Genomic DNA, 112,640 nt, shown 5'->3' on the forward strand with positions numbered 1-112,640 from the left:
ACGGTCAGGAGGCGGTCAAAGAGGTTCGCGAGAGAGCCTTTGATATTGTCTTAATGGATATCCAGATGCCAGTGATGGACGGCTATACGGCAACCCGTGAAATACGCCAGTTGGGCATTGCGGTGCCGATCATCGCCCTTACCGCCGCAGCCATGTTTGAAGATAAGCAAAAAGCCCTGGCATCGGGCATGAACGACCACCTGAGCAAGCCCTTTAAAGAAGCCGAAATTCTGGCGATGATAAGCAAGTGGTATAACCACTCTGCAAAGGAATGAAAGCGCGGGGTCGCAGGCATGTAAATATCGCGCGTGATAGTGCTATACTCCGCAACAAATTTTGTTGAGTCAGTGCCTTATGTCTAATTCACCCTGGTTATCATTATCCGATGCAATCGCCACTATGCTTAGCCATACGCAGCCGGTATGCGTTAGCGAAAAAGCAGAGGTAAAGGCAGCCATTGGTCGGGTTCTGGCCACGCCAGTGATTGCATCACTTAACGTGCCGCCCTGCAATAACTCGGCAATGGATGGTTATGCCCTGAAAAGCAGTGATGGCCATGCGGGCAATATGCTTGAGGTGGTCGGCTCTGTTTTTGCCGGAGATAGTCAGTCCCCTCCAGTCATGCCGGGCCAGTGTGTTCGTATTATGACCGGCGCTCCTATCCCGGCCGACTGTGATGCGGTGATCATTCAGGAAAATATCAGCCGGGAAGACGAAATTATTACGCTGCAAACCAACACCACGCCACTGGCGAATATTCGCCTGACGGGAAGCGATATTGCCCGGGGCGACCATCTGTTTGATGCCGGGCATCGATTAACTGCCACCGATACCATGCTGTTAAGCTCGCTGGGCCTGGCCTCGGTTGACGTATACCGTAAGCTTACCGTTGGACTGCTAGCCACTGGCGATGAACTGGTCGAAGCTGGTAACCCATTGGAACCGGGCCAAATTTACGAGTCTAACCGCACCGGTGTAGCGGCGCTGTTGCATAACTGGCAGGTACAAATTAATAACCTGGGGATCGTGGCGGACAGGCCGGATACCCTTAAGCAGGTGTTGCAGCAGGCTCAGCAAACCTGTGACGTGATCATTTCCAGTGGTGGTGTGTCGGTAGGCGATGCTGACTTTGTTAAACCCGTGCTCGATGAGCTGGGCGAGATTGGTTTTTGGAAGGTCGCCATTAAACCAGGCAAGCCTTTTGCGTTTGGCCGCTTAGGCAACGCGGTATTCTGTGGCCTGCCGGGCAACCCGGTTTCTGCCTGCGTGACCACCGAACAATTAGTGGTACCGCTCATTCGCCATTTGCAAGGTGAATCCGGCCTGGGTAACGGCCATCGTCTAACCCTTAAGGCGCAAATTACCTGCAATATCAAGCGTCGCCCAGGACGGCTGGATTTCCAACGTGCTGTTTTCAGCCAGAATGAGGCAGGCACGCTTATCGTTACGCCACTGGCAAAACAAAGCTCAGGGGTGATGACCAGCTTCAGTCAGGCAAACTGCTACATGCTGCTCCCGGCCGAAGCTGATGAGCTGACAAGCGGTGACTGGGTAGATATTCAACCTTTTTCCATTACCGGTAAGCTGTATTAATGATGGTGATATCCCCACGTACTGCATTGGAGAGCCGCCGTCTCATTAAGCTGGCCTGGCCGTTACTAATAGCGCAAATTACGCAAATGCTAATGGGCGTCAGCGATACTATCATTGCCGGGCGCTACAGCGCCGTGGATATGGCTGCAGTAGCTCTGGGATTTAGTATTTCTATCCCTATTATGAGTTTTATTCAGGGAGTTGCGCTGGCTATTCCGCCACTCATTGCACGCTTACACGGTGCTAAAAGCGTTGATGATGTGGCTAACGCCACTCAGCAAGCCGGCTACTTACTGTTACTGGTAAGTCTCGTGCCATTCTTTGGCGCGTTTTACGCCGGTAGCATCGTGAACCTGTTTCCCATGGAAGCTAATCTTGCCGGGATCACTACCGAATATGTGTATTACGTGTTTCTGGCGTTTCCGGCCTTTGCACTATACCAATGGTCACGTAATTACTGTGAAGCGTTAGGTCACACCAAACCCAGCATGATCATCACGGTGATCGGCCTGGCGGTAAACATTGCCGGAAACTTTCTGTTTGTGTACGGCGGTTTTGGCATCGAAGCCATGGGTGGTGCGGGTTGCGGTGTCGCCACCGCACTGGTATTTGTGGCGATGGCCATTGCTACCTTAATTTACATTAGTCTGGCCCCCCGGTTGCGCCGTTACGAGTTATTCCTGCTCTGGCACAAACCTCACTGGCGCACCATTTTACAAACGTTTCGGCTTGGTCTGCCTATTGCCATGACGGTGTTATTTGAGGTGACCTTATTTGCGGTGATCGCCCTGTTGCTTGCTCCGTTTGGCGCCAATATTGTAGCTGCCCATCAAATTGCCTTAAACTTTTCGGCGTTAATGTTTATGTTTCCACTCAGTATGGGCATGGCTATTTCTATTCGGGTTAGTTACCGGCTTGGTCAACACCGTATTCGTCAGGCTCGCGTGGCAGTGAAAAGTGCTATTGTCATCGGTCTGAGCGTTGCGTGTTTAACCGCTACCTTTACCCTGTTAGCCAAAGGACTGATTATCAGTCTTTATACCAGTAACGAAGCGGTATTTGCCATCTCATCGCAACTTTTGATTTACGCGGCGCTGTTCCAGTTCTCCGACGCCATTCAGGTGATTTCTGCCAACGTTCTGCGTGGTTACAAAGACACCACTGCCATGTTTTATATTACGTTTTGCGCCTACTGGCTGATTGGGCTGCCAATTGGTGTGATTTTAGGTCGCACAGACTGGCTTAGCAGCGAGCCAATGGCAGCCGATGGCTTCTGGATAGGTATTATTGCCGGGTTGACCAGCGCAGCAATCATGCTCGGCTACCGGCTGTATATTGTGCAAAAAAGGCTTCAAGCCACCACATCTTAAGGTGAAAAGGAGTGTCATTCAGCTCACCTGAATTGCACAACTGATAGTAATAGGTAATCATAAATTCAGATTCACATGGGAGTGGTGTATGGATGATCTTTTCCTGCTACGTTATTTTCTGGCGGGCTTTTTTACCTTTGTAGCGGTATTTTACACAGTATTAATCCTGCATAAAAAACGCACGCACCAGCCCATTGTCACCATGGGACCCACTTACAGTTGCCACTGGTGGAATCATCTGGCATTCAGGGTATTTCGCGCCATCATCTGGCTGGTAACGGTGGTTATCGCCTTCAACCCGGCGGCCTTTCAGTATTTACTGCCTTTGGAATGGCTGCTTTTAGCGCCATTGCAGTGGTCTGGTGCAGGCTTCTTGTTGCTTGGTTTTACGCTTGCCGTGGGGGCTAATTTTTCACTGGGTCAGCAATGGCGCAGTGGCATTGTAAACAATACCGATCACGCCCTGATTGAGCACGGTTTGTATAGCATCAGCCGTAATCCGGGCTACATCGGCGTCGCCATTGCTCAGGTTGGATTTTTTCTGGCTTTACCAAGCCTGTTTAGTTTGGTGTGTATGCTGGTTGGACTGGCAGCACTTCGCAAGCAAACGCAATTAGAGGAAGTATTTTTAAATGCCCGCTACAAAGACCGCTATCTGGCTTACCAAAACCTGGTACCGCGCTGGTTATAACCTGTGATCGATTTTATACCGGTTCTTATTTACTTTTTCGCGGTTATCGACCCCATCGGCACCCTGCCGGTATTTATCGCCGCAACCAAGCAGCATACGCCAGTACAACGCCGCCTTATCGCACTTATCGCTTTTATGGCCTCCAGTGCAATACTGCTGTTTTTTATTGTTGCCGGTGAAATCATCTTAACCGCTATGCATATACCGTTAGCGGCTTTTCAGATAGCCGGTGGCATAGTGCTGTTTATTTTTGCGCTGACGATGATTTTTGGTGAAAGTAAGCCCGAACAGGAAATTAAAATGGCCGCCACTATTCGGGAAACGGCGGTTTTTCCCATTGCCGTGCCTTCTATTGCCAGCCCGGGCGCCATGCTGGCAGCCGTATTGTTAACCAAAAACAATGTTTATACACTGTGGGAGCAGGCGCAAACCGCCGCCATGATGATGGTTGTTCTGATAATGACACTGGTGCTGATGCTGGCGTCTTCCGTGATTATTCGGCTCATAGGCAGTGCAGGCGCCAGTATTATCAGTCGCGTTATGGGCTTCATTCTGGCCTCGCTGGCCACCACTAATATACTGGCGGGGATCAGCGATTATTTTAATCTTGGTGTTGCTGCCATGAATTAATGATAACGATGATGACCATGACGGTCGATATTGTGGTGGCCGTCCAACTGCCCTGCCCGGTGTTTTGGCTCTTCGGGTGAACCATGTTCAGTCACAGGCTCCGCCGGCCCCTCCGGATATCGCGCCCGACGCCATAAATCGCCAATCAGCGGATCGTCCCCACCTGGTTCGTCATCCTGCCAATGGTAGTGTTTTTCAGCCAGTTTTGGATCCTGCCGCCAAAATAGCAGGGCTGCAACCACACCGCCGAGCGCCCCAAAGAAATGGGCTTCATAAGAAATGCCCGGATCGCGCGGAAAAATCGACATGATCATGCCGCCATACATAAAAAACGCAATCATCATTAGCGCTACCGAGCGCTTGTCTTTGCGCAGCAAGCTTACGGTAAACAAAAAGAAGAACAAACCGTGACTTACGCCACTGGCGCCAAGATGCACCGACTCACGGCCAAACAACCACACCCCGATGCCAGAACCCAACCAGGCAAAGATAAGCACTTTTAATCGGGAATTCGGGTAGCCATAGCGCAACATGGCGCCCAGTACAATTAACGGCAGCGTGTTGTTGAACAGATGCTCATAGGAACCATGAACCAACGCTGAAGTGACCACTCCGTACAATCGACTCCAGTCATGTGGGATAACACCCAGCACATTTAACGGTAGCTCAAACAATACCCCAGCCGACTGGATTACCCAGAGCAGCGCAACAGCTATTACCACCGGCAGGATAGCTGAGCTTAAGGCGTAGTTTGATTTGGCTTGATTCATTCTCCAGATATAGGGCTGGGATCTGATAAATCAATCGAGTTTATGCCAATCAGCCGGATAATCGATGTCAGTCAGCGTGTTGACCCACTGGGTCTGGATGCTGTTGGGAGACACTAACGCCAGCTTTCTGAGGTACTTACCTGCACCGCTATCGCCTTGTAGCTGGTTTAGTACAGTTAGTGATTGGGGTGGAAATATGACTGGCGGGCCAATGATCCCCCGGCAGTTGGTTGCCGTTATAACAGGATTATTAGCATAGTCTGTTTTCAGTGAGCGAATTAATGTTGCACTCATGCCGGCCTGATCGCCAAGCCCTATCATTAACCCGTCGTAACCACTAAAATCCAGCGCGGCGGCTGCGCGTACGCTGGCGGCCATGCCCTCTTGCCAGTCGTTAACATACTGATGGTTAACACCGGTAGGCAGCACCTCACAAATAGCATCGTGCCAGTAGCCGGTAAGTACCACAATGTCAGTGATGCCCGCTTTTTTATACTCGCTAATGACATGAATAAGCAACGGTTGCTGACTGTCCGGGTGAACCGCCAGTAACTTGTTACCACCATAACGGCTGGCACTACCAGCAGCCAGCAATGCCAGCCGCACCTTCATAGTTTCTCCGCGCTGGCTTGCTCTGAAGAATGTTGTTCGCTGATTAACTGTGGAATGGGCATAGCACCAGGCGGACGATACAACACCAGGGTTTCAGCAATTTTATCCTGAATGGTCTGGCGGTTGGGATCCCAGAAAATTTGTAAAAATCCCAGTAAGCCGGTGGCAAGCCCGGCGGTATAACCACCATAGCGGCCAAAGCTTTCAAATAAATTTAACGGGCTGCCATCAAGCTTTACGACTTTAATTCGCATAATACGTTTGCCAATGGTATGCCCCCGCCACCACGCGGTAAGTACACTGTAATACAATGCCGCCCAACCAAACCCTAATCCGAGATCTTTAATGATGCCGTCTACCCAACTGATAAGACTGTTAGATTTCGCGGTGTTGTTATCTCTTCCCAGCCCAATTCTGAGTGCTGGTTCGTCTGCTGGCTCAGACACCGTCTGGGGCGTTGGTAACGATTCAGCCTGGTCAGGATCTATCACGCCCAATGAACCAGCGTTCAGCCCTTCCCTGATCGCCGCCTGCACTTCGTCATTGCTGCCATCGCGGTCTGAGTCCGGGCCGGATGCAATGCTTTGAGCAAATTCAGTAACAAACAGCTCTCTTAGCTGGTTTTGCTGTGTCTCAGTGAGGTCTTTATCAGCCAGAAACGCATCAAATCCTTTAATCGCTTCCTGCTCTGTGTCACCGGTACTGGCGTAAGCTTCACCGAATCCAACAGCCACCTCGCCGAAACAGCTAAAGTCACCGTCACAACTCTGCCAGGCATATTTTTGTGCCATATTGAGGACCGAAGACGCAAACGCTGAATCGCGGGAGATTTCTTTTATTTGCGGCGCCTCGTTGTACCCTTCAACAATAACAAAGGTGACAAAAAATAATAAACAAGCCGCGCTCAGGCGCAGCATCTTACGGGCAAAGCCACGTTTTTTCTCGCCTTCAGCCAGGTGTTTACCGGCCCGGAAAAACGTAATTGCAACAAAAAAGGCCAGTACCAACGCGTGAGCAGTGCTTAACAACACCACGAGAGTGGCATCAATACACTGGGCGACCAAACGCCGCATAGGTGATGCCAGTGGCTGCCCGAGTAGCTCATCGGCCACCCCAAAAGCGTAGGGCGTTACAATTTCGCGGGTTTCCTTAGCACTCAACGACTCCGGCGCTTCGCTTTGCTGCTTGCTGTTGTCAGGTGATTGCTGTGATGCTTCGACTGTCATGTCACGATTTCCCTGTTATTGTTATTCTATTTATACGCTTATCGCCTCGTTGGGCAATATTCAAATTGTTACTTTTTTTGTAATGCCGAAATGCCGTCGGATAAGCCCTGTAAGGTTAACGGGAACATCTTGTCTGCCATTAATTCCTTAATCAGAGCAACAGACTGATAATACCCCCAGTATTGCTGCGGCTGCGGATTGAGCCAGATACAATGGCTAAAATGACAGCTAATACGGTTTAGCCAGGTCGCCCCTGGCTCTTCATTCCAGTGTTCAACGCTGCCGCCGGGATACGCTATTTCGTAGGGCCCCATGGTGGCATCCCCCACAAAGATCACTTTACAGTCAGGACCGTATTTATGAATCACATCCCACACGTCCATACGCTCACTGTTGCGTCGGGCATTGTCTTTCCACACCGATTCATACACACAGTTGTGAAAATAATAGTAGTCGAGGTATTTAAACTCAGCATGCACAGCCGAAAACAACTCCTCTACACCTTTGATATAACTGTCCATGGAACCGCCAATATCAAAGAACATTAACACTTTCACGGCATTATGCCGTTCCGGTCGCATATGAATATCGAGCAGACCTCCCTGCTTTGCCGTATTGGAAATGGTAGAGGAAATGTCTAACTCCTCGCTGGCCGCACCGCGAGCGAACTGGCGTAACTTACGCAGGGCCATTTTAAGGTTACGCGTACCCAACTCTGCATTACCATCCAGATTCTTAAATTCCCTTTTATCCCAAACCTTTACGGCAGAAAAACGGCGATTACTCTCCTGACCGATACGCACGCCTTCCGGGTTGTCACCATAAGCACCAAACGGGCTGGTACCGCCGGTACCGACCCATTTGTTGCCGCCGGCATGACGCTCTTTTTGTTCGTCGAGTCGCTCGCGAAGCTTTTTCATGAGTTCATCGAGGCCGCCTTCCTGACGTAATTTTTCACGCTCCTCAACAGACAGACGCTTTTCAAATTCTTTCCGCAGCCAGTCTTCATCGATACTGTCGCCAAACAAGTCGATGGCCTCCACCCCTTCAAAATAACTGGCAAACGCCCGGTCATATTTATCGAACTGGGACTCATCTTTTACCAGCGTAATACGGGCAAGATGATAAAACGCCGCCACGTCAGCAAAGATAACCTGCTGCTCAAGTGCCCGAATTAAATCCAGTAGTTCCCGCAGGCTGGTTTTTACCCCGTAGCGTCTGAGTGTAAAAAAGAAGTCAACCAGCATTAGCGGCGTGCCATAAAGACCAGTTTTTCAAACAGGTGGATATCCTGCTCGTTTTTAAGCAATGCGCCATATAGAGGCGGAATGCTGGTCTTGCCTTCTTTATCCTGCAGCGCCTCGGGTGGAATATCTTCGGCCACCAGCAGTTTCAACCAGTCAATCAGCTCTGAGGTCGACGGCTTTTTCTTCAGCCCGGGAATATCCCGTAGTTTAAAAAACGATGTGAGCGCTTCTTCTAACAACCGTGATTTGATTTTGGGAAAATGAACTTCCACGATTTGTCGCATTTCGTCGGGAGTCGGAAACTTGATGTAGTGGAAGAAACAGCGCCGCAGAAACGCGTCAGGCAATTCTTTTTCGTTATTAGAGGTAATTACTACAATAGGCCGGATATCCGCTTTAATGCGCTGTTGGGTTTCATATACGTAGAATTCCATCTTATCCAGCTCAAGCAATAAATCGTTGGGGAATTCAATGTCCGCTTTGTCGATTTCGTCAATCAGTAATACCGGGCGCTTTTGGGCTACGAAGGCTTGCCACAATTTACCCTTTATAATGTAATTGCTGATATCGTGTACCCGGTCATCGCCCAATTGCGAGTCGCGCAAGCGCGATACTGCGTCATATTCGTACAGCCCCTGCTGCGCCTTGGTGGTAGATTTAATATGCCACTGAATTAAATCCGTCTTCAGACTGGCAGCCAGCTCCTCGGCCAACAAGGTTTTGCCCGTGCCCGGCTCGCCTTTGATTAACAGGGGTCGTTCGAGGGTGATCGCCGCATTCACTGCCAGTTGCAGGTCATCGCTGGCGATATAACTGTCGGTGCCTTGAAATGCCATTAGGATCCTTATTTTTATTAACCATTAAAATAACCATATCATATAGCAAAAATCACTTTGCATTTTATGACTTAATAACAATGATATAAGGGTAACCAAATAAGCTCCACCAATAATCTCTGTGAGATTTGTCAGCCTGAACATTAGCGCGCTGGAGCCAAGACAAACAAAAGGAATAACCATGCAAGTATTTGACGATAATTCATTGGCCATCGGCAATACGCCACTCGTAAAGCTAAAGCGCGTAACTGGTGGTAATGTTTACGCAAAAATTGAATCACGTAACCCGAGCTTTTCGGTTAAGTGTCGTATCGGCGCCAACATGATTTGGGACGCAGAGAAACGCGGCGTGTTAACCGAAGACAAAGAAATTGTTGAACCTACCAGCGGTAACACCGGTATCGCGCTGGCGTTCGTTGCCGCGGCCCGCGGTTATAAAATCACGCTTACCATGCCTTCAAGCATGAGTCTTGAGCGCCGTAAACTGCTCAAAGCATTGGGTGCCAATCTGGTACTGACCGAAGCGCCAAAAGGCATGAAAGGTGCCGTAGCGGCGGCCCAGGAAATTGTTGACGCTAACCCGGACAAGTTCGTGTTACTGCAACAGTTTGAAAATCCAGCCAACCCTGAAATCCACGAAAAAACCACCGGCCCGGAAATCTGGGAAGCGACCGACGGTAAAGTTGACGCATTTGTGGCGGGTGTGGGTACCGGCGGTACCATTACCGGTGTTAGCCGTTACATTAAAAATACCCAGGGTAAAGCGATTACCTCGGTAGCCGTTGAACCAACGGATTCACCGGTGATCACGCAGGCTAAAGCCGGCGAAGAACTGACTCCGGGACCACACAAAATTCAAGGCATCGGTGCCGGCTTTATCCCGGGCAACCTCGACCTGGATTTGGTAGACGAGGTAGAACAAGTCAGCAACGAAGAATGTATGGAAATGGCCCACCGCCTGATGAAAGAAGAAGGTATCCTGGCGGGTATCTCTTCTGGTGCCGCTGTGGTTGCCGCCAAACGCTTCGCTGAGCGTCCTGAAAATAAAGATAAGATCGTGGTTGTGCTGCTTGCCAGTGGTACAGAACGCTACCTATCGAGTCCGTTATTTGCCGGTGCTTTCGGCGATCAGGAAGAAGTGCAGTAATCAGCTTCCTGAACTCAATAATTACACGGGGCCGATGGCCCCGTTTTTAGTTCTGTTTGCCAAATTCTTAGACTAAAGTTACAGTAACGCATCAATTAAGGCTGGTGATTAGTCCTATGCAGTTACGTATTCGATTGTTTTTATTAACCTGTTTTTCTGTCTTGCTGCTAAGTGCCTGCGAGAAAGAAGAACGTATTGGCCGCTACGGCATGCTCGACGAAAACACGCCTGAGTACACCGCAGTCATGTTTATTCGCGGTGTTTATCTGGATGAAAACATTGACCGTGCGGTGGATTTAAGTACCGATCGCATGGCCCGGATCCTCAAGCGCTATCACACGCAAAACAACGTCCAGCGTCATGTGTTTAACCTTAAGTACGATACGGTGGAAGTCACTCCACAAACGAGTCAGTCAGTGGGCAGAACCGAATATGCAGACAACGCCAATGTGACGCTGTTTTTCTCCGGTCAATACAACGGCGATAAAGTGGAAGATTTGCGTACCCTGGAGCTCAAAAAAGTGAGCGGTCAGTGGAAGGTTGATAAAATTCAGGCCGATCCCTTTTTATAAACCAATATCCCGGCCGGAGCCGGGATAATCAACGGTAGTCAGAACATTAGTCAGCTAAGTGTAATATCCAGCCCACCAACTCATTGGCCTGCTCTTTATTAATAACCACTGAATTTGGCGGCATCGCAAAGCCACTCACCTCGCCTTTCCAGTGGCTGGCATAGGGACTGGAACCATTCAGAACCGTTGTCACCAGCGCCGCTTTGGCATTGGGATTGTTACTGTATTTTTTCGCCACGTCCTGCCAGGCGGGTCCAATAGGCTTTAAGCCACCAGGGCCGCTGCCACCACTGGCTATAGAGTGGCAGGTAACGCAACCACTCTGGTGAGCCAGATTAATCATTTTCACATCCTGTGATTCAGTTTCCATTGCGGCCACACTAGTAGCCAGCAAGCCTGCACCAAGTGCCATCAACACAACTGATTTTTTCATGGGTATTTCCTCATTTTAGTCTCGTTTTGTAAACGAAAAAGCGTGTCTGGTAGAAAGCATAAGTACAGCTACTTACTGCAACAATCCTCCCAAAGTACTGGTTTGGACACCGCCTGATTTAGATCAATGAATTCAGCCCGGTAAGCGGTTAATTATCGGGTAAATGTGAAATACATGTTGCAGCTGCGGTTGACATAAATCATCATGTTGGCCGAGTTTTATTAAGGACATCTTAGGGTATTTATCACTATGAAATTAGAATCCATTGCACTGCACCACGGCTACGAGTCTGAAGCCACTACCAAGGCGGCGGCAGTACCGATTTATCAAACCACCTCCTACACCTTCGACGACACTCAGCATGGCGCTGATTTATTTGATCTCAAAGTTGCCGGGAATATTTATACCCGCATTATGAACCCTACCACAGCGGTACTTGAGGAACGTGTGGCAGCAATGGAAGGTGGTATTGGCGCGCTGGCGCTGGCTTCTGGTATGGCAGCCATCACCTATGCCCTGCAGGCGATCTGCGAAGTAGGCAGTAATATTGTCAGTACCAGCCAGCTCTATGGCGGTACGTACAATTTATTTGCTCATACTCTGCCGCGTCAGGGCGTGCAGGTAAAAATGGTGTCTCATGAAGATTACGAAGGCTTTGATAAAGCCATTGACGAAAATACCAAGGCGGTATTTTGTGAGTCCATCGGTAACCCTGCCGGGAACGTGGTGGATATTCAGAAACTGGCCGAAATTGCCCATAAGCACGGGGTACCGTTAATCGTTGACAATACCGTAGCGACGCCTGTTTTATGTCGCCCTTTTGAATTAGGGGCTGATATCGTTGTTCACAGTCTGACCAAGTACATCGGCGGTCACGGTACCAGTGTGGGCGGTATTATTGTCGATAGCGGTAAATTTGACTGGGCAGCCAATAAAACGCGCTTTGCCGTGCTCAACGAGCCCGATCCGTCCTACCATGGAGTAGTGTATACCGAAGCACTTGGTCCTGCTGCATACATCGGCCGTTGCCGGGTAGTCCCATTACGCAACACCGGTGCGGCAATCAGTCCGATGAATGCCTTTCAGATCCTGCAGGGGCTGGAAACCCTGTGCCTGCGCATGGAACGTCACTGCGAAAATGCAGAGAAACTGGCAGCCTACCTGAGTGATCACGAAAAAGTTAGCTGGGTAAACTATGCGGGACTGGCAGACAGCCCCTATCGCGCCACCTGCGAAAAGATCACCGGTGGTAAAGCATCGGGTATTTTAAGTTTTGGTATTGACGGCGGCCGTGAAGCCGGCGCTCAGTTTATTGATGCGCTACAAATGATATTACGCCTGGTCAACATTGGTGATGCTAAATCCCTGGCCTGTCACCCGGCCACTACCACGCACCGTCAGTTAAACGAGGAAGAACTGGCCAGTGCCGGTGTCAGTGCCGATCTGGTGCGAATTTCGGTGGGTATTGAAAATATCGACGATATCATCGCCGATGTTGAACAAGCACTGAACGCCGTTAGTGTAGCGTAAAGAATCCGCCTGCTGAAGACGATGGTTCAAGGCTTGAACCAAAAGGCCGGTAAGTGATTCTTACCGGCCTTTCTTATACCTACCGTAAAAAGCCGTTTTACTTGCCTACGGCTACACCTTCGCGACGCGGGTCTGCCCCGCCCACATAACCTTGCTTCGTCACCTGAATGCCGTGCAGACCACTGTTCAGGTCAACTACTTTAACCTTGTGACCAAGGGCTTCTAGCGGGCCTTGTAACGCTTCGATAGGCGTGCCTTTTTCCAGCGCGGTATAATCGTTACGGTTAGTGATCTTAGGCAGGTTAATCGCTTGCTGGATATCCAGGTTGTAATCAATCACACCAATCAGGGTTTGTGCCACATAACTCACAATGCGGCTGCCGCCCGGTGACCCCACCAGGATCTCCAAATCACCATTTTTATTGAACACCATTGTCGGGCTCATGGCGCTACGCGGACGCTTGTGAGGTTCTACGCGATTAGGTACCGGGTAGCGGTTCATCGAGGGCGAGAATGAGAAATCGGTTAACTGGTTGTTCAACAAAAAGCCGTCAACCATAATGCCCGAACCAAACATAAACTCGATACTGGTGGTCATGGATACCGCGTTGCCCTCTTTATCTACAATAACAAAGTGGCTGGTATTAGGTTGTTCCAGTGAGCTGCCCTGACTGACCTGGGTAGAAAACGGTTCGCCGGGACGGGCAAAGCGCCAGGGTTTATCAACTTCAATACTCTCGGCCCGACGATGCAAATAACCTTCGTTGATCAACGCACCATAAGGAAGATTGGTAAAGTCGCTGTCGGCAATGTATTTTTCACGATCAGCGTAGGCTAATGCGCTCGCCTGAGTATAAAGATTGACAAATTCTACGCTATCCACCGGGTATTTGGATAAATCGAAACCTTCCAGTAGCTTAAGTACCTGAAAAACGTTAATGCCGCCTGAACTGGGCGGTGCCATACCGCAAATCTGCTTGCTACGGTACTCACCGCACACGCCGTTGCGCTCGATGGCTTTATAATTGGCCATGTCTTCTGCTGTTAATACACCAGGGTTTATTTCTACCCCTTGCACCGCTTTAGCTATTTTTGCCGCCAGTTCGCCGGTATACATATAGTCTGCACCCTGCTCAGCAATATTGCGCAGCGTCTTACCTAATGCCTGGTTCTTTTTGGTGGTGCCGGCTTGCAATGGCTTGCCCGCAGGATAAAAATAGGTAGCAGTACTGGGGAAGGTTTTCATGCCCTTGTGATACTGCTCAGCCATGGTCACCAGTTTTTCCAGGCGTTTTGAAACTTTAAACCCCTCTTCTGAGGTGTTAATCGCATCGCGGAACAGCACCTGCCAGTCGAGCTTTCCAAACTGCCCGTGCGCCGTTTCCAAGGCCTTGAGTGCCCCGGGTACACCCACTGACTTTCCGCCAACCACGGCATCAATCCATTTCATTGGTTTACCATGTTCCATAAACCAGTAGGCATTTACCCCTGCGGGGGCCATTTCGCGGCCGTCGAACGTGTGCAGCTTTTTGGCTTTGTTATCCCAGTACAGCATAAAAGCGCCACCGCCAATACCTGACGATTGCGGCTCCACCAGGGTTAACATGGCCTGCACCGCCACGGCGGCATCAATGGCGCTACCGCCCTGCTCGATAATGTTTTTGCCCGCCCACGATGCATAAGGATTGGCGGCTACCACCATGTAATCCTGACTGATGCGGGCTTTTTTCTCGATATAACCGGTAGCAGCCTCAGGCTCACCCGCTTCACGGGGGGCCGGGGTTTGCTGAGCGAGGGCATGAAAACTGGAGGACAGGGTTAAGCACCCTGCCAGAAAAAGAATGCGCGTGCGACTACGACTCAAGGTGAATCTTCCTCTTATTTAAATTTTTCCGGGTTAATTGGTCGCTTATGCAGGAACGCATCAAAAGCTTCCTGCGCAGCTTCTGTGCCCATGGCTTCAATAAAAACATCCAGCTCAACATCCAGATGCTGGTGAATGGCTTCTGCCTCGTTATTAATTAGTGCTTTTGACTGTAGCAAAGCGTAAGCAGGCTTGGCGGCCAACTTACCGGCAACTTTGTTAACAGTGTCCCGCAAGGCTTCGGGCTCGACTATTTTGGTCACCATGCCAAACTGATAGGCTTCCTGAGCACCAAAGGGCTCACCCAGTAATAACCATTCGCTGGCACGACGCCTGCCCGCCATTCGCGGCAGGATATAACTTGATGCATACTCAGGCACCAGGCCCAAATTAATGAAAGGCATTATGAACTGGGCTTCGGTGTGGGTATACACGAAATCACAATGTAACAGCATGGTGGTACCAATGCCAACCGCCTTGCCAGAAACTTCGGCGACTACCGTTTTTTTACAGTTAAGCAGCGCATTCATAAAGCTGACGGTTTCTGCCAGATGAGGTTCGGCACCATGATTGGCAAAACCGGCGATTTCGTTGCCGGCACAGAAAACGTCTCCTTCCGCCCGAATAACGACGACTTTACAGCTATTGGTTACGTTAGCTTTAACCAGAACGCTGGCCATGGTCTGATACATCTCCGGAGTCAGGGCATTTTTCTTTTCCGGGCGATTTAAGGTGATGGTGGTAATAGCACCATGGGTTTCGATGAGAATATTACTCATTATTGTCTCCGACTCTTTATTAGGTTTCGTAGGGCATTTTCGTTATGATAGCGTCCTAGCCTTTTGATCAACAATAAATTCCAATGATAGTTGCGCTACCACTAAAACCACAGTTTAGTCTCGGCCCGTTAATCCTGGCCATTGTCTGCATTGCCCTCTTTTTTGCCGGTCAGTCGATGACCGACTTACTGGCCTACGACCGTTATGCGTTGCAAAGCATGGAAACCTGGCGCCTGATCAGCGGGAACCTCATCCACACCAACGGCTACCACCTGCTCTTAAACCTGATTGGACTGGCCTTACTCTGGGCATTGCATGGCGAGCATTACCGGCCGGTAACCTTTATCAAACTGTTTATCTGGTGTGGTCTGGGCACCAGCCTGGGCATTTATTTTCTGTCGCCACAATTAATCTGGTACGTGGGGCTTTCCGGTGCCTTACACGGCATTTTTGTGTGGGGAGCCTGCATGGATATCATTAATAAAGTCCGCTCAGGCTGGTTATTACTGGCTGGCGTAGCAGCCAAGCTAGTGTTTGAACAATTACAGGGAAGCAGCGAGGATGTGGCCAGCTTAATTGATGCCAACGTCGCCGTGGATGCCCATTTATACGGCGCAGTGTCTGGTGTATTGCTGTTTATTCTGATGTGGGGAAGCAGCCATGCAGCGGGCTTTATCACCGCCCGCCGCAAGGCGTAGCCATTCGGCTAGAGGTTTTCTTCGAATAACTCGAAAATACGGCGGTATTCATCGAGCCACGAACTGGGCTGTACAAACCCGTGCGGCTCTACCGGGTAAATTGCCGTTTCGAAATCCGTTTTTTCCAGTTCGATCAGTCGCTGAACCAGCCGCACTACATCCACAAAAAACACGTTGTTATCCACCATTGGCGCATTTATCAGCAATGGATTTTGCAAGCCTTCAGCAAAATAAATCGGCGAGCTTTTGCGATAGGCGATGGGATCAACATCCGGTGTATTAAGAATATTGGACGTGTAACCATGGTTGTAATGCGCCCAGTCTGACACCGGACGTAACGCCGCGCCGGCCTGGAACAAATCAGGTGCATTAAACATAGCCATAAAGGTAAGGAAACCACCATACGAGCCTCCATAGGTGCCGATTCGGTTACGATCCACATTGGTATTTTCTACCAGCCAGTTAACCCCATCGCGAAGATCTTCAAGTTCCGGCGTGCCCATTTGGCGGTAAATCGCAGTACGCCAGTCGCGACCATAACCGCGTGAAGCCCGGTAATCCATATCCAGTACTACATACCCTTGTTTTACCAGCAGGCTATGGAACATAAACTCGCGAAAATAGCCAGACCAACCAAGGTGGGCATTTTGAAGATAGCCTGCCCCGTGGTTAAACACTACTGCCCGGCGTGGCGCGCCTTCAGTATACCCCTCAGGTAAATAAACCCTGGCATAAATGGGCTGCTCGGTATGGCTGGACTCAATCGCAACCACCTGCGGCGCAACCCAGGGCTTGGCAAGGAAGGCTTCGCTGATAGTATGGGTGAGCCGCTGCGGGGGCTGCTCGTCGTTCACGGCCACTGAATATAATTCTGGCGGACGAGTTACCGTAGAATGCGTAAGCAACAAGGTTTGTTCATCGGGGCTCAGCACGTAATCCGTCAGACCGTTCAGATCGGTGAGCGCCTGATGTTCACCGGTTTCGGTATTCACCCGGTAAATTTCATAAATACCCGGGTGCTTTTTATTGGCTTTGAAATACACATACTGATCGTCTTTAGACACTGTTAAGTTATCTACCACATACTGACCACTGGTGAGCGCCTCAGGCGCCTCACCCGGCTGTTGCAGGTAAAGATGACTGTATCCGGACTTCTCCGACTGATAGAACAACGTATGGGAATGGTTCAGCCAACCGAACTGATTGTGATGGTAGTTGATCCATGCATCATCATGTTGACGCAGCTGCGTGACCAGCTTCTTTGCCGCCAGATCAACGGTAACAATCCAGCTGTCTTTGTTGTCCCAGGCTTCGAGGATCATCGCCACCTGTGAACCATCCTGATGCCAGCGGATAGACGGACCGCTGCGAGACCAGCTGTTGAGCAGTCCAATTGCCCTGGGTAAACGGTTATCAGTGTATTCTTCGCCAAGGGCAGCGGCATTCTCGCGCTTCACATCAGCCAGCACATCATCGTTATAGCCGGGTAAGCCTGCATAAGAAAGTTCATGCTTAGTACCGGTAGTTACATCTACTAACCAGGCCGTCTGCGTGACTGGCTTGGCATCCGCTACCCGCTGACGCACACTGATAGCGGCAATCCGACCGTCTTCCTGAATGTAATGCGGCATGATATCAGAGTCATCTCGGCGACTGCCCTTCTCAGTGGTAACAATGATGGCGAGTTTACCGCTCGGCGACAGCTCTGCTGCCACCAGCCGTTCGTTGTCATCAAAATAAACCGGTGCAGGCGCTACTGCCGGGCTTTGCGCACGCATCACCTGCTCCTGAGCAAACTTGTCACTGCGATTTTTGCGCTGTACCTGGATGTACTGGATCAGTGATTGCTGTTCCGCGGCGACAAAATCTTTCGGTGGTTGGTTGGCAGTGGGAACATCAGCAAACTCCCAACTCAGTAACTTTTCTTGCTGGCCGCTGGTTAAGTCAATGGCGATGAAGGTATTGTATAATCGCGCAAATAACCGGTTATCGGTTAGGAAGCCAATGTTGCTAAGGGGCTGACCATAAGTTACCCGCACGATTTCACCGTCGGGCATTTGTACAAACACGCTGTCTTCGTATTTCCAGGCGGTGTATCGCCCGTCACGACTGGTGGCCTTTTCATCAGTTTTATATTTGTGTAGCTCGTTAGGAGCGATTTTTACCGATTCACTTTTTTGGTTAATCCGGTATACGTCATATAACTGGGTATCTTCCTGCTTACGTGAGTAAATCACACTGCCATCAGGGCTAAAGCCCGGACTCTGGGGCTGTCGACCAAGCCATTTCGGGTCGGCCATTATCTGTTCCAGGGTGATACTGTCGTCTGCCTGCGTTGCCTGGTGAGCCTGAGGTTTAATCACGTTGGCAAACTGGCTTACATTGGCGGTTGGTTCTGTCGTAACGGCTTCAGGCATGGTACTGTTGCAGGCTGCAACCACAACACTCAAGCCCAGTAAAACACCGCTTTTTATTAGAGTATGTCGCATATTATTATTTACTTCGTTATAAATTCATGCCCATTATAGCCAGCTATCTATACAGGAAGTAAACATTTGTCTTTGTTTTTCACTCGCTGGTCTTTTTAACACCAGAGCCGGACAAATTGATCCAACCAGCCTGTACAGAGAGTATTGGTGTTAACCCCTAACAACAGGAATAAAGCAATGAAAAAATTAGTTGGCGCATTGTTATTCAGTACGCTTCCTTTATTCGCGCAGGCAAACAGCTGCCCTGACGTATTAAAGTTCATGAAACGTAAACTCAATTCTCAGGAAACCGTCAATTTGTGCAGCGAATACCAGGGCAAAACCCTGTTAATTGTTAACACCGCAAGTTACTGCGGGTTTACCCCACAGTTTGAAGGCCTTGAAGCCATGTATGACGAACTAAAAGGTGAAGACTTTGTGGTATTGGGCTTTCCATCCCACGATTTTAATCAGGAAGATGATGACGAAGGTAAAACCGCCGAACTATGTGAGTTAACCTATGGTGTGAAATTCCCGATGTTTGAGCCCACCCATGTGAAAGGTGACGATGCTGATCCGCTGTATCGCATCCTGGCCAAAGCCACTGGCGAAGAGCCAAGTTGGAACTTCAACAAATACCTGGTAGATAAAAACGGTAAAATCGTTAAGCACTATAAGAGCTCTGTAAAACCTTCAGATAAAGAACTCCGCGGTGATGTTGAAAAAGCATTAGCCATGTAACCTTCTTTGCGCATAAAAAAAGCCCCGCAAACCGCGGGGCTAATATGCACACTCAACTTGGAACACACTTAAACAACAGGGTTCACACATTAAAACCCGTAATTGCTCGTTGCATTAAGTTAGTCCCGCCTATTCACCTAAAGTTCAAATTTTTTCACAAATTGCTGCAATAATTTTTAGCGTCATTCGGAGCGAATCAGCCCAACTTTGCTCATCAATAATAAAAGCGAATTATTACAAGGAATTAAAACAACATACTCACATACGCAGAGATAAAAAAACCTGCGTTTTGCAGGCTTTATTAATACGTTATTCGTAGTGTTGCGTTTAAAACTTTGCCAACGCCTGGTCAAAGTCGGCAACCAGATCGTCGGTATCTTCGATACCCAACGACATTCTGACCATGGTTTCGGTAATGCCCATGCGCGCGCGCTCCCGCTGACCGTTCTCAAAGAATATGGTGGAAGCGACCGGCAGCGCCAATGTGCGCGTATCACCGAGGTGCGTAGCCGATAATACCAGCTTAAGTTCGTCCAGGAATTCACAAGGCTCTATCCCAGGAACCAGATCAAAGCTCAGAATAGCGCCATAACCACCAAGTTGTTCACGTGCCACATAGTGCTGCGGGTGATTCGCCAGTCCCGGGTAATAGACGCGTTCAATTTTGTCCTGACTTTCCAGGTAGGTGGCCAGTTTCATAGCATTTTCGGTGCTGCGCGCCATCCGCAGTGACAAGGTTTCAATTCCTACCGAGATAAGATGCGCAGATTGTGCAGCCAGTGTAGCGCCCAAATCACGCAGCCCTTTTTTGCGGATTTGGGTGATGCCCCACATGCGCTCATTGGCAACCTGATAAGCCGGTTTAATATTGTTGAATGACGTCCAGTCAAAATTCCCCATATCGGTGACCGCACCGCCCAGCACTTGGCCATGACCAGCATGATATTTGGTAAGTGAATTCAGCACCAGGGAGACTTTCATCGCTTTGGCATCAAAAGCCGGTGGCGGTGTCATGGTGTTATCCACCATAAATATCAGTTTTTGTTCCTCACACCATTTACCAATAGCGCGCAAATCCGCCACCTGGGTAACCGGGTTAGCAATGGTTTCGGTGAACACGGCCCTGGTATTGACTTGCCTTGCTGCAATCACATCCTGAATAGAGGTGACATCTACGAAAGTGAGTTCAACACCAAAGTCTATCAGCGTATCCAGAAAACTGCGCGTATTGCCAAACAAATACTGACTCACAATCAGGTGATCGCCAGCTTTAAACAGCGACAACATAGTGCTGGTAATCGCGGCCATCCCCGTTGCAAAACACGCCGTTGCAATACCGCCTTCCATGTCAGCAATAATAGTTTGCAGCGCGGCCATGGAGCCGGATGATGAACGTCCGTACACGTGGCCCATTTTTTTACCCTGGAAGACATCCACCAGATCTTGCGTTTTTTCAAATTCGAATAAGACAGCGTTGGTAGTACTGGTATGTACGGCACCATCGGCCGGATGATTTAGCTGTCTGTCGGCATGTACTTGACGAGTGGTCACTCCCGGTTTGGTCACGCGTTGGGCTCCGTAATTATTTGCTGCGGGTATTTAGCGGTGATGGTGCGGTAAAAACTGTATACCGACTCCATCGACACCGTTACATCTTTGGATACTGTAAGGACGGGCCCGAAAACCAGCGTTTTCTGTTGATAATCAAGGCCGACACACTGAATGGGAATTCTAGCGGTTTGTGCAATGTAAAGAAAGCCGCTTTTCCACGGATACACTGCTTTTCGCGTCCCTTCCGGTGCCAGCGCCAGCAACAACCGCTCTGAACGACTGATCCGCCCGGCCACTTCTCCCACTACGCCGTGGGCTTTACTTCTGTCCACCGCAATACCACCCAAGCGGCGCATCAGGCCGCCGAGGGGCCCTTCAAACAAGGTATGTTTGCCCAAAAACGCCACCTCAAGACCAAGTGCCAGTTTAAACATAACACCAATAATAAAATCCCAGTTAGAGGTATGGGGGCCAACGGCCAGCACCATTTTGGGATGATTGGCCAGACTACCGCGTACTGTCCAGCCGCGATTATCAAGCCACCACCGGCAACATTTTCCCCACAAGCCAACCGGATATTGTGGGACTGATTCAGGTAGTGGCGCTTTGAATGACTGCATATTCCGCTAATAATCGGTTATTCTGTTGCGGGTAATTGTAACCGTTACGGAGTACGCCACAAACGTTATGTGTATTATTTTTGTCGCCGTTGAGCAGCATAAAGACTACCCGCTCATCATTGCCGCTAATCGTGATGAGTTTTATCAGCGCCCCACCCAGCCAAGCCATTGGTGGGATAAGCCTGCTCAGATGCTGGCCGGTAAAGATTTACAGGCTGGTGGCAGTTGGATGGGTATCCATCGTAATGGCGATATTGCTGCACTGACCAATATTCGCAATCCCGCCCGCGAGCAAACACAGGCTCGCAGCCGCGGAGAACTGGTGGTTAATTATCTCAGTCGCAACGCTCACCAACCACCTTTTGACCAACAGCTTAGCGCCAGTCGTGGCGCCTATAATGGTTACAATTTGCTGTATGGGAATATCTCTCGCTTGCAGGTTTATAATAATCACATCAACCGTTTTACGCCCCTGGCTCAAGGCTTTCACGGGCTTTCTAACAGTGCGCTCAATACCCCCTGGCCAAAAGTAAGGCGCGGTATAACAAATTTACAGGAGTATATCAGTACGGCGACCTCGCTGGATAATCATGCCCTGATTAACTTACTTCAGGATAATACCCCGGCTCCACCAGACCAACTGCCGGATACCGGTGTGCCGCTTGAGTGGGAACAGCGCCTGTCATCTATCTTTATTGCGTCGCCCGACTATGGCACGCGCAGTTCGACCTTGCTGTTGATTAATCAACGCCATGAAGTCACCTGGATAGAGCAGGAATATGACCACGGCAGAAAGCTATTACCACCACGAGAGTTTCAGTGGAAAATTGTGCAGGAATAACCGCTTTTATATTCGAATTTGCCGCAGTTGATGGCATAATGCGCAACCTGACTGGTTAACTCCCGTGCCAGCGGAAGATGATGAAGTGGTCTGACTGACATCAGTGTTGAACAATAACACACGACCACCGTTATTTGAGTTTGTGAAAGCACAGGACTGTTCATAAACTTAGTGAACCGATTCCTGTACATTTAGAGGACATAACGTGTTTGAAGTGCTACCCCAACTTGCCCCGGATCCGATTCTTGGTTTGTCTACTGCGTTTAAGCAAGATACTAATCCTAATAAAATTGACTTAGGTGTTGGTGTTTATAAAGACGAGCAAGGCAACACCCCTATTTTATCTGCGGTAGCCAAAGCGCAAACTATTTTACTTGAGCGAGAAAAGTCAAAAACCTATATCACCCCGCAAGGCGTACAGGGTTTTATCGACGGCATGCTGGGCCTGATTCTGGGTGAAAAGAGTCCGGTATTAATGGCCGATCGCGTAGCAGCCGTGCAAGCGCCTGGTGGTTGCGGTTCATTACGCATTCTTGCCGAGCTGCTGACTCGCGTAAATAAAGACACTAAAGTGTGGATCAGCGATCCTACCTGGGCTAACCATATTCCGTTAATGGGCAATGCCGGTTTAAGCCTGGAAACCTACCCCTACTTCGACAAAGCCACTGCATCAATTCGTTTTGACGCCATGATGGACACGTTACGTAAAGTTGAAAAAGGTGACGTGGTATTGCTGCACGGTTGCTGCCATAACCCAACCGGTGCCGATTTGACTAAAGAGCAATGGCAACAAGTGGTAGAAGTAGCCAAAGAACGTGAATTCTTGCCTTTCGTAGACTTAGCCTATCAGGGCTTTGGAGATGGTCTGGAAGAAGATGCCTACGGTGTTCGCCTGCTGTGTGAAAACCTGCCGGAAGTGATCATCGCTGCTTCGTGCAGCAAAAACTTCGGCTTATACCGTGAACGTGTTGGCTTAGCAGCCATTGTTACCGCAGACAGCGCGACAAAGAAAATCGCCCAGGCACAGATCCAGTCTGTTGCCCGCGGTATGTATTCCATGCCACCAAGCTACGGCGGCGCGCTGGTCGACATTATTTTATCCGACGTTGCCCTTAAGCAAGAGTGGGAAACCGAAGTTAACGAGATGCGTAACCGCATGTCTACTCTGCGTAGCCTGCTGGTTGAGAAACTGGCGGCTAATGGTGCCCAGAAAGACTTCAGCTTCGTCAACAATCAAAAAGGCATGTTCTCGTTCCTGTGTATTACACCGGAACAAGTACAAAAAATGCGTAATGAGCACAGCGTTTATTTCGTGGATTCAAGTCGCGTAAATGTGGCGGGTATCAGCCAGGCCAATATCGACGCTCTGGCCAAGGCCATGGTGGCTGTGATTAACAGCTAATCAGGCTGAGAATCGATAGTAACTAAAAGGCCCTGTCTGTTTCAGTCAGGGCTTTTTTAGTGATTCTATTAAAAGGGGAAGTGGACAGTTCCTAATAAAATTAAAAATGTCGCACTACAGGCTTCAGTCTTATTATTCATTACTCATTCCATTTCAATAATTTAATCTCTACCGCGCAATATGTTCAAAAAGCCAACACCAATTGATACAAAAGCGGTCAGTAGTCCAGAGCCAGTCTTTAAATAAAAGAAAAAAGTACCTTCACCTTATAACAAAGTATTTAAAATCATGTGCACATCGCCATCCTAGATTATGCGTAAATTCAATAACATTATGGCCAAGCCGATGACTATATAGATAGCCCCGGAAGTATATTTATCAGGCGAAGAATTAGTGCTAACATTTGTGCACACGCCGAAACGGAGTTGAAAATGGATACCCGCATACAATTCAGAGTTGACGAAGAAACGAAACGCCTAGCTCAATTAATGGCTGAAAGCCAAGGGCGTACTCTAAGTGATGCCTGTAGAGAGCTCACTGAAGAACTAGCTGAGCAGCAACGCAAAGTTATGAATCATGACCAATGGCTTACCGAACAGGTCAACGCAGCGTTTAGCAAATTAAATAATGGGCAGAGTAAGTTTACTACTCATGAAAAAGCTTCTTTGGACATGGAAGCGAGAAAGATGAAAATTAGGAATAGAGCCAAAAAATGATCGTTTGGGAAAAGGACTCATTGGACGATCGAGAAGTGATTTTCGAATTTCTATACGAATTTAATCCATTGGCTGCAGAAAAAACTGACACCATTATTGAAACTAAAGTTGAAAACCTGATACAGCAACCGTTGATGGGCGTCGAAAGAGCAGGAATTCCTGGACGGCTTTTAATTATTCCGGAGGTATCAATGATTGTTTCGTACTTCGTAAGAGAGGACGTAATTCATATTCTTAGGGTTTTGCATCAGAAGCAAAAATTTCCTGTAGGCAACTAACGCCCTAATTTGGCGGCACAAATGCATGGGCTAGAATGTCGCTTTTGACCAAATGCAGAAATCCAGTGGTAAAGCCTGACTATACCTTGTCTAAAGCTGCCTTAGCACAACAGTTCAAAACTACAAATCCTCACGATAACTGGATCATAGTATCGTGCCTGCATATAAATTAGTACAATTTATAAACCGCCAACAATTTAAGAGTGTGTTTTTCTGCGGAAATATAAAACAACATGTGACACTTGGTTATCCTGACACCAACAGTCTTGCAATCCACATAATTATTGACCTATAATAAATCCACTATAGAGCAGCTTTGTCAGATTTCACATAGATATGTCCGTATCCGCATTAGTCAACAATAGGTTATCTCGTATGCAACGAGGAACACCGTTTGCGATAGAGAAGTTTTACTCTCTAGGCTCTGTTACGGCTGTCCAAAAGGTAATGAGTAGACTTGCAAAAGAGGGACAAGTTGTTCGAGTGGCGAAAGGCATCTACTCTCGACCGAAACCACTGGCGGCCCTCCCTTCTGTTAAAATTGCAGCTAAAGCTGAAGATGTTGCTATAACTTGGGCTAAGGCTAATCATTACAAGATGGTTCCTCAGGGATTGGAGTCCGCCTACCGATTAGGGCTACAAACTCAAGCTCCATTAAAAACAATATTTTGGAGCTCCGGACCTTCACGTGTATTTAAAGTAGGGAACCAAGAGGTTCAGGTCAAACATACGGCTAATTTCAAACTTAAGTGGCAGCATCGGCCTGAAGGTGAATTGTTACGCGGTTTAATGTTCGTATCTCCTGAACATACTTCGAAGCAACAATTGAGTACAGCTCTCAAACGTCTCAATATTTCACATGAAGAAAAATTGGTAGTGATAAACAAACTGCTCAACAACAGCAGCTTAAGGACTTGGAAAAACAAGTTATCTAGCGTTAAGCAAACCTTGACATCATGAATTTGTTTGATCTTTATATCGATAATAAAAACCATAAAGATTTAACTGATATATTCACAGTTGGCGCACAACAGCATCCGGGCGGCTTACCTGCAAACTTTCTAGAAAAAGACATTTGGGTAACGGAGATACTAAGACTACTCTATGATGAGTCGTTGCTAGGTAATGTCTCAGTTGCATTTAAAGGGGGAACCGCATTAAGTAAATGCTGGAATGCAATTTCGCGTTTCTCTGAAGACATCGATCTTTCAATCCACTGGGCTGATTTATCTGGCCTCTCTGAAGAAGATGAATTAAAGGCATGGCAACAAAGTACCAAATCTAATAGCCAAGCTAAAAAATTCAGAGATAACCAACAAAGGCTACTAGAAGACTGGAGCAATGAATTTTTAGTACGTCTAAATCAAGAATTGGATAAGTACCAGATTGAAGGTTTATACGCTGAAATTGAGCAAGATTCCAAAGGTGAAAAGATTGATATTCACTTCCCACGAACCACACGTGGCTCAAGTGATTACCAGCTCGACCATGTGTTGTTAGAATTTGGCGGTCGTAACAGAGGAAAACCCACGGAAGCTTTGAATGTCGAGACGTACTTAACTCAATGTCCAGAATTAAGTAGCTTGGAATTACCCAGAGCAAATGTTAAAGCTTTCCAACAGGATTATATTTTGTGGGAAAAACTAACGGCTCTTCATCAATTTTCTACACAAACAAAAGAGCCAAACCCTGTTAGATTGGCTCGTCATTGGTATGATGTTGATTGTTTGCTACAAAACAAATTTGCAGATCCGCTTGCGACAACTGAGGCTATGCAGGCCGTTATCGAAATGAAAAAGCACAGATGGTCCACTCCAGGAGTCGATTTTGAAGCCATTTTAAGCGGAGGATTGCGACTAATCCCTGATGGTGAAAGATTGCACGCTGTCAATAAAGATCATGTGGAAGCTATCTCTGGAAAAATGTTTTTTACAGTTCCTGATGAGTTTGAGTATATCGTTTCTCGTTTAGCTGATGCCCAAGAGGAATTTAATCAACATATGAAAGACTTAGTACAAAAATCACAATAGCCCGCTTCCTCCTTCAATTAAAGTTTTTATTTTCATAAGCTTATCAAAATTTCGACCTATATACATGTATAATTGAATAGTTAAAATACTTGAAAATGCAATTAAAAACTTATTAATCCATGCCATCAATCCAGTCCATTGGCACTAGGGAGGATGCGAATAAGTCTCTGATGTGAGATCATAGCAGTATAGTAAATCGCATCGACCAATACCTATGAGCCACCAGTTAACTTTTGCCGATAGTGAGTTTTCCAGCAAGCGCCGCCAGACCCATAAAGAGATTTTCCTATCCCGGATGGACAACTTGTTGCCGTGGTCTCAACTGCTGGAAGTAATTGAACCCTTTTATCCTAAAGCCGGCAACGGTCGCCGTCCGTATCTGCTAGAAACCATGTTCCGCATTCACTGTATGCAGCAATGGTATAGCCTTAGTGATGAAGCGATGGAAGATGCGCTGTACGAGATTGCTTCGATGCGACAATTTTCTCAGCTGTCATTGGATAAAGCCATTCCTGACCGTACCACGATTATGAACTTCCGGCACTTGCTGGAAAAACACAAACTCACTCGTAATTTATTTAAAACGGTCAACCAATGGCTGTCGGATTGCGGTGTGATGATGACCCAAGGCACGTTGGTGGATGCTACGATTATTGAAGCGCCAAGTTCCAGGAAGAACAAAAAGAATGAACGTGACCCGGACATGCATCAGACTAAGAAAGGCAATGAATGGCACTTCGGCATGAAAGCCCATATTGGTGTGGATGCCAAGAGCGGTCTCACCCATACACTGGTAACCACCGCCGCCAACGAGCATGACCTGAATCAGTTGAAAAACCTGTTGCACGGCGACGAGGAATTCATCTCTGGCGATGCCGGATATCAAGGCGCAGAGAAGCGAGAAGAACTTGAAGGTACGGATGTAGAATGGCTGATTGCTGAGCGTCCCGGCAAAGTCCGCGCACTGAAGAAGCATCCCCGCAAGAACAAAACAGCCATCAATATCGAATACCTGAAAGCCAGTATCCGAGCAAAAGTTGAACACCCGTTTCGCATCATCAAATGCCAATTTGGTTTTATCAAAGCTCGCTACAAAGGACTGGTGAAAAACGATAGTCAATTGGCTATGTTATTTACTCTGGCGAACGTGTTTAAAGTTGACCAGATGTTGCGACGACAGCCTAAATCTGTCTGAGGTCCGGGAATGGCCCGGATTAGGGGCGAAATCCGGCCTAAAACGGTAGTATATTGGCCAAAATAGGAAATTTGGCGTTCAAAAGTTAAGCTGGCAGTACAAAGTCCCGATCCAGACCTAAATTGCAGGGCTTATTCGCAGTTTCCCTAAAGCGACAAGTAGTACTCGGCATAATAACTCTGCAAAAATGCCAGAGCATCTTCCTCTGGCCATTTTTCCTTGTCGTTGACCAGTTCATTACACTCTTTCTGGAATTGTTCAGTTTCTTTAAATGCTTGAAATTTTCGATGTTGGTAGGCGTTAAATTGAGCTTCGGTAAACGACAGGTGCTCAATCACAATGCCACTTTTTATGCGCAGGATCTGGTAATGGGAATAAACAGAACCATACCCCATATGAACATAACTGTTCATTTGACCATCTGGGACAATTAGCGCACCTGAATACCATTCAGCGACCAATGGAGGCTCGGTTTTGAACAGTGATCCAACAATACTGCTGCGATGGCATCATAGCCATACCCCTTCAGCAAATAACCGGCGTCATTAAGAACCAGTTTATCGGCGATAATTTCCCACTGTGCAACGTAACCGCGCCCGTTTGATGACCAGATTTCAGCTTCTTTGGGGATTTGCCAGTCTTTTTCGGCAATTACGCTGTCGAGAGGGTTAGTATTAAGCGGATGCTTTACACCATCAATAATGATTTCGTCTGGCTGCTGAGCTGTTGCGATGGCAAGCCACGGCACCAGTATTAGTAAGATACAAATGTGTTTCATAACGAATATCCCTATCCCGGTTACGTCCTCGCCACGCGCTTCTTCCAGAGCTATGCAGCATCCCGTTCCAGTTTGACAACAAGAATGGTCATCATAAACTCATAGGCCCACTTAATGCTATTGATGGTCAGTGAGCCAATACAATACTCTGGCCGGCTATCTCAACTCGTTAATCACTATAATGACATCGTGCTGCATCTATTCGCATATTAACATGACTGCCTTCAACCCGGTCTGGCGCACTCATATCGAAGTGAACAGGCTTGCCCGCACGCAGAATCGCTTTTAGTGAAGGTTGTGAACAAATAAATGCCAGCAAGTGCGGTTTATATTCTCTGGCCGGTTCGGGTAACCCCGTGGCGATAATTTTGATGGTCAACAGTTCGTGAGTTTCAGAATAAAAACTCAGTTTGGTACTCACGTCCGGGATACCAAATACCGTATCGTTAAACAGTGCGTTTAAGCTTTCAGCCTGTGCTTCGTCGCGATAGTAATAGTAAATACTGCTAAGTACAAAGATAACAAAGGCGATGCCGAGCCTGGTCAACTGTTGCTGCTTTGAAACTTCCCTGCGCATTTTAACTCACTACCTGTAACCTGTGAGGAAGCAGAAATCACGACTGATCGGTCAAACGCTCAAACAAAAACTGTTTAAACAATACACCTACTGCTTTAAGAGAGTCGTTTAAGCGGTGATCGCCAGGTATAAGGTGCAGGGTAATATTGAGTTGTTTGGCAAAATTAAGGATATTTTCGGCCGGAATAATTTCGTCCTGCCAGCCATGAACACAGGTTACCGGACAAGATACCGGGTACTCCTGAATTTTATAGCCAGGCATGGCCACTGCTGGTGCCAGCAAAAAAACGCCCCGCACCTGGTGTTGTAAAGCAGTAACCAAAGACACATAGCCCCCCATACTGGAGCCAACCAGTAATACTTCGGGATCATCTTTTGGAATGGCTTCTACTAGCCTTTCTACCCTCTTCTCTGGATCGAGGGTATCACTGTAGTCGATGCTCTTGACCTGGCACCCCATTTCTTCAGCAATGTTTGCCAGAAACCGTATTTTTGTTCCCCACGGGCCACTTTCTTTACCGTGTGAAAAGATAACTTTCACGCACAACTCCTTATCTAGAAGCGTGATTATCCGATATTACGAATAAATAACAATGGTATTTATCTTACATTATACGGTTTTAGTAACAAATTTATGAAAGCCAGCCTCAGGCAGCGGTAGCCCAGCCTTTTAAGTAATGACGTTGCACCAGCGACTGTAATTTTTTGCAGGCTTTTACATATTTGCTGTCACGCTGGTAATACACCTGCTCTACAATATGGCCGTTTTCGTCAATTAAAAAGCTGGCTAACCGGGCTTTACGGTGAGGCAGATAAAACTGATGTAACGATAACCGGCGGCTTACCGGCAAATTAGCAATGATCTGATAAAAACAAAACGGCAGCTTCATTGTAATGGCGCGGCTGTCGCCGCCGTAAAGATCCAGTACCTGCTGAAAAGCATCATGCCCTTCACCTACTGAAATACCAAAGCGTTCAATTAAGTTATCAAGTGTTTTTAAACCTGTGTTCATCACAATGCCCTCAAATACTGTACACCCAAACAGTACTGTATAATTTATCAGCATTCAAGTATTTTATGATTTATTTTAAACCGGTTCATTTTAAACAGAGTTATTTTCCGTTCACTGCATAAATGAAAACGCCGGTCAGGTTATCCTGCCGGCGTTTGTTTAACTTACGTTTACGGCACTAAAAATGTGCCCGTTGAGACTATTTAGATATCATCCCTTCTGATGGCTCTGTTGCCAGTGCCGAGCGCTTATTTTTGGTCAGACCGTTTTTAATGTCATCCAAGATAACGTACAACGCGGGCACCAAAATCAGGGTGATCACGGTAGCGAACAAAATACCAAACGCCAGAGATATGGCCATAGGTATCACTACCTGCGCCTGCAGGCTACGCTCAAAGATAATCGGTACCAAGCCCATAAATGTCGTCAGCGAGGTCAGTATAATCGCTCTGAAACGCTGAGTACCGGCACTTATTGCAGCGTCCATCAGGCGATGGCCTTCCTGCCGCGCCCGGTTAACAAAATCAACCATGATAAGGCTATCGTTCACCACTACGCCCGACAGCGCAATAATGCCGCAAATCGACAATACACTCACTGCATGACCCAGCATCAGATGGCCTAGAATAGCGCCGACGATACCAAAGGGGATTACTGACATAATGATTAGCGGTTGCATATAAGAGCGCAATGGAATCGCTAACAACGCGTAAATGGCGAATAAGGCAAATAACAACCCCTGAGCAAGCGATGTCATGGCCTCCATTTGTTCCCGGGAATTACCTTGCAGCTTAAACTCCACCCGCGGGTATTTTGTCATGATTTCAGGGATCACCCGGGTGATCATTTCCATGGTGACTTCGTTGGGTTCGGCAATGTCTTTATCTACCGCTGCCGATACCGTTACAGAGCGCTGGCCATCCACCCGAATAATCGAGTCGTATCCCTTGCCCAGTTCGATATCTGCCACCTGTTCAAACGGCACATCCTGACCGGCAGGTGAACGCACCCGCATGGTTTCCAGATGACCAATCGAGTTACGTTCTTCTTTAGGGTAACGCACCATTACTTTTACTTCTTCGTCGTCACGCTGGACGCGCTGAACTTCGGCACCATAAAACCCGTAACGGACCTGCTGACCCAACTGCTGCAAGGTAATACCGAGTGCCTCGGCTTGTGGTTTCAATTGCAACTGAATTTCATCAGCTCCCCCGGCAAAAGTATCATTAATATCAGACACCCCGTTATATTCTGCCAGAGCGGCTTTCACTTCCTTGCTGATCAGTTCAAGCTGAGTAATGTCACTGGAACTAAATTCAAAACTTAAATCAGAGCCGCCGCCCGGACCGCCCGGTGCATTAAAATTCAGGGTTTTCACACCAGGTATTTCCGGCATAAATTCGCGCCAGCGACGCTGAATTTCGGTATCGGTAACATCCCGTGATTCGCCTTTACTCAACTCTGCGAACACCTGGCCACCCAGCGCCCCCTGATCAAAGGCCACCGCATGGCTGATCACCCCGGAACCAGTTTCCCGCGCAATCTGCTCGTCCATGCGATACATAGCATCGAGCAAGGTATCCAGCGCTTTATCACGTTGCGATAACGATGATCCCGGCTCCAGCTCCACCGATGCCATCACAAAGTCACTCGGAATGGTCGGGAAGAAAACAAACCGCACCCAGTCTCCCTTAAACATGCCGAAGGTTAAGATCAGCATGCTAACAAACGCCGCCAGCGTGACATAACGGGCCTTCACCGCTTTAACCAGGAAAGGCGCATAAATGTTTTTGATAAAGGATTTAATGCCTTCACTGAAAAAATCACGGAAGCGCTGAAAACGATTAGCTTTAGCCGGATCGTATGGTTGCAGGCGCATATGCGCCAGGTGAGCCGGCAGAATGAGCTTTGATTCAATTAAAGAGAAGGTCAGACACACAATCACCACCAGTCCGATGGTTTTCCAGATCACTCCAAACGGTCCGGAAACCATCAGCATAGGCGAAAACGCGGCAATGGTAGTCAGTACGCCAAAGGTAGCTGGCATGGCCACTTTTTTCACACCGGCAATCACATTATCCGTGCTATGGCCTTTGGCATCGATTTCCGAATAGGCCGACTCCCCCATAATAATGGCATCGTCCACCACTATCCCCAGCACCAGAATAAAGGCAAACAGGCTGAGCATGTTTATCGACACGCCCATCATGTCCATGGGCAATACCATCAGCGTACCTAAAAAGCATACCGGCAGCCCCACCATTACCCAAAAAGCGAGTTTAATTTTCAGAAACAGTGACAGTACTAAAAACACCAGTACCCCACCCCAGAACATGTTTTCCAGCATCATATTCAGACGGTCTGCCAGGTAAAAAGACGAATCCCCCCAGGCATCGGCTTTAATGTGAGCCGGGAAGTCCTTTTTATTTTTAGCCAGGTACTGATTCACTTGTTTGGAAATTTCCAGCGCATTCTGATCACCTACGGCTTTTACCCGCACGTTAACCGCCGGCTGGTTATCAAACATGGCATACTGGAGGTCTTCCACAAAACCGTCATCAATGGTGGCAATATCCCCCAGAGTCAGGCGCGAACCGTCAGCACGGGTTAACAGCACAATCTGGGCAAATTCCCAGCCGGTATAAGCCTGGCCTTTCGTGCGCAGCAGAATATTGCCGTTCTCCGACTTAATAGCACCACCGGGTAAATCAACCGACGACTGACGCACCGCATTCACCACTTCAGAAAACGTCAGGTCGTATTTCTGCAGAGTATATTCCGACATTTCAATTGAAATTTCATAGTCGCGATCGCCCACTACCTGTACACTGGAAATGCCCGGCAAATTGGCCACATCATCGCGCAGATTCTTAGCAAATTCCTTTAATTCCCGCTCGCTGGCGTCGCCATACACGGCAATCCACAATACGTCCTGCTGAAATTTAGTGCGATAAACAATCGGTTTTTCGGTGTTGCCGGGAAAGCTGGGAATGGCGTCGACCTGGGATTTTACCTCATCGAGAACCACCTGAACGTCATAATCTTCTTCCACCTCTATGGTCACAGAGCCCATCCCTTCCGTGGCAGTAGAGGTGATCTGTTTAATCCCGTCGAGATCTTTAATGGCATCTTCAACTTTTAATAGAACGCCTTCTTCCACTTCCTGCGGTGCGGCGCCAAGGTAAGGCACGCGAACCGAAATGATATTCACCTCAAAATTGGGAAATACCTGCTTTTGAATACTAAAAGCACCAAATACACCGCCGATTAGCAAAATCCACATCAGCAGATTGGCCGCCACGTTATTGCGGGCAAACCAGGCAATCAGACCTTTATGTGTGTTATATCCTTGCATAGCTTATGCTCCGGTCTCTAACGCAGTGTCTTCATCCGCTACGTCCTGATCTGCAGGGTCCTGCTCGGGTAATCGCACCGGCATACCATTGTAAGGGTTAGGTACGGCACTTCTTACTACCTTGTCGCCATCACTCAGACCAGCGGAAATATACACCGACTCAGGGCTCGAGCGGGCAATATCCACCTGCTTAATTTGCAGTTCGTTGTTTTCATCTACCACCAGTACCGTGCCATCAAGACGCAGTAAACTTCGAGGGATCACTATAAGCGAACGGGCGTCTGTACCGCTTATCACGGCCTGCACAAACTGACCAAAGCGCAGCGGTACATTAAACTCGCTGTTATCTCGCAGGTAAGGGTCTTGCACTTCTACTACCGCGTAAATCAACCGGTTAGTTGTGTCCAACACCCCTTCACTACGCACCAGAGTTCCCTGCCATTGTTGATATTTGCCGCCTACCATAGCGTTCAGAGTTACCGGATTGCGGTGGGAAATACCGCTTTCGAGATCGATAAAGGCCAAATCCGCATCAGTGAGTGGTAATCGCACCTCAGCAACTTCGGTAGAATAGAGTTCGCCTACCAAAGCACCAGTCCCCACAAACTGACCCAAATCAGCATTGCGCTCAATCACGATGCCATCATAAGGCGCCACCACCTGTGTGCGATCAAGGTTACGCTGCGCTCTGGCCAGCTTGGCTTTTGCGGCTTTAACATTGGCCTGTTCTTTGGCCAGTTGTGGTTTACGCAGGCCCAGTTCAGGAGGCACCACGCCATTCACCGAACGCCACTCTTCTGCGGCCACTTTACCGCGGGCAATTTCTTCCTGCAGCGCTGCTTCGGCCTGCGCCAGCTCGGCTTCAGCCAGGCTCAGATCTGTTTGGTAATCGTCTTGTTCCAGGGTAAGCAATACATCGCCTTTATTAAAGAAACCGCCCACCACAAAGTTGTCGGCAATTTCCACCACCCTGCCACTCACCTGGGTAGCAATACTGGTTTTATGTTTAGGTTGTACGTTGCCCTGACTGGTTACCGTAAACTCCACATGTTCGGTATACACCGGCTGCGCATCAACTAAAAACGCCAGTTCTTCCACCTCTTTTTTCTCCGGCGGTTTTTTCGACAGGATCATAATTCCCGCTGCTATAAGCGCCAGACCAAGTAATAAAATCGGTAACGCCGACTTAATTAAAGACGATAACTTCATAAATGTGCCACTCTGATTGTGCTGCTGATCTATGCCAGCCTGCTAACATAAACTTTTCTGACGCTAATCTTACGGAGTAAGCCAGGTAAACGCCTTATTTCTTTTGTTAATAAATGTGTCGATTTACTTAGACGTTTATTGCACAAGTTACTGATGATTGTCTGAAACGTTACCGCCGTCAATTTGTGACCACATTTCGAGCAAAAACGCTTGAAACGGTGACATTTTGAGCGTAACTTGTAATTTAATTACAGATTGTTGAGCAGGAGAGAAAACAATGAGTCTGAAAAAACAATATCTGAAGTCCAAACCGATCTGCAAAGTAACGTTCAAACTAAAAGCCAGTGAAGCCAATAATGCCGACACTGCCAAACTGGTGGGTGATTTTAATGCGTGGGATATCCAGGCTGAACCAATGAAAAAGCTAAAAAATGGCGATTTCACACAAACGGTTAATCTACCTGCTGAAGCGGAATACCAGTTCCGTTATTTACTGGACGACGAAAACTGGGAAAATGACTGGGAAGCCGATGCCTATTCGCCTTCACCAGTGAGTTTTGACGATAACTCAGTTGTTCGCGTGTAATAAAGTGCCCGGCAGACATCCTGCCTGCCGGGCACTTTTGCTCGCGATGGTATTAACCCGCCAGCGTACTTTCAATTTCAGGTAAGGCATCAAACAGGTCTGCTACCAAACCGTAATCAGCTACCTGAAAAATAGGCGCTTCAGGATCTTTATTGATTGCCACAATCACTTTTGAATCTTTCATGCCCGCCAGGTGCTGAATAGCACCGGAAATACCAACGGCAATGTAGAGCTGTGGCGCAACAATTTTACCGGTTTGCCCTACCTGCATATCATTAGGCACAAACCCCGCATCCACCGCCGCACGGCTTGCTCCCACGGCGGCTCCCAATTGATCGGCTATGCGTTCAAGCATGGCAAAGTGCTCTCCATCCTGCATCCCGCGTCCCCCGGAAATTACAATTTCAGCGGCCGTGAGTTCAGGGCGATCAGACTTGGTCATCTCATCACTTTCAAATGTCACCTGGGTATTTTCAATCACCGTATCGAGCGTTTCGACTGCGACACTATTGCCTTCTTCAGCCAGCTCGAACGCTGAGGCCCGCACTGTGATCACTTTTACTGCATCACTGCTTTGTACGGTAGCAATCGCATTCCCAGCATAGATGGGTCGGATAAATGTATCAGCGCTTTCGATACCGATAATATCCGATAGCTGCACCACATCGAGCAATGCCGCCACCCGGGGCATAAAGTTTTTACCGGTTGTGGTAGCTGCCGCCAGAATATGGCTATAACCTTCAGCAATCTCGAGCACCAGGTCAGCGGTATTCTCAGCAAGTTGATGAGCATAAACCGGATTATCTGCCAGCATGACGCGTTTAACGCCCGCAATTGACGCAGCCTGGTCTGCTACGCCTCGACAATCCGACCCGGCAACCAGAATATGAATATCATCACCAAGCTGTGTGGCCGCAGTTACCAGTTTGTGGGTTTCAGATTTCAGGTGGTTGTTATCGTGTTCTGCGTATATCAGTATGCTCATGAAATCACCTTTGCTTCGTCGCGGAGTTTTGCCATCAGTTCTGCTACCGTCTCAACTTTCACGCCGGCGCTTCTGGCCGGAGGAGGGGTTACTTTAAGTGTCGTAACCCGAGGTGTAACATCTACCCCCAGTTCATCAGTCGTCATGACAGCCAGCGGCTTACGCTTGGCTTTCATAATATCCGGCAGTTTGGCGTAGCGCGGTTCGTTTAATCGCAGGTCGGTAGAGACTACCGCCGGCAGACTCAGCTTCAGCGTTTGTAATCCGCCATCGATTTCGCGGGTCACTTTCAGGCTATCACCGTCCACTTCCACTGCCGAGGCAAAAGTCGCCTGAGGCATTTTCGTCAGCGCAGCCAGCATCTGACCGGTCTGATTATTGTCAGTATCAATGGCCTGTTTACCAATAATCACCAGGCCGGGGGATTCCTGCTCTACCAGGCGGGCCAGAATTTTGGCAACCTGCAACGACTCAGGAAACGATTCGCACTCCACATGAACACCACGGTCTGCACCAAGCGCCATGGCATTGCGGATCTGCTCCTGACAAGCTTTTGGACCAATGCTAACGGCAATAATTTCCGTTGCAATCCCTTTATCTTTTAATCTGACCGCCTCTTCCACTGCAATTTCGCAAAAAGGATTCATGGCCATTTTGGCATTGGTTAAATCCACGTCTGATTGATCGGGTTTAACCCGCACTTTTACGTTGTAATCTATTACCCGTTTTACCGGCACCAGTATTTTCATATAAGCCTCTTTCATCCTTTACGGTTTAGTCTGCTTAGATCGTGCTCCAATAAGTATGGCACTTTAATGACAGCAACTGTCAATTTCACGCAACAACACTTTCGCAACATCTTTAGCATAAAATTTACTTGCAGTTGACGTTAACGTCAACCTGGTTTAGTTTGACACAACGCAATAAAAGCCCTGATAGTGGCAAATATGGTTGCCAGTTAACGTCCCTACAGAGAACAATAAATCAAAACCGACTATGAGGAGAAAGGCCGTGGAAAGAGAATCAATGGAGTTTGACGTGGTGATAGTTGGCGCAGGTCCATCGGGCCTCGCCACAGCGATCCGGCTGGCCCAGCAAGCTGAGAAGGCCGACACCGAATTATCAGTCTGTATCGTGGAAAAAGGCTCTGAAGTCGGCGCTCATATCTTATCTGGCGGCGTGATGGAGAGTGCCGCCCTCAGCGAACTTATCCCCGACTGGCAGGAAAAGGGGGCGCCCCTCAATCAGCCAGTCACCGAAGATGCCACTTATCTGTTACGCAGTGACAGCGCCAGTATTAAGCTGCCGAACCTGATCACGCCAAAAACCATGCATAATAAAGGCAACTATATTGTGTCACTGGGTAATGTTTGTCGCTGGCTGGCCGAGCAGGCCGAAGGCATGGGCATTGAAATCTTTCCTGGCTTTGCAGCAGCAGATATCCACTACAACGACGATGGCAGCGTGGGCGGTATTATTACCGGCGATATGGGCGTAGCGGCTGATGGCTCTGAAAAAGACAGCTACATGCCCGGTATGTTACTTAAAGCAAAATATACTGTGTTCGCCGAGGGGTGTCGTGGTCACTTGGGTAAAGCCCTGATTGAAAAGTTTGCGCTGGATAAAAACGCCACAGCGCAACATTATGCCCTTGGATTTAAAGAAATTTGGCAGGTCGACTCGGCCGTACACCAGCCGGGTCTTGTGGTCCACACTGCCGGATGGCCATTAACGGAAGCCTCCGGAGGCAGTTATTTATATCATGCCGAGAATAATCAGGTTTATGTCGGTTTAATTGTCGATTTAAATTACGATAACCCTTATTTAAGCCCCTTTGATGAATTTCAACGTATGAAACATCACCCGTTATTTGCTCAATATTTAAACGGTGGTGAGCGAATAGCTTATGGTGCGCGGGCAATTACCAAAGGTGGATTTAACTCTCTCCCACAAATGGCTTTTCCAGGCGGTTGTCTGGTAGGTTGTAATGCCGGCACATTAAATTTTTCCAAGATTAAAGGTATTCATACGGCAATTAAGTCGGGCAGAATGGCAGCTGAAGTTATTTTTAATCAAATTAACCAGACCACCACTATGGAATTCTGCACAGAATTTAACCAAACCTATCAGCAAAGTGATTTAAGAAAAGAGCTTTTTAAAGCGCGAAACTTTGGCCCTGCCCTGCATAAATTTGGTAATCTACTGGGTGGCGCTTTTAATACGCTGGAACAAAACATTTTTAACGGCAACCTTTTCGTTACGCTAACAGATACTGATGCTGACTATAAAAAGTTAAAATCTGCCGCCCAATGCCAACCAATAAACTATGAAAAACCGGATAATAAACTCAGCTTTGATAAACTGTCGTCGGTTTATTTAGCCAATACCAATCACGATGAAGACCAACCCTGTCATTTGCAGTTAAAAGACCCGGAAATACCGATAAAGGTTAATCTGCCGAGTTACGCGGAACCAGCGCAACGCTACTGCCCCGCCGGAGTGTACGAAGTAGTAGAGGGTGACGATAAGCAACCACAGTTTCAGATTAATGCGGCCAATTGTGTACACTGTAAAACTTGTGACATTAAAGATCCGTCCCAGAATATTCGCTGGGTGGTACCTGAAGGAGCCAGTGGTCCCAATTATCCGAATATGTAATTCGATTATTGCGTAAAATATAATTTTGAAAAAACACGAGTTTAAATTAGAATTGCCGTAGTTTTTAAACAAAGGCAGATAATTAATGAGTGAGTTTTTAGAAATTTTAACTCATGGAAGACGTTTACAAGGTGCCGTAAAGGATTTGTCGGTAGAAGAGTTAACGAGTGTTCAGGAAAAACTGAATAACATTATAAAAAAAAGAAAAGAGAAGGAAGCTGAGTTAATTAAAGCCCAGCAGGAAAAACAGGCCAAGCTTGAAGAAATTAAAAAACAAATGGCAGAAGCCGGCATTGATTTAGCCGATTTACAGGACGTGGCAGAAGCTAAGCCAAAGGGTAAATCGGGTAAAAAACGTCCGGTTAAATATAAAATTACGGTTGATGGTGAAACCGTCGCCTGGACCGGCGTAGGTAGAATGCCTGTAGTATTTAAAGATGCTCTTGAAAAAGGCCAGTCTTTAAAAGATTTCGCAATATAATTTTTATAGCGGGGACCCTCCCCGCTTTTTTATTTACATGTCTATATCACTTAATTATGAGCAGTATCCCGGTAAAGAACAAAATGCGCCCTGGGTCGTTTTGATTCATGGTTTGTTCGGTAATCTGGATAATTTAGCCGCACTCAGACGCCACCTGACCGATGCCTTTAATGTCATCGCTATCGACTTACCTGATCACGGTGAATCCCCCTGGGTAAACACCTTTACGCTGCCCGATTGCGTAAGCGCAGTTATTAAACTGATGGATAACCTGCAAATCGATAAGTGCCATATTGTAGGCCATTCGCTGGGTGGTAAAGTGGCCATGCTAACCGCACTCATCCATCCGGACCGGGTGGATAAACTGGTAGCAATGGACATTGCACCGGTAACCTACCCGCCTCATCACCAAGCGGTGTTTGCCGGGCTGAAAAAGGTTGATCTCAGTGCCATTAGCGGACGTAAAGACGCTGACCGTGCAATGCAATCTGAAATTAAGCTCCCGGGCGTCAGGCAGTTTCTGTTAAAGAGCCTTTATCAGAATGAAGTTGGCCACTGGCACTGGCGATTTAATGTGGCAGGTCTGGAAAAAGACTACGCTAACGTAGGCGGCTTCTGTGCTCCGGACACCGCAACATTTGAAGGTAATGTCACGTTTATTAAGGGTGGTGATTCCGATTACATCAACCGCGATCATCAGGCAGTCATCGGTCGGTATTTTCCTAACGCTAAAGCCAAAATTGTTGAAGGCGTTGGTCACTGGTTACATGCCGAGAAACCGCAGGTAGTCAACGGCCTGGTTGAACGGGCGTTAACGTCCTGACCATTAACTTTGCAAATGATAAACATTTGCATTTAAAAAGGACGGTTGTGATATACTCCTGGCCAGTCAGATTGTAACGTGTTTCAGCTGACGGTAGATGCCACTCTGCTGTGCCGGAAGTCCGGTAAACTTGACACAAAAGTCAGTAAGAATGCCTGCGATAGCCGTATTACTGTGGTATAGTTTGCGCGCGAAAATACAGTAAAGGTTTTTTATGCTTGCGAAGTATTACGAACAAATAGAATCCATCATGCTCGACTTAGGGCTTGTGGTCCTGTTTGTTCTGATGATTTTTGCCGTCCATGACGTATTGAAAAAGAACGATGTTCCCATGATTGGCCGGGTTGTCGCCTATGGTGTTCTGGGTCTGGGAGCCATGGGTTTTATTGCAAAAGGGATTATCCAGCTGTTCTGGCAGAGCAGCGGCGTAACCGGGTAACCATTTTCAGAGTAAGTAGATAGAGGTTAGATATGGCAAGTGTTGGCCTGTTTTTTGGTAGCGACACTGGCAATACAGAGCATGTTGCCAAGTTAATTCAAAAAGAATTAGGTAAGAACCTGATTGACGTTCACGACATTGCAAAGAGCTCTAAAGAGCAAATTGCAGAGTTTGATTTGCTGATCTTCGGTATTCCTACCTGGTATTACGGTGAAGCCCAGTGTGACTGGGACGATTTCTTCCCTGAGCTGGAGCAAATTGATTTCACCGACAAACTGGTAGCGATCTTTGGTTGTGGTGATCAGGAAGACTACGCAGAGTACTTTCTTGATGCTATGGGCATGGTTCGCGATATCGTTGAAGCCCGTGGAGCTATCCTGGTAGGCCAGTGGTCTACCGACGGTTATGATTTTGAAGCCTCTAAAGGTATGGCCGATGACACCCATTTTGTGGGTTTGGGTATTGACGAAGACCGTCAGCCGGAACTCACCGACGAGCGTGTTCGCGCCTGGTGCCATCAGTTAAACGAAGAGCTTTGTCTGGCCGAACTGGCCTAAGCTTGTCAGTTAACGCAAAAACGCAGGTTTAGCCCTGCGTTTTTTTGTGCCTGTAAAGCATTAGTTCATGAAATTTAGCCCCGACTTACCCGCATTCCTACCGAAGCAATCATATCATTGCCGGAACACACCGTTCTTTTAGCAAGTTTCTCCAGTCGGCACTGCCCTGACCCATCTTCAAGACAAAACTCAAAGCGGGTTTGGGTTTTTACCGGCCGCTCAATAATGCCCTGAGGAAGCGCCGACCATTTCCAATTACTGACAACCTGAGTGGCACTTTTTGCAAAATGTGGGCTCGACGCATCGACAACCCGCACATCAGCTATAGTATTATCAGGCAAGATAACATATTCGATCGTTGCACAGCCGGTATTAGCCGCCATGGCTTCTTTTTTAGGATAGCGGGCAGGAAAACGTTCGAGCGCCTGCCACTCGGACATAGCCAGAACATCTGCCGTTAATGGCAGTTGTGCATATTCACTGTTGGCATGAGTAGTCGTTGGCCCAGTAGCGCCACAGGCCACCAGAAAGCCTGCGGCAAACACCGTTAAAAGCGCGTATTTCATTGTTCTTCCTTTAAAAACTTTGCATACCTTAAACTAAAGTCTAAACCTTGACACCGCCCTTTTCAAGTCAGCAATTTCCACGTCTATTTTCGAGGTAGACTCATTAGCCCGCTCAGTACTGTGAGCGCTGAGTTCGGCCAGCTCAACAATACGCTGTAAACTGCCAGCAACATCCGCAAGTAATGTATCCTGTCGCTCTGTATCGGTTACGATTTCACTATTAATTCGACTGAGCTCCTGAATGATCACTGAAATTGACGCCACCTGTTCGGTTACCTGCTCGGTGGTTTTAGCGCCCTGCTGCGCTTGTTCACGGCCAGTGTTGATGGTTTGTACTGCCTGATGAGCGTCCTTTTGCAAACTGCCAATCATGGCTTCAATTTCTTCAGTGGAATTATGGGTACGATTCGCCAACGTTCTGACTTCATCAGCCACCACCGCAAATCCCCGCCCCTGTTCGCCGGCCCGAGCCGCTTCGATAGCCGCATTTAAGGCCAGTAAGTTGGTCTGCTCGGCAATGGTTTTAATCACATCCAGGATGCTACCAATATTACGGCTGTTCTCGTCGAGGCGGTGAACAACCTGCGCTGAGGCTTCGGCCTGACGGGCTTGCTCGAGTACTTGCTGGCGATTATTTTCAGCCAGCTCGGCGATACTCTGGCTCTGTTTTTCAACCTGGCTCAGCTTGTCCATGGCAGTGGTGATCTGAGTAAGGTTATGGTGACTGGTTTCGCGCACGTGCTCAGTATTGGTGGCAGTAACCTGTACTTGCTTACGTTGTTCGCCCACTTGCTGAAGACTTTTCTCTCCCAACGCAATACTTGATTGCGTCACCTCTTCCAGACGGTGTTCCTGCGACAGGATATTGCCTACCAGACTGCGCAGATTGTCGGTCAGTGCATTAATTTTCGATGCCAGTGCGGCAAATTCGTCGCTGCCGTTATCGTCCAGTTTACGGGTAAGATCACCCTGACTCAGTTGGGTCAGGCCGCGATTAATTTTTACCAGTGGGCGCGCTATGCTACGGGTGGTAATCACCGCAAGCACCACTGCAGCAATCAAACCAATAACAAATACTGCACCGGTTTTCACCAGCGCCCCCATTACCGTATCAAGAATTTTCTGTTGGGCACTAAGTGTGCTTTTATTGACTTGCCCGTACAGCGATTCAATAGTCGACTGGGCAGCATTCAGCGCAGCGCTGGCGGCGTTCTGACGTGCACCACTCTCGCTGGTAAACGCCAGCTTTTGTTTCTGCATCCATACTAATCCGTTGGTGCCGGTCAGTTCTGCGATAAACGCCTCATACTGCTCATTGAACATGGCCACAATGCCCTGGGTATCGACGGTTTCAGCCAGTCGGTTGAGGTAATCCTTATGAACCTCCAGATTACTGATTTGATAAGCTAAATCTTCTTCAATCGCCGTTGTCGCGTCGGCGTTGCGGCTGTTCACCAGATCTTCAATTGCCGTATTCATCGTCAGCAACTTGTTGTCGATGTTGTTACCGGTACCGATTACCGTTTCGATGCCCGGGTCATTACTATCGAGATAGCTCAGGTCAAGCATCAGTGCACTGGCCTCATCGGCAATCATCAGCACTTTTTCAGACTGTTCGGTAATGCGCTCCTCGAAAATAAGCTGTTGCTCCAATGCTTCGTACATGCCATGACTTTGCTCAACGTATTCCTGACTGGCTTCAATCGCCTGAGTGGCTTGTTTATCATTACCCAGTAGTTTTGCCAGCTCGTCGAGTCGACCCACAAAGATTTCAGAACGAGTGGCAAATTGCGATTTGCTGTTTTGCAGTGCTGGCAACGAACTGACGTGATATCCATTGGCGGTAATAGTGGCCAGTGTGAGTATTTGTGTATTTACCTCGTTCATCAACGTTTGCACCGGCATCTTTTCTTCGATGACGTCTTCGGCGGATGTCTGAATACCGGATAACCCCCAGTAAGAAAGAATACTGGTAATTAACAGCAAACAACCGAAGGAAGCAAAACCCAGAATAATTTTATTCACTACTGTTAAGGGCATTAGAAATCCTGTTAGCAACACCACTGACTAATTATAGCAGCGTAAAGGTTACAGTGACTTTAGGCGAAACATACCTTGTAATCGGCCTCAACATAAGAAGACTCAAGGTTAATATTTTGCCAGAACGTCATAAAACGATGACCTCAGAATGATCTTACAAACCTGCAGCGGTGGAAGTTAAAACCCACACCATCTCATTCACATTATTTTAAATATAGTCTATACCCTATACGTTTAACCCCAAAATAGACATTATTTATAGAAATCACCCTTTTCTATACCCTGTTAGGCTTTCAAATCTGCTCAAGTTACCTATAATAGCGAGAAATTCGCATCCCAGATGTAGGCACCCAATGGACCAAAATAAAGAACTAAAGAAAGCTGGCCTCAAAGTTACCTTGCCTAGATTAAAAATCCTGCAAATTTTGCAGGAGCCAAAAAATCAACACATCAGTGCAGAAGACGTGTATAAGATTTTGATCGAACAAGGTGAAGAGATTGGTCTGGCTACCGTGTACCGGGTTCTCAATCAGTTTGACGATGCCGGCATTTTAAATCGCCATCATTTTGAAGGCGGCAAATCGGTATTCGAAATCAGTCATAAAGAACATCACGATCATTTGGTGTGTTTGAAGTGTGGTAAAGTTGTCGAGTTTGAAGATGATCTGATAGAACAGCGTCAGGAACAGATCGCCAAAGACAACAAGATGAAATTAACCCATCACAGTTTGTATCTTTACGGCGAGTGTTTCGACGAAAACTGTGAAAACCTCGATTAAAAATAAAAAAGGAGTCGTCAGACTCCTTTTTTATAGCGTTAGCACACCCATCGGTTACAACACAAATTTCTGTTCTGAATACACAGAAAAGACTTTTTCCCAGACTTCACCAACCTTGCCATCGCCGATCTGATTATCACCGACTTTTACAATGGGCAAAATTTCTTTGCCTGAGCTTGTGATCCACACTTCATCGGCGGACAGTAATTCACCGACGGTGATTGCTTCTTCTGAAGCCTCTATACCAGCCAGTTTAAGGCACTCAAGCACCAGCATACGAGTAATGCCCGGTAACAGTTGATTATCCAGTGGCGGTGTCACTGCTTTGCCATCCTTAACAATAAACACATTGCTACTACTCGCCTCGGTGATCTCGCCCTGATGGTTATAAAGCAGGGTTTCGGCATTTCCCTCTTTGACGCTTTGCTGGAAGTGCATAACATTGCCCAGCAGCGCGGTAGATTTAATATGACAACGTTCCCAACGTAAATCTTCAGCCAGTGACACACTGGCTCCCGGATGTGCGCATCGATCGGCTTTTACCGGTGCGGATAAGGCAAAAGCAAAACCAAAGACCGTTGGCGCAACGCCTTGCGGATACGCATGGTAGCGGCGTGTATCTGCGCCACGGCTGATATGCAGATAAACGCCGATGTTATCGCCCAGGATTTCACGGTTATCATCAATCAGACGCTGCACGAGTGCCTGCCACTCAATTTTATCGATCTGATAATCAATCTCAATGGCCGCCAGGCCTTTGGCAAAACGGGCCATATGTTGGCTGAAGCCCACCATTTTACCTGCATAACTGGGGATCACTTCGTAAATACCGTCACCGAAAAGAAAACCGCGATCCAGCGGCGAAATACGTGCTTGTTCCAACGGCACAAACTCGCCGTTTAAATATGCTATGGTCATGAGAATCTCGTTGAGAAAGCGCCCGGTCCACAGACCTAGAGAGATAGCCAGCGTCGAATAGCGGCTTGCATCAGCAGCCATTTCGCTCTGGCATCGTCGGCGTCGAGTTGATAAAAAGTTATCTTATCACCGGGAATGCCCTGTGCGAAATGATTCAGATCACATCGGGCAATGGTCCCGGCTTTAGGATAACCACCAAGAGTTTGCCGGTCGGCCATCATTACTATGGGCTGACCATCGGGCGGAATTTGCATCGCTCCCAATGCAATGGCTTCCGAATATAAAGCCTGTGAAGGCAGAGCAATGGCTGGTCCGGCTAATCGGTAGCCCATCCGGTCGACCTGGGGCGTAATGGTATATTCACTACTGAGTAACCGCTGCCATTGCAGTGAACTCAGCCAGTCATGCTGGTAGCCTGGCACCACCCCCACCCGCACTGAAGGCTGATAATCAGGGAGCAATTGCTCAGGTATTGCGCCAGGGAGTTTATGCGCTGATGCCCGCTTGGCAACAGGCACTTCATCACCCACCGCCAACGGTTTACCATTGTTTTGTAAGCCGCCCAACTTTTCACGCTTTACCATGCTGGCACTATTTACCACAGCGGGAAACTCAAAGCCGCCCTGAATGGCCAAATAATGCTTACTGCCCACACGTGCGGGATTCACATTAAGGTGCTGACCGGCGGCAACCTGAATCGAATGCCAGCCTTGCTGTCGCTGTTTATCCAGGGTTATCTCAGCAGCTGGCCCCGTTATGCTCACCACGGCAGGCGCGGAAAATTCAACGCTCAGACCGCCGATAAATTCGACGGCCGTAGCGCCTTGCTGTCCGCACAATAGATTAGCGAGAGTAAAGGCATAGGGATCCAACGGACCAGACTGGCAAAATCCCTGATGAAGCTGCCCCAGCCGGCCCGCGTCCACCGGATAGGCAGCTAAGTCGATCCGGTTAAAGCGTACAGTCATGATGCCGACTCCGCCGTCTTTTGCAGCCAGGCATGGTACTCGTCTTCACTAATGGCATAAAACTCTACCTTATCACCCGCCTGCATTACGGTTGGCTCACTGGCACCGGGGCTATACAGCGCTACCGGGCACAGACCGAGTAAATGCCAGCCGCCGGGCGAGACGTCCGGGTATACCGCAGTTTGCCGGTCGGCAATTGCTACAGCGCCCTTAGGTACGGCTTTGCGCGGGTTGGCCAGACGAGGCGTAGCCAACTCAGCATCTAACTCCCCCAGATAGGCAAAGCCTGGCGCAAACCCCACCGCATAAACAGTATAAGCAGGCTGCTGATGACGTTTAATAATCTCTGCGGCAGATAATCCTGTGGCATCGCTAACCAGGGCCAGATCATTAGCCTCAGGGGCACCGTACCACACCGGTAATCGGTGCAATGTGCGGGCTTTCTGGTTGCTGACATCTGTTATTGGTAGTTGTTTAACGAACTGATAGACGTTGTGGTAATCCACCTCGCTCATGTCAAACACCAGCATAAGGGTGTTATAAGACGGCACCAGCTCAGTTAACCAGCGGGGACGATGGGCTATTAGGGCCTGATAAAGCGCACTAACCACCTGGTTTTGCGTGGCCAGTTCAGCGCCGCAGGCATAAAAGATAAGACCGTCTTCACCGGCTATTTCGACCGCCCGAATAGGGCCAAAAGGTTGCATATCAGGCGTTCGCTCCCGGTCTGACGTGTGACAGTTTCCGTTTGGTTAAAGCCACCCGCAGCGACTCAGCCATAGCCACCGCACCAGGCGAATCACCATGCACACAAAGCGTATCCACCGGCATGCTCAACACGCTGTAATCACTGGCAATGATAATACCGTCATCCATCAGTCGGGTGGCCTGCTCAAAGGCCTGTTGCTCACTGAGCACTGCACCGGCCTCCTTGCGCGACATCAGGTAGCCATCGGGGGTGTATTTACGATCGGCAAAGGCTTCAAATAATAATACCAGGCCAAACTCTGCGGCCTCTTGGCTTAACTGCTGATGCTCAGGATGGGCCTGGATCATCAGCGGAATATCCGCTACAGAACAGCTGGCAACTGCCTGCATTACCGTGCGCCTTAGCGCAGGCTTTTGCATCAGGTCGTTATACAAGGCGCCGTGGGGTTTAACATACTCCAACTCGCCTCCCTGTGCCCGGGCCATGCCATCCAGCGCGGCAATCTGGTAATGCAAACAGGCAATCAGTTCATCATCGGCCATAGTCAGACTGCGCCGACCAAAACCAGCAAGATCGGGATAACTGGGGTGCGCGCCAATGGCCACGTTATGCGCAATCGCCAGGCCAATGGCTTTTTGCAGAGTAAGTGGATCCCCGGCATGAAAACCACAGGCAATATTCGCCATGTCGATATGAACCATAATTTGTTCATCAACAGGCATCCTCCAGGCGCCATAACTTTCGCCTAAATCGCAATTTAACATCATAAGCGGTTAGTTCTTCGTGACATATCGGTTATCATGTTACTTGTTTTATTTTAAAAGTCAGTCCCCATGCTAAAAATTGGTCAGATTAACCCGCTTAAAGTGGTTGGAGAATTTCCCTTCGGTTATCAGTTATCTCACCCAGAAGATGATCGCAGTATTGTGCTTTCCGAAGAAGTGGAGCAGCCACTGGCGGTTGATAGCGAAGTGCAGGCAATGGTGTATACCGGTGAAAACGGCCAGTTAACCGCGAGCCTGAAGACGCCCAAAATTATTGCCGGTCAGGTTAAGGTTTTAAAAGCGGTGGGCGTAACGGATTTCGCTGCCTTTTTCGACTGGGGTTTGCCGCGCGATTTGCTGGTACCGCGTCAGAATCAGGCTCAACCTGTTAATCAGGGTATGCTGTATCCGGTCTATCTGTATTTTGATGAAGCCACCAGCCGTTTGTTAGGTACGACCAAATTACATCCGTTTTTGAGTGAGAATGGCATCTACTTTCAGCCCGGCCAGGAAGTCGAACTGATTGTATGTGGCCAGACCGAACTGGGTTACAAAGTGGTGATTAACCAGACTCACCTGGGGCTGATATTTGCCAGCGACGCCTTTAAAAAGCTGCGCATAGGCGACGAAACCACCGGCTTTATCAAACAGATCCGTGAAGACGGCAAAATCGACGTGGCGCTGCAGCAGATCAATGCTACCGGAAGAGATGCGCTGCAACAGGCTATTCTTGACGATCTGGAAGCGCACGGCGGGTTCTCCACTTTAACCGATAAAAGCCCGCCGGAAGAAATTTACGCCCACTTCAACGTGAGCAAAGCCGCATATAAACGCGCACTGGGCGCATTGTATAAACAACAGAAAATTAAACTGGATAAACAAAAAGTCACCCTGGTGGAATAATAACAATGAAAGCGACAGTCAGTTGGCAACAAGCCCTCACCTTCTCAGGAAAAACCGAAAGTGGTTTCAGCCAAACCCTCGATGGCAACGGTGAAGCCCTGTCTCCCATGGAAACCGTATTACTGGCAGTCGGCGCCTGCTCCAGTATCGACGTGGTAGATATCCTTAAAAAACGCCGGCTGACCATTCATGATTGTCAGTGTGAACTGGAAGCACAACGCGCCGATGAACCGCCGCGTGTGTTTACTAAGATCCACGCTCATTACATTGTTAGTGGTGACAATTTGAAAGAAAAAGACGTCGACCGCGCAGTATCACTGTCGGCCGAGAAATACTGCTCGGTGATGCTGATGTTAAAAGGTAATGTGGATATCACCACCAGCTTCACTATCGTTGATTAACAACAATCTTGCGGCGGGCTGTCAATTCAGAACAGCCCACCATTTATTATACCGCTAAGGGTTGCGCCCGCAGTCTGGGTACCGGCCGCTCATCAATAAACACATGCACCAGCGCGGTCACCAGCGCAATTGAGCAGGCACTCCACCAAACCACGTCATAAGATCCGGTAACATCGTACAAATAGCCGCCCAGCCAGACACCGCTGAACGAGCCTAACTGGTGACTTAAAAATACGATGCCGTACAGCAGTCCCATATAAGGCAAGCCAAATAATTGCGCCACCAGCCCGGACGTTGGCGGTACCGTAGCTAACCACAGCAAACCGGTAACAACAGAAAACAAGTACACCGACATTTCACTCATTTCAAACAGCATAAAGGCAGCTATCGCAATCGCCCGCAATGCATAGATAATGGTCAGCAGGTTTTTCTTGGAATATTTCCCCGACCAGGAACCGGATAGCAGACAGCCAAAGATATTGAACAAGCCAATAAGGGATAAACTCACCACTGCGGTGTCGGCAGAAAACCCTCTGTCACTTAAAAAAGCCGGCATATGTACGGTAATAAAAGCCAGTTGGAAGCCACACACAAAAAAGCCCGCGACAATCAACCAGTAGTGCCAGTAACCACAAGCCTCTTTCAGAGCCTCCAGCATCGTCTGCCTGGTAGTTTCTTTATTAACGCTTAGCTGAGCCCCACCTGATTGACGAAACGTACCGGCAAGCACGGCCATTAACAGTGAACACCCGGCTAGCAGCAACAGCGCATTGACCCAACCGAAGCTTACTATAAATTCCTGCGCCACCGGCACTACGAGGAGTTGCCCGGCAGAGCCTGCCGCACTTCCCAGTCCCAGGGCAAAAGCGCGTTTTTCCACCGACACCATCCGCGCCATGGCTGGCAGCACAACACCAAAGCCGGTAGCCGCAATCCCCATCCCCATCAGTAATCCGGCGCCAGTATTCAGACCAGCAACAGTATCAGTAGTCGCCGTTACCACCAGTCCCGCGGCATACAGACAAGCACCGGCGACAACAGTTCTGCCGGTGCCATATTTATCGGCTATGGCACCGGCGATGGGTTGCGAAAGCCCCCACCACAAATTTTGTAAGGCTAGCGCAAAAGCAAAGACTTCCCGGCCATAACCAAACTCGGTAGACACCGGCTCCATGAAGAAGCCCATGGATGAGCGGATACCAAAATTAAGGGCCAGAAGAATACAAATCAAGGCCATGGAGAAGCTGACTAATTTAACCGGTGCTGACATGACAAATCCAAAAACGCAGAATCAAAATTGATATGAATACCAGATCTGTAATTGTTACAGCACCGGCTACAATTGTCGCGTATTGATTGTATTTTTCTGTTTTGCCGCGCCTGAATGGCGCGGTTAAATTGTTCCCACCCGCATAAAAATAGCCAAAAACCGCAACAAATAACCAATTACCACAACAGTTAGCTATTACCGCCACACCAAATTGATACAATTGCTTACACAAAGATACAACTGCTCGCTAATTTATTGTTTTGTAGGGATTTATAATTTATTTAACAATCTGGCACAGCGCATGCTGTCAGGCGTATATAACTATATACTTTCAAGGTAAAACGATGGAACACGTAAAAACCCACCGCAACATCAGCTCATTACTTATTGCCAGCCTGCTGGCCAGTAGCGTGACCTTAACCGGCTGTATTAACGCCGAGGCCACCGATTCGAAAGCTGAGCAAAAAGAAGAAGTGGTTGTCAGCATTCCCGTAGAAGCTACGCCTGTCACAATGGGTGATATTTCATCGAGCTATCAGACCACCGCTATCTTAGAAGCCAAAGAAGAAGCGTTTGTGGTCGCCCGGGCATCGGGTATTGTTGAGCATATTTTCGTGGAAGAAGGCGACTATGTGGAAAAAGGCCAGGTGCTTGCCCAGCTCGACAAAAAACGTTACGAGTTAAACCTGAGTAAAGCCCGCGCCGATCTAACCGGCATTGAAAAAGAATTAAGCAAAATTAAGAAAGTCTATTCCAGCAAACTGGTGAGCGATGATACCTTTGATAAGCTCACCGCCCAGTATGAAGCTACCAAAGCCGTGCTGGCACTGGCGGAACTGGACTTAAAAGAAACCACCATTACCGCTCCCATCAGCGGTTATATTGCCGAGCGTAATGCCAAGGTCGGTAACCTCACTGAGTCTTTCCAGCGCGAAAGAATGTTTCACATTGTTCAGCAAAAAGCCTTACAGGGCATAGTTTACCTGCCTGAAAGCGAAATGGTCTCGATTGAAGCAAAACAAAATGCCAGTCTGAAAGTGGCAGCGCTGGGCAATGCCACCGTAAGCGGTTACGTTGAACGGATCAGCCCGGTAGTCGATGCAACCACAGGGACTTTTAAAGTCACCCTCACCGTACCCAATACTAACGGCCGCCTGAAAGCCGGTATGTTTTCTGAAGTCTCGATTGATTACGACACTCACGCCAATGCGACCTTATTGCCACGTAAAGCACTGTTAACCATCGACGATCAAACCAGTGTGTTTGTCGTGGAAGAAGGCGTAGCGAAAAAGCTTGATGTCACCACCGGTTTTGAAAACGGGGAATTTATCGAAATTACTAACGGCCTGACTGGCTCAGAAACCGTGGTTACCGTCGGGCATCACAATCTGAAGGATGCATCACCAGTTGAAGTCGTAAACAGCTGATAGCCGCCTGGAGATTGTTATGCAACTTGTTGATATTGCGGTAAAGCGCCCTGTCGCGATTGCCATGTTCACACTCGCCGTGCTGTTATTTGGCATGGTATCTTTAGGCCGGTTATCGGTAAACCTGTTACCCGAACTCGCTTACCCGACACTCACAATTCGCACCGACTACACCGGTGCGGCGCCCGCTGAAGTAGAGCAACTGGTATCCAAACCCATCGAGGAGACAATTGGCACGGTTAAAGGTGTCCGTACCGTTAAGTCGATTTCCCGCCCGGGTCAGTCTGATGTGGTTCTGGAATTTGCCTGGGGCACCGCGATGGATTTCGCCAGCCTGGAGGTACGCGAAAAACTGGATATCCTGCAACTGCCACTGGATGTAGATAAACCCCGTTTACTGCGGTTTAATCCCAGCCTCGACCCTATTTTGCGCTATGGTCTGAGCTTTAACACCCCGGATCCTTCCGTTGAAGCCATGAAGTCGTTACGGATTTATGCCGATGAGCAAATTAAGCGACAACTGGAATCTATCGAAGGTGTTGCTTCAGTAAAAATCGGTGGCGCGCTGGAAAATGAAATCCAGGTACTGGTCGATCAGCGTCGGGTTAGCCAGTTAAATATCAGCATCAATACGATTATCACCCGCCTAAAAGAGGAAAACCTCAACACCGCTGGCGGACGCATCGATAACGGCAACCAGGCGTTTCTGGTACGTACCCTGAATCAGTTTACCGCTCTGAATGAGATTGGTGAGCTATACATAGCCAACCGGAACGGCAAATCGATCCGCCTGCGCGATGTGGCGACCATCCAAAACACCTACAAGGAGCGGGATGCCATCAGTCGCTTTAACGGTAAGGAAGGCGCTGAGATTGCCATTTACAAAGAAGGTGACGCCAATTCTGTAGACGTGGCACGCCAGGTAGGTATTGCCCTTGAGCGGATCCAGAACCAGCTACCCTCAGATTACGCCCTGGAGAAGGTGTACGATCAGAGTGAGTTCATTAAACAGGCTATCGAGGATGTAAAATCGTCTGCCGTTATCGGTGGTATTCTGGCGATGATTATTCTTTATCTTTTCCTTAAGGACTTCTGGCCAACGCTGATCATTTCAGTGTCGATCCCGCTATCGGTTATCGCGACGTTTAATCTGATGTACGGTAACGATATCAGCCTCAATATTATGAGCCTTGGTGGTATTGCTCTGGCGGTGGGTTTGTTGGTGGATAACAGTATCGTGGTACTGGAAAATATCGATAAACACAAACAGCGCGGCAAGGGTCTGATCAGCGCTGCGACGGCGGCAACCGAAGGCACCAAAGAAGTCTCCAGTGCCATTTTGGCCTCCACGCTCACTACGCTGGCAGTATTTGTACCGCTTATTTTTGTGGAAGGCATCGCCGGTCAGTTATTCAGCGATCAGGCTATGACCGTCTCGTTTGCACTCATTGCATCATTAATTGTGGCACTGACTGTTATTCCTGCACTGGCCGCTAAAGCCCACCGTGAAGACAGCTTTACCGAACAGGATGCACTTGAGCCAGCTCCCGGCGCTCGTCCTGAGGGCTGGCGCAAAATCGTGTTTTACCTTACCTGGCCGCTGCGTATGCTGGTTAAACTGGTATTCGGTATTATTCCCATGCTGGTGACCACCCTGCTTATCACGCTCTGGCGCGCTATCAGTACCACTTTGTCCTTTATCTTTAAGCCACTCACCGGGTTATTTACTCTGGCGTTTAACGGTATTGAAAAGCTTTATAATGTGAGTCTGAAAGCCGCTCTGCGTACCCGCTGGTTGGTGCTTGGTGTGGCTGTTGCTGTCACCGCCTTTGCGTATTTGCTGATCCCTCGCCTGGGAATGGAGTTAATCCCGCGCATGTCACAAGGTGAGTTTTTCATTGAAGTGACCCTGCCGGCGGGTTCCCGTGTTGAACAAACCGACAACTTGCTCACCCGTCTGGCGCTCTACACCGAATCGTTGCCCAATGTTAACCGTACCTACTCACTGGCCGGTACCGGCAGTCTGATCAGTGCCGCGCCCTCCCAGGGCGGCGATCAATGGGGCAAACTAAACGTGGTGCTCAATAAAGATGCCACAGACGCAGATGAGGCTCAGGTAAAGGAATCACTGCGTGACTTCCTGGCTAAACAAGCCGGTGTCCAGAGCAAGTTTGGCTATCCCGAACTGTTTACCTTTGCGGCGCCGATTCAAATTGAACTGCAAGGCTATGACTTAGCACTGTTACAGCGTAGTGCCGACTCGTTGAAACAGGCACTGGAAGGCAGTCACCGTTTTGCCGACGTGACCAGTAGTTTGCGCATTGGCAACCCTGAGCTCAAAATTAACTTCAACCACGCCGCCCTCGCCCGCCTTGAGCTTGATGCCTCGACCGCAGCCAAACTGGTGGCAGCGCAAATTGGTGGTGAAGTGGCGACCCAATACAGTATGCGTGACCGCAAAGTCGACATTCTGGTTCGTACCGCCGATACTCAGCGGGATCAGATTGACGATATCAGTCAAATCATCATTAACCCGGGTGCAGAACAACCGGTGCCCCTGCATGCCGTGGCCGAAGTATTTGTGAGTAACGGCCCCAGTGAGATTACCCGGGTAGGCCAGCAACGCGTAGCATTACTGGAAGCCAATCTGCGCTATGGAGACCTGGCTCAGGGCGTAGCTGAGGCCGAACAAATCATCCGTGAGGTAGCCCTGCCGCCGCAATTACGCGCAACCATTGCTGGTCAGAGCGAAGATATGCAGCAAAGCTTCGACTCGCTGATGCTGGCGCTGGCACTGGCTATCTTTATGGTGTACCTGGTGATGGCATCTCAGTTTGAATCCCTGGGTCACCCGTTGCTGATCCTGTTTGCTATTCCCATGGCCGTAGCCGGGGCTATTTATGGTCTGTTACTCACCAACACCAACGTGAGTGTGGTGGTGTTTATCGGGTTAATTATGCTCTGCGGTATTGTGGTGAATAACGCCATTGTGCTGATCGATCGCATCAATCAGTTACGTGAACAGGGTCAGGATAAGCGCAGCGCCATTATCGACGCCGCTAATAGTCGCTTACGGCCAATCATCATGACCACACTGACCACTATTCTGGGTCTGTTGCCCATGGCCATTGGCTTTGGTGAAGGTGCCGAGGTGCGCACCCCCATGGCCATCACCGTGATCTTTGGTTTACTGTTTTCGACTCTGCTGACCCTTATTCTGTTACCGGTGATTTACTCACTGTTCGACCGCAAACAGTTTGCCGTAACGGTGAGCGACACTGCCGGAGACAATGTTTATGGATAAGTTTGCTCAGGCTGGTGCCACTCTGACCAGCTTTGCCCTGCGCAAACCGGTCACCATTTGCATGTGCTTCCTGTCCATGCTGATTTTCGGCATTGCGGCGGGACGTTTGTTACCGCTGGAGAAATTTCCCGGCATTGATATTCCGCAAATGGTAGTTCAGGTGCCCTATCGTGACGCCACTCCAGCCGAAATTGAACGGATGATCACGCGACCAGTGGAAGAAGCGATTGCCACCATGTCAGGTATCAAACGGCTCCGGGCGACTTCTTTTGAAAACCGCGCCGAAGTGTTTGTGGAGTTTGACTGGGACGCCAATATCAAAGCCAAAAGCATTGAAGCCCGGGAAAAAATTGATGCTATTCGCGACGAACTACCCGATGATGTTGAACGGGTTATGGTGTTTAAGTTTAATACCAACGACATGCCGATTTTTCAGCTAAGGGTATCCAGCGAACGAGACCTGTCGAATGCCTATGACCTCCTCGACCGTAACCTGAAAGGCGAAATTGAGCGGGTGCAGGGCGTTTCCCGGGTTGAACTCTACGGCGTTGAGAAAAAGCAAATCAGCATTCGCCTTATCCCTGAGCGCATTACTTCACTGCATATCGATACCAACGAACTGGGCAGACGATTGCGCGAAGCCAACTTCTCCATGACGGCCGGACACTTTTTTGCCAACGACCAGAAATTTATCGTTAATCCCCAGGGCCAGTTTTCTGATATGCGCGATATCCAGCAGCTCTATGTCGCACCGGGAATTATGCTTAAAGATATTGCCACGGTGGATTATGAAACACCCGAGCGCAATAATGGCCGCCACCTCGATCGCGCTTATGCGGTAGGTCTGAATATCTTCCGTGAATCGGGCAGTAACCTGGTAGAAGTGAGTGAACAGGTCATGGCCGTGGTTGAAAAAACCAAGCAGGATCCGGCCTTTAATGGTATTAACCTGTACGTAATGGATGACGTGGCTGAAAGTGTGACTTCATCCTTAGCCAATCTGGTGGAAGCGGGTTTATTTGGCGCGCTGCTATCAATCGTGGTGCTGTATTTATTCCTGCGCCAGCTTACGACTACTCTGCTGGTGGTTTTATCTGTGCCCTTTTCCATCTGTATTACCCTGGGCGTGATGTATTTACTGGGTTACTCGCTGAATATTCTGTCGCTGATGGGATTAATGCTGGCGGTAGGCATGCTGGTAGACAATGCGGTGGTGATCACCGAAAGCATTTTTCAGCAACGCGCCACCCATTCTGACGCTGAACAGGCCACTAAGCTAGGTGTGGGTAAGGTGAGCCTGGCAGTCATCGCCGGCACCACCACTACGGCCATTGTATTTTTACCCAATATTGTGGGCGTTAAAATTGATGTCACCGTTTTTCTGGAGCACGTAGCCATTGCCATTTGTATCTCACTGTTTGCCTCACTGCTGATTGCGCAAACGCTGATCCCCTTGCTGGCCTCAAAGGTTAAGCCACCCGCTGCTCATCATGCTAAACCGGCAGCTTATATTAACCGCTACCGTAAAATACTAAGCTGGGCCATGCATAATCAGGGCAAAACCTCAGTTATCGCGTTAGCCATTTTGGCCAGTACAGCTATTCCCCTGGGCGTCATTTCCAACGATGATGAAGGTAATGATAACCGCTCTCGTATCTGGCTTAACTATCATATCAGCCAGAATTACACCCTCGAAGAAGTAGAGAAAACCGTCGATAAAATGGAAGGTTATTTGTATGACAATCAGGAAGCCTTCTACATAAAACAGGTGTATACCTATTACGAAGCAGGTCAGGCGACGTCTGGTATTACCCTGCAGGATGATTTGCCGGTACCGGTAAGCGAAGTGAAGCGCCTTATTCTCGACAACATGCCAAAGTTTGTGCGCGCCAAACCGTCCTTCCGGTGGAACGAAGGTAACGGCGGTGGTGTCAGACTCACCCTGCTCGGAGAGTCGTCGGACCAACTCAGAGTTATCGCCGACCGTGTGGTGCATGTGCTGGATAACGTTGATGGCTTAACCGATGTCCGCGCCGACATAGGCAGCGAGCGCCAGGAACTGCAGATCCGAATCGATCGCGACAAAGCCTATCAGCTGGGCCTCACCACTCAACAGGTATCCGGTCTGATAGCGACTGCCCTGCGCGGTAATAACCTGCGCACGTTCCGCTACGGCGAAGCCGGCGAGGTAAATGTCAAACTGATGTACGGTAAATCGGTGCAGGAATCTCTCAATGCGCTGCAAAACCTCAATTTAGCCAACAATTCGGGCCGCAATATTACCCTGGACATGGTGGCCGACATCACGGTTATGCCACAACTGGCGCAAATAAACCGTTACTATCGTCAAACCGCTTTATCAGTGGGTGCCAACCTGGAAGAAGGAACCACTATGGAGCAGGCCCGCGACCGGATTGAGGCTGCCATGCAATACATGAGCCTGCCGTCCGGCTACAGTTGGACGCTGGACGGTGGCTTCCGTCGTCAGGATGAAGCCTTCGCGGTAATGCAAATGAATATGTTGCTGGCGGTCTGCATGATCTACATTGTTATGGCAGCGCTGTTTGAATCATTGTTGTTACCGACGGCGGTAATTACTTCCCTGTTATTCAGTATCACCGGGGTATTCTGGGCGTTTATGATCACAGGTACATCCATGTCGGTGATGGGCATGATAGGCATGCTGATCCTGATGGGAATAGTCGTTAACAACGGTATCGTACTGGTTGACAGAATTAATCAGCTCATCGCGGAAGGCGAAGAATTAATCCCAGCCATTGTTGATGGGTGTAGCTCGCGGATCCGGCCTATTTTAATGACAGTCTCTACCACCGTACTCGGCTTGGTGCCTCTGGCTATGGGCAGTACTCGCATCGGCGGCGATGGCCCGGCTTACTCGCCTATGGCGATTGCCATTATCGGCGGGCTGGTGTTCTCTACGCTAACTAGTTTGTTCCTGGTACCATTGGCTTATGTACTGTTACTGAAGTTACGATATCGTATGGGCAAAATGATTTTCCGCTCGAAAGTTCAGGTGAGTCGTTGGATTAAAGCGTAAGCTTGAAGCAGTAAAATAGGAAGGAGTTAAACGGGAACTCGGTTTTTTGTCCACTGCGGTTCCCGTTTAATGATTCCCGGCACGATTAGCTGCGTGCAGTCAGGAATTGATAGACGTTAGATGCGTCACGAGACTGAGAAAACTCAACCAGAGATACACCATTACAAGTTACACCGTCTTTTGCACTTACTGCTTTCAGTACTTCACGCTGGCTCGCACCAATCAAACCAATGTTACGAGAAACAGAAGAACGAAGCAGACGAACGTCATCTTTTACTACGGCTTTACAGAAACCTGCGAACTCAGTGTCACCTGTAAAACGAACACCTTCAGCAGTTACGTCGGCAGAAGCAGTTGATACACCCATTACTGCTAATAGTGCAGCAGCGATTGTTGATTTGATTACTTTAGTCATTTGAATATCCTCTCAGATTGTTTTGGTATCCACCGGAACCTGAAAAGCGAAATTGCTGTTTATCAGTTCTGGTGTCAGCCCAACGATTTGCGCTGAACGTTTCTCGTTGGTGCACTATATTTATGCCCTAACTGAAAGAAAATTACTGTTTTATTATTGTATAGGGTTGGTGAAAATAGCGTAAATTATAATGTTAACGGCCAATCAACACATCATGCTATTGTTTTAATTGGTTATTTTTTAAATAAATATTATCATTCAGAATATCTATCAGGATTTGGATTCAAAAAAGTTCTAAAAAACACGGTCAATTCTGAAAGTTTTTAGCTTGATCCAGACAATTATTTACAAAATTATACAATTTAAGTCGATAATAACGTCCTTTCGGCCCTCCCGCTCTGTAATTTAATTACAGAAATAATGTAAAATCGATGAAAAATTGATTTTTTGAAAGTCACCCAGAGAGATAATCGGCATCAGCAGGATGTTTTATTTAATCCTTAATGACATTAAGTAACGCGCAATTGCTTTGGGGAAGAGTAACATCAGAAACTGACGGGCAGCCGGGCTATTTGCCCGGCTACCCGACTAAGATTGAAGGAGAGGTTGAGAACTGGATCAGGCGTATTCACGTTGCCGTTTGGTTTCGATGGCATCAATGTAACCATGCCAGGAGGCATAACCGAGCAATGGCATCAGCACAATAAAACCAATAAACCCGGTAACAAAGCCAATGGCAACGAGCGAGAAAATAATACCAGCCCAGATAAACATAGGCACTTTATTGACCCATACCGCGTTAATACTGGTCATTACTGCAGTGGCTAAATCAACCTTACGCTCCAGCAGGATGGGCTGCGTAAATGCAGTGACGAAAAACATGCCGATACAAAACAATGCACCAATACCAGTACCGAGGATCAGGAATGGCATCAGACTTTCCAGACTCTCGATCTGATGTTGTGGATACAGTGCATGGATTAAGGAGGCGACACGCAGCCAGAAAATCATCAGGATCATCAGCAGAATTCCAAAGCCCCATTCATTTACCGCATTTCGGCGCATAGCGCGTAGCGAATGAGATAAAGTGGGCTTATGGCCTTTTTCATGTTCCCAACTGATATCGTACAATCCAGCCGCCAAAAACGGTCCAATCAGCATAAAACACACGATTGAGGGCAAAATAATTAAATGCCAGCCGGTCATGGCCACTAAAAATGAAATCAGCCAGGGGATCACAGCAAATAGTAAGCCATAGAATACTGACAATAACGGCGTTTTTAATAAGTCCTGGAAACCCAGCGACAACCACTTAATGGGGTCGCCGACATCGAGCTCCTTACAGGGAATAACCCTGGCAATGCCACTGTCGGTAATGGCGTTCTGGGGTGTTTCTTTAAAGTGTTGTGACATAAATTCACTTCCCTCAGTGGTTACTGTTAAGCGCAAAACAGGGGAACATTCACTTATCCACGATATTTACCGATCTTCTGAGCGAACCGGTGTTCATTACTTCAGAATCTTCCCCACCGTTATATATACGATAGATCCAATCACAAAAGTTCACAATTTATTAACAATAAAAATATTAACTTTTAATACGAATGGCCGGTGCGTACCGGCTGCCAGGAAAGCCGACGGTGAAAATAGCGATTCAACGCTAGGTTAAAATCATAGAAGCTACAAACCGAGCTTTTTTGCCCGGTGGCACAGTCAAAGGTGAATCGATGACAATTATTGCCCCAGGGATGATATTCAATATAAGTAAAGATCCGCGATACGGCTCGCTCGGCTGAACCTTCGGCTACCAGCGGATGCAGATCTTTATCGCAGACCATGTAAATATTTTCACCGCTGCGGTCGTTTAAAAATCGTTGCGGTGAAACGGCTTTCACCAGACCGCTACCGTGCAGTTCAATAATATAACCATCAACCCAGATGCCCGTGTGTTCGAATACACCATAAATGCCACAACACACCATGGCACCATCTACAGGTTTCACGGATACCCTGCTCTCACCCGGGTAATGCCCTACCCCGGCACTGTGGTCACCGGCATTGTGGTCAACAACGACATATGAATGGCGCATATCCGAACCCCCCGTACCAAACAATATTTATCTCTCAAAAGCACTATTTTGAGTTATAGCCCTTCCTCTTTACTGGCTCAAGTCGGTTTTTGTAACAGTTTATGCAATATATTTGCGCTAAAGCGCAAAATTTGCTTAACAGCGTATAGTCCGATGCGATACCCTGAAAGCCCCGTAATTTAAGTAGTTTAAGATGAAACCGGTACACAGTTCGCACAAGTTAGATAACGTTTGTTATGACATTCGCGGTCCGATCGCCGCGCAGGCTCGCAAGATGGAAGACGAAGGCCATCGCATTCTCAAACTGAATATTGGCAACCCTGCCCCGTTTGGTTTTGATGCCCCCGACGATATCCTCAAAGACGTCATTCATAATCTGCCAACATCACAGGGCTATTCTGACTCTACCGGTATTTACGCAGCACGTGTTGCCGTGATGCAGTACTACCAGCAAATGAACATTCATAATATTCAGGTTGACGATGTGTTCATTGGTAATGGCGTGAGTGAAATGATCATGATTGCCATGCAGGCGTTGCTGAATATGGGTGATGAAGTGCTGCTACCCAGCCCGGATTATCCACTGTGGACGGCTGCGGTCAGCCTATCTTCTGGCACACCGGTGCATTATCGCTGTGATGAACAAGCCGGCTGGTTTCCGGATATTGACGATATTAAAAGCAAGATCACCAAGAAAACCAAAGCCATTGTGCTGATTAATCCGAATAACCCAACGGGCGCCGTGTACAGTAAAGAACTTTTACAGCAAATAGTTGAACTCGCACGCGAACACGAGCTGGTAGTTTATTCAGACGAAATTTACGACAAAATTTTATACAACGAAGCGAAGCACACCTGCATTGCCTCGCTAGCAGATGACGTGTTCTTTGTTACCTTCAGCGGTTTATCGAAAAATTACCGTGTGGCAGGCTTCCGTGCCGGTTGGCTGGTGGTCTCCGGTAACAAACGGGTAGCCAAGCATTATATTGAAGGGTTAAATATTCTCTCTTCTATGCGGATGTGCGCCAATGTGCCCTGCCAGAGCGCAATTCAGACTGCACTGGGCGGTTATCAGAGTATTAACGACCTGATTAAGCCTGGCGGTCGCCTGCAAATCCAGCGTGACCTGGCAGCCCGACGCCTGAATGATATAGACGGTATTTCCTGTGTAGCGCCCAACGGTGCTATGTACTGCTTTGCCAAAGTGGATGCCGAAAAGTTTAATATCGCCAACGATGAACAGATGATTCTGGATTTATTAAGCAGTGAGAAAATATTGCTGGTGCATGGCAGCGCCTTTAACTTAAAAGAAGGGATTTACTTCAGGCTCGTCTTTCTGCCGCACAGCGACATTCTTGGCCCGGCCCTGGATCGCATCGAAAACTTTTTTAACGGCTACCGTCAAAAAGGCAAAAAGTAATGGCCGACAACAGCCATTTCTTTGCTCATCTGGCCAGGATGAAGCTGATCCATCGCTGGCCGCTTATGCATAACGTACGCATTGAAAACGTTCAGGAACACAGCCTGCAGGTGGCCATGGTGGCGCATGCCCTGGCACTTATTCGTAACCGTTTTTTTGATGGTCGGCTGAATCCCGATCGGATTGCCACCCTGGCCATGTTCCACGATGTGTCAGAAGTGCTTACCGGCGATCTCCCTACGCCGGTAAAGTATTACAACCCGGCGATAAAAGCAGAATATAAAAAAATCGAAAAAATCGCTGAACAAAAGCTTATTGATATGGCGCCGGAGCCCTTCCGGGACGATTACGCAGAGTTGATCAGTGGTGAACATCATAGTGAAGACGAAGCCTTTATCGTGAAAGCCGCGGACGTTATTTGCGCTTATTTAAAAACACTGGAAGAACTTAGCGCCGGAAACCGTGAATTCACGCTGGCTAAAAAGCGCCTGGATAAAATGCTTAAAGATTACCACTCCGAAGAAGTTGACTATTTTTTGAAGCAATATGTCCCCAGCTTCTCTTTGAGTCTGGATGAAATCACCCAGGAAGAATACGGCGAGTAAAGCAGGAGCCAGTATGCCAACATCGCAATCCGATTTATCTGACAACGCTGACTGGCAAACCGACTGGCAGCAACGCCGCCTGCCACGCACCCAGGCAAGGGATGGCGATCACCGTTCTCCCTTCCAGCGTGATAAAGCCCGAGTATTGCACTCTGCAGCGTTTCGACGCTTGCAAGCTAAGACCCAGGTGCTCGGCGTTGGCTTGAGTGATTTCTACCGAACACGCCTGACACATTCACTGGAAGCGGCACAAATCGGCACCGGGATCACCGCGCAACTGCAAGGTAAATTTCCCCGCTTAACCGACTATGTCAGTCTCGATCCCTATTTAATAGAAACCCTTTGCCTGGCCCACGATATCGGTCATCCACCCTTTGGCCATGGTGGTGAAATAGCACTGCATTACATGATGCACCAGCACGGCGGCTTCGAGGGCAATGGCCAGACGTTTCGCATTGTTACACGACTGGAACCCTATACCGCAGAACATGGGATGAACCTGAGCCGTCGCAGTGTACTGGGGCTGGTAAAATACCCCAATTTTATCGACACGCTGACCAATCAGGGCATTGTACCGGCAGATGATTTGCGCATGCGTCAGGTGAAAGCTGAACAGTGGCATCCGCCCAAGGGCTTGTTCCGCTGCGATGAAAACCTCTTCGACTGGTTACTTGAACCGCTCAAACCTGAAGAGCGCGATGCCTTTATGACGTATAACCAAAGCGATAGCAAACACAGTAAAACCCGGCATAAGTCTTTTGACTGTAGCGTAATGGAACTGGCTGACGATATTGCCTACGGTATTCATGACCTAGAAGACGCCATTGTAATGGGCATGGTAAAACGGACTGAATTCACTGAAGAACTGGAAAAACCGCTGATTGAGCTACAGGTACCCTGGTTATCTGACACCATCAGCAAGCTCGGCGACCGGTTATTTAGCATTGAGCAGTATGAGCGTAAAAACGCCATTGGCGCTTTAGTTAATTGTTTTATCACGGCCATCTGCATCGAGGAAAACCCGCAGTTCAGCCACCCGCTATTATGTTATCAGGCCGTATTGCCTCATCACCACAGTGAGGCACTGACACTGTTTAAACAGTTTGTTTATCGTAAGGTTATTCGTAAACCCGAGGTGCAATTACTGGAGTATAAGGGCCAGCAGGTGGTAATGGAGCTTTTTGAAGCATTCAGCTCCGACCCTACCCGCCTGCTACCGGAAAATACACGTGTACGCTGGATTCAGGCCGAGGAACAAGGCAACGGCCACCGCGTGATTGCCGATTATATCTCTGGCATGACCGACGAATTTGCCGCCCGCCTTTATTCCAATATGTTTGTGCCTAAACGTGGCGGCGTGCTGGATACCCTGTCGCTCTAGCATTCAGGAGCGACAGTTTTTATTGTAATGGGCAAGGAAGCCTCTTATGCGCTATTTGCGTCTTGCATTTTTAATTGTCATTTTCATCGCAGCACTGCCCTGCTGTGCCTCGTTGCTGGCCAATAAGATTGCCAAAGGCGGCGACTTTCAGGTAACCGGAAGCATTGACTGGACCGTTGAAGAGCCGGTTTGTGATAATTCTCACCATTGTGTCTTGTTACACGACTTCGCGAACAAATTCTCGACAATGAAAATCTTTCGTTGACTCTGAAGTCTAACCTTAACTTTAATCAACATCACAACATCTGGCACTTCAGTACGTCCTCCGACAAGCAACAGCTTAAACCACTGGCGAACGGTGAGCGTCCGGTAATCCCCACATTCAATTCATAAGTTAGCTACGGCATGGTGTTCTTTTATGCAAAGGAGAATGATCATGCAGCAACGAAGAGAAGTGCAAGATTGGCTCAATCTATTTGAGCAACAAAAACAAAGCGGACTCACTGCGGTGGAGTTTTGTCGCCAGCAGCAGATTAACGTTCAAACCTACTATACCAGGCGTCGTGATATTCTGCTTCAACGAACAAGCAGCAAGTTCGTTCAAGTGAAACGCGAAGTCACGAAGATTGAGTCATACACCGAAGAAATGGGGGGCGACCTTCTCCTGCAACTCGGAGACGCTCAATTGAGCGTGCCAACGAACATGAGTCCTCATTGGGTTGCTACTGTGATGAAGGCATTGGCCGAATGAAGATGTTCGTTGAGCCTGCCGATATTTATCTATACATGGATATCGTCGACTTCCGCAAATCCATTAATGGCTTGATTGTAGTGGTCGAGCAAGACATGAACCTTAATCCGTTTCGCGATGCACTGTTTGTGTTTTGCAATAAAAAGCGCGATAAAGTCAAAATACTCTACTGGGATAAAACGGGCTTTGCACTCTGGTATAAACGTCTCGAGAAGCATCGGTTTAAGTGGCCTGTCGAGACGGAATTGCAACAACTGCACGTGAGTGAACAACAGCTACAATGGCTGTTATCGGGCTACGATGTCATAGGCCATCAGCCATTGCACTACAATACATCCGGCTTATAACCTGTGATCATAAGTCGCGATTATCGATCACCAAACGGTCTTAATAATGTCGGGTAATCAGTGGCTTATTGCATGATAATAACGTCATGAATATTGATATCGAAAACTTACCCGACGATCCAGCAACATTGAAAAAGATGTTGTCGCAAGTCATGTCTCGTAATCAATACCTTGAAGAGCAGTTTCGTATTGCCCAGCATAAGCAGTTTGGTAAAAGCACCGAAGGCCACCCTGGGCAAGGTGAGTTGTTCAATGAAGCGGAAGAACTGGTTGTTGAGGCTGAAACCGCCGAAGAAACGATTAGCTACACCCGTAAAAAGCCGGTACGTAAACCGCTACCCAAAGACCTTCCCCGTGAGGTTATCGTTCACGATATTACGGATGAAGAAAAAATCTGTGGCTGTTGTTCGGGTGAATTACATCGCATCGGTGAAGATAAGTCAGAGAAGCTTCAGTTTATCCCTGCTCAGGTCAAAGTGATTGAGCATGTTCGCCCTAAATATGCGTGCCGTACTTGTGAGAACGACGGTATCAGCAATAAGGTAAAGCAAGCTCCTGTGCCTCACTGCGTTATCCCAAAAGGTTATGCAACGCCAAGCTTATTAGCGCAAATCATCACCAGCAAATATCAGTATGGGCTACCGCTTTATCGTCAAGAGGCCATGTTTAAGCAGCATGGTATTGAACTCAGCCGTAAGACGATGGCGGACTGGATAATCCGCTGCGCTGAGTTGTTTAAACCCCTTTATGACCAACTTCATCAACACCTGCTGCAACAACCGGTTATCGCTGCGGATGAAACCACGTTGAAGGTGATTGAGTCTGAGAAAGTGAATAGCTATATGTGGCTATATGCCAGTGGCGCTGATTCACCTAGCGGTAATATCCCCGATACAGCGATACCTAACATCGTGCTCTACGACTATCACAATAGTCGAGCTGGGCAATGCGCGGTAGACTTCCTTGATGGCTATAACGGTTACCTACAAGTGGATGGTTATCAAGGCTACGAGCAAACGCAAGCCACACTCGTCGGGTGCTGGGCACATGCCCGCCGTAAGTTTATGGAAGCGAAGAAAGGCGCGGGTAAAAAAGGCAGTGGCAAAGCGGATTGGGCACTCAATCACATCCAAAAACTCTACCGCATCGAAACCCAGTTAAAAGATAAAACGGTGGAAGAACGCTACCTCACCCGACAAGAAAAGAGCCTGCCGTTACTCAATCAGCTCCATACATGGCTAGCGAAATCGGTTCAACAGGTGCTGCCGAAAACCAAATTAGGTGAAGCGATACAATACTGCTTAAACCAATGGGAAAAGCTTGCACGCTACACACTCGATGGATTACTGAATATAGATAATAATCGCGCTGAGCGCGCGATTAAACCGTTCGTCATCGGCAGAAAAAACTGGCTGTTTAGCCAAACCGCCACGGGCGCAAATGCCAGTGCGGTGCTTTATAGCATCATTGAAACCGCAAAAGCCAACGACCTCAATGTGTTCGAGTATGTAATGACATGCCTTGATGAAGTCAGCAAGCCCGACGCCGATATCGAGCAACTGCTACCATGGCAGTTTGATAAGCGCTAGGTGGTATTGCCGGACGGATACGGCGAACGAGCTTATCGTGCTTTTTGCCGGCTGTAATCAGCCCGCGCAAATCCTCGCGATCCACCACCAATGGCTGCATATAATCACCCGCGCAGACCTTTGGGTGGTACCGGTTAAAGGCTTCGCCCAGAGCAAACTTTAACGGTACATAGGCCTGTTTATTCGTCAGAAACTTTTGTTCTTTCTGCCACAGCCTGACAAACGCCGCCACCCGGTCATACGAGCCACTAAAGCCCGATGCAGCAACTTTACCGATTTGCGTTGCTTACGTGGTTTCTTTGATTCTTTACAAAGCCAGTCGCACAACCACTGGTCGTACTCATCCAGTTTCTTAGATGTCTGCGCCTAGGATAACTGGGTTCAACGATTTTACTGTTGAGGTATTTGCGAATGGTGTTTCTGGATAAGCCAGTTCGTCTGGCAATTTCTCGCTGTGACAGTCCATCGCTGAAATGCCAGCGCCTGATCACACTTAATAATGGCACATCTATCACTCCGTTTTCTCCTGCCACAAGAGCCGCAGGAGTCATTAAACGATGCAAATTATGGGGTGAAGTGGATTAGTTTTTTACCACAATTCAACAAGTACCACCATTAGGTCGTCTACTGTCACTTCTTCAACTTCAGTTTTTACTTCACTAAGGTAAACTTTGGTGTTTTTATTATTCACCTCACAGTTGATTAATAGGCACCTTGATATAGCTGACTTCGTTATGCTCTGGCGGCGGTAACTCACCCGCTCTCACGTTAATTTGAATAGATGGCAAAATGAGTCTAGGCATACTTAGAGTTGCATCTCGTGCTTCGCGCATCTTTACAAACTCCTCCTTTGAAACACCATCTTTAACGTGAATGTTATACTCACGCTGCTCGCCAACAGTTACTTTGCATTCATGTGTCCGATGCTTAGTAGGATAGTCATGGCAAACGTAGATATTTGTCTCTTCGGGAAGCGCTAAAATGCGATGTATAGAGTCATATAGGGTAGTTGCACTGCCACCAGGGAAATCACATCTTGCGGTGCCCACATCAGGCATAAACAAGGTGTCACCCACAAATATCGACTCGTTATTAAGTAAATAAGCAATATCTGCTGGTGTATGTCCTGGTAAATGCATCACCTGAAAACGCATATTGCCAACTTCAAGCATCTCGCCTTCTTCAAATAACCTATCGAACTGAGCGCCGTTAGGTAGAAACTCTTTCTCTAGATTGAATAGTGCTTTAAAGGTTTTTTGCACTTCTGTGATACGTGCCCCAATACCAATTTTTGCGTCGTATTTGCGCTTAAAAAATGGCGCGGCTGACAAGTGATCAGCGTGGGCATGGGTTTCTAAAACCCACTCTACCGATAAGCCTCGCTCATCAATAAAGTCTGCAATGTTTTGTGCGCTGGCAGTATATACACGGCCTGCACTGTAGTCAAAATCTAAAACGGGATCGATGACTACCGCTTTTGACGACGTTTTATCTTCAACGACATAAGTAAAGGTTTCACTATCATCGTCTAAGAAAGAAGTAATTTCTATATGCATGATGCTCTCCTAACTTTCGAATTCGGTGGCATGAACTTCATGCCACCGGCTTGTGATTTTTAGTTACAGCGCTTTTTTACAGAAGTACCAGTCAACATAGTTGTAGCCTGCTGCTTCTCTACTTTCTGCATCTTCGATAGTGTGTGGGGGTGGTACAATGACTTCTTCACCAACCTTCCAGTTTTCAGGGGTTGCACAGCTATTCGCATCACTGGTTTGTAGTGCTTCAACAAGTCTTACAAACTCGCTTACTGCGCGGCCGTTGCTCATTGGGTAGTAAACCATGGCACGTAAAATACCTTCAGGGTCGATAATGAAGGTTGCGCGAACCGCAGAGGTATCACTTGCGCCAGGCTGAACCATGCCGTACGCCTTAGCCACTTCCATAGATAAATCAGCAATGATTGGGAAAGGGATCGTTACGCCAAATTTCTCTTTAATGTTTCGAACCCAAGCAATGTGCGAGTGCGTACTGTCAATTGAAAGCCCAAGCAGCTCGGTATTAAGAGAAGCAAACTTGTCAGCCGCGTTAGCAAAGCCAATGAATTCTGTCGTACATACTGGTGTAAAGTCAGCAGGATGAGAGAAAAGCACTAGCCACTTACCTTTGTAATCAGAAAGTGATTTTTCACCGTGCGTTGTTTTTGCACAAAAATCTGGTGCAGGACGGTTTAATTGTGGAAAAGTTACGTTGTTTTGAGTTTCTGTTGTCATGATAAAGCTCTCTTCTGTCTAAATGTGTATTTAACTTACACATTAAATATATGTGAATATATTAGAATAATCTAATCTAATTATTTGATTGTTAGCATTGGATTAGTTGATTGTGCTTAAAGAAATTACAACAATGCACCGTGAAGCGTATGCGTTACTTTGTTCATCTTACTGATGTCAGTGAGTAATGGTAGCGACTCAAAACTGTTCAATTGATTCGTTAAACGAAACAGAATTCACTTAGTTCTTCTTGCCAATATATCTCAGGACATTGCTAAGACCATTATGATATTGACCTTCACTCAAATTTACCTGACACGTATCCAGATAGAGAGTTGAAAAATCTGAAAAGTCTCTTTCAATAGTTTCACTTGTAAAGAGCATACTCGTATCTTTAGGACCACCAACATCAGGATTTTTATTTTGATAATGTTGATGCTCATCATGGAAGGCCTCAATAATGATGAGCCCATCACTTTTCAAAGCCTTCGCAACTTTTCGATGGCAAAGATGAAGTATATTAGCGGGAAAGTGGGCGAATATAAGTGCGGCGATGTCATAACTGCTTTCTTCTAGTTGAGCATCCTGAAAATTGCCAACCTCGTAACGAATAGACACACCTTCACTCTTTGCTAAAGCCAGCGCTTTAAGCGCTCCTTTCTCGCTGATATCGAAGGCTGAAACTTCTAGCCCTGCTTTAGCCGCGAATACTGCATTCCGTCCTTCTCCTTCACAAGGAAGTAGAATTTTTCCTTCTGGCTGATATTTTGTGAGGGCCTCTGCGAAAAAGGTGTTTGGCTCTTTACCATACGCATACTCTGTAGTGCTGTAGCGTTCATTCCACATATCTTTCATAATTTTCTCTCCCGAATTCAGATAATAAGTGCACCACTCATGGTTAATGGGTGACAGACTATCAACTGCCTGTTGGTGGTATTCTAACGTCGCCAAACAATTAGAGTATTACCATGAGTTACAAGCCGTTGATCGAGGGACAACGATACCAGATCGAAGCCTACCTACGCGAGGGTTTCAGTTATCGGGAGATTGGAAAGAGATGGTTTGGGGAATGGCGGGCATTAGATAGGCCCGTGAAAGGTAAACAGCAATGATGGAAGGTATGGCAAATAAAATAGACGCTTTAACGTCAACTAAACCTTACCTGGAATACCTTACCGCGCCGAATGCTGCTGTAGCCCCCACAATAAGTAAAGAATAGCCGGTGGCGATGCCTGGCGTAACGCCCATCAATAAACGAGGATAGGCACGATAAGGATTGAGCCCCCTCCGCCTATTACGCCTAATACCATTCCCATCAGCAGCGATGTAGCCAAGAATAATCATACCGACAACTTATTTCATTTTAATATAAGTTATTACCAAACCTATATTAAAGTGCATTCTAAATATATATTTAATTTTTGTGGTGCGGTAAAATCTTATCGATTAAGTCAATCGTTTTTTCTAGATATCTATGAAAATCAATACTTTTACCAATCTAGCATTTCGTGTTTTGATCTATCTTTCGCTGCGAAAAAATAAAAATGTAAAAACTAGTGAGATTGCTGACGCCTATTTTGTGTCTTTCAACCATTTAAAAAAAGTGATTACCATGCTCATTGAGCATGGCTACGTCATTAGTATAAAAGGGCGCGGAGGCGGCATTAGGTTGGCAAAAGAGGCCAAACTAATAAACTTGGGCGAGGTTTTCAGGTTAACAATAGAAGATGTGGCGTTGGTTGAGTGCTTTGCCTCTCCAACTAACAGGTGTGTAATTTCGCCAGCGTGCCGACTAAAAATCATACTTCAAGATGCAACAAGCAAGTTTATTGCTGAACTCGATCAATATTGCTTGCACGATTTAGTAGAAGGTAGAGAAGGCGCGCTTGCCATGCACTTAGCGATAGACGCCATTGAGTTAAAATAAAGCGTTTTTACAATACTGCTGGCGTAATCATATACTTTATGATGTGGCTGCTACTTAAGCACTCTAGCACCGACAAGATTGTTGAGGCGTGGATTAATTGTCACGTGCTGGAAATTTTCATCTGAATAGGCCACTGGGTGGCTTTATTGTGGAACAAACTTAACGTTTTAGGTCAGACCAGAACTCCGGCAACGTGGAACAAGTTTTTTTAGCTTCTGATTAAACTTTTGAAAATATTCATGCGTTATCATTGGCTGTACTTCCCATACACAATCTGACAGTTACACCGACGATTGAACTGCCGCTTCGAGGTACACAGCCGACCTATAGCTGGAGATGACTGACCTCAATAGACAAACAATGGACATTCAAAGCCTTGAACACGGGCCGCCTGAAGCGCAGCGGAAACTTTGTCCCTGTGCCTGCGATTGTTAGGGCTAGGTATCCATTGGCACTTCATCCCAGTCCTCCTCAACACCATAAGCCCAATCAATGGCTTTTCGTCGCTCTGAGACAATGCTTTCACTCAGATCGCATTCTCGCCCAGCAAGTCGGCAGTTTCTCACATACCAGTGCATTCTATAAAGCAAGTCTGACTGCGCTTGAATTTCGGTAACCGGTCTCAGCTTGGCACTTTTAATGAATTCACTCGGATCTATTTTGAATGGAATCTTTTGGGCTAAATCGTTATCATAGTGACGAAAGTGGTCGAGTTCAACAAGGCCAATGCACCATGCTAGGGCCTGGGCACATTCCGTTTGCCAAGACATATCTACTTTGTCTTGGTCGCCAATAACTTCTTCGCGAAGCAGTCTTTTTTCGCGTTCGCTTACGAAGGACATTAGGTCGTACTTTTGAAGTTGCTCCGAAAGATCGCTACCTTTTGCACCAAAACCGAGACCAATGACATAAGCGAGAGCACTGAGCCTTCCAGCTACGTCTTTCGCGCTTCTTGGCGTGACCTCATCCATCCCCTGAATTGTCGGAAGATGCGCAGGCACTTCGATACCGACCGAAGCAAGGTAGTTTGTGGTTCTGGATGTAAATTCTTCCATACTCTTCTTTCAGAGAGCCCTAACGCCTAAATAACGGGTTTAAAAGCTTGGCTAAAATTCGTGAGGTACGAGCGAAGCCAAGCTTTTTAAATCCCAGTTAACTTATTTGTTAGGTTTAAAGTCCTCTGTAGATACGACAACGTTTTGCGTGTCAGCTGGCTCTGCACTATGTGTACTAATGAAACCTCCGCTACCAATATCCGCAGAAGGTGGTGGTTCAGGTACTTTAAGTTGTGGAGCTGGTTCAGCTTGCTGAGAAGATTGGTTATCGTTGCTATCTTTACCTTCGTTACTCATGACTTTAACTTCCTTTGGTTGTGGGTTAGATACTACGTCGACTAGAGTCACTGCACTTGCAAAAATCGCCAAACAAAAAGAAGCGATTAGTATCCAAGATGTAACTCTTAATAATTGAGCTCTTTTTTGGTTTGTTTTGAAATTATAAGCATATGCCTGATCTACTCGGGATATCAGATGTGTCAGGAATGCCCCATAAACTTTAGTATCGGTTTTGACTAATTCGTCATAAGCAATTTTACTAAACTCACCCCAGCCTTTTTGTGGAATAGCCATATACCCCTTTCGTGCAGGTATTGAATACAAACATATTCCAAATCCCACGCAAGCTAAAATAAATGCGAAAGTACCTATAACTACAGAGCAAGAATGACTGACAATAAAATTTCCGAATTTTTCAAAGGCGGCTGCATAAACACCAATTAACGCAGCCGAAACCCATAAATATGCACGGCCAACAGTAACCTGATGCCTGTTAATTTCTACATATGCTGAATAATAGTCTTTAGTGGCTCCTTCTAGCACTTTTTCTAAAGATTTTTCATATCCATCATAATCAGGTTCAGCCATATTTACTCCATTAAACCTAACATTTAAATGATGCGGACCCGAAGAACCGCATATTAATTTTTATCATACTGGACTAACTCACGCTATCCCTTGCTGTGACTGCGCTGGCATCGCTTAATATTTTGCGAACCTACTTATATGCGAACCACGATTCGCATATAAATGAATCACTATCATCATAGTACAGCTTTACGCTTCCAAGTCATACACTTAGAGGTTCGCAAAACATGGACCACAAAAAAATACGAATCGCTGAGTCGGGGCAAAACCTTATTAACCGGATTTCCTTTACCGTTAACAGGCTGGGATACAGCAAAAGAACGGAGCAAACCTACCGCTACCGGATAAAGTACTTCCTTAATTATAATCGGGCTACACCTACCCAAGACCTTTGTACAGCGCACATCAACCAGCTTCTCCAACATATTTCAAAGCGCAAAAATTCAGCTACGACGCTAAACGCAGCCATTAACGCAATTAATTTCTTTTTTAAGCATGTTTTGGAACGGGAGATGGGACAGCTTGACCCGACTCCTCGCCCTAAAACGCCAACAAATTTACCTGTTGTCTTTACCCATCCGGAGGCCATGAAAATATTACGTGCGATGCAGGGAACGCATCGCCTCATGGCATCCTTACTCTATGGCTCTGGGCTTCGGATAAGTGAGTGTGTTCAACTGAGAGTAAAAGACGTGGATTTAACCCTAAAAACCATTCATGTTAAATGCGCCAAAGGTAGGCAAGACCGTGTCACACTATTCTCTGAGAAACTCATCCGGCCACCGTCTCAACAAATAGAATGGAGGAAATCACTGCATGATTACGACTTAATTCAGGGTAAAGGATATGTTGAGCTACCTAATTCATCGCGGAAGAAATACCCAGCCGCAGAACAATCACTGGGCTGGCAATATGTGTTCCCTTCTGTCATATCAAGATATGGACAAAACCTTTAACGTCGAGCGTCGCTGGTATACATCAACTCGTACATTACAAAAGGCGGTTAAGAAAGCGATTCAGATTGCCGGAATACACAAACACGGCGGTTGCCACACATTTCGCCAGACATTTGCGACTGAACTTTTACGCGCTGGATACGATATCCGAACTATTCAGGAGTTACTGGGGCATACACCGATGCAAACTACGCAAATATACACGCATTTAGGCCTCATGAAGTAACAGCAATGTATTTGATATTGTCCATAAAACTATAACTTGTCCTTATACATGACAATGGCCAACTATACTTGCTTGCGCCAATGACCAATTTCCGCTCAGCAGCAAAAGCACTTTGGAATACCGCTTATAAAAACAAGTTTTACACCCGTCAAACCGTCGAAGAAGCAGTGGATATCGTTTATGAGCGGGCCGGCAAAACTGAGCAGGATACAGAGTTAGTGTAGAGTGTTGCGCACCTTCAGGGTTCTGCGTTTATCTATGCGTCGCACCACGATAAAGTCACCCCTGCCGCGGCATAGCTGCAGTTAAAGCGCGAAGGATTACAGCTTATAACCTACCCGCAGGTGAGTCATCCGGAGATGGTCGCCTTACAAAGACAAGAGTTATTACAGGACGTTACTGCCGACCTGCTCGGGCGCACCATTACCTCTGCAGACACCGATATCATTGGCATATTGTATAATGCCAACGACGCTGAATGTCTTAACCAGCTACCCGCTGAAAATGACGAATCAGAGGAGTAGCAACCTTATTAATGCAAGGCCAGTTTAACCACATTTAACTCGCTGGTTTCTGATGATGACGGCATCGCTTTAGCGTCTTCAACCATTACAGCCATGGAGTCCAGTACGTCTAAAAATTCTTTGAGTTGTTCCGGGTTTAATTGCGCAGACAATGATTCGATTTTTGCAATTAATGTTTTGGTTGGCAGTCTCATAAGCGTCAAATTTCTGTGGTTGTAATGTGTATAGTGATTAACTATCAAGTTCCTTGCCAACTTAGAGCAAATACGACTAACCCACATAGTCAGTGACAAATGAGTGAAATTATTTTGTGCTTAATGCGGTCTAAGTACGTAACCAGAGATATTAGTTTTAGCAAATCAGGCATTATGACTAAACGATTTAAACCATCACAAACTTTCAAAAGCAGCGAAATTACCGACGAAACGGTATTCTCATCGCGGCGCAACCTGCTTAAATCCATGGGGTTTGTTGGCGCTGGCGCGCTGTTAAGTGGCTCCGCAACGGCCCGTGGTTGGTTCGATGATGATGACAAGCCGGCATTCAAGGCCGAGCCGCTGGACTTTACCCGTAACGAAAGCGTTTCCACCGACGAGACTATGACGCCTTATGCAAAAGTCACCTCGTACAACAACTTTTATGAGTTTGGAACCGGTAAGGATGATCCGCTAGAAAATGCTCAGTCTTTGCAGGTTGACCCCTGGTCACTGAAAATTGACGGTATGGTACGTAACCCCATTACCCTGAGCTATGACGACATCCTTAACAAATTTCCCCTTGAAGAACGGGTTTACCGATTGAGGTGCGTTGAGGCCTGGTCAATGGTGATCCCCTGGCTGGGTTTTGAGTTGAATAAACTACTTAAGCTGGCTGACCCGCTCGGGTCGGCTAAATACGTGGCGTTTAAAACCCTTTACGACCCGAAACAGATGCCGGGCCAACGCAATCCGTTTATAGGTGGCGGGATCGACTACCCTTATGTGGAAGGTCTGCGACTCGATGAAGCCATGCACCCGCTATCTCTTATGTCTGTTGGCGTGTATGGTAAAACCCTACCACCGCAAAACGGCGCGCCAATTCGCTTGGTAGTGCCATGGAAGTACGGATTTAAAAGCATTAAATCCGTAGTGCAAATAACCCTGACCGATCAGGAGCCGCCAACGACCTGGAATCGTCTGGCTGCTCACGAATATGGCTTTTATGCCAACGTGAACCCGAATGTGGCCCATCCACGCTGGAGTCAGGCCAGTGAGCGACGGATCACCAAGGGCGGCCTGTTTTCACAAAACCGTATCGATACCGAAATGTTTAATGGTTATCAGGAAGTCGCCCCGCTGTATACCAACATGGATCTCACCCGCTACTATTAGTTTTTGATGAAGTTACTGAATAAAACTTTAAGGCTGTCTGCGCGACAGATTACGTTGACTAAAGCGCTAATGCATATCGTGATCCTCGGCTGGGTGACTTTCACTTTTTATCTGGGGATCACAGATAACCTCAGTGCCGATCCGGTTAAAGCGCTGATTCATTTTACCGGTATTGGCGCACTGAATCTGTTGCTGATAACTCTGCTTATCAGTCCTGCTGCCCGGTACCTACCAGCACCGGTCTTAATGCGCTTCAGGCGCATGTTGGGGGTTTATGTTTTCGTTTACGCTGTTATCCATTTACTGACCTACATCAGCTTCGAACTGCAATTTGACTGGTCTATGGTGGTGAGTGAAATTATCAAACGCCCGTATATTACAGTGGGAATGGTAGCCTTATTATTGCTGGCCGCTTTAACCATCACCTCTCCTAATAACGTCCGACAGCGTCTTGGCAAACGCTGGCAACCTTTGCATAACACCATTTATGGTGTGGCTTTTCTGGTACTGCTGCACTTTAGCTGGTCGCGTAAAACCGGTTTGCAGGAACCCTTACTTTATTGGGCTATTGCCTTGCTGATATTACTCCCCCGCCTGCAATACCTGAAGCAGCGCCTGAAACGGTCACGCTAATCCCGCAATGCTATGTAAATTTTATATAGGATTAAGTGAATATTTCTTTATTTGCTAAGGAGGCACTGCTTAAAAATACTCTAACAAACTGTTTTTCAAAAACTTTTAACTCGGCATGACATTTGAAAGCTTAGGGTGAAGTGAAACATTCACGTTGTGCACGGCACAACACCAACGAGGAGCTAACCTATGTTTGTTGAATCAGTTAAAACACCGGGTATTGCACATCTTTCGTACCTGATTGGCAGTGACGGCGAAGCCTGTGTAATTGATCCTCAGTTAGACACACACCGTTACCTGGCTCTTGCCGGCCAGCATGAATGCCGGCTCACCACTATCATCGAAACCCATCGCAATGAGGACTTTATCTCTGGCGCCCTGGCCCTGGCCAACCAGACCGGCGCTACCATTTACCATGGTAAAAACGCTGACGAGCCAATTGAGTACGCCCGCCAGGCAAACGACGGTGATACGTTTGAGATAGGTAAATGGACGCTTAAAGTCATCGCTACACCCGGCCATACCAAAGACAGTATTTGCCTGTTGGCTATCGACAACGAACAGGATAGTCAGCCCATCGGTGTATTTACCGGCGATACATTATTTGTCAGCGAAGTCGGCCGCACGGATTTTTATCCCGAGCAAATGGAGAAGATGGCTGGCCAGCTTTATGACAGCCTGCAAACGCTGGCGAAACTGGGTGATGATATCATCGTCTACCCTGCTCACGGCGCAGGTTCGGTGTGTGGGTCAGGCATGGCAGAGCGAGAGTTTACTACCATTGGTATTGAAAAACGGCAAAACCCGGGCTACCAGTGCACCTCTAAAAAAGCCTTTATCGAACGTAAGTTAAAAGAGGATCACTATATTGCGCCCTACTTTACAAAAATGGAGCAGTCTAATATCACCGGGATGGATACGCCTGTTCCAGCCGCTACATGTCAGTTGTTAGCGCCTGAGGCTCAATCCCAATGGCAAAAGAGCGCTGAACGACCCGGCGTACTGATTGATGTGAGAAGTCACGCTCAGTTTCGCGATTGTCATTACCCGGGTAGTCTCAATCTGCCGGGTGATTTACTCAGCGCCTATGGCGGCTGGTTTCTCGATGATTCAACGCCTGTAGCGCTGGTTGCAGATTCTCATCAACAAGCAACTGAAAGCGCCGAACAGTTGTGGCGCATGGGGTACCAGCAGATTTCCGGCTACCTGAGCATGGTACCAAAACCAGAAACCGTTGAAGCTTACCAACGCCAACACGTAAAATCCGTTACAGCTGATAGAGTGGGTAAACGTATTAAAGAACCGTTAGCTCACTGGCAGCTACTGGACGTACGTAAACAAGAAGAGGTCAACGACACCGAATTTAAAGATGCGCAGCACATTTATCTGGGATATTTGCCGGAAAAATATCATCAGTTGGATAAATCGCGTCACTACACACTGGCTTGTGGTAGTGGTAAGCGCGCAACGGTAGCAGCCAGCTACTTATTAGCACAGGGCTTTGAGCAAGTGGATGTATTTATCGGTTCCATGCAGGCCTGGCAGAACTACCAACAAAGAGAATGATAAGCGCTTTGTTGGCGCCACAAAGCACAACCTGACGATAAGGAGGCCGGATGTGTTAGCCTGAGTAGTCTGGACAACTTGATTTATAGAGCGATCACTGCGATATTATTGAAATAACACGGATATTCGTTACTTCATTCACCAGATTTCACGGATTGAATATATGGCAAATCACCCATTATCTTTATGCCGTCCCAACCAGCACTGCCGGGGGCGGATATGCACCTGAAAGGATTCGCCCTGACCTGTGTCTGCGCCGCCATGCTCTATTGGGCTTATCTCATCAGTTCGCCGAGCATCAGTTTGCTGAATAGTTCTGACAGCGACATCGTCCAGGGCTACATTGGTCTGAGCAACGACAAGTTGTCCTTTGGTAAACTACAGGATGGCGAAGATAAAGCACTTTCTTATTCACTGCTGTCGGGCAGCGGCCAATATACCTATTATTTCAGGCTGAGTAACGACACCTTACTGTCCGGCACGTGTGGCCAGTTTAAAAACTTTGAAGTCAGCAAGCGGGTGATATTTCTGGTCAGTGATAAAACAGTAATTTACCAGAATAGCAACAGTGAACCACTCGTCTGCCAAAGCACCCAGGTATAGATGCGCCAGCCGTTGGCTTTCACAACCGCCAGCGCTTCCATTAATGGCAGTCACTTATCAATGCCCTGAAAAGCATCCTTCCCTTACCAGAACTTCATTCGTCACGAGTCAGCTCAAAACCTTCATCTAACCAACCAGTAACCCCACCAATCATTTTTTTAACGGGGCGGCCTAAGCGTGCCAGTCTGATAGCCGCTTTCTCGGTGGCGTTACAATGGGGCCCGGCACAATACACCACAAATACTGTCTCTGCAGGATAAACAGATAATGTATCTTCGTTTATCTGTGCATGAGGCAAAAATGTAGCGCCGTCAATATAGCCTTGCCGCGCCACTTCAACAGCACGCACATCAAGCAATACAAAGTCGGTCAGATTGTTATGCAGTGCATGGTGCACGTCCCAACAGTCGGTTTCGAACTTTAGTAAACGCTGGAAATGGGCTAAAGCTTCCTCGCTGGCCGCGGGTCTGGGGCGAATAACAGTAGATAGCATAATAAAACTCCCTGATTAATAGAAAGTTAATTATCGCTGTTGGATCACCTTACCAAAACTGTCTAATATGACTACTATCGATAATTTTTAGACAAACTCACTATTATCATCAAGGGCTTCTATGATAAAAGTCACCATTCTGCTTTGTGAAACACTGTCGTTATTCGAACTGGGCTGCGCCACAGAGCTATTTGCCCTGCCCCGACCGGAGTTTAAATACTGGTATCAAACTCAGACCGTCACCCTGGGAAACCAAACGCTGGCAGGCCTGGGTAATACGGCTTTTCAGTGCCCTGCTGTTGAGCAACTCCCGGCCACTGATTTATTAGTGATCCCCAATTTTCCGGTTGGTATTGAGCAAATTGATCCGCTGCTAGCCGCGGAAGTACGTCGTCATTATCAGCAGGGTGGCCGGATTATCAGTTTTTGCTCCGGGTCATTTTTGTTAGCCGCACTCGGCTTGCTTAACCAACGCACCGCCATTACTCACTGGCGCTACGCGGACCAATTCAGGCAACGCTTTCCCCACATTACCTACCGAGATGACAGTTTATACTGGTATGACGGCCGCATCGGCTGCTCGGCTGGGAGTGCTGCAGCCATCGATTTGGGCATTGCCGTTATTCGGCAGGATTTTGGCTATGAATACGCCAATACTGTGGCACGCCGGCTGGTATTGCCTGCTCATCGCGACGGCGGCCAGTCGCAGTTTGTCCAGAAGCCCCTGGCACCAGCCAATTCTGCCCTGGCAAACGTGCTCGACTGGGCAGTAAAACATAGCGGAAAGGCGTTAACGGTAGAGCAAATTGCCCGCAGAGCCAATATGACCCGGCGCACCTTTGATCGCCACTTTATCCGTCAGTTTAATATGACACCCCATCAGTGGCTGAGCGAACGCAAACTGGAAATAGCCAGGCAACTACTGGAAACCACCCAATTGTCTGTTGAACAAATTGCTGAACAGGCGGGCTTTGATAATACCGTGACCCTACGGCACAATTTTAATAAATATCTGTCGGTGTCACCGTCGAAATACCGCCAGACTTTTCAACATGGTCGGTAAATCACCTTCCCTGTTGAAACACAAGTTGTGATTTTTCCCACCTGAAGATGCCAAACCAAAATCCGGCTTCCAGTAACATACCTAGAATTACCAGTAACACAGTGCCTCTGGCAAACCCCGCCTGATAACAGAGCAAGGCGCCCAACAGCAGTGCTGCCAGCAATATGATACGTTTAAAAGTCGACATAAAATTGCTCCCGTAGGTTGTGCCCTTACTGAGTAAAGCAACTAAACCTTGTTTATACAATTAGCAAAATGTAACCAAGGGTAACCCGCATTCCTATCAGCGATAAGTATCCCGACCAATCTCACAAACACACATTACATTAAGCAAAGACGTTGCTGACAGTAGCTAAATCTGAAACGGGCTATCAGAAAATGAGACCGACAGCATCAAGATCATAATTTTGTGTATGTATTGTACAGGCCCTGCAACCACATGATCACGTTGTGTTCAACGCCTCTAGCCACCATAGGGCGAATATTATGCTGCTTAACGTCGGCAGATAAGCGCTGCCAGACAATAGAGCCAGTCTCACCTTGTTGCTCTACCGTCGCACAGAACACCTGACGCTTGCCCCCTAATGGCGTCCCTGATGAAGGATCAACATCAGTAGAAATCACTACATGCCGGGGATTTTCTGGCTCTAACGTAATTAACCCTGTACAGCTCGCTTCACGGTCTTATAGCCGACTGCCTGCATAGGCAATTTCACGGTCATGCCATTGTTTACCGTCCCACGAAGCCAGACGATTGGTATCAAAATAAGACGTAATGCCCTGCTTGCGAATCGCATTTAATTGGGAAAATCAAAAATAAAATAACAAAGAATGGCTGTAGAGCATGTATTTAACAGAGATCATTTCTCATCTTATTGGAAACGTACGCAAGAACAAGAAGAAGCAACACTCGGTCTGACAGGATCGATTAAAAAAGTAGCAAAAAAACTTGCATGTTGTTTTATACAGTATTACTGTATATCCATACACTGTATAAATTAACAGGAAACAATCATGACGATGGCAACCACAACATTTGAGACTGAAAGCAACATCCTGCAATTTCCTCAGCGCGTGGCGAAACGAGCTTCCACGCAAAAAGGCTGGTCATATTTGTTATCAAATTCCGTGGCTTTTCAAAAAGATGTCGACTACGCCATTCGCATACAGAAACCAGACCAGGAAAAAGTACCAGCCTGGATCCGCCGTCTGATTACCAGTGGGCAGTGCCGTTCTATTTATGTTGAAGATCTCATTCTGACGCCAGAAGAGCGGGTTTCTATTAAACAGTTGTGTGAACAATATGCAGTGTCGTTAGTGGCCGTTTCAGTAAATGACAAGGCGGCCGGTAATATCTTGCAAGGTCCTTGGTAAAACAGGCGTCTCGCCTTACACTACTGGCATTACCATTAAACAGGATTAGCCGGTGTTGTGTTTTTGTTGTAGTAATAAGCCTTACATTGAGTGTTGTGAACCTAAGCATTCCGGAGCAACAATAGCAGAATCAGCACAAGCCCTGATGCGCTCTCGCTTTAGTGCATACTGCTTAAATAACTGGGCCTATATTTTAAAAACTTACGCCAAAAAACAACGCGCCTCATTGAGTGAGCAAACGTTAGAAGATAGTGCTTCAGGCACCAAATGGCTGGCTTTATCAGTGGTAAGTCCGTCACCCGACGCACAACAAAGTTCCGCCACAACGGATCAGGTAGAATTTAAAGCCTATTACGCCATTAACCATAAACCATACCTGATGCACGAAACCAGCGACTTTGTGGTGGAAGATAATGAATGGCGTTATACCACAGGTACCATGCACAGTGATTCCGGCTTACTCCGAACGGGCCGCAACGATCCCTGCTTTTGTGATAGCGGCAAAAAGTTTAAGCAGTGTTGTTTAAAGCGAATGTAGCTGCGCCTGCCGCGTTACCAATCATTCCCACATCATAATTTCGTATTCACACTTTTGCCCGCATAGACAACCCCAACATATTGTTCTGCCATCCCGGTACCGCACTCTTTTGCTAACTGCTCTGTATCACTTGGCTTTATTCGGGAATGTGATTACAGTGGTAGCAGTGCTGAAAGAAGTATACACCTTGTTTGTTAGGGCTCTTTCTGCCTGAAATTATTACAATATAACAACAAGGGAATTTCCCCTACAAAAACGGTAATTCCCAAAACAAGAGAAGCCTTATGAAAATGACCCGTCTTTCTTTGGTTTCACTGGGTCTGGTTGCCACACTTAGCGGTTGTCAGCCAGCCAGCGAACCACCACAGGAAACCACCGAGACATCGCCATTGTATACCGCCGAAGATGCGGCGATGTTTGTTGATGCAGCCCAGCGTGAAATGGAGAAGATGCAAGTACCGGCAGCAAAGGCAGCCTGGTTATATGCCACCAATATCAACGAAGATACGGCCACGGTGAATGCCTATATTTCTGAACTCTATTCAAACCGGGTATCCGAGCTGGCCAAGCAGGCGGCAGAATTTAACGAAGTGGAAGTCGATGCAGATCTGCGACGTAAACTTGACCTCATGCGAACCTCGCTGACCATGCCACCGCCGGCTAGTCCGATGAAATCAGAACGACTGGCACAAATTAGTTCAGAACTGGATGGCATTTATGGTAAAGGAAAATACTGTCGTTCCGAGAATGACTGTATCGGTCTGGTCGATATGAGCGCAGAAATGGCGACGTCCCGCGACGCCGATCTGCTACTGGAATACTGGAAAGGCTGGCGCGAAGTATCTGTCCCCATGAAAGATCTGTATGCCGAACAGGTGGTGATCGCCAATGAAGGTGCAGCAGAACTGGGCTTTGCCAACGTCAGTGAGCTGTGGCGCAGCAAGTATGATATGCCTGCCGATGACTTTCCGGTTGAACTGGACCGTTTATGGAGTCAGGTGAAGCCCTTGTATGATGCCCTGCACTGCCATGTCCGAGCTGAGCTTGGCGAATACTACGGAGAAGACATAGTCCCTCAGGATAAGCCTATCCCGGCCCACCTACTGGGTAATATGTGGGCACAGAGTTGGGGTAATATTTACGATTTGGTAAAACCCGAAGAGCCTATGGAAGTCCCCGACGTAACCGGTGCATTACGCGATCAGGACTACGATGAAATTAAAATGGTTAAACAAGCGGAGTCATTCTTTTCCTCACTGGGCTTTGAACAATTACCAGAGACTTTCTGGGAACGCTCTCAGTTCAGTAAACCTGCCGATCGGGATGTGCAATGCCATGCTTCGGCCTGGAACGTCGATGATAAAGACGACTTACGCATTAAAATGTGTATTCAGATTACCGGCGAAGAATTTAACGTGATTCACCACGAACTGGGCCACAACTATTACCAACGCGCGTACAATCAGGAGCCGCTGTTGTATCGCGGCTCGGCTAACGATGGTTTCCATGAAGCCATTGGCGATACCATTGCACTGTCAATTACGCCAAAGTACTTAAAAGAAATTGGGCTGATTGATGAAATCCCCGATCCGTCCAATGATATCGGCATGCTTCTACAGACAGCCCTGGATAAAATTGCCTTTATTCCGTTTGGTTTAATGGTTGACCAATGGCGCTGGAAAGTGATGGCCGGTGAAGTTGGCCCGGATGATTACAATGAGCTATGGTGGAACTTGCGCGAGAAATACCAGGGCGTGATGGCGCCGGTAGCCCGCGACGCCCAGGCTTTTGATCCCGGTGCTAAATATCATGTACCGGCCAATGTGCCCTACACCCGTTACTTCCTTGCCCACATACTACAATTCCAGTTTCACAAGGCTTTGTGCGACATAGCCGGAGATGAAGGTCCACTTAACCGCTGCTCTATCTATGGTAGTAAAGAAGCCGGTGCTGCTTTGAACACCATGTTGGAAATGGGTCAGAGTAAGCCCTGGCAGGAGGCACTACAAGCCCTTACCGGCACAGACAAAATGGACGCCAGCACCATTGTTAATTACTTCCAGCCACTGAAAACCTGGCTGGATGAGCAAAACAAAAACCGCCAGTGCGGCTGGTAACATAACACCACAGGCCGGTATTTATACCGGCTTGTTCATTCAGGGCAAAACATTGTGGCCTATTCACTATCCTTACAACGTTACGTCCGACGTCGTAACGGCGTGCCTCTGGGCTCGCCTGACTCACTTAAAAATATGCTCACACGTTGATTAGGAGCAGGATTTTACGATGCTTTCTGGCCATACTGGAACCCTATCTGGAGCTACTATTTGTCCCGCTATGTAATGAAACCGGTGAACACCGTAGCCCCCTCATGGCTGGCCATATTGTGCACATTGATATGGGTAGTGGTTTCTTACATGATATTGCTATATCGCTGGTTAAATGGGTAATAACCTGGTTATCTGCGCCCTGATTCGGCACTCTTAGTCTGCTGGTGATTGCCGGTAAAGTTTACCGAATTCGTTATGACAGCATTGCCTGACCTGGGCGGGCTCTCATTAATAATTCGCAGGTATTGGCGGGATTTATACTGAGCCGGTATTTGCTTGCTGTTCTAACCCAATAAAAAACAGATTATGCTAAGCTTGACTCTGGAGCTAACTCCAGGGTTTACACTATGAGCATGAACACTAAACATTACAAAATCGGCCAACTGGCAAAGCTTACCGAACTCACTGTCGACACCGTGCGCTTTTATGAAAATAAGGGGCTGGTGCAGGCTTCATTACGTTCGGATGCCGGCTACCGGTTATTTTCTGCTGACGATTTAGCCCGCCTGCAATTTATCAAGCGGGCTAAGGCCGTTGGCTTTACTCTTGATGAAATCAGCGAGTTGCTTGAGCTGCGTCTGCACCCCGACGATCACACCTGTGAAGAAGTGAAACAAGTCACTGCGCGCAAAGTCCGGGAACTGGATGAAAAGATTGCTGAACTGGAGAAAATTCGTATGTCACTAAAAACACTGCATACTGCCTGTTGTGGCGGTCCGGAGAGCGCAGAACACTGCTCTATCCTGCAGGCTCTGGATTCCATGGAGGCATCATGAGCGATATCACCCTGTTAACACAAAACTTTTTATTATTATTTATAGAGTCAGCGCCGTGGTTATTACTCGGACTGCTGGTTGCCGGCCTGATGCATGAACTCGTCCCCATCAGTATGTTACAAAAACATATGGGCAGTGCCAGTACTGGCGCTGTGGGTAAAGCGGCAGTGATTGGCGCTCCCCTGCCTCTTTGTTCCTGTGGGGTGATTCCTGCAGCGGTGGGTTTACGCCGCAGTGGTGCCTCGAAACCCGCCACAGTATCGTTTCTGGTCTCCACGCCGGAAACCGGGGTTGACTCAGTATCTGTTTCCTACGCGTTGCTCGGCCCGCTGTTCGCCGTTGTCCGTCCATTTTGTGCCATTATCAGCGCTATCTACGCAGGTATGATGGTGAAGTGGTTCGATAAAGAAGCGCCAGCAACCACGAATACAATCGCTAACACTCAGGCAGCACCAGTCAATACTGGCTGTGGTAATAAAGCAACCGTTGAAGAAAAAACGGCATCCTGTTGCAGCAGTAAACCAACCCAACCGGTAAGCACAACATCCTGCTGCAGCTCCCAAACAACGGAAGCAACCCCTGCAAGCAAAACGTCCTCTTGTTGTGACAGCAATAACAGCTCTGTGCCTCAACAGCATAAACCAGGCTTTACTGAAAAAGTCGCCGCTATCTGGCAGTTTTCCAGCGGCAAGTTGCTTATTGATATTACGGTCTGGTTACTGATTGGCCTGGCCCTGGCTGCCGTAATTCAAACCTGGGTACCTACCGATTTTCTTACCCGCTGGGGCGACGGACTGATTGCCATGCTGGTGATGGCAGTGATTGGTATTCCTATGTATATCTGTGCAACGGCTTCAACCCCTATCGCCGTGGGATTCTTAAGTGCGGGGCTGTCACCCGGTGCGGTGCTGGTATTTTTGCTGGCTGGGCCGGCAACGAATATTTCGACAATGGGTATGATAGCCAAGGAAATGGGCAAACGAACGCTCATTCTGTATATCGTCAGTGTAATGAGCGCCAGTATTGTGCTGGGATATGCTCTGAATCTACTGGTTAATCAGTTTTCGTTGCAATCGTGGATTGCGCTTGGCCAGTCGGCTCACCAACATGGTGATATTTCGCCTGTTTACGCTTTATGTGCCGTAGCGCTCGGTGGTTTAATGCTGAGAAATGGCTGGCAGGCGTTACAACAGAAATTGTCGAAATCATCCCAGGCCAGTTGCTGCCATTAACGATCCAATAACTGGCAAGCCACTTGCAATATTCATGGTTTTACACAGATAAAAGGTAATAACCATGGATATTCTACGCATCTTGTTGTCAATTTTACTGCCACCGCTTGGCGTGTTTCTGCAAGTGGGTATTGGTGCGCAGTTCTGGATCAATATTCTACTTACCCTGCTAGGCTATATTCCGGGCATTGTGCACGCCGTTTACATTATCGCTAAGCGCTAACTGTATTAAGCCGGTTAAAATAGTCACGGTTAATGGGCAATTGCGCCAACAACTTATCGCCATTATGCATAAACTCCCGGCGCTCCTGTTCGATTAACGGCTTACGCAGGATGGTAATGCCGTCCGGCTGCCAGTCCCGGGAGCGTCCCCAAAGCCATATAATACATACTGTTTACTGGCAGAGGAAAAAGTGCCTGGCGAATATTGGTTTCTAACAGACCAAGAAACTGACTTTGCCATAACTGCAACGCCTCCCGCAGGCTGTCACGGCGCTCACTCAACACATAATGCAGTTTATATAATCAATAATTTCATCCCACCGTGCGTCAGTCATCTCATCGTAGCGCTTGCGAAACTCCACCATAGCTACCTGGCTGCCGGATAATTGCTCGGTAATCCACTCTGCTGACTTTTCAATTAGTCCCAGCGCCGTGGCTTCAACCAGATTGACCGCCCTAAACCAGCAGGTGCTGTATGGGATGGTAATACTTATCCTCGCCAGCCAGCGATTCTTGGCCGCAATACTACCGGCAGTTAACCAACCTGCGGTAACACCGCCTACACCACAACCCATTTTTTTGCATGTTGTGACCTTACTTTACCGGCTCGCGTGTCGGACAATACCGGGCAATAAAGTCGGCGTGGGCGGGTAACTTGCCCAACGCATTATTAACCGACTGCTTAAATGCACTGAGTTGCTGTTTTAAGTTGTCGGTCGGTAACATTCGGCTGGCACCGTGATGCTGAGCTGGCATTAGCCCCTGGCCCATCATTACCTGAACCCAGGAGTCCACTCTGAACAGTCCCACATCGTCTGGCCACACGTAGCCATTTTGCGCAAAGATAGCCATTCGGTGAGCCAACGGTTCGGGGATATCCATAGTGCGATAATGGTTCCAGAAATCACTGTCTGCACGTTTGGTCAGGTTGTAGTGCAGAATAATAAAATCGCGGATGGTCTCCATCTCTTTTTGCGTTTCGCGATTATATTGCTCAGCCAGCAATTCATGGTCACTGCTAAACGGGAATAGCTTCATCAGGCGGAAAAGCGCGGTGGTAACCAGGTGAATGCTGGTTGATTCGAGCGGTTCTAAAAAGCCGCTGGCTAACCCGACGGCAATACAGTTTTTATGCCAGGCTTTTTCCCGTCGACCGGTGTTAAATTTAAGATAACGGGGATCGGTGAGCATTTCACCGTCGAGGTTTTGCTTTAGCGTTGCCAGCGCCTCCTCGTCACTTAAAAAGCGACTGCTATAAACTATGCCATTACCCACCCGTGACTGTAACGGAATGCGCCACTGCCAGCCGGCTTTGTGGGCGGTGGCGATAGTATAAGGCTTGGGCGCTTCGGTAGACTGGGTTTGAATGGCGATAGCTCGATCGGCCGCCAGCCAGTGACTCCAGTCTTCAAAACCGACACCGAGATGTTCACTAATTAACAGTCCCCTGAAACCGGTGCAGTCTATAAACACATCACCTTCAATTACAATACCGGTGTCCAACGTCAAACCGGTTAAATTACCGCTTTGGGGCTCGGTATCCACCGACTGAATTTTGCCTTCACAACGGGTAACCCCCGCTGCTTCGGATTTCTTTCTCAAATAAGCGGCATAAGCCGTAGCATCAAGGTGGTAAGCAAAGTTTAGCGACCGATTGCCAATCTTAGTGGCGAACTTATTCGCCTTGGCCGCTTTAAGTTCCAGGCAATACTCTTCCAGACTATCCTGCTGACCATTGGCCGCAGCTTCCATCCAAAACTCATGGAATTCGGCCATCCACGAACGCTGACCAATTTCACCAAAAGAGTGAATATAGCTGTCGCCCTCGGTCGCCCAGTTATCAAACTGAATTCCCAGTTTAAAGGTGGCGTTGGTTGCAGCCATAAACTCACGTTCGTCGATGCCCATCAATTGATGAAAATTACACATGGTGGGAATGGTCGCTTCCCCCACTCCCACAGTGCCAATCTGATCAGACTCAACTAACGTGATATCCAGCACGTTACCTAAACGGGTCACTAAACTAAACGCAGTTAACCATCCGGCAGTGCCGCCCCCGGCTACAACAACACGGGTTTTCTTTTGTACCATCAATTCTAGCCTATTTATCGATTAAGATTATTCAGTAACATTGCGCGTAAACGGCGCGCCGAAAATTCATCCATTCGGGCCAGAGGGCCATGACATTCCGCCGGCAAATGGTCGATGACTTGTTGTCCGTCACCAAACACATAATAGTCAAACAATGCACGCCAGGCGGCTTTTTCCTGGGCCGGTTTGTCGCGCAGGGTAAGTATGCCATGCATCAGCACGTCCATGGGGTTACCAAGATAAGCTTTCGCGGTCATCCACCAGAAGTTAACCATTATGTTAAAGCGGTCGAATGCCCTGACTTCATGCCACCACATACTGGGGTAATACAATCCGTCACCGGGTTCCAGATCAGCGATCCAGGCATTTTCCAGCGCGGTTTTTAAGCGTGGGAATTTTTCAAAGTCAGGGTCGTCCAGGTTGGCGGTGGTAACTACCTGTCCGCCCGGTGTTGGAGACAGTGGACCGGGGTATAAGTTATCCACCTGTTCGGGTGGAAATAAGGTAAAGCGCCGCTTTCCTAATACACAACAGGCAATGTTTTTGGGCTGATCAAAATGCGCCGCCGCCACCGACTCCGTACCGATCCAGATTTTAGGCACTGGCTGGTTATTACTGAATTCCGGATGGGAAAAGTTGAGCGTATTAGTTCTACTTAATTCTGGCAGCCCCTGATCGAATCGCAAGGAATTGATATACAGGTATTCATGATCATCTGCACTGAATCCTGCTTTGATTTGAGCCAACACGTCAGTCAGGCGCGTTTTTTCACTGGTATAATTAAAGCCGGTACAGGTGTCGTTGTAACCAAAGCGCGACTTAATTTCCGCGGGCCCACGGTAGGCCAACAGCGGCTGGCCGGTATCATGTTCAGTAAGCTGCGCCATCGCATGCTCAACCGATTGCCTGCCGGCCTGCACCAGCGGCCAGCCAGCCACCAGCCCTTTTAGAATCACCGGTTTATTTAATGCAAAAAGATCATCAAAAGGAATGTTGTCGGGTGAAATCCCCTCTAACACAAGTACCTGATTGGCCGTCATGGTAATGCGTCCTTAATTAATTACAGTACTGCTGACTTAGCGTTTTTTAGCTCGATGAGACGCTGGAAATTGCCCATAGAAGACAGAATAAAAAATAATGAGCTAAGGATACCGTACTGATTGAGCTTAGCGAGTTGATCCCCCTCAAGGGCACTGAGCTTTTGCTGGTTAATCGTGTAATAGTTGTTCAGGTTAACCTGCTCAACATTACTTAACTTTATCTGAATAGACACCGGTTCTAGCAAATCCAGTTCGTTGATTAGCGTAAATAACGTGTGGTTGTATTGAGCGCCGGTTTCGATGGTTTGCAGTGCCTTTTTGACATATTGCAGGTACTGTGACTCGCCCCCCATCGGCATAAACACGGCTTCGCCCTGGTTACTGTTTACCCTTGCATCATCCATATCAAGGCAGATTTTAGGATCCGTGGGTTCGCCGTTGTCATTTTTGTAGTAGCCAATGCTAAACGGGCCCCGGGCCAGTAATGCCGGCACAAAACGGGTTGTCCATCCGCTTGCGGATAAAAACAGGTTTTCATTTTTTTCCAGCCCCAGAATCGCATGCAGTTGCAGAGTGTCCGACTCTTCACCGCGATAAATAAGGATGGGAAATTCTTTTTGCAATTCAGTGATCTCAGAAGCATAGATCTGGCAACGGTTGACGTTATCACTGGTACTGTTGATGTCACTGACACTGATCTTGATATCAGCGTGATCAACGTTGTTTAAAACGGCAATGTTAGACATAGGAAAATTCGCTAAATAGCTAAGAAAAAACGGTTAGTCTGCATCCTACCCTTAGCTGTGATGACAGGCAAATGTGACTTAAATACAACAAAGAAATGCCTGACCGGCACGGGTGTACCGGTCAGGTTTTTGCGTCACTTAGAACGTGTAACGCGCATTCAGAACGTAACGTCTGTCCAGTTCCTGGATGAAGAACACGTTGTTAGTGCTTCGACCATGCTGACGCTGACCTTCTTCAGTCAGGTTGATGATATCCATACTAACAGTCAGATCTTCACTGAACTCGTAGCTAACGTTAACATCTACCTGCTCGTACTCGTCGACAAACAGCGGGTTACGAACAGAAGATACGCCGCGGTTAACTTCGCTCAGGAATGAATCACGCCAGTTGTAAGCAACACGTGCTGACAGACCGTCTTTCTCGTAAATCAGAACAATGTTTGCACTGTCTGACAGACCTTCAAGAGCGAACTGGTCAAGTGCCGGATCGGCGCCTACGTCGTAACCGATATCACCGTCTACGATGGTAAAGTTAGCCTGATAACCAAAGCCTGACTCACCGAAGAAGTGCTGCCACGCTAACTCGTAACCAGAGATACGTGCACTTTGATTGTTAACCGGCTGAGTGACCTCAAACAGCATGTTTGGATCGCCCGCTACCGGACCCACACTGTAATTTGCAAATACATCATCTGCAAACGCCTGACCTTCCTCGAAGTCATCTGCACCACCCGGGAATGCATCCGGATTAGACAGCAAGGCAGTCATGGTGAAGTAGTTACGCTCTGTCACCTCGATACCACGCGCTTCAAGTTCTGCAATAGCATCACCAGAAACGGTGCCAGGCTGACCTGAGGTTGGATCCTGTAAGCCAAACAGGCTCTGTGACACCTGTTGAGTACCCACGAAGTTATCTACGTCCTTACGGTAGTAACCCACAGACACCATGCTCGACTCACCATAGTAGTATTCCAGTGACAAGTCGAAGTTGTTTGATTCCAGCGGATCCAGCGCTGCGTTACCGCGGCTACCAGAACCCTGACCACCCAGGTAAGTTGGACGGCTAGGCGCGCCAACGCTGGTAGCAGTATACATCTGGTTGTAAGCAGGACGAGCCAGCGTCATGCTGTAAGAGAAACGGGCTTTCAGATCATCGGTCAGGTTAACTGACAAATCGATGTTCGGCAGCAGTGCCTCATAAGAATGCTTCTCTGACAGTGCATCGGTACCGCTACCCAATTGGATACTGAAATCGTTATCTGATAACCAGATGATTTGCTCAGGTACTGATTGTAGAGAAATAGACTCAACATCAGTCTTCTCGTAACGCAAACCAACGACCAGGTTTGCTTCAAAGCCACCAATTTCGCCGTCCATCGTTGCCATACCGTAAAGTGACATAATGTCTTCTTTAACAGTGTTGTTGTCAGAAGCAACGGCTGGCAGTTCACCAGGCGTAAAGCCATAAGCAGGCGCCACCCCTTCTAACAGATGCACTGCATTGCCAACAAATGACACACTACCCAGCGGAATAGTGGTTGCATCTGCAGGTACCGTCATACCATCGGCCCCCGGTACACCACTCATATCGAAATCTTCGAAGGCACACGCTGTACAACCAATTTCAAGCAAACCTTCAGGGATATTACCTACATCAGATACACCCCAGCCACCTAGCTGAGCTTCAGTTTCATAACGAACCTGATTCATTTCAGTGCTCATGTAGCCCACACCGAAATCAAGTTTGATATCTGATCCCTGATCCCAGGTACCATCTAAACGGAACTGGTTAACATCTGAAGTCTGATCAGATGAAATCGCACGGGTTACCTGAGGACCTACGTCAGGCAGATCGAAAATACCGTTGTTATTACCTTTCTGCGAATCGTCAATTACGATACTTGCCTGAGGCATAGCTCGACCGAAGTCAACGGTTTGCCAACCCGCTGTCGCACCCGCTACATTGAAGCGAATTACGTTTTTACCGTATGGTCCGGCACCGCCTGATTTGGCTTCTGCTACTGACGCATCAAAGCGCAGGTTCAGTGAGTCATTGGCCCACCAATCCACGTTAAAGCCAAACGATGATAATTCATCCTTTGCACCCATAACCAGGTTCTGGAAGAAGAAGTCTTTACCACCATCGATGTCTTCAGTAAAACGGATAGGCGTTGCAACTACCGGGTTGCCGTCAAATTCCATATCAGTAAACTGACGGGCAAACCAGATACCATCAACGACTGAAGTTGACTGGATTTCGTTGCTGGCGTAAGTCGCATCTGCAGTGATGGTCATTTCATCACTTGGTGCATACTGCACAGTCAGCATACCATTGATACGTTCACGGTTATCGTGGTTAACACCTAAACCCAGGTTAGACGGCATTGCAACCAGTTGGCCCTGAGCTGGTGCATTGGTAACGTTAGCCCCCTGAACCAGACCAAAGGTACTCGGAGAGTTAACATCCCAGTTATATAACTGATAGTTTTCAACACTCATGTGGCGGCTACCAGAATCACGCTCCTGATAAGAACCGAATACTGACACACCAAAGTTAGCGTCTTCGTTAACCCAGTTAGCGACACCACTCATTTCAGGTGTTACGCCGTCACCACTTTCGTCTTTAACCGCTTTAACACCAACAGACGCTCGGTTATCACCCTGTGCCAGTGGTTTTAGAGTATTGATGTTAATGGTTGCACCGATGCCACCTGAAGGCACCGCTGCACGACCTGTTTTATAAACTTCAATGCCGCTAACACCTTCAGATGCCAGGTTAGAGAAGTCGAATGAACGAGTGGTACCAGAAGCGCCCTGGTCAAGCGGATTACCCGTAATTGAGGCAACGTTTGCGGCTGGCATCTGACGACCGTTCAGTGTAATCAGGTTGAAGTTACCACCAAAACCACGAACGGTTACTTCAGAACCTTCACCGTTAACACGGTTGATGGATACACCGGTGATACGCTGTAGCGATTCAGCCAGGTTGGTATCCGGGAATTTACCCATATCTTCAGCCGAGATGGCATCAACAACACCACTAGACTGACGCTTAACGTTCATTGATTGTGACAGACTGCCACGAACACCACGTACTTCGATCTTTTCAACTGTTTCCGCTTGTTGTGCCTGAACGCCTGTGGCGACCATCACATATAGTGCCCCGGATACAGCAGTTGCTAGCTTGCTTTTATAAAACATAATTTGGTTTCCAATGAGATTAACACTTTTTTATTTATATGCGCCGTTGGGCTTAACCATCTGTCATCTGATACCCAACCGATTAACCGATGATTAAGTGCAGGCTGACCTGCTGTTGCCGTGACGCAGTGCTAAATTCAATACAGTTCTCTCAATCCGCATTGAATCGTTACAACGGGAAATCAGGTTAACCGTTTGTAACGCCCCATATGTATAGTTACATTTTCGTAACAATGCAAGCTTTTTGTAAAGCTGCTTAACTAATTAATGAAAATATGACTTTTTCAACCGGTTTGGTGCGATCTTTGCTTTATATGTCAGTAGTGAAAATTCATGAAAAAATATCATTCTAATCGTTTTCACAAACAATCCTTATGAATAATAACCAATAGTTTGGTGTATATTAAACAGGTGTTGTACTGTTAAATGATGCGACAGGAACTGCAGGAGTAAGAGAAAGATTTATTCTATATCATATATTTGTGTTTATTTTTTATGGTTTAGCCATGGTGATAATTTGTGTAATACTGGATTTTGTGCCTGAGTTATTATCAATTAGTGCAAAGCAGCAGCTAAATACCGGTAAAGCCTTTTAAGAATTTACAAAGCAGGTATATTAACAAAATATTTTACAACGGTGAGCTAACATATCGATAACAAATGCATTTGTTGCCTTACAATAATAATCAAACTGAGCTAATCAGTAGAGAAATGTGTTAATAAAAATGAAACAAACAAACCCCCTACAAAACGGCACACCTCTCGCTCTGATGACCGACAGGCAATTTTTTCACTGTCTGAAACAACACGGTCCGATGACGCGAGCCGCCATAGCCAAGAAAACCGGTATTTCCCGTCCGACGATTTCAGAATCGGCACAGCGACTGGAAAAAAACGGTCTGGTGGTAGAAACCAGCAGAAAAACCAAAAATAAACAGGGCCGCGCCGGTGTTATTTATGAAATAAACGCCGCTAAAGGGCTAACACTGGCCATTGCTGTAGATGTAAAACAGATCCAGCTACGCCTCACCGACCTGTCTTTAAAAGTGATTCGTGATCAGTGTTTTTACATTGACCCGGCCTGGCAGCAGACAGAACTGGCTGACGCTATTCTTCGCTTTATTCGTCTGGCCGTACAGGATCAATCTTCGCCCTTACTCGCCATTGGCGTTTCTGTGGCAGTACCGGTTAATTCACAGACCGGAGAAATCCTGGCACTGCCCTACTCCAAGTTCAGTATTATCCACGACATTAACTTCAAAGCACTGCTTGAGGAGCATTTTGCCTGTCCAGTTACCCTGGATAACGACGTAAACTGGGCAACGCTGGCAGAGAAAACCCTCGGCATCGCTAAAAACGTTTCTGATTTTGTGTTCATTTACTTTGGTGAGGGGATTGGTGCAGGTATCTATCTGGACAACCACCTGATCAGAGGCTCAACCGGCATCTCCGGTGAAATTGGGCATATCATGGTTAATAATGAGGAGAACCTGCAGGATTATGTTTCTAACCATCATCTCCAGCAGGCCCTGGAAGAAGGCGTAGACTTAACCGGCCACACCGCTATTTCACAGATTGGCAGCACCCTGGCAACCATTGCCGCGGTCATCAACCCTGAAATGTTTGTTCTGGGCGGCCCGATGACCAAATACCCTCAGTTTATTCCGGCGATCATAAAAGAAATTCAGCCCCGGTTGTTTAATGCTGTGAGTTTTATCCCCAGCAATGCGCCCAACTATGCACCATTGAACGGTGTTCAGGCAGGCGCCTATGAACTGGCTTTAAGTTCCTTTGGCCTGCCCTCTCCTCCCCCAAACAGAAAAAGGCACGACTAGAATATGGCGCTCACCAGGAGCGCCAGTATAAAGGCAATCGAACCTAATAGTGTTTCCATAACGGTCCAGGTTTTTAAGGTCGTTTTCTCATCCATTTGCAATAACCGCGACACTAGCCAAAACCCCGAATCGTTAAAATGTGACAACACGGTTGCGCCACCAGCAATCGCAATAACAATACAGCACAAATCCACCGCACTGAGGCCTGGCACCTGAGTCACAACAGGCGCAACCAAAGCCGCGGTGGTCGTTAAGGCTACCGTAGCCGAACCCTGCGCAACCCGCAAACAAACTGAGATCACAAACGCCGCCACTATCACCGGCAGGCCGTTATCGACCAGCAATTGTGCAAACGCATCGCCAATCCCCGCTGCACGCAACACACCGCCAAACATGCCGCCAGCCCCGGTGACCAGAATAACGGCACTCAACGGTCCCAGCGCATCATTGCATAATCCTTCGTATTGCTGACGAGTGAATTGCTTACGAAATAAAAAAAATGCCATCAGCAACGTTAATAAAAGTGCTACCGGCGTTTTGCCAAGCAACCGCAAGCTGCTCAGAAATGAGGTTTGTTCGGGTAACATGCCGGCGACCTGCAGAGTATTCACTACCGTATCGAGACAGATAAGCCCAAACGGCAATAACAGAACACCGATAACCCGGGTAAAGGAAGGTTGCCCTTGGCTGGTGCTGACCGATTCGCTATCGGTAAACCATGCGGGCAGTTCAATATGAAACCGTTTACCGGCATACATGGCATAAAGGTAGCTACCAGAATACCAGGTGGGAATGGCAATCACTGTACCCACTATCAGCAATAGCCCAATATTCGCCCCGAGCAAATCTGCCGCCGCTACCGGGCCTGGGTGTGGCGGCACAAACGCATGCATCACCGCAAACGCCCCGGCTGCGGGAAGCACGGTTAGTAAAGTTGACTGTTGCAAACGTCTGGCCACACTCAGCAGAATGGGCATCATCACGATAAGACCGGCGTCAAAAAAGATCGGAAAACCAAACAGCAGTGAAGTAATGCCTAAAGCCAGCGGCGCGCGCTTCAGTCCGAACAGGTTAATCATACGCTGGGCCAGCACATCAGCACCACCGCTGCTTTCCAGTAACTTGCCAATCATACCGCCGAGGCCAACCAGCAGTGCCACCGCAGCCAGCGTGCTGCCGAAACCCTGCATCATAACAGGAAGCACATCAGCAGTGCCGATACCGGTAACCAGAGCGGTGATGAGACTCACCAGAATTAACGCAATAAGCGCATGCACCCTGGCTACAATAATCAGACCCATAAGGAGTAACACCATGGTCAATCCGGTTAACAGTAAGACAATATTGTCAGTTTGATTGCTCGCAATATCCATGAAATCTCAGTGTCTTTAAAATTAAGTATTCACACAGCCGTAAAGCCGAGCTAAAATGTTACGCATAACATTTAGCAGAACATTTTTTTAACAAGAACGCAAGCAGACTCTATGACAGCAATCGATAAAAATGCCGGCCCCCGTTGCATTATAGTGATGGGTGTCAGCGGCAGTGGTAAAAGTACGGTTGGTGAACGTCTCGCTGAAGCTGCGGGCGCCGGGTTTATTGACGGCGACGACCTGCATCCGCCGGCCAATATAGCTAAAATGTCGCAGGGTGAAGCGCTCAATGATGAAGACCGTGCCCCCTGGCTAAAGCTGATTGCCACAACAGCCGAGCAGCATGTTACGGCAGGTAACACGGTAGTCATTGTTTGTTCGGCACTGAAAAAACAGTACCGTGATATCTTTCGCCAGCATATCAGCCGCGTTAGGTTTGTTTTTTTGGATGGCCGCTTTGAACTCATTAAGCGGCGGATGGAAGCGCGTCAGGCGCATTTTATGAAAGCCGAAATGCTGGTAAGTCAGTTTAATACTCTGGAACGGCCGGATCCCAGTGAACAGGATGTGTGTATCGTTGATATCGAATTACCCATCGAGGAAGTGGTGGCTGACATTCAGCGTCAGCTGGCGCTCAATCCACGGGTCAACTGAGCGACTCACCATCGGTGAAGGAAAAACCCAGATCAAAAAGCTTATCAGAGGGCACCTTGCCGTTGATCACATCTATAAGCAAGCGTGCGCTTTTAATACCAATGGCCTGACGCGGAGTAACGACACTGGTCAGTTTAGGTTGCATGGTAAGTCCGATATCCAGCCCGTTATAGCCCATCACCGCGAGATCATGCGGCACCCGAATACCTTCATTTCTACAGTATTGCATGGCCCCGACGGCCAAATCGTCGTTAGTACAAAAAATGCCATCCACTCTATCAAAGGTATTCAACGCCTGTTGTAACAGTTTCATTCCCTGAGAAAAACTCGACTGAAAAGGCGTGGCCACGGTTTGCGGGGTAAGTCCGGCTTTCCACATGGCTTGCTCATATCCTTGCTGGCGCAACATGGTTCGTCGGTCCAGCCGGGCCGCCAGATAAACAATATGCTGTTTGTTGCTGGTAATCATTCGGCTTACTGCATTATAGGCGGCCGCTTTATGGTCAAGCCCCACCACCATATCAATTGGCGCTTCCGGCAATTCCATGCACTCCACCACCGGAATGCCTGCCTGTTTTAACATGCTGCGGGTTCGGTCGGTATGTTCGGTCTCACACAGTATCAGGCCATCCACCTGATAAGACAGCAACATTTCAATCTTACGTTCTTCTACTTTTGGGTCGTAGCCTGAGTGAGCCAGTAAAATGTCGAAGGATTCTGCATTGGTTATGGTCTCAATGCCATCCACCAGGGCAGAAAACACCTGATTAGATAAGGATGGGATCACCACACCAATGGTGCGACTCAGCGCCCTCGACATTAACGACGGAGCGCGGTTATGGATATAACCGGAATGCTTCACCGCCTGGGCAATTTTCTCGCGCGTGGCGGGGGCGACCTTTTCTGGTGAGCGAAAATAACGGGAAACCGTCATTTTGGTAATCCCCAACTGATCGGCGATATCTTGTAGTGAAGCGCGATAGGTCATAATTGTTAACAGACGTTGTTCCGTACCAATACCTATGTTACACGTAACATTTTAACGAGGGAACCGGTATTTAGGCATTTCAGCATCCGATTACCTGCTTTAAAGTAGTTCAGCCCGGTCAGTCATGTGCATCATAACCTGCCATCGCGAAGGCAACGGTAGTGCCCTCACTCTACTTCGTCTATTTGTTTTAACTTCGCACTACTATTTTCACACCAGAAGCAGTTTTCGGCAGGCTTGCGCTTAATGGCCTGAATGAAAGCTTGCTTTGCCAGTGCAAACTGCTGACTCGCGAAATAGACTTCGCCCAGGCTGTCCCATAAATTACCGTCGTCAGCAAACAACTCCACGTTGAATAATAACAGCGCAATGGCGTCATCAAAGCGCCCTTTATCCATTAACCGTAAACCTGCACGATTAAGTGTACGCTTGTCATCAATAACACTTGCGAAGTGTTTGTATAGCACAGCTTTCTTCTGGCCTGGCTCACCTGCCGTATTCACTGAATTCGCACAATCTCGCTGGTCAGGCCGGTCTCAAACGCCGGTAGTGGCTCACCCTCAAATAAAAATGCCTCAATATCAAACGGCAGCGACATGGTACTTTTTACTAACGCGTTGGATGCAAACAGAATGACGGTCTGTTCGGCTGGGAACCAGAGAAAGTCAAAATAATAGGTACCGTTTGAGCCATTGTGACCAATAAGGGTAGTCTGGCGGGGTGTGGGCATGACTGCCCAACCATAACCATAGTGGCTGGTCCCCTCTTCGTTTTCTGCCACATGGGGCATAAAGAGCTGATCACGGTATTTTGCTGCCAACACTGATTCGTTCTGCAGCGCTCGTGCCCATAGGTACATGTCATTCATTGTGGACAAGATCCCGCCATTACCTTTCAATGGCCAGGCGATCGCAGCGTCCGCAAAGTACTGATCCCGGGTACTGCCTGTCTCGACTTCGCCATACAAATAGCCTGTAGCCGCAGGTAGGTCAGCCAGTAACGGGTTAAGATAACCGGTATGGTGCATACCGGCTGGCTCAAAAAGAGTCTTTTGAATATAATTTTCGTAGCTCATCCCGCTGACCAGTTCAATGACCCGCGCCAGAATACTGTAACCGGCATTTGAATAGGCGTAGCCTTCACCCGGGGAAAAATAGAGTGGCAAGGCAAATAACCGGTTAAAGAATTCGTCGGTGGTAACGTGCGTGAAATCCCCTGCGCCTATGCCATTGGCAATCCCGGCTGAATGGGTCAGAAGCTGATGCAGGGTGATAAGCTGTTTATCTTCGGGCAGGTCATTAAAAAACTCGCGAATTGGCGTGGTAGTCGTCAGCTTCCCCTCTTGCACCAGATGCATCACTGCCGCTGCGGTAAACTGCTTGGTCACCGAACCAATATCAAACAGCGTATCGGCAGTGATTGGCGTACTTCCCTGCCTTTCTGTTTTTCCGTAACCTTTGTTAAAACGAAGCTCGCCATCTTCAGCAATTAATACGGCGCCGCTGAAACCGTCTGCCTCAGAGGCAGTTAAATACTGATGAAGCTTGTTAAATTCAGCTGCATCGGTGGCCCGAACCCAACTGCTGGTGAATAACAGCAGGGCGACCAGGACTATGTGGTATAAACGCATCACAAACTCCGTTTCAGGTGTTTTTTAGTAAAGTCATAGACGCCGCATAAAAAGTTTTATTGCTGCTGTTGATGTTTAATCATCTGCCACTGAGAAACAAAACAATCGAATAGTGGCTGGTCGAAGAGGTAAAAATCAATCTTAAGTGTGGCAGCAAATTGTAAACAAGCGTTAATAGCTACTTTTGCCGCCTCCTGGTGAGGATAACCATAAACACCGCAGGATATCGCCGGGAAAGCCACCGATCGACAATCATTATTAATGGCCAGCTGGCAACTTTGTCGGTAGGCACTGGCCAGGGTTTCGGCGGGATGCGGATCCTGACGATAAATTGGGCCAACCGTATGAATAACGAATTTGGCCGCCAGCTTACCACCTGGGGTAATTCGCGCTTTTCCCGGTGGACAGCGAATGCCATCTTTCTCTGCTACCGCTTTGCATGCTTTTAGGAGTGCGGGTCCGGCCGCCCGATGAATAGCACCATCAACACCTCCGCCGCCAAGCATGGCCGGGTTAGCCGCATTAACGATAGCGTCGGTGGTAGCGCTGGTGATATCGCCCAGCACAAAGCGGATAGCCATAAGCATTTACCGATCAGGGAATAAGCTCTTTACTATGCCACTGCCCCCGCAGTTTTTCAAAATACTGTCGCTGCTGTGGGTTACCGCACAAGTTAAGGTAATCCACGCTCTCTACCAGTAAGGTGAGCACACAGAAATGAGCCGGTAATACATCCGTATTGGCACTATGATCAATTAAAGATTTTTTTGGGGCTGTCCGCTCACTACCCGGCTCTCCCCATAAAAACTGTTGGCGGGCTGCCACTGACAAACGATCCCAATGCTGCTGGCATAATGCTCTGTCATCAATTGGCGTATCCACTTTACAGCTTACTGTCATCCGGTATTGTTCGCGGGTTTTGGCAAAATACCAACAAACCGCCGCATGAGTACTGCCCTGCAGTTCAGGCACTTTTTTATTGCGGCTGTCGGTTACCACCCACAAAAGGGATTGGTTTTCATCAACCCCGCGGCAAACCACTGTGCGATTATGCGGCAGGCCATCACTGTCTACCGTTGCCAGCTGAAAGTAGCGGCTTTCCGGCATATCCCGGGTTTTATCGAGACTTTTTAACAGTAACGCGCCCCAGTCAGACATGCCGTTTAACTATTCGCTTTAATGCCGGAAAACAGCCGATAAAAATTCGCTGTGGTGGCTATTGCCAGTTCATCCACACTGATACCGCGTAGTTCGGCAATAAACTCAGCCACTTCTACCACATAGCCAGGCTGATTGGGTTTACCGCGATGGGGCACCGGCGCCAGCCAGGGGGAATCAGTTTCAATGAGCAACCGATCAAGCGGGATAGCTTTCGTCACCGCCTGCAATTCAGCGGCAGACTTGAAGGTAACGATACCGGAAATGGATATATAAAAGCCCATTTCCATGGCCGCCTGCGCCATGGGAAGATCTTCGGTGAAGCAATGCAGCACACCAATGGTATGGTCTGCTTTGTACTGGTTTAATAAGGCGATGGTATCTTCGCGGGCATCCCGGGTGTGAATGATCAGCGGCTTATTGGTTTCGTTGGCGACTTTGATATGGTCGATAAACGACTGGATCTGCACCTCACGGGTATCTTCGCTGTAATAATAATCCAGTCCGGTTTCGCCAATGGCAATCACCTTATCGCTACTGGCAGCAGCCAGTAAGGTGTTGTAATCGCAGGCATCTTCCTGGTGCAACGGATGCACACCACAGGAGACTGACACATCATCAAAACCGCTGACCGTATCAAGCATTTGCGGGTAGTCTTTTACGGATACCGACACACAAAGGAAATGCTCAACCCCGCGTTGACGAGCGAAGGCCAGCGTTTCTGCCAGCTCTTCATTATTTTGTTTCAGGCGGTCGAGATGACAATGGGAATCTACAAACAAAAAAAGCTCCTTAGGCTTGTTTCAGGAATGAAAAAATCTGACTCAACAGTAGCACTTTATTGACCCCGGGGTGACGCACCCGGACAGCATAAGCAATACAATGCCGATAGCACTGCAAGTGTTCTTTACGCTGCGTTTTACAGTATTGATCATGATAATATTGCTGACACCAGTAAATCACCTGTTCCGCATGCTCCTGCCATTTAGCAGCGACTTCCGTGACATCCTGATTGTTACTCAGCAAAGCTTCGAGGCCGTCGAGAAAATCACGGTAACTCAGCGCCGTTTCGTCAGTTAATGCCTGCGCAACACGCAACGGTGCGTTACCGTAAGCGTTGAGTAACGCCTGCTCAACCTCACCATGTCCCTGGGTAGCCAGCCAGTTAAGACTTTGCTCTGCGGACGGTGTTGCAATGACGTGCTTTTCACAGCGGCTTAGAATGGTCGGCAGTAATCCGGCTATCCGGTGCGTTAATAGCAACAAATAAGTATTATCGGTGGGCTCTTCCAGGGTTTTTAGTAAGGCATTGGAGGCCGCTTCGGTCATCCGCTCGGCCGCCGGAATGATCAGTACTTTATGCCGGCCAATCTGCGCCGTGGTATTTAATTTGCCGATAGCTTCACGAATTGCATCGACCCCGAGTTGCTTATCACTTTCCAGTACATAGCGGTCCGGGTGAGTGCCGGCTTCAATAAGCTTACAGCTTTGACAAACACCGCAAGCGCCCTGACTGACAGGTTGCAGACATAACACCGCCTGCATCAGTGCATCAGCCAACTCGCGTTTGCCAACGCCCTTGGGGCCACTGAGTAAAATACCGTGATGCAGTGTGTTGGTCTGAAAACGATGGACCAGTTGTTGATAGCGTTCGGTTAACCACGGTAACACTAGCATGAAAGATACTGCTCCAGAGTACGTTGTACATCCTGGTGGACATCTGCCATCGGCTGCATGGCATCAATGGTAATAATGCTGTTATCGGCGTCAGCCAGTTGCAGATAGCGGGCCCGGGTGCGCTCGAAAAAGCCCAAACCGGCTAACTCAATGCGATCCAGCTCACCACGGCCGCGGGCACGTTCCAGGCCCACAGCAGGCTCGACATCCAGATACAGGGTAAGATCAGGTTTAAAACCTCTTAAAGTGATATCACGGAGCGCCGACAGCGTGGTCTGCGCAATTTTGCGACCACCGCCCTGGTAGGCCTGCGAGGATAAATCGTGACGATCACCAATAACCCAGTTGCCTGCCGCCATGGCAGGTTTAATTACGTTGGCCAACAATTGCGCCCGTGCAGCATACATTAGCATCAGCTCGGTTTCTTCCACCACGTTTTCCTGCCAGTTTTGCTTTACGCAGTCGCGAATAGCCTCTGCCATGGGCGTACCACCGGGTTCACGGGTCGTCACCGTAGTAAAGCCTTTAGCCTTCACCGCTTGTTCTACCAGTGCAATCACTGAACTCTTGCCGGCCCCTTCGAGGCCTTCAACGACGATAAACTTACCTGACATCTATGGTTGTCCGTCCTTTCGGTTTAGCTGGAACTCTCGTACCGCTTGATTATGTTCTTCTAATGTATTGGAAAACTGATGGCTGCCATCACCACGAGCCACAAAATAGAGCTCCGACGTCAGAGCCGGCTGCAAGGCCGCATCAATGGCCACCCGGCCAATCATAGCAATTGGACCGGGCGGTAACCCTTTATGTACGTAGGTATTGTAAGGATTATCTTCACGTAAGTGCTTGCGGGTCAGATTACCATCGAACCGTTCGCCAAGGCCGTAAATCACCGTTGGATCGGTTTGCAACCGCATGTTCTGTTCAAGACGATTGACAAATACACCGGCAATTCGGGCCCGCTCTGAGGCAAGTGCTGTTTCCTTTTCAATAATTGACGCCATGGTTAACACATCTACCGGTGCCTCATAGGGCAATCCTGGCTCGCGTTTAGCCCACTTTTCCAGCAAATAATCCCGCATGGCAGCAGACGATCGCTTGAGAATTTCGCTGGCTGGCGTCTGATTAGTAAAGTGATAGGTATCAGCTAACAGCAGGCCTTCAAGACTCTTCAGTGGCTCAGCGCTGTAAGGTTGCCATTCATTAATAAGGTGCTGAACAAGCGCCTCCTCATTAGCAATGAGGTCGGCTTTGAGGCGCGGGTGCGCTTTAAGTGTTGCCAGCCACTGCGGGTAGGTTTGCCCTTCAATCAGGCTAATCTCAAACTGAACCTCCTCCCCTCGGGAAAGTAGTTCGAAGGCATCCGCCAGTGTTAATGGTGGCTCAAATGCATAGGTCCCTGCCAGAATAGGCTGACCGCCATAAACCAGCTTAAGCCACAACCGGGCTGCCAGCGTCGGCATGGGAAGCCACCCCTGCTGCTCAAAGCGCATCAGCGTTTCAATTGCACCCTGACCTGGTGCCAGGGTAAATAACTGGCGTTCATCTATTTTCAACGGTTTGGCAAACTGCTGGTGCAACCAGCCCATGGTTGCCATAGCACCGCCCACCACAATGATTAATCCTAATGCCAGTTTACGCAGCACCATACTCTCCTGCATAAGCCGGTGCCAGTGAATTATTTAGTGAAAGCACCGGCGTTATGGCCAGTTCCCGTTTGGATTCACCTAAAGTGAGGGTTTTCACCGGAACGACTTGCATCAGCGCATTGGATAAAAACATCGCATCGACGTGAGCGATCTCAGTTAACTGCTGTTCTATGATGTTGATATCGGGCCGGTGGGCCAGGATAAACTGCCGCATAACGCCATTTACACCAGCCAGCGCCAGCGATGAAGTAAACCACTGCTGGCCAACCAGCCAGAACAGATTTGCGGCACTTGCTTCAATGACATTTTGCTCAGTGTCGGTCACGATAGCGTCGTCAAAGTCGGTATAGGCCAGGGCTTGCTTAATGAGAACCTGCTCTAAACGATTGGCGTGCTTTAATCCGGCCAGTAAAGGTTGTCTGGCAAGCGTGACCGGAACGGTACCTACATGGATACCCTGTTGTTGCCAGCTTTGATAAACCACAGGTACGTCATGCCAGCTCACTGCAACGTTTATTTCAGGATCGGCCCGCCGCGCATAGCCACGGCCACCCTGCCCGGCACCGATGAGCACTTTCAATACACCATCACTACGTTGCCGCAACGCCACGGCAATCACCTCATGAATGGCTGTCGCCTCGACTGTCAGGCCAAGTGTCTGACTGTCATTAACCAGACGGTCTATATGCCGGTGTAATAAGGCGACTTTGCCGTCCACCACCCGCATGGTGGTAAACGTACCGTCACCATAATTGGCCAGTCTGTCATTAAGGGCAAATTGTTGCAGTGGAGCCAGTCCATTGGGATCAGTCATACAGCGCGTTCGGCAGTCACCGGGTTAGTCAGGTTCAGTCGAGTATTGTATCAGCAATTCTGTTAATACCAAGTCGCAGCAGAACATGGTTTTCACAGCAAAGAAAAAGGGAGCCCACGGCTCCCTTTGCACAGTGTTGATATCAGTTTAAGGACGCTTGAAAATCAAGCTGCCATTGGTGCCGCCAAAGCCAAAAGAGTTACAAAGTGCGTACTCTTCCTCAAAAGCTTTGGCTTTATGCGGGACAAAATCCAGATCGCAGCCTTCACCTGGTTCGTCCAGGTTAATGGTTGGCGGTGCCAGCTTGTCGCGCAGGGCCAGAATAGTGAATATCGCTTCCACCGAACCGGCAGCTCCGAGCAAATGCCCTGTCATAGACTTGGTCGAGCTGACCAGTACATTGTAGGCGTTATCGCCAAATACGCTTTTCACCGCCGACACTTCAGCAATGTCACCCGCCGGTGTGGACGTACCGTGAGCGTTGATATAACCAATCAGGCTCGGGTCAATTTTGGCATCGCTAATAGCATTAACCATCGATGCTGCAGCGCCTTCGCCATTCTCTGGTGGTGATGTCATATGATACGCATCGCCACTCATACCAAAGCCTACCAACTCAGCATAAATGGTGGCACCACGGGCTTTAGCGGCTTCATATTCTTCGAGCATCACTACACCGGCACCTTCGCCCATAACGAATCCGTCACGGTCTTTGTCCCAGGGACGACTGGCTTGCTGCGGCGCATCGTTGCGTGAGGACAATGCGCGGGCTGATGCAAACCCTGCCATACCCAGCGGAGTAATAGACGCTTCTGCACCACCGGCCAGCATCGCATCGGCATCACCGTAAGCGATTGTCCGGGCCGCTACACCAATGTTGTGTACACCTGTGGTACAGGCGGTCACGATATTCAGGTTAGGCCCTTTAAGCCCTGCCATAATCGACAAAAAACCGGAAATCATATTGGTTATCGTAGAAGGCACAAAGAACGGTGATACCCGACGAGGGCCACTGTTAACCAGCTTAGAGTGGTTTTCTTCGATAAGCGCCAGACCGCCAATACCTGAACCGATGGCAATGCCCACGCGAGATGCATTTTCAGGCGTTATCTCAAGACCAGAGTCCTGCAATGCCTGCTTGCCCGCGGCAATACCCAACTGGATAAAGCGGTCCATTTTCTTGGTTTCTTTTTTATCGATATAGTCTTGCGGATCAAAATCATTAATTTGACCAGCAAACCGGGTGGAATAGTCACTGCAATCAAAATGGGTAATATCGCCAATCCCGCTTTCGCCAGCCAGAATTCGGCGCCAGGTTTTGTCGGTAGACAAACCTAAAGGGGACAGCGTACCCAAGCCAGTAACCACTACGCGACGTTTTGTCACAGAATGTCCTCGCATTGGAACTAATCAGAAAAACTCAACGATAGCGCCAGAAAGCGCACGTTGAGCTATAACAATACATACAAAAACGGCTCCGTTACAGAGCCGTTTTTCACCATCTAAAAAAGAAGCTTACGCGTCTTTATTAGCGTTGATGTAGTCAATCGCAGACTGAACAGTAGTGATTTTCTCTGCTTCTTCGTCTGGGATTTCAGTGTCGAATTCTTCTTCCAACGCCATTACTAACTCAACAGTGTCAAGTGAATCAGCGCCCAGATCATCAACAAAAGATGCTTCGGATTTTACTTCTTCTTCTTTAACACCAAGCTGCTCAACGATGATTTTTTTAACGCGCTCTTCAATGTTACTCATAATTCTAGGTTTCCCTTAACGTCACTAGATACAAAAATTGTCGCTAGTTTATTTTGCAATATTATCGCTTGCAAGCGACCAGCTAAAACAATCTATCTGGTCAAACCAGCAACCAACCAAGTTTAATCAACAAGATTTTAACATTCAAGGCTTTCTCTGTCTGTGTGTCAATGCAAAACTGCAAAAATCACCCAAATAGAGTTAGCCCATGTACATACCACCATTTACATGGATGGTCTCACCAGAGATATACGCCGCACCGTCGCTCACCAGGAACGCAACCGTGGCAGCCACTTCTTCTGGCTGACCCAAACGATTTGCCGGTATATCTTTGAAAATGGCTTCGCGCTGCTCGTCACTCAGGGCTTTGGTCATATCGGTATCGATAAAGCCAGGTGCAACAACGTTTACCGTAATGCCACGAGAAGCTACTTCGCGCGCCAGCGATTTAGAAAAACCAATGACACCGGCTTTTGCCGCCGCATAATTAGCCTGACCAGCATTACCCGAACTACCCACTACTGACCCAACATTTACAATGCGGCCACAGCGTTTCTTCATCATTCCACGCAAAACGGCTTTTGACAATGAAAAGATAGCGGTCAGATTGGTATCAATTATCGCCTGCCATTCTTCATCTTTCATTCTCATTAGCAGATTATCACGTGTGATACCTGCATTATTGATCAAGATCTCAACCGCGCCAAATTCCTCGTTGATGGCTTTAACCAGCGCATCCACGGCACCTTCTTCGGTGACATTCAGCTTCATGCCTTTACCGCCGGAAGCCTGCAGGTATTCGGTGATAGCGTCAGCGCCGCCGTCGCTGGTAGCCGTACCAATTACGATAGCCCCCTGCGCTGCTAATTGCGTTGCTATCGCTTTACCAATACCACGACTGGCACCAGTGACCAGGGCAATTTTACCTTGTAAATCGCTCATTTGAAAAAAATTCCTATTATTCTGCCTGCCAACTCGCCACCGTTTCCGGTGTATTGACAGCAATATAACTTACAGATTTGACAATACGCTTACCAAGCCCCGTAAGGACTTTACCCGGACCGACTTCGATAATGGTATCAATCCCTTCAGCGGCCAGAAACTCCACGGTTTTAGTCCACTGAACAGGGCAATACAACTGCCGAACCAAAGCACTGCGAATACCCGAAGGGTCTGATTCAACCGCTACATCCACGTTATTAACTACTTTTACCGACGGGGCGGCAATAGCGATGGCTTCCAGCTTGTCATCCAGATGATCGGCTGCCGGGCGCATTAATTCACAATGTGAAGGGACGCTGACTGCCAACGGTAACGCACGCTTTGCACCAGCTTCTTTACAAGCGTTAGCAGCTTGCTCCGCGGCATTTTTCTCACCCGCGATCACGACCTGACCCGGCGAGTTATAGTTAACCGGAGAGACCACATCGCCGGTGGCAACGGCAGTGTCTTGACAAATTTCAGCAATGCTGTCGTCATCCAGGCCAATAATGGCATACATAGCACCCGCTCCGGCAGGCACAGCTTGTTGCATAAACTCACCACGAGCTTCAACCAGCTTCACTGCTTCAGCGAAATCTAATGCACCTGCACACACCAGCGCAGAATATTCGCCCAGACTATGACCGGCCATGTACTCCGGCGCAATACCCTGCTCTTCCAGTAAGCGATAAATAGCAACACTCGCCGTAAGCAATGCCGGCTGAGTTACCTGAGTTTCGTTTAACTTACTGTCGGGGTCGTTTTGTACTACGTCCCACAAATCATAACCCAGCGCTTCAGAGGCTTGCGCAAAAGTATCAAGAATTGACGGATGTACGTCGGCCAGCTCTTTGAGCATGCCAACCGCTTGAGAGCCCTGTCCAGGGAACACACAGGCGATACGAGTCATAAAGCATCCTTATAATTGTTCTAATTCAGGTGATGTTGGCTGCCAACTCACCATGGCATTTGTTAATACCTAACTAAAGCAGAAGCCCAGGCAAAACCACCGCCGAATGCTTCCAGCAATAAATGTTGTCCACGTTTAATCCGGCCATCACGAATGGCTTCGTCCAGCGCGGTAGGCACAGTCGCTGCTGACGTATTGCCGTATTTCTCCAACGTCAGCACAACCTGGTCCAACGACATATCCAGCTTTTTGGCTGTCGCTTTAATAATTCTGAAATTGGCCTGATGTGGTACCAGCCAGTCCAGATCGCTTTTTTGCATATTGTTGGCAGACAGCGTTTGCTCAACAATTTCAGATAACTTGGTCACCGCTACCTTGAAAACTTCGTTGCCTTTCATTGAGCCCCAGTTTTCATGGATAGACTCCGGATTCATTTTATCCGGATTGCCAATTTTTAACAGATCGCTATAAGAGCCGGCCGCATTAATATGTGTAGACAAAATGCCTGGCTCGTCACTGGCTTCGACTATGGTAGCACCTGCAGCATCACCAAACAGAATAACCATGGTGCGATCCGCAGGATTGATATGCCGACTCAAACAATCGGCCCCCACCACCAGAACTCGCTTAACCATACCAGTTTTTACATACTGGTCGGCAATGCTCAGGGCATAGCAATAACCAGCACAAGCCGCCGCTACGTCGAAAGCAGGGATATTATCGATGTTCAGGATATTTTGAATTTCGCAGGCTGTGCTGGGTAAAGCATGACGACCAGAGGTAGTCGCACAAACAATCATGTCGATGGAAGCCGCATCAATACCGGCCGCTTCAATGGCTTTCTTGCTGGCTTCTGCCCCCATGGTTGCAGCGGTCTCATCCGGACCTATAATTCTGCGTTCTTTAATGCCGGTTCGGTCTGTGATCCATTCGTCACTGGTGTCCACCATCAACTCTAAATCGGCATTGGTACGTACGTCGCTAGGATAATAGCTACCCGTACCTATTATACGAGAGTATTTGCTCAAAGTTGCTCCAATAAAACGGTTTCTATTTTACTTTTTATTTTTTCAGGCACGTTCATCTCAGCTTCTTGCTTGGCCTGCAATATGGCGTAATAAAACGCTTCTGCTGAAGCATTGCCGTGACTCTTGATGACAATGCCGCGCAATCCTAACAGACTGGCTCCATTATACTGGTCGGGGTTCACACGATTGTAAACTGTTTTTAGTAAGGGCAAGGCAATTCGCGCCATCATACGGCTGAAAAAATTGGCCTGAGACTGCCGTTTTACTTCATTAATAACGAGCTTAGCCAGCCCTTCGCAGGATTTCAGTGCAATGTTACCGGTAAACCCGTCAGTGACAACCACATCGGCGTAATCGGTAAAGATATCATCACCCTCTACATAGCCAATGTAGTTTATGCCTTTGGCATTTTTGAACAACTGATCGGCATACTTAACCTGAGCATTCCCTTTTATGTCCTCTTCCCCTACATTGAGCAACGCTACACGGGGTGACTCGATGCCACTGATTTGTTCAGCCAGAACCGATGCCATTACGCCATACTGAAACAGGATTTCAGAGGTACAATTTACGTTGGCCCCCAGGTCGAGCAAAAATACCCGGTGATGACTGGCGGTAGGCATATCTGAAACCAGCGCTGGACGGTCGATTCCGGGCAACGTCTTGAGTAAATAGAATGCCATGGTCAGTAACGCACCGGTGTTGCCGGCACTGACGCACGCATCCGCTTCACCAGATTCAACCAGCTGCAGTGCTTTCCACATGGAAGATTGCTTTTTATTACGTAATGCCGAGGTCGGTGGCTCGCCCATTTCAACGACTTGTTCACAGTGATGAACTACAACACGTTGGCGTTGATCGTCGGTCAGGGATTCCAGCGCGGGAAGTATAGTGTTCTCATCACCGCACAAAATAAACTGTGCATCAGTAATGGACTGAATTGCTTTTTGGACGGCGGAAAGGATAACAGGGGGACCATGATCGCCCCCCATGATATCTAACGCAATGGTTAGTTTAGACAAAATGTCGGCACCAGTAACTTAGTTACCGATGACTTTTTTGCCTTTGTAGTAACCATCAGCGGTCACGTGGTGACGGCGGTGTGTTTCACCCGACGTTGCATCGACAGACAAAGTCTCGCCTGTCAACGCATCGTGTGAACGACGCATGCCGCGCTTACTACGCGTTTTACGATTTTGTTGTACTGCCATAACTTACTCCTGGTCTCGCTTAAGTTCTTTCAAAACCGCGAAAGGGTTTGGTTGCTTCTGTTCCGGTTCAATCTCACCAAACTGCATATCGTCACTGGTGATTGCACACTCTTCCTCTGCATGAAAGGGTACAATCGGTAACGCTAAAATCAGCTCGTCTTCAAGTAATTGAAGAAGATTGACTTCTCCGTGGTCGCCGACCTCTACCGGATCATAGGCTTCGGGTAATGCTTCTGCGTCTTGTTGTCCCTGCACCGGACTATAACAAAAATCGACATGAAGCGGACAATCAAATGCCTCGTTACACCGTTGACAGAGTAAAACTACTGCGGTGTCCAGGGTGCCATGAAATACAGTAAGACCCTGCGCGTCTTTTTCGAACTGCACTTTCACTTCAACCCATTCGTCACTGCTGACGACGGAACCCATTAATCTCTCCATGTCTTTGGTCGCGATAACTCCCTCATAATCTGAGCGTTTTAACGCGCTTTTGACCGGTTCGACCTGGTGCGGTAATTTCACTTTCTGCATAGGGCGCGCATAATATAGCGTCAGCCCTTTACTGTCAAAGGATTAATCGTTTTTTTACCGTTGTGCTAAAATCCGCTAAACTCTTTTACGATTCGCTTGCTATAAAGGGGTAATTAACATGACGACAGAAATAGAATAACTATGACAGCACCAAGGATTATTCTGGCCTCTTCTTCCGCTTATCGCAGAGCTCAACTTGCCAATATAGGCTTTCAGGTACCCGGCATCAGCCCCAATATCGACGAAACAGCCAAACCCGGTGAGGCACCGGATGCCCTTGCCTGCCGTCTCGCGGCAGAAAAAGCCCGGGCAGTCGCCGCCAATTACCCCGATGCGG

Annotated in this window: 121 protein-coding genes and 1 pseudogene (2 of these 122 only partly in view); 56 read left to right on the forward strand and 66 right to left on the reverse strand. The window is 48.0% G+C overall.

The window, feature by feature from the left end:
* From AC2T0J_RS19365 to AC2T0J_RS19385, 5 genes are all read left to right on the forward strand, one after another.
* Window positions 1-275, forward strand: the end of a protein-coding gene (locus AC2T0J_RS19365; RefSeq protein WP_489807380.1) for a response regulator. Its footprint begins 2,578 nt before the window's first position; the window shows 275 of its 2,853 coding nt (coding positions 2,579-2,853); its start codon lies beyond the left edge, outside the window; it ends in the stop codon at window positions 273-275.
* 79 nt (window positions 276-354) lie between these two features.
* Window positions 355-1,593 (forward strand): molybdopterin molybdotransferase MoeA, encoded by a 1,239-nt coding sequence (gene moeA, locus AC2T0J_RS19370; RefSeq protein ID WP_489807381.1) that lies wholly within the window; start codon window positions 355-357, stop codon window positions 1,591-1,593.
* Entirely contained in the window at window positions 1,593-2,963 is a 1,371-nt protein-coding gene (locus tag AC2T0J_RS19375) for an MATE family efflux transporter (RefSeq protein ID WP_489807382.1), read from the forward strand. The genes moeA and AC2T0J_RS19375 overlap by 1 nt, the downstream gene beginning before the upstream one ends.
* Before the next feature lie 88 nt (window positions 2,964-3,051).
* Complete coding sequence (locus tag AC2T0J_RS19380; protein WP_489807383.1) at window positions 3,052-3,654, forward strand: methyltransferase family protein; 603 nt, start codon at window positions 3,052-3,054, stop codon at window positions 3,652-3,654.
* A gap of 3 nt (window positions 3,655-3,657) precedes the next feature.
* Entirely contained in the window at window positions 3,658-4,284 is a 627-nt protein-coding gene (locus tag AC2T0J_RS19385; RefSeq protein ID WP_489807384.1) for a MarC family protein, read from the forward strand.
* Here the strand turns inward: AC2T0J_RS19385 and AC2T0J_RS19390 are convergent.
* The 5 genes from AC2T0J_RS19390 to AC2T0J_RS19410 all read right to left on the reverse strand — a co-directional run bounded on the left by AC2T0J_RS19390 (window position 4,281) and on the right by AC2T0J_RS19410 (window position 8,975).
* Entirely contained in the window at window positions 4,281-5,054 is a 774-nt protein-coding gene (locus tag AC2T0J_RS19390) for a rhomboid family intramembrane serine protease (RefSeq protein ID WP_489807385.1), read from the reverse strand. The two genes, AC2T0J_RS19385 and AC2T0J_RS19390, sit on opposite strands and share 4 nt — an antisense overlap.
* A 30-nt stretch (window positions 5,055-5,084) precedes the next feature.
* Window positions 5,085-5,666, reverse strand: a complete 582-nt coding sequence (locus AC2T0J_RS19395) for a nucleotidyltransferase family protein (protein ID WP_489807386.1) — start codon at window positions 5,664-5,666, stop codon at window positions 5,085-5,087.
* Window positions 5,663-6,892: an RDD family protein gene (locus AC2T0J_RS19400; protein ID WP_489807387.1), complete on the reverse strand. Its 1,230-nt coding sequence runs from the start codon at window positions 6,890-6,892 to the stop codon at window positions 5,663-5,665. Before AC2T0J_RS19400 ends, AC2T0J_RS19395 begins: the two co-directional genes overlap by 4 nt.
* 68 nt (window positions 6,893-6,960) lie before the next feature.
* Complete coding sequence (locus tag AC2T0J_RS19405; protein ID WP_489807388.1) at window positions 6,961-8,139, reverse strand: vWA domain-containing protein; 1,179 nt, start codon at window positions 8,137-8,139, stop codon at window positions 6,961-6,963.
* Complete coding sequence (locus tag AC2T0J_RS19410) at window positions 8,139-8,975, reverse strand: AAA family ATPase (RefSeq protein ID WP_489807389.1); 837 nt, start codon at window positions 8,973-8,975, stop codon at window positions 8,139-8,141. The genes AC2T0J_RS19405 and AC2T0J_RS19410 overlap by 1 nt, the downstream gene beginning before the upstream one ends.
* A gap of 181 nt (window positions 8,976-9,156) precedes the next feature.
* Between AC2T0J_RS19410 and cysK the strand changes: the two genes are divergently transcribed.
* Together cysK and AC2T0J_RS19420 are read left to right on the forward strand one after the other, a co-directional pair.
* Complete coding sequence (cysK, locus tag AC2T0J_RS19415) at window positions 9,157-10,122, forward strand: cysteine synthase A (RefSeq protein ID WP_489807390.1); 966 nt, start codon at window positions 9,157-9,159, stop codon at window positions 10,120-10,122.
* A gap of 116 nt (window positions 10,123-10,238) precedes the next feature.
* Window positions 10,239-10,694, forward strand: a complete 456-nt coding sequence (locus tag AC2T0J_RS19420; protein WP_489807391.1) for a hypothetical protein — start codon at window positions 10,239-10,241, stop codon at window positions 10,692-10,694.
* Window positions 10,695-10,740: 46 nt separating this feature from the next.
* Here the strand turns inward: AC2T0J_RS19420 and AC2T0J_RS19425 are convergent, their stop codons facing one another.
* Complete coding sequence (locus AC2T0J_RS19425) at window positions 10,741-11,127, reverse strand: c-type cytochrome (protein ID WP_489807392.1); 387 nt, start codon at window positions 11,125-11,127, stop codon at window positions 10,741-10,743.
* Window positions 11,128-11,376: 249 nt separating this feature from the next.
* Between AC2T0J_RS19425 and AC2T0J_RS19430 the strand changes: the two genes are divergently transcribed.
* Window positions 11,377-12,657 carry an O-acetylhomoserine aminocarboxypropyltransferase/cysteine synthase family protein gene (locus tag AC2T0J_RS19430; RefSeq protein ID WP_489807393.1) on the forward strand — a complete coding sequence of 427 codons (1,281 nt, stop codon included), beginning with the start codon at window positions 11,377-11,379 and terminating at the stop codon, window positions 12,655-12,657.
* Between the two features lie 97 nt (window positions 12,658-12,754).
* On the opposite strand, the gene ggt is transcribed toward AC2T0J_RS19430, so the two are convergent.
* Window positions 12,755-14,521: a gamma-glutamyltransferase gene (gene ggt / locus AC2T0J_RS19435; RefSeq protein WP_489807394.1), complete on the reverse strand. Its 1,767-nt coding sequence runs from the start codon at window positions 14,519-14,521 to the stop codon at window positions 12,755-12,757.
* 14 nt (window positions 14,522-14,535) lie between these two features.
* Window positions 14,536-15,300, reverse strand: a complete 765-nt coding sequence (locus AC2T0J_RS19440; RefSeq protein ID WP_489807395.1) for an enoyl-CoA hydratase/isomerase family protein — start codon at window positions 15,298-15,300, stop codon at window positions 14,536-14,538.
* Window positions 15,301-15,383: 83 nt separating this feature from the next.
* Here AC2T0J_RS19440 and rrtA point away from each other — a divergent pair, with 83 nt between their 5' ends.
* Window positions 15,384-15,998 (forward strand): rhombosortase, encoded by a 615-nt coding sequence (rrtA, locus tag AC2T0J_RS19445; RefSeq protein WP_489807396.1) that lies wholly within the window; start codon window positions 15,384-15,386, stop codon window positions 15,996-15,998.
* A gap of 8 nt (window positions 15,999-16,006) precedes the next feature.
* On the opposite strand, the gene AC2T0J_RS19450 is transcribed toward rrtA, so the two are convergent.
* Complete coding sequence (locus tag AC2T0J_RS19450) at window positions 16,007-18,487, reverse strand: S9 family peptidase (protein WP_489807397.1); 2,481 nt, start codon at window positions 18,485-18,487, stop codon at window positions 16,007-16,009.
* Between the two features lie 177 nt (window positions 18,488-18,664).
* Between AC2T0J_RS19450 and AC2T0J_RS19455 the strand changes: the two genes are divergently transcribed.
* Window positions 18,665-19,207 carry a glutathione peroxidase gene (locus AC2T0J_RS19455; RefSeq protein WP_489807398.1) on the forward strand — a complete coding sequence of 181 codons (543 nt, stop codon included), beginning with the start codon at window positions 18,665-18,667 and terminating at the stop codon, window positions 19,205-19,207.
* 327 nt (window positions 19,208-19,534) lie between these two features.
* On the opposite strand, the gene AC2T0J_RS19460 is transcribed toward AC2T0J_RS19455, so the two are convergent.
* Window positions 19,535-20,773: a cystathionine gamma-synthase family protein gene (locus AC2T0J_RS19460; protein ID WP_489807399.1), complete on the reverse strand. Its 1,239-nt coding sequence runs from the start codon at window positions 20,771-20,773 to the stop codon at window positions 19,535-19,537.
* On the reverse strand, window positions 20,770-21,378 hold the full coding sequence (locus AC2T0J_RS19465) for a 1-acyl-sn-glycerol-3-phosphate acyltransferase (protein WP_489807400.1): 609 nt from the start codon (window positions 21,376-21,378) through the stop codon (window positions 20,770-20,772). Before AC2T0J_RS19465 ends, AC2T0J_RS19460 begins: the two co-directional genes overlap by 4 nt.
* Before the next feature lie 67 nt (window positions 21,379-21,445).
* Here AC2T0J_RS19465 and AC2T0J_RS19470 point away from each other — a divergent pair, with 67 nt between their 5' ends.
* The 7 genes from AC2T0J_RS19470 to AC2T0J_RS19500 all read left to right on the forward strand — a co-directional run bounded on the left by AC2T0J_RS19470 (window position 21,446) and on the right by AC2T0J_RS19500 (window position 27,840).
* The gene (locus AC2T0J_RS19470) at window positions 21,446-22,219 is read left to right on the forward strand and encodes an NRDE family protein (protein ID WP_489807401.1); all 774 of its coding nucleotides are present in this window, start codon (window positions 21,446-21,448) and stop codon (window positions 22,217-22,219) included.
* Between the two features lie 205 nt (window positions 22,220-22,424).
* Complete coding sequence (locus AC2T0J_RS19475; RefSeq protein ID WP_489807402.1) at window positions 22,425-23,621, forward strand: amino acid aminotransferase; 1,197 nt, start codon at window positions 22,425-22,427, stop codon at window positions 23,619-23,621.
* Between the two features lie 431 nt (window positions 23,622-24,052).
* Window positions 24,053-24,337: a type II toxin-antitoxin system TacA family antitoxin gene (locus tag AC2T0J_RS19480; protein ID WP_489807403.1), complete on the forward strand. Its 285-nt coding sequence runs from the start codon at window positions 24,053-24,055 to the stop codon at window positions 24,335-24,337.
* A complete protein-coding gene (locus AC2T0J_RS19485; RefSeq protein WP_489807404.1) occupies window positions 24,334-24,615 on the forward strand; it encodes a type II toxin-antitoxin system RelE/ParE family toxin in 282 nt (93 codons plus the stop codon). Before AC2T0J_RS19480 ends, AC2T0J_RS19485 begins: the two co-directional genes overlap by 4 nt.
* 375 nt (window positions 24,616-24,990) lie before the next feature.
* Complete coding sequence (locus AC2T0J_RS19490) at window positions 24,991-25,575, forward strand: DUF6088 family protein (protein WP_489807405.1); 585 nt, start codon at window positions 24,991-24,993, stop codon at window positions 25,573-25,575.
* The gene (locus tag AC2T0J_RS19495) at window positions 25,572-26,645 is read left to right on the forward strand and encodes a nucleotidyl transferase AbiEii/AbiGii toxin family protein (RefSeq protein WP_489807406.1); all 1,074 of its coding nucleotides are present in this window, start codon (window positions 25,572-25,574) and stop codon (window positions 26,643-26,645) included. Before AC2T0J_RS19490 ends, AC2T0J_RS19495 begins: the two co-directional genes overlap by 4 nt.
* A 214-nt stretch (window positions 26,646-26,859) precedes the next feature.
* Complete coding sequence (locus AC2T0J_RS19500; protein WP_489807407.1) at window positions 26,860-27,840, forward strand: IS5 family transposase; 981 nt, start codon at window positions 26,860-26,862, stop codon at window positions 27,838-27,840.
* Window positions 27,841-27,986: 146 nt separating this feature from the next.
* Here AC2T0J_RS19500 and AC2T0J_RS19505 read toward each other — a convergent pair whose 3' ends face one another.
* From AC2T0J_RS19505 to AC2T0J_RS19535, 7 genes are all read right to left on the reverse strand, one after another.
* Entirely contained in the window at window positions 27,987-28,253 is a 267-nt protein-coding gene (locus tag AC2T0J_RS19505) for a hypothetical protein (protein WP_489807408.1), read from the reverse strand.
* A gap of 17 nt (window positions 28,254-28,270) precedes the next feature.
* Window positions 28,271-28,618: a hypothetical protein gene (locus AC2T0J_RS19510; protein WP_489807409.1), complete on the reverse strand. Its 348-nt coding sequence runs from the start codon at window positions 28,616-28,618 to the stop codon at window positions 28,271-28,273.
* 169 nt (window positions 28,619-28,787) lie between these two features.
* Window positions 28,788-29,195 (reverse strand): hypothetical protein, encoded by a 408-nt coding sequence (locus AC2T0J_RS19515; RefSeq protein WP_489807410.1) that lies wholly within the window; start codon window positions 29,193-29,195, stop codon window positions 28,788-28,790.
* A gap of 37 nt (window positions 29,196-29,232) precedes the next feature.
* Window positions 29,233-29,736 carry an alpha/beta hydrolase gene (locus AC2T0J_RS19520; protein ID WP_489807411.1) on the reverse strand — a complete coding sequence of 168 codons (504 nt, stop codon included), beginning with the start codon at window positions 29,734-29,736 and terminating at the stop codon, window positions 29,233-29,235.
* Window positions 29,737-29,842: 106 nt separating this feature from the next.
* Window positions 29,843-30,208 carry a hypothetical protein gene (locus tag AC2T0J_RS19525; RefSeq protein ID WP_489807412.1) on the reverse strand — a complete coding sequence of 122 codons (366 nt, stop codon included), beginning with the start codon at window positions 30,206-30,208 and terminating at the stop codon, window positions 29,843-29,845.
* 199 nt (window positions 30,209-30,407) lie between these two features.
* Window positions 30,408-33,563, reverse strand: a complete 3,156-nt coding sequence (locus tag AC2T0J_RS19530; RefSeq protein WP_489807413.1) for an efflux RND transporter permease subunit — start codon at window positions 33,561-33,563, stop codon at window positions 30,408-30,410.
* 3 nt (window positions 33,564-33,566) lie between these two features.
* Window positions 33,567-34,772: an efflux RND transporter periplasmic adaptor subunit gene (locus AC2T0J_RS19535; protein ID WP_489807414.1), complete on the reverse strand. Its 1,206-nt coding sequence runs from the start codon at window positions 34,770-34,772 to the stop codon at window positions 33,567-33,569.
* A 277-nt stretch (window positions 34,773-35,049) separates the two neighbouring features.
* On the opposite strand from AC2T0J_RS19535, the gene AC2T0J_RS19540 reads away from it, so the two are divergent.
* Entirely contained in the window at window positions 35,050-35,358 is a 309-nt protein-coding gene (locus AC2T0J_RS19540) for an isoamylase early set domain-containing protein (protein WP_489807415.1), read from the forward strand.
* A gap of 52 nt (window positions 35,359-35,410) precedes the next feature.
* On the opposite strand, the gene AC2T0J_RS19545 is transcribed toward AC2T0J_RS19540, so the two are convergent.
* The gene (locus AC2T0J_RS19545; RefSeq protein ID WP_489807416.1) at window positions 35,411-36,343 is read right to left on the reverse strand and encodes an electron transfer flavoprotein subunit alpha/FixB family protein; all 933 of its coding nucleotides are present in this window, start codon (window positions 36,341-36,343) and stop codon (window positions 35,411-35,413) included.
* Window positions 36,340-37,092, reverse strand: coding sequence for an electron transfer flavoprotein subunit beta/FixA family protein (locus AC2T0J_RS19550; RefSeq protein ID WP_489807417.1), 753 nt, complete (start codon window positions 37,090-37,092; stop codon window positions 36,340-36,342). Before AC2T0J_RS19550 ends, AC2T0J_RS19545 begins: the two co-directional genes overlap by 4 nt.
* 262 nt (window positions 37,093-37,354) lie before the next feature.
* Here AC2T0J_RS19550 and AC2T0J_RS19555 point away from each other — a divergent pair, with 262 nt between their 5' ends.
* The 5 genes from AC2T0J_RS19555 to fldA all read left to right on the forward strand — a co-directional run bounded on the left by AC2T0J_RS19555 (window position 37,355) and on the right by fldA (window position 41,301).
* Entirely contained in the window at window positions 37,355-39,001 is a 1,647-nt protein-coding gene (locus AC2T0J_RS19555; RefSeq protein ID WP_489807418.1) for an electron transfer flavoprotein-ubiquinone oxidoreductase, read from the forward strand.
* An 85-nt stretch (window positions 39,002-39,086) separates the two neighbouring features.
* The gene (locus AC2T0J_RS19560; RefSeq protein ID WP_489807419.1) at window positions 39,087-39,482 is read left to right on the forward strand and encodes an H-NS histone family protein; all 396 of its coding nucleotides are present in this window, start codon (window positions 39,087-39,089) and stop codon (window positions 39,480-39,482) included.
* A gap of 37 nt (window positions 39,483-39,519) precedes the next feature.
* On the forward strand, window positions 39,520-40,305 hold the full coding sequence (locus AC2T0J_RS19565; protein WP_489807420.1) for an alpha/beta fold hydrolase: 786 nt from the start codon (window positions 39,520-39,522) through the stop codon (window positions 40,303-40,305).
* 214 nt (window positions 40,306-40,519) lie between these two features.
* Complete coding sequence (locus AC2T0J_RS19570; protein WP_489807421.1) at window positions 40,520-40,744, forward strand: DUF2788 domain-containing protein; 225 nt, start codon at window positions 40,520-40,522, stop codon at window positions 40,742-40,744.
* 32 nt (window positions 40,745-40,776) lie between these two features.
* Window positions 40,777-41,301: a flavodoxin FldA gene (gene fldA, locus AC2T0J_RS19575; RefSeq protein ID WP_123323377.1), complete on the forward strand. Its 525-nt coding sequence runs from the start codon at window positions 40,777-40,779 to the stop codon at window positions 41,299-41,301.
* A gap of 74 nt (window positions 41,302-41,375) precedes the next feature.
* Here the strand turns inward: fldA and AC2T0J_RS19580 are convergent, their stop codons facing one another.
* The gene (locus AC2T0J_RS19580; protein ID WP_489807422.1) at window positions 41,376-41,867 is read right to left on the reverse strand and encodes an energy transducer TonB; all 492 of its coding nucleotides are present in this window, start codon (window positions 41,865-41,867) and stop codon (window positions 41,376-41,378) included.
* 33 nt (window positions 41,868-41,900) lie between these two features.
* Window positions 41,901-43,907 carry a methyl-accepting chemotaxis protein gene (locus tag AC2T0J_RS19585; RefSeq protein ID WP_489807423.1) on the reverse strand — a complete coding sequence of 669 codons (2,007 nt, stop codon included), beginning with the start codon at window positions 43,905-43,907 and terminating at the stop codon, window positions 41,901-41,903.
* Between the two features lie 353 nt (window positions 43,908-44,260).
* Here AC2T0J_RS19585 and fur point away from each other — a divergent pair, with 353 nt between their 5' ends.
* Complete coding sequence (fur, locus tag AC2T0J_RS19590; RefSeq protein WP_489807424.1) at window positions 44,261-44,686, forward strand: ferric iron uptake transcriptional regulator; 426 nt, start codon at window positions 44,261-44,263, stop codon at window positions 44,684-44,686.
* Window positions 44,687-44,740: 54 nt separating this feature from the next.
* On the opposite strand, the gene AC2T0J_RS19595 is transcribed toward fur, so the two are convergent.
* Genes AC2T0J_RS19595 through AC2T0J_RS19610 form a run of 4 tightly spaced genes read right to left on the reverse strand, consistent with a single transcriptional unit; the run spans window position 44,741 to window position 48,048 of the window.
* Complete coding sequence (locus AC2T0J_RS19595) at window positions 44,741-45,604, reverse strand: aminotransferase class IV (RefSeq protein WP_489807425.1); 864 nt, start codon at window positions 45,602-45,604, stop codon at window positions 44,741-44,743.
* Between the two features lie 35 nt (window positions 45,605-45,639).
* Window positions 45,640-46,572 carry a 5-oxoprolinase subunit C family protein gene (locus AC2T0J_RS19600; RefSeq protein ID WP_489807426.1) on the reverse strand — a complete coding sequence of 311 codons (933 nt, stop codon included), beginning with the start codon at window positions 46,570-46,572 and terminating at the stop codon, window positions 45,640-45,642.
* Entirely contained in the window at window positions 46,569-47,279 is a 711-nt protein-coding gene (gene pxpB / locus AC2T0J_RS19605; protein ID WP_489807427.1) for a 5-oxoprolinase subunit PxpB, read from the reverse strand. Before pxpB ends, AC2T0J_RS19600 begins: the two co-directional genes overlap by 4 nt.
* 1 nt (window position 47,280) lies before the next feature.
* Complete coding sequence (locus tag AC2T0J_RS19610) at window positions 47,281-48,048, reverse strand: 5-oxoprolinase subunit PxpA (RefSeq protein ID WP_489807428.1); 768 nt, start codon at window positions 48,046-48,048, stop codon at window positions 47,281-47,283.
* Window positions 48,049-48,114: 66 nt separating this feature from the next.
* On the opposite strand from AC2T0J_RS19610, the gene AC2T0J_RS19615 reads away from it, so the two are divergent.
* Together AC2T0J_RS19615 and AC2T0J_RS19620 are read left to right on the forward strand one after the other, a co-directional pair.
* Window positions 48,115-48,948, forward strand: a complete 834-nt coding sequence (locus AC2T0J_RS19615; RefSeq protein WP_489807429.1) for a CvfB family protein — start codon at window positions 48,115-48,117, stop codon at window positions 48,946-48,948.
* 5 nt (window positions 48,949-48,953) lie between these two features.
* Complete coding sequence (locus tag AC2T0J_RS19620; protein WP_489807430.1) at window positions 48,954-49,349, forward strand: OsmC family protein; 396 nt, start codon at window positions 48,954-48,956, stop codon at window positions 49,347-49,349.
* Window positions 49,350-49,395: 46 nt separating this feature from the next.
* On the opposite strand, the gene AC2T0J_RS19625 is transcribed toward AC2T0J_RS19620, so the two are convergent.
* Together AC2T0J_RS19625 and AC2T0J_RS19630 are read right to left on the reverse strand one after the other, a co-directional pair.
* A complete protein-coding gene (locus AC2T0J_RS19625; protein ID WP_489807431.1) occupies window positions 49,396-50,619 on the reverse strand; it encodes an MFS transporter in 1,224 nt (407 codons plus the stop codon).
* Complete coding sequence (locus AC2T0J_RS19630) at window positions 50,603-50,851, reverse strand: hypothetical protein (RefSeq protein WP_489807432.1); 249 nt, start codon at window positions 50,849-50,851, stop codon at window positions 50,603-50,605. The genes AC2T0J_RS19625 and AC2T0J_RS19630 overlap by 17 nt, the downstream gene beginning before the upstream one ends.
* Window positions 50,852-50,963: 112 nt before the next feature.
* On the opposite strand from AC2T0J_RS19630, the gene AC2T0J_RS19635 reads away from it, so the two are divergent.
* From AC2T0J_RS19635 to AC2T0J_RS19645, 3 genes are read left to right on the forward strand one after another with little or no spacing between them, the layout of a single operon-like run.
* Complete coding sequence (locus AC2T0J_RS19635) at window positions 50,964-52,046, forward strand: efflux RND transporter periplasmic adaptor subunit (RefSeq protein WP_489807433.1); 1,083 nt, start codon at window positions 50,964-50,966, stop codon at window positions 52,044-52,046.
* Window positions 52,047-52,065: 19 nt separating this feature from the next.
* On the forward strand, window positions 52,066-55,350 hold the full coding sequence (locus AC2T0J_RS19640) for an efflux RND transporter permease subunit (RefSeq protein ID WP_489807434.1): 3,285 nt from the start codon (window positions 52,066-52,068) through the stop codon (window positions 55,348-55,350).
* Window positions 55,343-58,408, forward strand: coding sequence for an efflux RND transporter permease subunit (locus AC2T0J_RS19645; protein ID WP_489807435.1), 3,066 nt, complete (start codon window positions 55,343-55,345; stop codon window positions 58,406-58,408). The genes AC2T0J_RS19640 and AC2T0J_RS19645 overlap by 8 nt, the downstream gene beginning before the upstream one ends.
* A gap of 85 nt (window positions 58,409-58,493) precedes the next feature.
* Here AC2T0J_RS19645 and AC2T0J_RS19650 read toward each other — a convergent pair whose 3' ends face one another.
* From AC2T0J_RS19650 to AC2T0J_RS19660, 3 genes are all read right to left on the reverse strand, one after another.
* The gene (locus AC2T0J_RS19650; RefSeq protein WP_489807436.1) at window positions 58,494-58,823 is read right to left on the reverse strand and encodes a hypothetical protein; all 330 of its coding nucleotides are present in this window, start codon (window positions 58,821-58,823) and stop codon (window positions 58,494-58,496) included.
* Between the two features lie 618 nt (window positions 58,824-59,441).
* A complete protein-coding gene (locus AC2T0J_RS19655; RefSeq protein WP_489807437.1) occupies window positions 59,442-60,236 on the reverse strand; it encodes a DUF2189 domain-containing protein in 795 nt (264 codons plus the stop codon).
* A 182-nt stretch (window positions 60,237-60,418) separates the two neighbouring features.
* Complete coding sequence (locus AC2T0J_RS19660) at window positions 60,419-60,913, reverse strand: hypothetical protein (protein ID WP_489807438.1); 495 nt, start codon at window positions 60,911-60,913, stop codon at window positions 60,419-60,421.
* Window positions 60,914-61,106: 193 nt separating this feature from the next.
* Between AC2T0J_RS19660 and AC2T0J_RS19665 the strand changes: the two genes are divergently transcribed.
* From AC2T0J_RS19665 to tnpC, 7 genes are all read left to right on the forward strand, one after another.
* Complete coding sequence (locus AC2T0J_RS19665) at window positions 61,107-62,333, forward strand: pyridoxal phosphate-dependent aminotransferase (protein ID WP_489807439.1); 1,227 nt, start codon at window positions 61,107-61,109, stop codon at window positions 62,331-62,333.
* Window positions 62,333-62,938, forward strand: coding sequence for a 5'-deoxynucleotidase (yfbR, locus tag AC2T0J_RS19670; RefSeq protein WP_489807440.1), 606 nt, complete (start codon window positions 62,333-62,335; stop codon window positions 62,936-62,938). The genes AC2T0J_RS19665 and yfbR overlap by 1 nt, the downstream gene beginning before the upstream one ends.
* Window positions 62,939-62,951: 13 nt before the next feature.
* Complete coding sequence (locus AC2T0J_RS19675; RefSeq protein ID WP_489807441.1) at window positions 62,952-64,319, forward strand: anti-phage deoxyguanosine triphosphatase; 1,368 nt, start codon at window positions 62,952-62,954, stop codon at window positions 64,317-64,319.
* Between the two features lie 46 nt (window positions 64,320-64,365).
* Window positions 64,366-64,584 (forward strand): hypothetical protein, encoded by a 219-nt coding sequence (locus AC2T0J_RS19680; RefSeq protein ID WP_489807442.1) that lies wholly within the window; start codon window positions 64,366-64,368, stop codon window positions 64,582-64,584.
* A gap of 171 nt (window positions 64,585-64,755) precedes the next feature.
* Window positions 64,756-65,070 carry an IS66 family insertion sequence element accessory protein TnpA gene (gene tnpA, locus AC2T0J_RS19685; protein ID WP_489806273.1) on the forward strand — a complete coding sequence of 105 codons (315 nt, stop codon included), beginning with the start codon at window positions 64,756-64,758 and terminating at the stop codon, window positions 65,068-65,070.
* Window positions 65,067-65,417 (forward strand): IS66 family insertion sequence element accessory protein TnpB, encoded by a 351-nt coding sequence (tnpB, locus tag AC2T0J_RS19690; RefSeq protein ID WP_489806274.1) that lies wholly within the window; start codon window positions 65,067-65,069, stop codon window positions 65,415-65,417. Before tnpA ends, tnpB begins: the two co-directional genes overlap by 4 nt.
* Before the next feature lie 86 nt (window positions 65,418-65,503).
* On the forward strand, window positions 65,504-67,006 hold the full coding sequence (gene tnpC, locus AC2T0J_RS19695; RefSeq protein WP_489806275.1) for an IS66 family transposase: 1,503 nt from the start codon (window positions 65,504-65,506) through the stop codon (window positions 67,004-67,006).
* A gap of 269 nt (window positions 67,007-67,275) precedes the next feature.
* Here tnpC and AC2T0J_RS19700 read toward each other — a convergent pair whose 3' ends face one another.
* From AC2T0J_RS19700 to AC2T0J_RS19715, 4 genes are all read right to left on the reverse strand, one after another.
* Entirely contained in the window at window positions 67,276-67,557 is a 282-nt protein-coding gene (locus AC2T0J_RS19700) for a helix-turn-helix domain-containing protein (protein ID WP_489807443.1), read from the reverse strand.
* A gap of 141 nt (window positions 67,558-67,698) precedes the next feature.
* Window positions 67,699-68,562, reverse strand: a complete 864-nt coding sequence (locus AC2T0J_RS19705; protein ID WP_489807444.1) for an MBL fold metallo-hydrolase — start codon at window positions 68,560-68,562, stop codon at window positions 67,699-67,701.
* A 63-nt stretch (window positions 68,563-68,625) separates the two neighbouring features.
* The gene (locus AC2T0J_RS19710; protein ID WP_489807445.1) at window positions 68,626-69,276 is read right to left on the reverse strand and encodes a peroxiredoxin; all 651 of its coding nucleotides are present in this window, start codon (window positions 69,274-69,276) and stop codon (window positions 68,626-68,628) included.
* A gap of 240 nt (window positions 69,277-69,516) precedes the next feature.
* Window positions 69,517-70,131, reverse strand: a complete 615-nt coding sequence (locus AC2T0J_RS19715) for a class I SAM-dependent methyltransferase (protein WP_489807446.1) — start codon at window positions 70,129-70,131, stop codon at window positions 69,517-69,519.
* A gap of 113 nt (window positions 70,132-70,244) precedes the next feature.
* Here AC2T0J_RS19715 and AC2T0J_RS19720 point away from each other — a divergent pair.
* Window positions 70,245-70,373, forward strand: a pseudogene (locus tag AC2T0J_RS19720) (IS30 family transposase); the annotation flags it as partial.
* A gap of 377 nt (window positions 70,374-70,750) precedes the next feature.
* Window positions 70,751-71,203, forward strand: a complete 453-nt coding sequence (locus tag AC2T0J_RS19725; RefSeq protein WP_489807447.1) for an Rrf2 family transcriptional regulator — start codon at window positions 70,751-70,753, stop codon at window positions 71,201-71,203.
* A 437-nt stretch (window positions 71,204-71,640) separates the two neighbouring features.
* On the opposite strand, the gene AC2T0J_RS19730 is transcribed toward AC2T0J_RS19725, so the two are convergent.
* Window positions 71,641-72,258, reverse strand: coding sequence for a DUF4272 domain-containing protein (locus AC2T0J_RS19730; RefSeq protein WP_489807448.1), 618 nt, complete (start codon window positions 72,256-72,258; stop codon window positions 71,641-71,643).
* Between the two features lie 102 nt (window positions 72,259-72,360).
* Window positions 72,361-73,125, reverse strand: a complete 765-nt coding sequence (locus AC2T0J_RS19735) for a hypothetical protein (protein WP_489807449.1) — start codon at window positions 73,123-73,125, stop codon at window positions 72,361-72,363.
* A gap of 227 nt (window positions 73,126-73,352) precedes the next feature.
* Between AC2T0J_RS19735 and AC2T0J_RS19740 the strand changes: the two genes are divergently transcribed.
* The 4 genes from AC2T0J_RS19740 (at window position 73,353) to AC2T0J_RS19755 (ending at window position 74,831) form a co-directional block, all read left to right on the forward strand.
* Window positions 73,353-74,081, forward strand: coding sequence for a phage integrase N-terminal SAM-like domain-containing protein (locus AC2T0J_RS19740; RefSeq protein WP_489807450.1), 729 nt, complete (start codon window positions 73,353-73,355; stop codon window positions 74,079-74,081).
* Entirely contained in the window at window positions 74,065-74,307 is a 243-nt protein-coding gene (locus AC2T0J_RS19745; RefSeq protein ID WP_489807451.1) for a tyrosine-type recombinase/integrase, read from the forward strand. The genes AC2T0J_RS19740 and AC2T0J_RS19745 overlap by 17 nt, the downstream gene beginning before the upstream one ends.
* A gap of 80 nt (window positions 74,308-74,387) precedes the next feature.
* Entirely contained in the window at window positions 74,388-74,531 is a 144-nt protein-coding gene (locus AC2T0J_RS19750) for a hypothetical protein (RefSeq protein ID WP_489807452.1), read from the forward strand.
* Window positions 74,532-74,666: 135 nt separating this feature from the next.
* Window positions 74,667-74,831, forward strand: coding sequence for a hypothetical protein (locus AC2T0J_RS19755; protein WP_489807453.1), 165 nt, complete (start codon window positions 74,667-74,669; stop codon window positions 74,829-74,831).
* A gap of 8 nt (window positions 74,832-74,839) precedes the next feature.
* Here the strand turns inward: AC2T0J_RS19755 and AC2T0J_RS19760 are convergent, their stop codons facing one another.
* Window positions 74,840-75,025: a hypothetical protein gene (locus AC2T0J_RS19760; RefSeq protein WP_489807454.1), complete on the reverse strand. Its 186-nt coding sequence runs from the start codon at window positions 75,023-75,025 to the stop codon at window positions 74,840-74,842.
* A 174-nt stretch (window positions 75,026-75,199) separates the two neighbouring features.
* Between AC2T0J_RS19760 and msrP the strand changes: the two genes are divergently transcribed.
* From msrP to AC2T0J_RS19780, 4 genes are all read left to right on the forward strand, one after another.
* On the forward strand, window positions 75,200-76,201 hold the full coding sequence (msrP, locus tag AC2T0J_RS19765) for a protein-methionine-sulfoxide reductase catalytic subunit MsrP (protein ID WP_489807455.1): 1,002 nt from the start codon (window positions 75,200-75,202) through the stop codon (window positions 76,199-76,201).
* A gap of 54 nt (window positions 76,202-76,255) precedes the next feature.
* Window positions 76,256-76,834 carry a protein-methionine-sulfoxide reductase heme-binding subunit MsrQ gene (gene msrQ / locus AC2T0J_RS19770; protein ID WP_489807456.1) on the forward strand — a complete coding sequence of 193 codons (579 nt, stop codon included), beginning with the start codon at window positions 76,256-76,258 and terminating at the stop codon, window positions 76,832-76,834.
* Between the two features lie 189 nt (window positions 76,835-77,023).
* Window positions 77,024-78,400, forward strand: a complete 1,377-nt coding sequence (locus tag AC2T0J_RS19775) for an MBL fold metallo-hydrolase (RefSeq protein WP_489807457.1) — start codon at window positions 77,024-77,026, stop codon at window positions 78,398-78,400.
* Between the two features lie 219 nt (window positions 78,401-78,619).
* Window positions 78,620-79,003, forward strand: a complete 384-nt coding sequence (locus tag AC2T0J_RS19780; RefSeq protein ID WP_489807458.1) for a hypothetical protein — start codon at window positions 78,620-78,622, stop codon at window positions 79,001-79,003.
* A gap of 94 nt (window positions 79,004-79,097) precedes the next feature.
* Here AC2T0J_RS19780 and AC2T0J_RS19785 read toward each other — a convergent pair whose 3' ends face one another.
* On the reverse strand, window positions 79,098-79,496 hold the full coding sequence (locus tag AC2T0J_RS19785) for a rhodanese-like domain-containing protein (protein WP_489807459.1): 399 nt from the start codon (window positions 79,494-79,496) through the stop codon (window positions 79,098-79,100).
* Between the two features lie 121 nt (window positions 79,497-79,617).
* Between AC2T0J_RS19785 and AC2T0J_RS19790 the strand changes: the two genes are divergently transcribed.
* A complete protein-coding gene (locus tag AC2T0J_RS19790) occupies window positions 79,618-80,559 on the forward strand; it encodes a helix-turn-helix domain-containing protein (RefSeq protein WP_489807460.1) in 942 nt (313 codons plus the stop codon).
* A gap of 1 nt (window position 80,560) precedes the next feature.
* Here the strand turns inward: AC2T0J_RS19790 and AC2T0J_RS19795 are convergent, their stop codons facing one another.
* The gene (locus tag AC2T0J_RS19795; protein WP_489807461.1) at window positions 80,561-80,746 is read right to left on the reverse strand and encodes a hypothetical protein; all 186 of its coding nucleotides are present in this window, start codon (window positions 80,744-80,746) and stop codon (window positions 80,561-80,563) included.
* Window positions 80,747-80,958: 212 nt separating this feature from the next.
* Window positions 80,959-81,183, reverse strand: a complete 225-nt coding sequence (locus AC2T0J_RS19800; RefSeq protein ID WP_489807462.1) for a hypothetical protein — start codon at window positions 81,181-81,183, stop codon at window positions 80,959-80,961.
* Window positions 81,184-81,573: 390 nt separating this feature from the next.
* Between AC2T0J_RS19800 and AC2T0J_RS19805 the strand changes: the two genes are divergently transcribed.
* The 6 genes from AC2T0J_RS19805 (at window position 81,574) to AC2T0J_RS19830 (ending at window position 87,032) form a co-directional block, all read left to right on the forward strand.
* Entirely contained in the window at window positions 81,574-81,933 is a 360-nt protein-coding gene (locus AC2T0J_RS19805) for a deoxyguanosinetriphosphate triphosphohydrolase (protein ID WP_489807463.1), read from the forward strand.
* Window positions 81,934-82,078: 145 nt separating this feature from the next.
* Window positions 82,079-82,471 carry a YchJ family protein gene (locus AC2T0J_RS19810; protein WP_489807464.1) on the forward strand — a complete coding sequence of 131 codons (393 nt, stop codon included), beginning with the start codon at window positions 82,079-82,081 and terminating at the stop codon, window positions 82,469-82,471.
* Window positions 82,472-82,755: 284 nt separating this feature from the next.
* Window positions 82,756-84,588 (forward strand): M2 family metallopeptidase, encoded by a 1,833-nt coding sequence (locus tag AC2T0J_RS19815; protein ID WP_489807465.1) that lies wholly within the window; start codon window positions 82,756-82,758, stop codon window positions 84,586-84,588.
* 560 nt (window positions 84,589-85,148) lie between these two features.
* On the forward strand, window positions 85,149-85,577 hold the full coding sequence (gene zntR, locus AC2T0J_RS19820) for a Zn(2+)-responsive transcriptional regulator (RefSeq protein ID WP_489807466.1): 429 nt from the start codon (window positions 85,149-85,151) through the stop codon (window positions 85,575-85,577).
* Window positions 85,574-86,809: an SO_0444 family Cu/Zn efflux transporter gene (locus AC2T0J_RS19825; RefSeq protein ID WP_489807467.1), complete on the forward strand. Its 1,236-nt coding sequence runs from the start codon at window positions 85,574-85,576 to the stop codon at window positions 86,807-86,809. The genes zntR and AC2T0J_RS19825 overlap by 4 nt, the downstream gene beginning before the upstream one ends.
* A gap of 64 nt (window positions 86,810-86,873) precedes the next feature.
* Window positions 86,874-87,032, forward strand: a complete 159-nt coding sequence (locus tag AC2T0J_RS19830; RefSeq protein ID WP_105935811.1) for a YqaE/Pmp3 family membrane protein — start codon at window positions 86,874-86,876, stop codon at window positions 87,030-87,032.
* 101 nt (window positions 87,033-87,133) lie between these two features.
* Here AC2T0J_RS19830 and AC2T0J_RS19835 read toward each other — a convergent pair whose 3' ends face one another.
* From AC2T0J_RS19835 to AC2T0J_RS19860, 6 genes are all read right to left on the reverse strand, one after another.
* Window positions 87,134-87,313, reverse strand: coding sequence for a hypothetical protein (locus AC2T0J_RS19835; RefSeq protein ID WP_489807468.1), 180 nt, complete (start codon window positions 87,311-87,313; stop codon window positions 87,134-87,136).
* The gene (locus AC2T0J_RS19840; protein WP_489807469.1) at window positions 87,310-87,606 is read right to left on the reverse strand and encodes a hypothetical protein; all 297 of its coding nucleotides are present in this window, start codon (window positions 87,604-87,606) and stop codon (window positions 87,310-87,312) included. The genes AC2T0J_RS19835 and AC2T0J_RS19840 overlap by 4 nt, the downstream gene beginning before the upstream one ends.
* Before the next feature lie 19 nt (window positions 87,607-87,625).
* Window positions 87,626-89,122 carry a tryptophan halogenase family protein gene (locus tag AC2T0J_RS19845; RefSeq protein ID WP_489807470.1) on the reverse strand — a complete coding sequence of 499 codons (1,497 nt, stop codon included), beginning with the start codon at window positions 89,120-89,122 and terminating at the stop codon, window positions 87,626-87,628.
* A 14-nt stretch (window positions 89,123-89,136) separates the two neighbouring features.
* Entirely contained in the window at window positions 89,137-90,162 is a 1,026-nt protein-coding gene (locus AC2T0J_RS19850; RefSeq protein ID WP_489807471.1) for a cupin-like domain-containing protein, read from the reverse strand.
* A 20-nt stretch (window positions 90,163-90,182) separates the two neighbouring features.
* The gene (locus tag AC2T0J_RS19855) at window positions 90,183-90,908 is read right to left on the reverse strand and encodes a SapC family protein (protein WP_489807472.1); all 726 of its coding nucleotides are present in this window, start codon (window positions 90,906-90,908) and stop codon (window positions 90,183-90,185) included.
* A gap of 138 nt (window positions 90,909-91,046) precedes the next feature.
* Window positions 91,047-94,109, reverse strand: coding sequence for a TonB-dependent receptor (locus tag AC2T0J_RS19860; protein ID WP_489807473.1), 3,063 nt, complete (start codon window positions 94,107-94,109; stop codon window positions 91,047-91,049).
* Window positions 94,110-94,834: 725 nt separating this feature from the next.
* Here AC2T0J_RS19860 and AC2T0J_RS19865 point away from each other — a divergent pair.
* Window positions 94,835-95,944 carry an ROK family transcriptional regulator gene (locus AC2T0J_RS19865; RefSeq protein ID WP_489807474.1) on the forward strand — a complete coding sequence of 370 codons (1,110 nt, stop codon included), beginning with the start codon at window positions 94,835-94,837 and terminating at the stop codon, window positions 95,942-95,944.
* On the opposite strand, the gene AC2T0J_RS19870 is transcribed toward AC2T0J_RS19865, so the two are convergent.
* Complete coding sequence (locus tag AC2T0J_RS19870) at window positions 95,941-97,317, reverse strand: GntP family permease (RefSeq protein ID WP_489807475.1); 1,377 nt, start codon at window positions 97,315-97,317, stop codon at window positions 95,941-95,943. The genes AC2T0J_RS19865 and AC2T0J_RS19870 overlap by 4 nt on opposite strands.
* A 111-nt stretch (window positions 97,318-97,428) precedes the next feature.
* On the opposite strand from AC2T0J_RS19870, the gene AC2T0J_RS19875 reads away from it, so the two are divergent.
* Complete coding sequence (locus tag AC2T0J_RS19875) at window positions 97,429-97,971, forward strand: gluconokinase (protein WP_489807476.1); 543 nt, start codon at window positions 97,429-97,431, stop codon at window positions 97,969-97,971.
* Here AC2T0J_RS19875 and AC2T0J_RS19880 read toward each other — a convergent pair.
* The 18 genes from AC2T0J_RS19880 to yceD all read right to left on the reverse strand — a co-directional run bounded on the left by AC2T0J_RS19880 (window position 97,964) and on the right by yceD (window position 112,303).
* The gene (locus AC2T0J_RS19880) at window positions 97,964-98,959 is read right to left on the reverse strand and encodes a substrate-binding domain-containing protein (RefSeq protein ID WP_489807477.1); all 996 of its coding nucleotides are present in this window, start codon (window positions 98,957-98,959) and stop codon (window positions 97,964-97,966) included. The genes AC2T0J_RS19875 and AC2T0J_RS19880 overlap by 8 nt on opposite strands.
* 167 nt (window positions 98,960-99,126) lie before the next feature.
* Window positions 99,127-99,426: a hypothetical protein gene (locus tag AC2T0J_RS19885; protein WP_489807478.1), complete on the reverse strand. Its 300-nt coding sequence runs from the start codon at window positions 99,424-99,426 to the stop codon at window positions 99,127-99,129.
* 32 nt (window positions 99,427-99,458) lie between these two features.
* Window positions 99,459-100,589 carry a serine hydrolase domain-containing protein gene (locus AC2T0J_RS19890; RefSeq protein ID WP_489807479.1) on the reverse strand — a complete coding sequence of 377 codons (1,131 nt, stop codon included), beginning with the start codon at window positions 100,587-100,589 and terminating at the stop codon, window positions 99,459-99,461.
* Between the two features lie 56 nt (window positions 100,590-100,645).
* On the reverse strand, window positions 100,646-101,170 hold the full coding sequence (locus tag AC2T0J_RS19895) for an O-acetyl-ADP-ribose deacetylase (RefSeq protein ID WP_489807480.1): 525 nt from the start codon (window positions 101,168-101,170) through the stop codon (window positions 100,646-100,648).
* Window positions 101,171-101,183: 13 nt separating this feature from the next.
* A complete protein-coding gene (locus tag AC2T0J_RS19900; RefSeq protein ID WP_489807481.1) occupies window positions 101,184-101,747 on the reverse strand; it encodes a pyridoxamine 5'-phosphate oxidase family protein in 564 nt (187 codons plus the stop codon).
* Window positions 101,748-101,752: 5 nt separating this feature from the next.
* Window positions 101,753-102,529, reverse strand: coding sequence for a TatD family hydrolase (locus tag AC2T0J_RS19905; protein WP_489807482.1), 777 nt, complete (start codon window positions 102,527-102,529; stop codon window positions 101,753-101,755).
* 10 nt (window positions 102,530-102,539) lie between these two features.
* Window positions 102,540-103,424, reverse strand: a complete 885-nt coding sequence (gene holB, locus AC2T0J_RS19910) for a DNA polymerase III subunit delta' (RefSeq protein WP_489807483.1) — start codon at window positions 103,422-103,424, stop codon at window positions 102,540-102,542.
* Window positions 103,418-104,038, reverse strand: a complete 621-nt coding sequence (gene tmk / locus AC2T0J_RS19915; protein WP_489807484.1) for a dTMP kinase — start codon at window positions 104,036-104,038, stop codon at window positions 103,418-103,420. Before tmk ends, holB begins: the two co-directional genes overlap by 7 nt.
* Window positions 104,039-105,073, reverse strand: a complete 1,035-nt coding sequence (mltG, locus tag AC2T0J_RS19920; protein ID WP_489807485.1) for an endolytic transglycosylase MltG — start codon at window positions 105,071-105,073, stop codon at window positions 104,039-104,041.
* Window positions 105,060-105,887 (reverse strand): aminodeoxychorismate lyase, encoded by an 828-nt coding sequence (gene pabC, locus AC2T0J_RS19925; RefSeq protein WP_489807486.1) that lies wholly within the window; start codon window positions 105,885-105,887, stop codon window positions 105,060-105,062. The genes mltG and pabC overlap by 14 nt, the downstream gene beginning before the upstream one ends.
* 147 nt (window positions 105,888-106,034) lie before the next feature.
* Entirely contained in the window at window positions 106,035-107,273 is a 1,239-nt protein-coding gene (gene fabF, locus AC2T0J_RS19930) for a beta-ketoacyl-ACP synthase II (RefSeq protein WP_489807487.1), read from the reverse strand.
* A 129-nt stretch (window positions 107,274-107,402) separates the two neighbouring features.
* Entirely contained in the window at window positions 107,403-107,642 is a 240-nt protein-coding gene (gene acpP, locus AC2T0J_RS19935) for an acyl carrier protein (RefSeq protein WP_018981476.1), read from the reverse strand.
* Between the two features lie 201 nt (window positions 107,643-107,843).
* Window positions 107,844-108,584: a 3-oxoacyl-ACP reductase FabG gene (gene fabG / locus AC2T0J_RS19940; RefSeq protein WP_489807488.1), complete on the reverse strand. Its 741-nt coding sequence runs from the start codon at window positions 108,582-108,584 to the stop codon at window positions 107,844-107,846.
* 16 nt (window positions 108,585-108,600) lie between these two features.
* Window positions 108,601-109,533 carry an ACP S-malonyltransferase gene (fabD, locus tag AC2T0J_RS19945; protein ID WP_489807489.1) on the reverse strand — a complete coding sequence of 311 codons (933 nt, stop codon included), beginning with the start codon at window positions 109,531-109,533 and terminating at the stop codon, window positions 108,601-108,603.
* Window positions 109,534-109,595: 62 nt separating this feature from the next.
* Entirely contained in the window at window positions 109,596-110,561 is a 966-nt protein-coding gene (locus AC2T0J_RS19950; RefSeq protein WP_489807490.1) for a beta-ketoacyl-ACP synthase III, read from the reverse strand.
* Window positions 110,558-111,583, reverse strand: a complete 1,026-nt coding sequence (gene plsX / locus AC2T0J_RS19955; protein ID WP_489807491.1) for a phosphate acyltransferase PlsX — start codon at window positions 111,581-111,583, stop codon at window positions 110,558-110,560. Before plsX ends, AC2T0J_RS19950 begins: the two co-directional genes overlap by 4 nt.
* An 18-nt stretch (window positions 111,584-111,601) precedes the next feature.
* On the reverse strand, window positions 111,602-111,772 hold the full coding sequence (gene rpmF / locus AC2T0J_RS19960) for a 50S ribosomal protein L32 (RefSeq protein ID WP_105935833.1): 171 nt from the start codon (window positions 111,770-111,772) through the stop codon (window positions 111,602-111,604).
* A 3-nt stretch (window positions 111,773-111,775) separates the two neighbouring features.
* Entirely contained in the window at window positions 111,776-112,303 is a 528-nt protein-coding gene (gene yceD, locus AC2T0J_RS19965; protein ID WP_489807492.1) for a 23S rRNA accumulation protein YceD, read from the reverse strand.
* A gap of 141 nt (window positions 112,304-112,444) precedes the next feature.
* Here yceD and AC2T0J_RS19970 point away from each other — a divergent pair, with 141 nt between their 5' ends.
* Window positions 112,445-112,640: the beginning of a Maf family protein gene (locus tag AC2T0J_RS19970; RefSeq protein WP_489807493.1), read on the forward strand. Its footprint extends 422 nt past the window's final position; only the first 196 of its 618 coding nucleotides appear in the window; it begins with the start codon at window positions 112,445-112,447; its stop codon lies off the right edge, out of view.

It is taken from the genome of Alteromonas sp. ISO5 (assembly GCF_058105165.1).

What these genes read in the sequence shown, in the direction of transcription:
- moeA (WP_489807381.1), top strand. Translation starts at nt 355, where the DNA reads ATGTCTAATTCACCCTGGTTATCATTATCCGATGCAATCGCCACTATG.
- AC2T0J_RS19375 (WP_489807382.1), top strand. Translation starts at nt 1,593, where the DNA reads ATGATGGTGATATCCCCACGTACTGCATTGGAGAGCCGCCGTCTCATT.
- AC2T0J_RS19380 (WP_489807383.1), top strand. Translation starts at nt 3,052, where the DNA reads ATGGATGATCTTTTCCTGCTACGTTATTTTCTGGCGGGCTTTTTTACC.
- AC2T0J_RS19390 (WP_489807385.1), bottom strand. Translation starts at nt 5,054, where the DNA reads ATGAATCAAGCCAAATCAAACTACGCCTTAAGCTCAGCTATCCTGCCG.
- AC2T0J_RS19395 (WP_489807386.1), bottom strand. Translation starts at nt 5,666, where the DNA reads ATGAAGGTGCGGCTGGCATTGCTGGCTGCTGGTAGTGCCAGCCGTTAT.
- AC2T0J_RS19400 (WP_489807387.1), bottom strand. Translation starts at nt 6,892, where the DNA reads ATGACAGTCGAAGCATCACAGCAATCACCTGACAACAGCAAGCAGCAA.
- AC2T0J_RS19405 (WP_489807388.1), bottom strand. Translation starts at nt 8,139, where the DNA reads ATGCTGGTTGACTTCTTTTTTACACTCAGACGCTACGGGGTAAAAACC.
- AC2T0J_RS19410 (WP_489807389.1), bottom strand. Translation starts at nt 8,975, where the DNA reads ATGGCATTTCAAGGCACCGACAGTTATATCGCCAGCGATGACCTGCAA.
- cysK (WP_489807390.1), top strand. Translation starts at nt 9,157, where the DNA reads ATGCAAGTATTTGACGATAATTCATTGGCCATCGGCAATACGCCACTC.
- AC2T0J_RS19420 (WP_489807391.1), top strand. Translation starts at nt 10,239, where the DNA reads ATGCAGTTACGTATTCGATTGTTTTTATTAACCTGTTTTTCTGTCTTG.
- AC2T0J_RS19425 (WP_489807392.1), bottom strand. Translation starts at nt 11,127, where the DNA reads ATGAAAAAATCAGTTGTGTTGATGGCACTTGGTGCAGGCTTGCTGGCT.
- AC2T0J_RS19430 (WP_489807393.1), top strand. Translation starts at nt 11,377, where the DNA reads ATGAAATTAGAATCCATTGCACTGCACCACGGCTACGAGTCTGAAGCC.
- AC2T0J_RS19440 (WP_489807395.1), bottom strand. Translation starts at nt 15,300, where the DNA reads ATGAGTAATATTCTCATCGAAACCCATGGTGCTATTACCACCATCACC.
- rrtA (WP_489807396.1), top strand. Translation starts at nt 15,384, where the DNA reads ATGATAGTTGCGCTACCACTAAAACCACAGTTTAGTCTCGGCCCGTTA.
- AC2T0J_RS19450 (WP_489807397.1), bottom strand. Translation starts at nt 18,487, where the DNA reads ATGCGACATACTCTAATAAAAAGCGGTGTTTTACTGGGCTTGAGTGTT.
- AC2T0J_RS19455 (WP_489807398.1), top strand. Translation starts at nt 18,665, where the DNA reads ATGAAAAAATTAGTTGGCGCATTGTTATTCAGTACGCTTCCTTTATTC.
- AC2T0J_RS19465 (WP_489807400.1), bottom strand. Translation starts at nt 21,378, where the DNA reads ATGCAGTCATTCAAAGCGCCACTACCTGAATCAGTCCCACAATATCCG.
- AC2T0J_RS19470 (WP_489807401.1), top strand. Translation starts at nt 21,446, where the DNA reads ATGTGTATTATTTTTGTCGCCGTTGAGCAGCATAAAGACTACCCGCTC.
- AC2T0J_RS19480 (WP_489807403.1), top strand. Translation starts at nt 24,053, where the DNA reads ATGGATACCCGCATACAATTCAGAGTTGACGAAGAAACGAAACGCCTA.
- AC2T0J_RS19485 (WP_489807404.1), top strand. Translation starts at nt 24,334, where the DNA reads ATGATCGTTTGGGAAAAGGACTCATTGGACGATCGAGAAGTGATTTTC.
- AC2T0J_RS19490 (WP_489807405.1), top strand. Translation starts at nt 24,991, where the DNA reads ATGCAACGAGGAACACCGTTTGCGATAGAGAAGTTTTACTCTCTAGGC.
- AC2T0J_RS19495 (WP_489807406.1), top strand. Translation starts at nt 25,572, where the DNA reads ATGAATTTGTTTGATCTTTATATCGATAATAAAAACCATAAAGATTTA.
- AC2T0J_RS19500 (WP_489807407.1), top strand. Translation starts at nt 26,860, where the DNA reads ATGAGCCACCAGTTAACTTTTGCCGATAGTGAGTTTTCCAGCAAGCGC.
- AC2T0J_RS19505 (WP_489807408.1), bottom strand. Translation starts at nt 28,253, where the DNA reads ATGAACAGTTATGTTCATATGGGGTATGGTTCTGTTTATTCCCATTAC.
- AC2T0J_RS19510 (WP_489807409.1), bottom strand. Translation starts at nt 28,618, where the DNA reads ATGAAACACATTTGTATCTTACTAATACTGGTGCCGTGGCTTGCCATC.
- AC2T0J_RS19515 (WP_489807410.1), bottom strand. Translation starts at nt 29,195, where the DNA reads ATGCGCAGGGAAGTTTCAAAGCAGCAACAGTTGACCAGGCTCGGCATC.
- AC2T0J_RS19525 (WP_489807412.1), bottom strand. Translation starts at nt 30,208, where the DNA reads ATGAACACAGGTTTAAAAACACTTGATAACTTAATTGAACGCTTTGGT.
- AC2T0J_RS19530 (WP_489807413.1), bottom strand. Translation starts at nt 33,563, where the DNA reads ATGCAAGGATATAACACACATAAAGGTCTGATTGCCTGGTTTGCCCGC.
- AC2T0J_RS19535 (WP_489807414.1), bottom strand. Translation starts at nt 34,772, where the DNA reads ATGAAGTTATCGTCTTTAATTAAGTCGGCGTTACCGATTTTATTACTT.
- AC2T0J_RS19540 (WP_489807415.1), top strand. Translation starts at nt 35,050, where the DNA reads ATGAGTCTGAAAAAACAATATCTGAAGTCCAAACCGATCTGCAAAGTA.
- AC2T0J_RS19545 (WP_489807416.1), bottom strand. Translation starts at nt 36,343, where the DNA reads ATGAGCATACTGATATACGCAGAACACGATAACAACCACCTGAAATCT.
- AC2T0J_RS19550 (WP_489807417.1), bottom strand. Translation starts at nt 37,092, where the DNA reads ATGAAAATACTGGTGCCGGTAAAACGGGTAATAGATTACAACGTAAAA.
- AC2T0J_RS19560 (WP_489807419.1), top strand. Translation starts at nt 39,087, where the DNA reads ATGAGTGAGTTTTTAGAAATTTTAACTCATGGAAGACGTTTACAAGGT.
- AC2T0J_RS19565 (WP_489807420.1), top strand. Translation starts at nt 39,520, where the DNA reads ATGTCTATATCACTTAATTATGAGCAGTATCCCGGTAAAGAACAAAAT.
- AC2T0J_RS19570 (WP_489807421.1), top strand. Translation starts at nt 40,520, where the DNA reads ATGCTTGCGAAGTATTACGAACAAATAGAATCCATCATGCTCGACTTA.
- fldA (WP_123323377.1), top strand. Translation starts at nt 40,777, where the DNA reads ATGGCAAGTGTTGGCCTGTTTTTTGGTAGCGACACTGGCAATACAGAG.
- AC2T0J_RS19580 (WP_489807422.1), bottom strand. Translation starts at nt 41,867, where the DNA reads ATGAAATACGCGCTTTTAACGGTGTTTGCCGCAGGCTTTCTGGTGGCC.
- AC2T0J_RS19585 (WP_489807423.1), bottom strand. Translation starts at nt 43,907, where the DNA reads ATGCCCTTAACAGTAGTGAATAAAATTATTCTGGGTTTTGCTTCCTTC.
- fur (WP_489807424.1), top strand. Translation starts at nt 44,261, where the DNA reads ATGGACCAAAATAAAGAACTAAAGAAAGCTGGCCTCAAAGTTACCTTG.
- AC2T0J_RS19595 (WP_489807425.1), bottom strand. Translation starts at nt 45,604, where the DNA reads ATGACCATAGCATATTTAAACGGCGAGTTTGTGCCGTTGGAACAAGCA.
- AC2T0J_RS19600 (WP_489807426.1), bottom strand. Translation starts at nt 46,572, where the DNA reads ATGACTGTACGCTTTAACCGGATCGACTTAGCTGCCTATCCGGTGGAC.
- pxpB (WP_489807427.1), bottom strand. Translation starts at nt 47,279, where the DNA reads ATGCAACCTTTTGGCCCTATTCGGGCGGTCGAAATAGCCGGTGAAGAC.
- AC2T0J_RS19610 (WP_489807428.1), bottom strand. Translation starts at nt 48,048, where the DNA reads ATGATGTTAAATTGCGATTTAGGCGAAAGTTATGGCGCCTGGAGGATG.
- AC2T0J_RS19615 (WP_489807429.1), top strand. Translation starts at nt 48,115, where the DNA reads ATGCTAAAAATTGGTCAGATTAACCCGCTTAAAGTGGTTGGAGAATTT.
- AC2T0J_RS19620 (WP_489807430.1), top strand. Translation starts at nt 48,954, where the DNA reads ATGAAAGCGACAGTCAGTTGGCAACAAGCCCTCACCTTCTCAGGAAAA.
- AC2T0J_RS19625 (WP_489807431.1), bottom strand. Translation starts at nt 50,619, where the DNA reads ATGTCAGCACCGGTTAAATTAGTCAGCTTCTCCATGGCCTTGATTTGT.
- AC2T0J_RS19635 (WP_489807433.1), top strand. Translation starts at nt 50,964, where the DNA reads ATGGAACACGTAAAAACCCACCGCAACATCAGCTCATTACTTATTGCC.
- AC2T0J_RS19640 (WP_489807434.1), top strand. Translation starts at nt 52,066, where the DNA reads ATGCAACTTGTTGATATTGCGGTAAAGCGCCCTGTCGCGATTGCCATG.
- AC2T0J_RS19645 (WP_489807435.1), top strand. Translation starts at nt 55,343, where the DNA reads ATGGATAAGTTTGCTCAGGCTGGTGCCACTCTGACCAGCTTTGCCCTG.
- AC2T0J_RS19650 (WP_489807436.1), bottom strand. Translation starts at nt 58,823, where the DNA reads ATGACTAAAGTAATCAAATCAACAATCGCTGCTGCACTATTAGCAGTA.
- AC2T0J_RS19655 (WP_489807437.1), bottom strand. Translation starts at nt 60,236, where the DNA reads ATGTCACAACACTTTAAAGAAACACCCCAGAACGCCATTACCGACAGT.
- AC2T0J_RS19660 (WP_489807438.1), bottom strand. Translation starts at nt 60,913, where the DNA reads ATGCGCCATTCATATGTCGTTGTTGACCACAATGCCGGTGACCACAGT.
- AC2T0J_RS19665 (WP_489807439.1), top strand. Translation starts at nt 61,107, where the DNA reads ATGAAACCGGTACACAGTTCGCACAAGTTAGATAACGTTTGTTATGAC.
- yfbR (WP_489807440.1), top strand. Translation starts at nt 62,333, where the DNA reads ATGGCCGACAACAGCCATTTCTTTGCTCATCTGGCCAGGATGAAGCTG.
- AC2T0J_RS19675 (WP_489807441.1), top strand. Translation starts at nt 62,952, where the DNA reads ATGCCAACATCGCAATCCGATTTATCTGACAACGCTGACTGGCAAACC.
- AC2T0J_RS19680 (WP_489807442.1), top strand. Translation starts at nt 64,366, where the DNA reads ATGCGCTATTTGCGTCTTGCATTTTTAATTGTCATTTTCATCGCAGCA.
- tnpA (WP_489806273.1), top strand. Translation starts at nt 64,756, where the DNA reads ATGCAGCAACGAAGAGAAGTGCAAGATTGGCTCAATCTATTTGAGCAA.
- tnpB (WP_489806274.1), top strand. Translation starts at nt 65,067, where the DNA reads ATGAAGATGTTCGTTGAGCCTGCCGATATTTATCTATACATGGATATC.
- tnpC (WP_489806275.1), top strand. Translation starts at nt 65,504, where the DNA reads ATGAATATTGATATCGAAAACTTACCCGACGATCCAGCAACATTGAAA.
- AC2T0J_RS19700 (WP_489807443.1), bottom strand. Translation starts at nt 67,557, where the DNA reads ATGACTCCTGCGGCTCTTGTGGCAGGAGAAAACGGAGTGATAGATGTG.
- AC2T0J_RS19705 (WP_489807444.1), bottom strand. Translation starts at nt 68,562, where the DNA reads ATGCATATAGAAATTACTTCTTTCTTAGACGATGATAGTGAAACCTTT.
- AC2T0J_RS19710 (WP_489807445.1), bottom strand. Translation starts at nt 69,276, where the DNA reads ATGACAACAGAAACTCAAAACAACGTAACTTTTCCACAATTAAACCGT.
- AC2T0J_RS19715 (WP_489807446.1), bottom strand. Translation starts at nt 70,131, where the DNA reads ATGAAAGATATGTGGAATGAACGCTACAGCACTACAGAGTATGCGTAT.
- AC2T0J_RS19725 (WP_489807447.1), top strand. Translation starts at nt 70,751, where the DNA reads ATGAAAATCAATACTTTTACCAATCTAGCATTTCGTGTTTTGATCTAT.
- AC2T0J_RS19730 (WP_489807448.1), bottom strand. Translation starts at nt 72,258, where the DNA reads ATGGAAGAATTTACATCCAGAACCACAAACTACCTTGCTTCGGTCGGT.
- AC2T0J_RS19735 (WP_489807449.1), bottom strand. Translation starts at nt 73,125, where the DNA reads ATGGCTGAACCTGATTATGATGGATATGAAAAATCTTTAGAAAAAGTG.
- AC2T0J_RS19740 (WP_489807450.1), top strand. Translation starts at nt 73,353, where the DNA reads ATGGACCACAAAAAAATACGAATCGCTGAGTCGGGGCAAAACCTTATT.
- AC2T0J_RS19745 (WP_489807451.1), top strand. Translation starts at nt 74,065, where the DNA reads ATGGACAAAACCTTTAACGTCGAGCGTCGCTGGTATACATCAACTCGT.
- AC2T0J_RS19750 (WP_489807452.1), top strand. Translation starts at nt 74,388, where the DNA reads ATGACCAATTTCCGCTCAGCAGCAAAAGCACTTTGGAATACCGCTTAT.
- AC2T0J_RS19755 (WP_489807453.1), top strand. Translation starts at nt 74,667, where the DNA reads ATGGTCGCCTTACAAAGACAAGAGTTATTACAGGACGTTACTGCCGAC.
- AC2T0J_RS19760 (WP_489807454.1), bottom strand. Translation starts at nt 75,025, where the DNA reads ATGAGACTGCCAACCAAAACATTAATTGCAAAAATCGAATCATTGTCT.
- msrP (WP_489807455.1), top strand. Translation starts at nt 75,200, where the DNA reads ATGACTAAACGATTTAAACCATCACAAACTTTCAAAAGCAGCGAAATT.
- AC2T0J_RS19775 (WP_489807457.1), top strand. Translation starts at nt 77,024, where the DNA reads ATGTTTGTTGAATCAGTTAAAACACCGGGTATTGCACATCTTTCGTAC.
- AC2T0J_RS19780 (WP_489807458.1), top strand. Translation starts at nt 78,620, where the DNA reads ATGCACCTGAAAGGATTCGCCCTGACCTGTGTCTGCGCCGCCATGCTC.
- AC2T0J_RS19785 (WP_489807459.1), bottom strand. Translation starts at nt 79,496, where the DNA reads ATGCTATCTACTGTTATTCGCCCCAGACCCGCGGCCAGCGAGGAAGCT.
- AC2T0J_RS19790 (WP_489807460.1), top strand. Translation starts at nt 79,618, where the DNA reads ATGATAAAAGTCACCATTCTGCTTTGTGAAACACTGTCGTTATTCGAA.
- AC2T0J_RS19795 (WP_489807461.1), bottom strand. Translation starts at nt 80,746, where the DNA reads ATGTCGACTTTTAAACGTATCATATTGCTGGCAGCACTGCTGTTGGGC.
- AC2T0J_RS19805 (WP_489807463.1), top strand. Translation starts at nt 81,574, where the DNA reads ATGACGATGGCAACCACAACATTTGAGACTGAAAGCAACATCCTGCAA.
- AC2T0J_RS19810 (WP_489807464.1), top strand. Translation starts at nt 82,079, where the DNA reads ATGCGCTCTCGCTTTAGTGCATACTGCTTAAATAACTGGGCCTATATT.
- AC2T0J_RS19815 (WP_489807465.1), top strand. Translation starts at nt 82,756, where the DNA reads ATGAAAATGACCCGTCTTTCTTTGGTTTCACTGGGTCTGGTTGCCACA.
- zntR (WP_489807466.1), top strand. Translation starts at nt 85,149, where the DNA reads ATGAGCATGAACACTAAACATTACAAAATCGGCCAACTGGCAAAGCTT.
- AC2T0J_RS19825 (WP_489807467.1), top strand. Translation starts at nt 85,574, where the DNA reads ATGAGCGATATCACCCTGTTAACACAAAACTTTTTATTATTATTTATA.
- AC2T0J_RS19830 (WP_105935811.1), top strand. Translation starts at nt 86,874, where the DNA reads ATGGATATTCTACGCATCTTGTTGTCAATTTTACTGCCACCGCTTGGC.
- AC2T0J_RS19840 (WP_489807469.1), bottom strand. Translation starts at nt 87,606, where the DNA reads ATGGGTTGTGGTGTAGGCGGTGTTACCGCAGGTTGGTTAACTGCCGGT.
- AC2T0J_RS19845 (WP_489807470.1), bottom strand. Translation starts at nt 89,122, where the DNA reads ATGGTACAAAAGAAAACCCGTGTTGTTGTAGCCGGGGGCGGCACTGCC.
- AC2T0J_RS19850 (WP_489807471.1), bottom strand. Translation starts at nt 90,162, where the DNA reads ATGACGGCCAATCAGGTACTTGTGTTAGAGGGGATTTCACCCGACAAC.
- AC2T0J_RS19855 (WP_489807472.1), bottom strand. Translation starts at nt 90,908, where the DNA reads ATGTCTAACATTGCCGTTTTAAACAACGTTGATCACGCTGATATCAAG.
- AC2T0J_RS19860 (WP_489807473.1), bottom strand. Translation starts at nt 94,109, where the DNA reads ATGTTTTATAAAAGCAAGCTAGCAACTGCTGTATCCGGGGCACTATAT.
- AC2T0J_RS19865 (WP_489807474.1), top strand. Translation starts at nt 94,835, where the DNA reads ATGAAACAAACAAACCCCCTACAAAACGGCACACCTCTCGCTCTGATG.
- AC2T0J_RS19870 (WP_489807475.1), bottom strand. Translation starts at nt 97,317, where the DNA reads ATGGATATTGCGAGCAATCAAACTGACAATATTGTCTTACTGTTAACC.
- AC2T0J_RS19875 (WP_489807476.1), top strand. Translation starts at nt 97,429, where the DNA reads ATGACAGCAATCGATAAAAATGCCGGCCCCCGTTGCATTATAGTGATG.
- AC2T0J_RS19880 (WP_489807477.1), bottom strand. Translation starts at nt 98,959, where the DNA reads ATGACCTATCGCGCTTCACTACAAGATATCGCCGATCAGTTGGGGATT.
- AC2T0J_RS19890 (WP_489807479.1), bottom strand. Translation starts at nt 100,589, where the DNA reads ATGCGTTTATACCACATAGTCCTGGTCGCCCTGCTGTTATTCACCAGC.
- AC2T0J_RS19895 (WP_489807480.1), bottom strand. Translation starts at nt 101,170, where the DNA reads ATGGCTATCCGCTTTGTGCTGGGCGATATCACCAGCGCTACCACCGAC.
- AC2T0J_RS19900 (WP_489807481.1), bottom strand. Translation starts at nt 101,747, where the DNA reads ATGTCTGACTGGGGCGCGTTACTGTTAAAAAGTCTCGATAAAACCCGG.
- holB (WP_489807483.1), bottom strand. Translation starts at nt 103,424, where the DNA reads ATGCTAGTGTTACCGTGGTTAACCGAACGCTATCAACAACTGGTCCAT.
- tmk (WP_489807484.1), bottom strand. Translation starts at nt 104,038, where the DNA reads ATGTCAGGTAAGTTTATCGTCGTTGAAGGCCTCGAAGGGGCCGGCAAG.
- mltG (WP_489807485.1), bottom strand. Translation starts at nt 105,073, where the DNA reads ATGGTGCTGCGTAAACTGGCATTAGGATTAATCATTGTGGTGGGCGGT.
- pabC (WP_489807486.1), bottom strand. Translation starts at nt 105,887, where the DNA reads ATGACTGATCCCAATGGACTGGCTCCACTGCAACAATTTGCCCTTAAT.
- acpP (WP_018981476.1), bottom strand. Translation starts at nt 107,642, where the DNA reads ATGAGTAACATTGAAGAGCGCGTTAAAAAAATCATCGTTGAGCAGCTT.
- fabG (WP_489807488.1), bottom strand. Translation starts at nt 108,584, where the DNA reads ATGAGCGATTTACAAGGTAAAATTGCCCTGGTCACTGGTGCCAGTCGT.
- fabD (WP_489807489.1), bottom strand. Translation starts at nt 109,533, where the DNA reads ATGACTCGTATCGCCTGTGTGTTCCCTGGACAGGGCTCTCAAGCGGTT.
- rpmF (WP_105935833.1), bottom strand. Translation starts at nt 111,772, where the DNA reads ATGGCAGTACAACAAAATCGTAAAACGCGTAGTAAGCGCGGCATGCGT.
- yceD (WP_489807492.1), bottom strand. Translation starts at nt 112,303, where the DNA reads ATGCAGAAAGTGAAATTACCGCACCAGGTCGAACCGGTCAAAAGCGCG.